The following is a 111,202-nucleotide window of genomic DNA, read 5'->3' as shown; positions in this document are numbered from 1 at the left end:
ATGAGCCGGTGCGTGCGCCGCCGCGCGGCCTGCGGGCCTATTATCGTCTTTTTGAGAGGAGACGAAAATGGACCAGTCATGCATTGATGCCTGCAACGCCTGCGCGGACGCCTGCGACTACTGCGCCGCTTCCTGCCTGCGCGAGGACGATCCCAAGATGATGGCCGACTGTATCGCCTTCGATATCGACTGCGCCCAGCTGTGCCGCGCAGCTGCGGGCTTCATGGCGCGCGGCAGCAGCCTGGCGCAAGCACTGTGCGCGGTCTGCGCGCAGGCCTGCGAACGCTGCGCCGAGGAGTGCGGCAAGCATTCGGCCCAACATTGCCAGGATTGCGCGGCGGCCTGCCGCCGCTGCGCGGAAGAGTGCCGCCGCATGGCGGCCTAAGCTAAGGCGCCACCGAGTGCGAACGCTTCATGCAGCGCAGCACGAAGGTTGAGCGGCTGTGGCGCAGGCCGGGAAGCTTGTAGAGCTTACGGCGCAGGAACTCTTCGTAGCCCGCGGTGCCGGCGACGGCAACCTTGATCAGGTAGTCGTATTCGCCGGTCAGCAGATAGGCTTCCAGCACTTCCGGCAGCTCGGCCAGCGCTTCGCCGAATTTCTCCAGCATGTCTTCGTCATGGCGTTCCAGCGTGACTTCGATGATCACGGTGTCCGGCAAACCCATTGCCTGCTGGTTGAGGAGGGCGGTATAGCCTTCGATCACGCCCTTGTCTTCCAGCGCCCGCACCCGGTTCCAGCACGGCGTGGTGGACAGGCCGACCTTTTCGGCCAGCTTGGTATTGCTCAGGCGCCCGTCGCGGCGCAGTTCCCTGAGGATGCGGCGGTCGATTTCATCGATTTGTTCCATAAATTGTGCCTTCGATAGAAGAATATTCTCCAAACTGTTTTATTCTACAGAAAACTAAGATGCCTATTCCAGCGCGCCGGGCATATAGTTTTACTCATGGAGACCTATCAGAGAACATACCGCCTGCGGGTGGAACCGGATGCCGCCACTGCCGCCCTGGAAGCCGTGCTGGCCATTGTGCGGCGCGGCGGCCTGGCGCTGCGGACCCTGCGCATGGAGCCGGGCCGGCATGGCATCGACGTGCATCTGAATGTCAGTGCGGAAGAAGACGATGCGCTGCAGCTATGCCGTATGCGCTTGTGTAATGTCATCGGCATCCTGAAGATACGCGAGACCGGCAGGACTCCGACCTGAGAACGCGGCCTGCTCCTACTTGGCTCTGCGGCAGTCGGTGCAACAATAAGGCATCGTTCGAACCATCGAGGAGCAGATCATGAAAACGATCCTGATTGCATCGCTGCTGGCCGCCAGCGCCGCAGCTTCGGCGCAGACCCAGCTCGACACGGCGCGCAACGGGCAGGTGAACACGGGGTCCAGCGTCAGCGTGATGGGTTCGCAGCCGGTGCAGCCGGTACCGCTGGGTAGCCAGCGCGTGCCGACCACCGTCATCCCTCCGGGCAGCACCACGCAGGCCACGGCCATTCCGCCGCTGAACAATGTGCCAGGTACCGTGATACCGCCCGTGCCCAACACCACCAGCGGTGCGGTCGGCACGCCCGGCGTGACTTCGCCGCTCGGCACTTCCAGCGTGTATGGCGCGGGCGCTACCAGCACCACGTCCGGCATCAACGGCACGGTTGGCGTGGGCAATAACACCGGCATCGGTTCCAGCGGCAGCATCGGCACGATGAGCGGCACCAGCAGCAGTGGCAATACCAGCAGCACCAGCACCATGTCCGACGAAGACTACAAGAAGTCGCTGAACAGGTGAGCGAGCGCTGCGAAGTACTGATCATCGGTGGCGGGCCGGGAGGACTGGCCGCCGCTGTCTACCTGCGCCGTTTCCGGCGCGATATCATCCTGGTCGACAAGGGCAACAGCCGCCTGTCGCTCATCCCCATCAGCCATAACTATCCCGGATTCCCCGGCGGCGTGCCCGGACGGGAACTGCTGGGCAATCTGCGCGCGCAGCTGGAATGCTATGGCGGCGCGGTGCGTGAAGGCGAGGTAACGGAGCTGCGCAGGGAAGGCGATATCTTCATCGCCCGCTGCGGCGATGCCGACATCCTGGCGCCCGCCGTGCTGCTTGCCAGCGGCGTGGCGGACGAAGGCTTGCCAGTCGAGGGCTGGCACGAGGCCGTGGCCAGCGGGGCGCTGCGCCTTTGTCCCGTATGCGACGGCTACGATATCAGCGGCAAGCGCGTGGCGGTGGCCTCGCAGCCGCACAACCGCACTGGCCACGCGCTTTTCATGCGCACTTTCTCACGCGACGTCACCCTGTTCGAGCGCGAGCCGGATGTGCCGCTGTCGCCGGAAGAATCCAGGAAGCTCGAGATCGCGGGCGTGTGCTATATCGCTTCGCCGCTGAAGGGCGTTACGCTGACCAATGCCATGGAGCCGGTGCTGCACACGGAGGACGGCGAAGACCACCGTTTCGACGTGTTCTATCCCATGCTGGGCGAGAATGCCCGCTCAGGGCTGGCCGCGCAGCTTGGCGCGAAGACAGGGGATTGCGAAAAGCTGGTGGTGGATGATCACCAGCGCACCAGCGTCCCCGGCCTGTATGCAGTCGGGGACGTGGTGGTGGGCCTGAACCAGATTGCCGTCGCCACCGGCCAGGCGGCCATTGCAGCGACGGCGATTCATAACGCCTTGCCCTGGCGCTTCATGCCTTAGGCGTCGGCCTTGATGGCCGGCGTGGCGCTCGCCTGCGGCAGGCGGGCCTGCACGGTTTCCGCAGCTTTCTTACCGGCCAGGAAGGCATGGTCGGAGTTGTAGTACTCCCACTCGCTGTAGCGGCCGGCCAGGATGATGTCATGCTGCAGCAGCCATGCGCGCACCGTCTCCACGTTCTTCGCCCGGTTATGGTCGTACAGCACGTAGGCATACGGCATGTCGGCCTGGTTCGCGGTCAGCACCTCGTCGTCCGGATTCATGAAGCCGACCTTGATGCAGTCCTGGATGCAGCGCGCGATCAGGTCGTCGCCATCCACGGGCAGCGGTTTCCACGGCGAGTACGAAATCTCGCAGGTGAAGCCGAAGCCGCCCGGCGGATTGCACTCCGGCGAAGCATTGCCCTGCACGAAGATGCGGTGGAAGATGCTGTCCTCCGGATAGTAGATCCAGTGTTTCTCGGTCACGTTGGTGCGCTTGATGCCGATGTTCACGTTGCGGATCGAGATGTGCGTGAGGCCGCGCGCCGCTTCCTGCACTTCCGGCGGGGCTTCCTTGCCGATGATCTTCACCAGCTCCGGCAGCGGCATGGTCGATACCAGCTGGTCGTAGCGGAAGCGGCGGCCGTCGGCCAGCGCGATCACGTGCTCGCGCGGCAGCACCTGCGCCACCGAGGCGTCCAGCTCGATCTTGCCCTTGATATGGGGCAGGAAGCCGTTCATCAGGGCCTGGAAGCCGCCGCGCAGCGGATAACCGAAGCGCGCGTTCGGGCCCATGGGCTTGGCCACCGGTTCCAGCGCGCCTTCGATGATCTGGCCCAGGTCCGGCAGCGGCACGCGGCCGCCCAGCCAGGAGGTTTCCATGTCGGTCAGCGGCACTGTCCAGATCTTCTTGTTGTAGGGGATGGCGAAGTGTTTCGCAATGCCTTTGCCCCATACCTTGTAGATGAACTCCTCGAAGTTTTTCGGCTCGCCTTTCTTCGCTACCGCGCTGGCATTGGCCGCATCCACGGTGCCGTCGGCGCAGCAGTCGTCCACCGATCCCGCTTCGCAGGTGGCTTCCTCATCGCTGCCGTAGCGCGCTTCGATGGCACCCAGCACGCACTCCTTGATCACCGCTGGCGGCAGGCCATACAGGGCACCCTGGAAGGGATAGCGCGTGTACACGTTCTTGCTATAGACCCAGGCTTCGCGCATCTGCCAGTGCTGGTTGTCGCCCAGCAGGACGTCGTACAGCTTCAGCACATACGGGTCGTTGGAGAACATGATGTGGCCCGCATAGTCGAAGGTAAAGCCCTTGTCGTCGATGGACCGGCACCAGCCGCCGACGGCGGAATTTTTCTCCAGCAGCAGCGTGTCCGCGCCGAGGTGGTAGGCGGCGGAAAGGCCTGTGGGACCGGCGCCCACGATCACGGCGCTGTATTTCTGCGCAGTCGGCAGTGCGTTCACATTCGACGGCGACTGAACGGCGGCATCTTCCGGGGTGGTGAGGCGGCTTACCTTGCGGGCAGGCGTAGTGCTTTCAATCAGGCCGCGCATGCGTTCCGCCGTCTTGTCCCAGGAGGTGCTGGCGATCACGGCGCGCATCTTGTCCGCCATTTCGGTGGTCTGCGCCGGGGTCTGTTTCAGTGCCGCCTCGCAGGCGGTGATGAATTCCTCGTCCGTGTGGCCGATGGCGACGATGCTGCCGTAAGGCTGCTCCACGTCGCGGATGGCGGTGCTGACCACCGGCTGTTCGGCCGCCATGTACTCCAGCACCTTGGTGGGGCTGATGAATCTGGTGGCTTCGTTCAGGGCGAAAGGCATCAGGCACACGTCCCAGCCGGCCAGGAACTTCGGCAGGTCCTCATAGCCGCGCTGGCCGAGGTAGTGGATATTGCTGCGCTGCGGCAGTTCGGCCGGATCGATTTTCACGACCGGGCCCACCATCACCAGCTGCCATTCCGGATGCGCATCGGCGATCTTGCCCAGCAGGCCTGTATCGAAGCGTTCATCGATCACGCCGTAGAAGCCCAGGCGCGGATGGGGAATATGTTCCTGCGCCGGATGGCTGTCGCTGCGCTGCAGTGCCTGCGCGAAGTGCTTCGCATCCACGCTGCTCGGGAAGCAGTGCGCGTTGCTGTGGCGGGTGCGCTTGGCTTCATACAGGCTCGGGCCGCCGGTGAAGACCAGGTCGGCGATGTTCAGCAGCGCGGTTTCACGCTGCAGCAGCTGGCGCGGCGGGTTCTTGAAGGCGGACAGCTCGTCCATGCAATCGTAGATCACCAGGCCGGGATGCAGCTGCGACAGCAGTGGCAGCGCCATCGGCGTGTAGAACCACACGATCGGGTCTTCCTTGTCCGTCACCAGCTTCGCCACCAGCGGCTGCAGCAGCGGAATCTGGTCGTCATGGAATCCGATCGCCTGGGAAGGCGTATGCGGCTGGCAGACCGTGACGTTGGCTGCCGGTTGCGACGTTTTCATGAAACTTTCGCCCTCGTGATGGATGGGCTCTTCCACAAAAACGATCTTGTAATTCTGTGCCAGGCGGGTCAACAGATGTTGTGGCCGTTGGAAGACGAAGTCCCAGCGCAGATGACTGAATACGATAATGGTCGACATGATTTCTCCCTTTGCCCCAATGGGTCGTTAGTTGTGGGTGATGCTCGTACGCGCCTTTGCGGGCGCTAAACTTGTTCCGGCGGATCGGGTACAACGAGTTGCACACTCCGCGTTGCAGAACTGATCTGCTCAATCGGAATCTTCGGTGAACGGTCTGCATTCAGCAGCCCATTCGCTTCCTGGTAAGTGTCGGCAAACTGCGTGTAGCAGAAGCCGCTGAACATCTGCGTGGCGTTGACTACCTCCAGCAGCTCGCGGTAGTGCTTGAAGAAGCTCTCCGCGTTGTTCGCGCGCGAGTAACCCCAGGTACGTGTCTCGGGCGCTTTGGTGTCGTAGGCGATACCGCCAAATTCGGTCAATACAATCGGCTGGCCGCGGTGCGGGAAGCCGTCCAGTGTCAGGATCCTGCCGCCGGGGCGGCGCTGGTCGAACAGCGTGCGCACCTCGTCGTTGACCTCGTAGCGCTGCTTGATGCGCTGCGGGTCGCTGTCGTAATCGTGAATGCCGAGGATGTCCGTGGCCGAGGCCTCCCAGCCGTCGTTGCCGATCACGGGCCGGGTGGAATCCATCATCCGGGTCATGTGATAGAGCGCTTCCACGGCATTGCGGTGCGCCTGCATCGACGTCAGGTTCGGCACGCCCCAGGATTCGTTGAACGGCACCCAGACGATGATGCAGGGATGGCTGTAGTCGCGGTCGATGGCTTCCTGCCATTCCTTGATCAGGCGCGTCATCGAGCGCGGGCTGAAGGCATAGGCCGAAGGCATCTCCTCCCATACCAGCAGGCCCAGTTTGTCGGCCCAGTACAGGTAGCGCGGATCCTCGATTTTCTGGTGCTTGCGCACGCCGTTGAAGCCCATGGCCTTGGCCAGTTCCACGTCGCGCTTCAGCGCGGCGTCGTTGGGCGCCGTCATCAGGCTATCCGGCCAATAGCCCTGGTCGAGCACCAGGCGCAGCGGATAAGGCCTTCCATTCAGCATGAAGCGGTCGCGGTTGATGGCAACCGAACGCAGCGCCGTGTAGGAGCGGATGGTTTCCAGCACCACGCCCTCGCAGCGCAGGGTCAGCTCGGCGTCCAGCAGGGTGGGGCGTTCGGGGCTCCACAGCAGCTCATTGCGCGAGTCGTCGATGCCGGGGTCGGTGATCGCAATCTTGCGGTTCGCCTCCTGGCCCATCAGCTTGTAGTCGTCGTCGGCCAGCAGGGTGTCGCCGTGCCACAGCTTGACTTCCACGCTCAGGCCGTCGCGCCGCTGGCCCGCGGCCTGGATCTCGCAGCCGATCTCGAAGCCGTCGAAATAAGGCGTCCATCGGATCGATTTGAGATAGGTATCCGGCACCTGTTCCACCCATACGGTCTGCCAGATGCCGGTAGTGCGCGGATACCAGATCGAATGCGGCTCCAGCTGCCAGTCCTGCTTGCCGCGCGGCTTGTTCAGGTCTGCCGGATCGTCTTCCACGCGCAGGGTGATGACCTGGCGCGCGCCTTCTCGCAGCGCATCCGTGATGTCGGCGTTGAAGGAGGTGTGGCCGCCCTCGTGCGTTGTCACCAGGCGGTCGTTGACCCACACCTTGCAGGAGTAGTCCACTGCGCCGAAGTGCAGGATGGTGCGCTTGCCGCGCTGGGCCATGTCGAATTCGAGGCGGTACCACACCACCGTGTGGAAGCCGGTATCGCCGATGCCGCTCATGGCGCATTCCGGCGCGAAGGGCACGTTGATGTCGTGCGTCCAGTCGATCGGGTCTTCCGGACGGGCGTAGCGCCGCTCGTCGTCAAACGCGAACTGCCAGCTGCCGTTCAGGCATTGCCAGTTGTCGCGGACCAGTTGCGGGCGGGGATACTCGAAGTCGCTCATTCTTTCCTCATTGTTGTGGAGCTGGTATCAGCAGGCGGGCCTGTCCCCCCGCTGCGTTGAATCGGTTCACCACCATCTCGCCGGTGCCGGCGGCGCTGCCGGCCTTGCACAGCGCTACGCAGGCGCCGCCGAAGCCGGCGCCCGTCAGGCGCGCCCCGAACACGCCGGGCTGCTTGCGCAGCACTTCGGTCAGTTCATCGAGTTCGGGAATCGATACCTGGTAGTCGTCGCGCAGGCTGGCGTGCGATTCGTTCATGAGCTCACCGAAGCGTTCCGCGCTGACCGCGCTGCCGCCGTCGGCCGCTTCCAGTACGCGCAGGTTCTCGCTCACCACGTGGCGGGCCCGCTCGCGGATCGGCGAGGGAAGCTTTTCCACGTCGGCCAGGCGCGCCACATCGCGCAGCGCCTGCACGCCCAGCATGCCGGCTGCCGCCTCGCATTCGGCGCGGCGCTCGTTGTATTTGCTGGCGGCCAGCTTGCGCGGCACGCCGGAATCGATCACGATGATTTCCGCACCGGCGGGCAGCGGCAGCAGGCGCGCGTCCAGCGTACGGGCGTCGAGGAAGAGCATGTGCTGGGTGTCGGCCAGGCTGGATGCCATCTGGTCCATGATCCCGCAGTTCACGCCCGCGTACTGGATCTCGGCCTGCTGCGCAATCTGCGCCAGCGTGACGCCGTCCAGTTCTGCTTTCAGCATGGTGCGCAGGGCGCGCAGCGTGGCCACTTCCAGCGCCGCGCTGCTGGACAGGCCGCTGCCCAGCGCCAGGTTGGAGCGCACATACATCTTCAGCGGCGGGATCTGCACGCCGCGCTGCTGCAGCAGGCGGATGCAGCCCTCCATATAGCGCGCAAAGCCTGGCGGCGCCGGCTCGTCGGCGTCGAATTCCACCGTTTCATCCAGGGTGGACGAATAGATATGGAAGCGGCCGTCGCCGCTGCGGTCCGCCATCACGTCGGTGCGCTGCGGCGTGGCGATGGGCAGCATATAGCCGTCGTTGTAGTCGGTGTGCTCGCCCAGCAGGTTGACGCGGCCCGGCGCCCAGGTATGGACTTCGGGCGCGGAGCCGAAGAAGTCGTTGGGCGATTTCATTGCTCCTCCAGCGTCACTTGCACCGCCTGCAGCTCGGCGGCTTTCTCCTCGGGCAGCACGTCCATCGCGAACATGCCTGCGCCAAGTTCGGTGCCGGCCAGGTATTTCAGGCGTTCTTTCGTGCGGTAGGGCGGATAGAACTGCGCGTGCAGCTGCGTTTCCGGATGTTCCTTGCCGTCGGTGGGCGCCTGGTACCAGGCCATCAGGTAGGGGAAGGGGCGCTGCCACAGGCCTTCGTACTTCAGCAGCACGGTCTTGAGGGCGCGCGCGAGGTCGCTGCGCTGCGCGTCGCTCAGGGCGGTAAAGCTGGGGCAGGGCGCGCTCGGCATCACCCACACTTCATAGGGGTAGCGCGCACACACCGGCACGAAGGCCACGGCATGCTCGCCCCGGTACAGCAGGCGTGCACCGCTCTCGATTTCATCGCGCACCATGTCGCACAGCATATTGCGCTGGTGCTGTTCGTAATAGGCCGCTTCCTGTGACAGCATGCGCGCCGGCACCGGCGGCACGAAGGGATAGGAGTAGATCTGGCCGTGCGGATGGTGCAGCGTGACGCCCACTTCCGCGCCACGGTTCTCGAAAGGCAGCACGTACTGGATGCCGCCGCGGCCCTGCACGCGTGCGGTGCGGTCGGCCCATACCTTCAGCAGCAGTTCGATGCGGGGCAGGTCCAGGCCCGCCAGCGATGCTTTCGGATCCTGCGTAAACACCACCACTTCGCAATGGCCTGCGGCGGCGGCTGTCGGCACATGCAGTTGCGGCGGATCGTGCGAGGCCAGCGACAGCGAAGGAAAGCGGTTGTCGAACACCGCCACTTCATAATCGCCCGGCGGCATCTCGGTGGGCGCCGCTTCATCGCGCGTGACGGCCAGCGGATTGTATTCCGGCGGCGGCAGGAAGGTGCGGTTCTGGCGGAAGGCGGCATAGGTGACCCATTCGCCGCGCAGCGGGTGCCAGCGCAGGTGCGGATTGGCGCCGAGCGGGTCGGCAAAAGGGCTGGGCGCACTCGCAATGGCCGAAATCGGATTCCGGCTGTACAGCGTGATGTTGCGGCCGTCAGGCTTGACCAGGTCGAGTGTGTGCATGATAGACATTTCATTGCGCCGGGATTGACGCGAATGGAAATCCTATCAATTAGCGCTTTGCCGGTTTTTCAATTCCGCGCTGAAAGAAACTGCTCTCTGGCTGAACAGTATGTAACTGGCGGTTTATGTTCCGGGCAAAGGGGCGCGCATGAATGGGCGCAGTGTAAACACGGTGACTTTTTGTAGGAGTGGTCCTGCAAAGGCGCGCGGCTGCTGCCGACGCCGTGTATGCCTGCCGTCCGAAGTCCTAAACGCCGATATAGACGTACTTGAATACGAACGCGGCGGCAATGATCCACACAATGGGCTTCACCATGCGCCATTGGCCGGTCAGCAGTTTGAGCGCGGCATAGGTGATGAAGCCGAAGGCAATGCCGTGCGCGATGGAATAGGTGAAGGGAATCAGCAGCGCGGTGACTGCTGCAGGGATGCTTTCCGTGGTGTCGTTCCACTCGATATCGCCCAGATCGCGCAGCATCAGGCAGGCCACAAACAGCAGGGCAGGGGCCGTGGCGTAGGCGGGCACCGCCGCGGCCAGCGGTGCGATGAAGAGGCAGGACAGGAAAAGCAGGGCCACCACCAGCGCCGTCAGGCCGGTGCGCCCGCCGGCCTGCACGCCCGCGGCGCTTTCCACATAGGCCGTGGTGCTCGAGGTGCCGAGTACCGAGCCGGCGACGATGGCGCCGCTGTCCGCCAGCAGGGCCTTGTTCAGCCTTGCCATCTTGCCGCCCGTGAGCAGGCCGGCGCGGCTGGCCACGCCCATCAGCGTGCCGGTGGCATCGAACAGTTCCACCAGGAAGAACACCAGCACCACATTCAGGATGCCCGCGCCGAGCGCGCCCGGAATGTCCAGCTGCAGGAAGGTGGGCGCGAGCGAGGGCGGCGCCGAGAACACGCCGTTGAAGCGGTTGCCGCCGAAAAAGAAGCTGAGCACCGTAATGGCGGCGATCCCGACCAGGATGGCGCCCCGTACTTTCAGGCGGTCGAGGGTGACGATCAGCAGGAAACCGGCAATGGCCATCAGCGCGGCCGGTTTGTGCAGGTCGCCGACCGTTACCATGGTGGCCGGGCTGGCCGTCACGATGCCTGCGCTCTTCAGCGCGATCAGGGCGAGGAACAGCCCCAGGCCTGCCGTGATCGCCGTGCGCAGCGAGGGCGGTATGCCGTTGACGATCATCTCGCGCAGCCCGAACACGCTCACCAGCACGAACAGGCAGCCGGAGATGAAGACCGCGCCGAGCGCCGTCTGCCAGGGCACCCCCATGCCCAGCACCACGGCATAGGCGAAGTAGGCGTTCAGCCCCATGCCGGGCGCCATGCCGATGGGGTAGTTGGCGTACAGGCCCATGATGGCGCTGCCCAATGCCGCGGCAATGCAGGTGGCCACGAATACCGCTTCCTTCGGCATGCCCGCATCGGCCAGGATGGTGGGGTTGACGAAGATGATGTAAGCCATGGTGAGGAAGGTGGTGGCGCCCGCGATCAGCTCCGTGCGCACGTCGCTGCCGCTTTCCCTGAGCCTGAACAGTTTTTCAGCGATCGTCACCCTGGCCTCCCTCCTTGTCGATGGCACAGCATACCATCAGCATTCCTCCAGCTGCCAGCGGGCGCCGGTCCATTGCAGGGTGTGGGTAGGCGACAGCGCCGCAAGGAAGCGCGGGTCATGCGAGACCACGGCCATGGCGCCGGGATAATCGGCCAGCGCCTGTTCCAGCGCCTCGGTCGAAGCCAGGTCGAGATGGTTGGTCGGCTCATCGAGCAGCAGCAGTTGCGCGGCCTGGGCACGCCACAGCGCGCAGGCCAGCGCCGCCTTCAGCCGTTCCCCGCCGCTGAGCGCTTCGGCCGGCGTCTGCACCTGGTCCGCCGTGAGGCCGAGCAGGGCGAGGCGGCTGCGCAGCACGCCCTCCGGCGAGGGGCTGTCCAGTTCCCGCAGGCGCTCCAGCACCGTGCGGCCGGGCGGCAGCAGGGCGCTCGCGTGCTGGTCCAGCCAGGCGTAAGGCAGGCCGCAGCGACAGCTGCCGGAACGCGGCGCCAGTTCCCCGGCCAGCATGCGCAGCAGCGTGGACTTGCCGCAGCCATTGGGGCCGCTGATGGCCAGCCGCACCGGGCCGGCCAGCACCAGGTCCAGCGCCGCTGCGTTCGGCGGCCACGGCGGCACGGCGGCATCCAGTTCGAACACGCGGCGGCCGGCCGGCACGGCCGTTTCCGGCATCATCAGCGCGCGCGGCTGCTCCTGCGCCACGCGGGCGGCGGCGCTGCGCACGGCGTCGCCGAGCTGCCCGCGGGCTGCCTCGCGCCGCGCAGCGTCGCGCCCGGCGAAGCCCTCGGCGCGGTTGCGCAGCATGCCGAGCGCGATCTTCGGCATATTGGCTTCCTTGCCCGCTTTGGCGCCGCGGCTGGCGCGCGCCAGTTGCGCATCGTGCTGGCGGCGCAGCTCGCGCAGGCCGGCATCACGCTCCTTGCGCGCATGTTCCAGCGCAGCCAGCGCACCGGCCTGTTCCGCATCGCGCTGCGCGCGGTACAGGCTGTAATTGCCGCCGTAGGCGTGCAGGCCTTGCGCGTCCAGCTCCACGATGCGCTCCACCTGCTCCAGCAGCGTGCGGTCGTGGCTGACGACGATGGCGGCGCCGGGCCACCGGCGCAGGTTCTCCGCCAGCCAGGTGCGCCCGCCGTCATCGAGGTGGTTGCTCGGTTCATCCAGAATCAGCATATCGGCGCCGGACAGGAAGGCGCCCGCCAGCGCAACGCGCATGCGTTCGCCGCCGCTCAGCGCCGCCGCCGGGCTGTCCGTACCGAGCGCGGGCAGTCCCGCCTCGCGCAGGGCCTGGACGAAGGCGGCGGGCAGCGCCCAGTGCCCGTCCAGCAGTTCGAGGTCGCCGTCGTCCATGGCGCCGCTCTCCACGCGCGCCAGTGCTGCGAACAGCGGGGCAAGGCCGGCGAGGGCCGCGACGGTGTCCTGCGGCCCGGGGTTGAGCTCCTGCGCTACCCGCAGCACGCTGCCCTGGCGCTGGATGGCGCCGGAAGTGGGCATGATCTCGCCGGCCAGCACCCGCGCCAGCATGCTCTTGCCCGCGCCATTGGCGCCGACAAGGCCGGTCAGGCCGTGATGGAAGGTGAAATCGAGGTCTTCGAACAGCAGCCGGCCGGATGGCAGGCGCAGCGCCGCATGGCGCAATGCAATGGAAACAGGCATAAGAACTCCCTGGCAGGCAAAGTCGGCGCAGCGGCGGAACCGTTGCGGTCATGTGCGGAAGGAAGCTCAGATGGTCATTTGGGGTGGGTGCTCCGGAAGAAGCGCACAGTGTATCGTGCTGTGCGCCAGTGTCAAGCAGCTCGGATAAAATGTCCGTAATGAAACTTCGCACCCATTACCTGCTGCTGGCCTTCTCGATCGTGACGCCGGTGGCCATTTTTTCGTCGGTGGCCTTCGACCTGCTCCTGAATGCCCAGCGCAAGGCCGCACTCAGCCGGGTGGAAGAGAGCGCGCGTTCCTCGGCGCTGGTGGTGGAGGCGGAACTCAAGCGCGCCAAATCGGTGCTGCGCGTGCTGGCGAATTCCCATGCGCTGGAGAGCGGCGACATGGAGCGCTTCTATGCGGAGGCGAAAGGCGCCAATGCGGGCGACGACGCCTGGATCATCCTGTATGACCGCAACGGCGCGCAGCGCATCAATACGCGCCTGCCTTACGGCGCCGGGACGCTGGTGCGGCCGGACGTCGACGTGCTGAAACGGGCCATTGCGGACGGCGCGGACGTGATCAGCGGCGTGAAATGGGGGCCCGCGCTCAAGAACACCCTGGTCGCGGTGGAACATCCTTTCCATCTCGGCGACGGGTCGCCGCACGTGATGTCGCAGGCGTATTCGCCCTCATACTTCGCCCGCGTGTTCGCTGACCGCGCCATTCCCGCGGACTGGCGGGTGGGCATCCTCGACCAGAACAACACCATCATCGTGCGCAGCCACGGCTCCGAGAAGTTCGTCGGGCGCCGCTCGCAGGCCGTGGTGGCGGATGCCATCAAGGCCGGCGACAGCGGCGCCTTCCGCCATACCACCGCCGACGGCATCGAGAGCTACGACTACTTTGTACGGCTGCCGGAATCGCGCTGGACCGTCATCGTCAGCGCCCCGGTGACGGAGGTCGACCAGGCCGTGTGGCGCGGCGTGTGGGTGGCGCTGGCCGGGCTGACGATCGCCATTGCGTCCGCCCTGGCACTGGCGATCAGCGCGGGACGGCGGCTGCTGCGCTTTGTCGGCCGCGCCTCGGCGGCGGCGGTGGCGCTGGGCTCGGGCAAGGCGGCCGAAGTGCAGCTGCCGGTATCGCCCATCAGCGAAATGGAAGCCCTGAACATGGCTTTGCGCGACGCGGCGCAGCGGCTGGCGGAGGAGATGCAGTCGCGCGCCGCCGCCGAACAGGAGCGCAATGAAGCCCTGCGCCTGGAAAGGACGGCGCGCGCGCATGCGGAGCAGCAGAACGCGGCGAAGGACGAATTCCTGGCCATGCTGGGCCATGAGCTGCGCAATCCCCTGAGCGCCATCGCCAGCGCGGTGGCGGTGCTGGAGCGGGGGACGCCGGAGGCGCGCGAACGGGTGCACGCGGTGCTGCAGCGCCAGACCACGCACCTGCGCCTGCTGGTGGACGACCTGCTGGAGGTAAACCGCGCCCTGATGGGCAAGCTGGCCCTGAACCGCCAGCGCATCGACCTCGCCGAAGTGGCCCGCCAGTGCGTGGAGACGCTGCAGCAGGGAGGCCGGCTGAATGGCTGCGCCATCAGCGTCCGCCTTGCGCCGGCGCCGGTGCATGCGGACCCCACCCGGCTGGCGCAGATCATCGACAATGTGCTGGATAACGCCATCAAGTACAGCCCGACGGGCGGCGATATTGAAGTGGCCGTCGGCGTGGAGGCGGGGCGCGCCGAGCTGCAGGTGCGCGACCACGGCAGCGGCATCTCTGCAGAGCTGCTGCCGCAGGTGTTCAATGTGTTCGTGCAGGGGCGGCAGAACCTGCAGCGCACCCAGGGCGGGCTGGGCATCGGCCTCACGCTGGTGCGCCGCCTGGTGGAAATGCATGAGGGGACCATCGATATCAGCAGCGCCGGGGAGGGCGAGGGCGCCACCGTGCGCATCACGCTGCCGCTTGCGGCAGGCGCGGAGGGATCCGCCGGTGCGCCGCCCGCCGCCGGCGCGGCGGATGTGCGGCCCGGTGCGCCGCGGGTGCTGCTGGTGGAAGACAATGCCGATGCGCGCGAGATGATGTGCATGCTGCTGGAACTGCACGGCTGCGAGGTGCGCCGCGCCGAAGACGGGCTGGCCGGCATCGCACTGGCGCGCAGCTGGCTGCCGCAGCTGGCCTTCATCGACATCGGGCTGCCGGGCATGGATGGCTATGAGGTGGCGCGCACGCTGCGCGCCGACCCGGCGACCCGGCAGCTGCAGCTGGTGGCCCTGACCGGCTACGGCACCGATGCCGACCGCCAGCGCGCGCTGAATGCAGGCTTCGACCGCCACATCACCAAGCCCCTGTCGCGCGAGACGCTGGAGGCGGCGCTGGCCGCCTTGCCGCGCTCCGCTCAGGCGTGAACCCGGGCCGGGCTGGATGAAGGCAGGGGCAGCGCCGCCTGGGCCGCAATGCGCTGCGCACTGGCGGGGTCCGTCTCGCGCAGGGCTTCCACCACTTCGCTGAGCGACGAGCCGCAGGCGAACACCATCACATCGCCCGGCTTGCACAGGCTCAGGCCGAAGCGGAAGGCTTCGCGGCCATTGAGCCGCGCATGGATGGCTTCACGCAAGGCGCCGCTGGCCATGGCGCCATCGAGCATCATCTGCGCCGATTCGCCGGTTGCGCGGCCCCGGTTCTGCGATTCGTAGATCACGACTTCATCGAAGCCCACGGCGCAGGTGCGGCCCACTTCGCGCATGTCCTGGTCGCGCCGGTCGCCCGGCGTGGTGATCACCCCCACGACGCGCTGGTGCGTGAGGCTCTGCGCCATTTCGGCCAGCGCGGCATAGGCGGCCGGATTATGGGCGTAGTCCACTACGACGGTGATGCCGTTCACGTCGAATACATTGCTGCGCAGCGGATTGCTGCGGCCATCCGAGACGAAGCTGGCCAGGCCGGCCGCGATGTACTCGTTGCCGAAGCCGGCCGCCATCAGCGCGGCCGCGCTGGCCAGGCCGTTGGCGATGTTGTAGCGTGCGTGGCCGCCCAGGGTGGAGGGCATGTCGCGCGCGCGCAGCAGGGCGTGGTGGCGGGTGCCGTCGGCAATCACCAGCATGCCGTCCTGCAGGTAGGCCGCGCGGCCTTCCCGGTCCAGGTGGCGCAGCAGCACGGGATTCTCCGGGTCCATCGAGAAGTACAGCACTTCCACGTCGTCCTTCAGGGTGCCCGCCATGCGCACGCAGTTCGGGTCATCGGCATTCAGCACCGCGCAGCGCGCGGCGGCGCGTGCCACCACGCCTTTCACCCTGGCCAGGTCGCGCAGGGTGTCAACGCCGTCCAGGCCGAGGTGGTCGGGTGCGATATTCAGCACCACGGCCACATCGCAGCGGTCGAAGGCCAGGCCGCGCTTCAGGATGCCGCCGCGCGCCGTTTCCAGCACGGCGAAATCGACTTCCGGCGCGGTCAGCACGGTGCGGGCCGACCAGTAGCCGCTGCAGTCGCCCTTCACAATGCGCTTGCCGTCGATGTAGATCCCTTCCGTTGTGGTGGCGCCGGTGCGGAAGCCAGCCTGGCGCACGCAATGGGCCGTCATCAGGGTGGTCGTGGTCTTGCCGTTGGTGCCCGTGATGGCGATGACGGGAATGCGGCCATTGTCGTCGCCGTACATGGCCTGCACGATGGCGTCGCCGGCATCGCGCGGCTCGCCGGCGCCGGGGTACTGGTGCATGCGGATGCCGGGCGCGGCGTTCACTTCGATGATGGCGCCTTGCTGGGCTTCCAGCGGCTGTGCGATGTCGGCGCAGACCAGGTCGATGCCGGCGACATCGAGGCCGATCTTGCGCGCGGCGCGCACGCAGATGTCGCGCGTTTCTTCCGGCAGCAGGTCCGTTACATCCTCCGCCGTGCCGCCGGTGGAGAGGTTGGCATTGCTGCGCAGCGTCACGCGCCGGCCGGCAGCCGGAATGCTGCCGGAGTCCAGGCCCTGCTTGCGCAGTTCGGCGTCGGCCTGGGCGTCGAGCACGATCTCGCTCAGGATATTGCCGTGGCCCTTGCCGCGCGCAGGGTTGCGGTTCTCGATCTCCACCAGCTCGCGCACCGTGCGCATGCCGTCGCCGGTGACGGCGGCGGGGCGGCGCAGCGCGGCCGCGGCCACGCGGTTGCCAGTCACCAGCACGCGGTAATCCTGGCCTTCGATAAAGCGCTCCACGATCACGCTGCGGCTATGCTTGCGGGCCTGCTCCCAGGCCTCCTGCACCTCTTCCGGCGTGCAGCAGCGCGTGGTGACGCCCTTGCCCTGGTTGGCATCCAGCGGCTTCACGGTAACAATGCCGCGCAGGCGGCGCGCCGCGCGCAAAGCCTCTTCGGCGCTCGTTACCACCGTGCCGCCCGGCACCGGCAGGCCTGCTTCCTTCAGCAGCTCCTTGGTGAGCTGCTTGTCGCTGGCGATGCGGCAGGCGATATTGGAGGCGTCGCCCGTCATGGTGGCCTGCAGGCGTTTCTGGCTGCTGCCCCAGCCCAGCTGGAACAGGTTGCCGGTATCGCCGAGGCGGAAGTACGGAATGCCGCGGCGCCGTGCCGCGGCCAGGATGGCGGCGGTGCTGGGGCCGATGGCGTGGCGCTCCGCCGTGCGGCGCAAGGCAGCCAGCGGCGCTTCCAGATCGAAGCCGCCGCCGTGGGCCAGCGCATCGACCAGTGCCATCGCGATGTCGAAGGCTTCGATGCCCACCGGCTCAAGGCGGTAGGCGCATACCACGCGGTAGACGCCGGGCTGGCCGCGCACGCGGCGGGTGCGGCCGAAGCCGGCCTTGCTGCCCGCCAGGCATTGCAGTTCCAGCGCCACGTGCTCCACGATATGGCCCATATAGGTGCCGTCGCGCAGGCGCTCGGCGAAACCGCCATGGTGGCCGGGCGAGCAGCGGTGCGACATCAGGCTGGGCAGCAGCGCCAGCAGGCGCTCCGCAAAGCCATCCAGCTCGCTGGAGTAGACGCCGCCCAGGTCCTGCAGGTCGATGATGGTCAGCAGGCAGGAGCGCGTTGCATACAGGTTGGGTCCGCGCAGCACGCGCTGTTCGATGATTTTCATGAAACGGGATTCCTTTTGGTGACGTTGCGCAGGAAGTCGGTCAGCGCTTCCGGGGCGTTGCGGGTCGACTGCGGCGGCAGCTGGTGCGGGTGGTTGATTTCTTCCGGCAGCGCATAGCTGCTGCCGGCAGGAAGCAGATGCAGGCGCACATCGATCAGCTCCGGCGTGGCGCCGCCCGGGATGTCGGCCACGTTCGAGATCAGGTTGCGGCCGTCCACAATGGTCACGGTGCCGCCGCCGATCACTTCGATGCCGACGCCGCGCTCCACCACCAGCGCCGTGTTTTCATCAATGCCAATGCCTTGCAGGTAGGGGTTCTGCGCCACAATGGTGAGCAGGCGGGCCAGCCGGTGGCGTTCCGAGAAGTGCTGGTCGATCACCACGCGCTGCACGAAGCCGAGGCCTGCGCCCAGGCTCACCGAGCCTTTTTCCGGCAGCAGGTCGGCCTTGCCTTCGGCCAGCATGTGGCCGCACATGGCCGAGGCGCCGGCGCTGGTGCCGCCGATGCAGGCGCCGCGGTTCTTCAGTGCGGCGTGCATGGCTTCATCCAGCAGCGTGCCGCCGATCATGGCCAGCAGCCGCTTCTGGTCGCCGCCGGTCATGAAGATGCCGTCGCATTCCCTTACCTTTGCCGCCAGTTCCGCGTCATTGGCGGTGGCGCGCTCGGGCACGTCCACACGCAGCATGCCGTCCACGCCAAGCTCGCCGAACACGGTGGAATAGCGGTGCCACATCTCGTCCGGCACGCGCGAAGCGGCCGTGATGACGGCGATGCGGCTGCCCGCGCCGCCGCACAGTTCCACGAAACGGCTCAGGATTTCCTTGCTGTTCTCGCGGTCCTCATGGCCGCCGATAATCACCAGGTGGCCGTGCTGGCTGCGGTCGATGGCCTCTTCGTTCACGCAGACACCTCCGCACGCGGCATATCCTTGTTGCTGCGCGCACCGCTTTCCTTGCGGTTGACGGCGATGATGCCGACGTCGATCTCGCGCGGGAACAGGGCGATGCCTGCCTCCAGCGCTTCTTCCATCGGCATGCCTTCGGCCAGCCACTGGTAGACCGTATGCGCCAGCAGGCGGCGCACGATATGCTCGCCGATGCCCGTCACCGCCACCGCGCCCAGCTTGCCCGCATAGAAGCCGCTGCCGATGATGGGCGTGTCGCCCACGCGGCCCAGCAGCGAGGGCGCGGAGCCGCCGGTAGAGCAGGCTGCCGCGAAGTTGCCTGCGCCGTCGCGCGCCACGGCGCCCACGGTGTCGCAGCCGTCCTCGGTTGCGAACTGCGGCGGCGCCGCGTAGTTCCAGTAATGGCTGAAGGCAGCATTGGCCACGCCGGGCAGGGCGGCCTGCGCACCGGCCAGCTTGCGCAGCAGCTCATCGTGCTTGCGCCGCGCACGCTCGCTTGCGTGGTAGTACGGCGGAATGCCCGCGATGCGCGCAAAGCGTTCCGCTCCGTCGCCCGCCAGCAGCCAGTGCGGCGTGTCCGCCACGGCCCGCGCCACCAGGACCGGATTGCGCACGCGCTGGATGCAGGCCACCGCGCCCAGTTTTCCGTTGGAATCCATCACCGCCGCGTCCATTTCGATGGTGGCGCCGTCGAGGCAGAGCACCGAGCCGCTGCCTGCGTTGTAGCGGCCGTCGTCCTCCAGCGCCACCACGGCGGCAGTGGCGGCCGCCAGCGCGCCCCTGTTCATTTCCGACATGCCGCGGCGCGCCGCGTGCACGCAGCCATCGTCGTCGGCACGGCTGCCGCCGGCGCCGCCGTGCACCACGACGACAGGCTTCAGTTCTTGCTGAGTCATGCTTCTCCCGTTACTTCAATGTTGTGGTCTTGTGGCTTTCAGCCAGACGGCGGCGATGCGGTCCGCGGCGCGGTAGGCCGGTTCTTCCAGCTCTTCGCCGAACACGTCCGGGTCGATCTCTTCATAGGTCCAGCGCAGGCCGGCGCGCTTCAGCATCTGGCCGGCGCGCTGCAGGAATGGGTCCTGGCCCCCCACGATGGCCACGCCGGTGTAGAGCAGCAGCGAACCGCCGGGCGCCAGCCGCGTTATCGATTGCTCCAGCAGCCGCAGCGAGAGCCCCGCGCCCAGTTCGCCGCCGCCGTGGCGGTAGCGGCGCTCGCCGGCGTCCAGCAGATAGGGCGGGTTCGATACCAAGAGGTCGAAATCGCCTGCCGTATCCTGCAGCAGGTCGCTGTGCCGGGTGCGGATATTGCCCAGCTGCGCCAGCGCGGCGTTCACCTCGCACAGCTGCAGGGCCTGGTCGTTGATATCCAGCGCCAGCACCTCGGCCTGCAGATAGCGCAGCGCCACTTCGACCGCGCCCGCGCCGCTGCCCGCGCCGATATCGGCCGCGCGCCGCACCTGCTGGCCGCGCACATCCATCAGGTCCAGCTCCGCGCGCAGGGCGCGCGCGAAGCGGTAGGTGTCCGGGCCGAAGAACACGGCGTCCGCATCGCTGGTGGGATAGGCCGAATGGAAATACAGCTGGCCGCCCAGCGAGGAGGCGCGCAGGGTGGCGCGCCAGCCGTCGCGGTGGGGCTGGGCGATGCCAGCTTCCATCATCAGCTTGAGCAGGCGCGGTGACAGAGCGTCGGCCTGGAACGGCCGGCTCCAGCCGAAGATGTCGCACAGGTCGCGCGCCCAGACGCGCTCGCAACGGGCCCGCACCCTGGCATGGGTGGCGGGCGTGACGGTGGTGAAGGAATAGCCGCTGTCGCGCAGGGCCCGTCCCAGTTCCAGCAGCGCGCATGCCTGCGGACTGAAACTGAACGGCGCATGCAACAGGAACTGCCGGCCGGCATTGCCGCTCAGGATGCTCATCTCTGGCTCGCTGCAAAAAAGGGTGGATCGGGTTCAGTTCACCAGGCGGCTGAAGATACGCGTCGCCATCAGGCCGGCCGAGGTATGGTGCATGGCGGGCGACATCAGGCGCAGCAGGATGGCCATCGCCTCGTCCTTGCTGGACGAAGCCGCCAGCTGCGCCTCCAGCAGCCGCAGCTCGCAGCCTATGGTTTCCCAGGCGTGTTCGTCGGCCGGGAAGCGGTAGCGGATCAGGCCCCGCGGCGCGCTGCTGCGCTGGGACGGCACGGCGTCCTGGCCCAGCGTATCGATGCTGCGCTGCAGGGCGCGGTGGGTGAGTGCGCGCGGTGCGGCGGGCGCCTCCTCGCCATCGCGCGGCGTCGCGATCCAGTCGGCCAGCAGCTGCTGTTCATAGGGACTGAACACGCCGAACATTTCGGCGCGCTCGCCCTGGATCAGCTTCCAGAAACGGCTGTTCTCAGCCGCTTCGCCGCGCCTGATCCAGCCCTGCTGTTCAAGGCGCGACAGGAACTCCGGAATCTGTGCGGGGTCGGACAGCCAGTCGTTGACGGTGCGCCCGCCCACGCGGCAGTAGTCCGAATGCATGTTCTTGCCGACCACGCTCTTCGCCGCCAGCATGGCGACGGTTTCCTTTTCCAGGTCGAAGGAGCGGATCGCCTCCACCGTGCCCATGCCCAGGTCGTTCAGGCGGAAGCCGTTGGCCACGCGGCGCAGGAAGGCGGCGTCGTCGCCCACGCGCGGCATGATCTGCAGCAGGCCTTGCAGCGCGGTCTGGGCATGGCCGGTGGCGGCATTGTCCACGGTGACGTGCAGCGTGAAGTAGTAGGGATCGATGCCCAGCTCATTCAGCTCGTAGGAGGTGATCAGCAGGTGCAGCGGCAGCTGTTCGTAGCCGAGGTTGTAGCCGATCAGCTCGGGCAGGTAGCTTTCTGCGTTCTGGGCCAGGGCAAGCTGGATGGCGCCCTGTACGAAGTGGCGCTCGCCCAGGTCCTGCCACTGGTCGCAGCCATGCACGGCCAGCAGCTTCTTGTAAATGAGGACGTGGTTCTTGTCCGGCACCCCGTTGCCCAGTTCTTCGAGGTAGATGCGGATCAGGGGCAGGAAGTCGGCGTCGTCCCAGCGTTCCAGCACGCCGTACAGCCAGGCGCCGTCCACCAGCTTGGTGGGCGCAACGCTCTTGAGGAAGTACAGGGCCTGGGATTTGCTGGCGAAGTAGCGGCGCGGCGCGCCAGCCTTGCGGTCGGCAAGGTACTCCTTGTACTGGGCGCCGACGGTATCCGTGTGGCGGGTGATCCAGTCTGCGATCTCGTTTACCGCAGACGGCAATTCGCAGGGCATGGCCTGGGCCAGCGCGAGTTGCTGGTCGAGGAAGCGGGCGGCAAGCTCGCAATTGTCAGAGTTCGACAAGGCCAGGTAGACCGGCTTGGCGCCGTCCTCCGGCATGGCGGTTTCGGACTGGGGAAGCGTGGCGTAGGCGGTGTGCATAAAGGGCTCGTTATATTGATTGACGCTAAAAGCGTTGTCATCCGTATAACGAGTATGCGAGTTCGCCTCCGGGCTGAGTAGCGGCCCGCTTCCCGTAGCCTTGTAATCCCTCTCTTACAAGAGGAAGCCCATCTTAACCGGCGGTTGCAAGCCGGGCCGCCGGACGGCGCGCGTCGAGGCTGAAGGCGCCCGCGCCGAAGGCCGCGATCTGCAGGAATCCGCCCGCGATCGAGATGTTCTTCATGAAGTGGATCATCTGGTTCTGGTCGCCCAGCGCGTTGTGGAACAGCAGTGCGGTGGCGATGCTGAAGGCTGCCATGGCCAGCGCCGTGATGCGGCTGTAGAGGCCAATGGCGATCAGCAGGCCGCCGCCCACCTCCACCGCGATGGCGCCGGCCAGCGCCACGCCCGGCAGCGGCAGGCCGATGGAAGCGATATAGCCCATGGCGGCAGCCGGGTCGGCCAGCTTGCCGAGGCCGGACATGAGGAAGATGGCAGCCAGCAGGATGCGGCCAATCAGGGGCAGGAACTTATTGGTGTTGTTCATGATGCTCTCCTATGACTAAAAGTTTCAGATATTTTGACGCGGACGGACCGCCTGGATCTGCGCTTCGCCTTTTTCCAGCGCCGCGGCGCTGGTGTGCACCGAGTAATAGCCCAATACCAGCTCGTGCGGATGCGGCACGGCGGAGCCGATGACGAAGTCCGTATCGCCCACGGCCGTGAATTCCAGCGCCTGTTCGCCCGGCTCGAAGACCGCGATTTCGTTCGCGATCTGCGTGCGGCCGGCGGCCAGCGATCCCTGCGCCACCGCGAGCCAGGCCACGGTATGCCCGGCAGGCGGCTGGTAGCGCCACTGTTCGCCGTCCTTCAGCACCACGTGCAGGTAGTTGATGGAAGCGCGGGTGCTGATGGCGCTGCGTGCGCCTTCATGGCTGCCGAGAATCACGCGCGCCGGGCCGGCCGTTTCGATGGCCGAAGGCGGCAGGTACTGGCTGTGCGTTGCGCCCAGTTCGTCCTCGGCGGGCAGTGCGATCCAGAGCTGGAAGCCGCGCGCCCGCACGCCTTTGGCGGCGCCGCCGCCGTGCCACATGCCGGCGCCGGCCTGCATCCATTCCACCCCGCCGGCGTCGAGCCGGCCTTGCGCTCCGCTGGGATCGAGATAGTCCATCGTGCCCTCGCGCAGCACAGTCACCGTGGCGATGCCTGAATGCGGATGGAGGCTGGAACGTAGTTCGCCGTTGCCGACGATATCGAAATCGTCGAGGAAGACGAAGGGCTTGATCATCTGGCCGATGTCGTTCGGGCTGGCCAGGCGCTTGATCCAGCCGCGCTGGTGGCCGGCGTGGCGGTGGATGATGCGGCGTGCGTTCATGCTGTGCTCCTTGTTGGGATCTGATGGAGCTATCGTAGTGCCTCGACATGTATCTCGGGAGCCTATATATTTCGATGGAAACCATCGAAAGGAACGATAGATGCTCGATGCCATGTCCATGGACCAGCTGCGCACCTTCATCGCGGCGGCCGAAGAAGGCAGTTTTTCCGCTGCGGGGCGCAAGCTGCGCCGCGCCCAGTCCGTGGTCAGCGCCACGCTGGCCAACCTGGAGCAGCAGGTGGGATTCCCCCTGTTCGACCGCAGCGGGCGCTACCCGCAGCTGACCGAGGCCGGCCGGGCGCTGCTGGCCAATGCGCGGCAGGCGGCCGACAGCATGGACAGCTTCAAGGCCAGGGCGCGCACCCTGGCCGAAGGCATGGAAGCCGAGCTCTCGGTGGCGGTGGACGTGATGTTCCCCATCGAACGCCTGACAGCCGCCGTGCAGGCTTTCCACCGCGAATTCCCCTCCATTCCGCTGCGCCTGTATGTGGAAGCGATGGGCGCCGTGGTGCAGCCGCTGCTGAACGGGCGCTGCAGGCTGTCGGTGATTGGCTCCTTCCCCGAAGTGCCGCCGGGCTGCAGCACCGACTACCTGCTGCACGTGCCGGCCGTCACGGTGGCCGCGCCCGGCCACCCGCTGGCGCAGCTGCCGCCGCCGGTGGCGCGCGCCGAGGCCATGCGCCATATCCAGCTGATCCTCACCGACCGTTCCAGCCTGACCCAGGGCCGCGATTTCGGCGTGCTGGCGGCCAGCGGCTGGCGCCTGGCCGACCTCGGCGCCAAGCACGCCTTCCTCAAGGCGGGCCTGGGCTGGGGCCATATGCCGCTGCATATGGTGCAGGACGACCTGGCGGCCGGCAGCCTGGTGAGCATCGAACTGGAAGCCAGTCCCAACGAGGGCGCCGCCTTTTCCATGTATGCGCTGTCGCGCAACGACGCGCCGCCGGGACCGGCCGGCCGCCGTTTCATCGCGCTGCTGAAGGAGGGCTGAACGGGGCGGGAAGCATTGCTTGGAATCGGCGGCGAGGCAGGATACACTCTTTCTCATGGCACACATTCATCTGGCGTGGGAGCTCGGCGGCGGGCTGGGACATGCAGGCAGGCTGAAGGTCCTGGCGCATGCCTTGCTGGCACGCGGCCACGAAGTCAGCATGAGCCTGCGCGACGTGGCGCATACGCACCGCGTGCTGGCCGATATGGATGTACCGAAGCTGCAGGCGCCGGTCTGGCTGCACCGCACGGCGGGCATGCCGCCCACCCAGGCCAGCCTGGCCGAGATCCTGATTCCGGCCGGCTACCTCGAAGCCCAGCCCCTGGCTGGCCAGGTGCAGGCGTGGCGCTCCGCCTTCAAGGCCCTGCGCGTGGACCTGGTGATAGGCGACTACGCGCCGACCGCCTTGCTGGCTGCGCGCAGCATGGGCCTGCCCAGTGCCAGCGTCGGCATCGGCTTTTACAGTCCGCCCGCCGGCCAGCCCCTGCCCAGCCTGCGCGAGTGGGAGCAGATTGCGCCGCAAAGGCTGGCCATGGCGGAATCGCATGTGCTGAAGACGGCCAATGCCGTGCTGGCCCGACTGTCCGCGCCGCTACTGCCGAACGCCGCCAGCCTGCTGCTGGGCGACCACGCGCTGCTGTGCACCTGGCCGGAGCTGGACCATTACGGCAGGCCGCCGCAGTCGGCCAGCTGGTTCGGCCCCAACTTCCTGGCGCAGACCGGCGTGCCGCCCGAGTGGCCGGCGGGCAGCGGCCCAAAGGTCTTCGCCTATCTCAAGCATGAGCACGAGGGCCATCCCGGCGTGCTGCAGGCGTTGGCCGACGAAGGCTGCCGCGTGGTGTGCTACCAGCCCGAGATTGCATCGGGCAAGGCGCCGCCGGTCGTGTCGCCGCTGATCCACTATTCGGCACGTCCGGTGTCGCTGGATGCGGCCATGGCCGAAGCCGACCTGTGCGTCAGCCATGGCGGCGAAGCGACGCTGGTGCAGGCGCTGCTGGCCGGCGTGCCGGTGCTGCTGATGCCCATGCAGCTGGAGCAGTTCCTGATGGCGCGCCGGGTGGAAGCCTTTGGCGCAGGCATCAATGGGGCCCGCTTCGGCGCGGCGCCCAACTGGCGTTCGCTGCTGCGCCGGCTGCTGGACGACCCTTCCTACCGCAACAGCGCGCGCGCCTTCGCCGGCCGCCATGGCGGGCAAACGCAGCAGCAGCGCACCGAGCGCATCGTGGATGAATTCGAACGGGTGCTGAAGGGCGGCCTTACTTCGGGCGCGCGGGCCTGAGGCCCGCATCCGGCTTGCTCAGGCGCCCGGCGCGCAGCTCGCGCACGGCCTGCGCCACGGCGCGGCCCACATTGCGCACCTCTTCCTGGAAAGCCGTGTCGCGGTCCAGCGTATCGTGGCTTTCGGCATAGGATTCGTAATAGCCCACATAGCGGTCCAGCGCCGACTGCATGCCCGCGCCGGTCAGTCCCATCCATTCCAGCCAGTCCGACAGGTTGCGGCGCAGGCTTTCGACGCCCGCCACATCGCCGTGCACCACCAGGCCATAGGCGCGGCCGGCCAGGTGCTTGGGATAATCCCAGCCCTTCAGCTCCAGCGCCTTGGCTTCTTCCACATTCTTGCCGTGGGTGCTGGTGGGGTCGGGGTTGCCGCCATCGGCGCATACCAGCCGGTCTATCATCAGCTTGAGCGGCGAGGGCGCCTGGTACCAGTACACGGGCGTAACGATGATGATGGCATGGGCTGATACCCACTGTTCGTAGATGCCGTTCATCCAGTCGTTGACCTGGTTCAGGCTGTGGTTGGGGTAGCAGCTGCAGGGCCAGTGACACAGCGGCATGGCGGTGGAGACGCAGCCCTTGCAGGGGTGGATATGCTGGTCGTAGCCGGAAGTGAGCTGGCTCAGGTCCAGCACATCGGGCGTCATGCCCTCCGTTTCCAGCGTGGTCTTCAGCCACTGCAGCATGCGGAAGCTCTTCGACATCTCGCCGGGACAGGTGCCGTCGTTGCGCGAGGCGCCGCACACCAGCAGCACGCGCGAAGGCGAGGCGGGATCCTTCTGGCGCCGCTCGGCCGCTTTCAGGCGCTCGCTGGCCACCTGCCATTCAACCGAGAGATCGTAGGCGGGATCGGCAAAGCCGGGACCGGCCTTGCGCGTGACGGGGGCCTTGCGGCTATCCTGGAAATTCTGCCAGGCGATGTCTTCCACCTTCGCCAGCTCGGCGCGGACCGCGTCGAAACGCGGGTCGGCGAAGTTGTGCTGGAACTTGAGGTGGAACTCGGCGCGCTCAGGCCGCGCGGGCGCCTGGCCCTTTCGTATCTGCGTCATCGCTGTCTCCCATGTCGAGAGCCAGCGTCTCATGCTGCCGCCGGGAGGTCTGTACGGTGGCGAACCCACGCCGTTTGCTGCGCGGCGCCGCCTGCACATCGCGCTCGGTCAGGGTGAACACGCCCACGGTCTCATGCAGGCGGTGCGCCTGGTCCTGCATGGTGGCCGCTGCCGCAGAGGCCTGTTCCACCAGCGCCGCATTCTGCTGGGTGGCCTCGTCCATCTGGGTGATGGCCTGGTTCACCTGTTCGATACCGCTCAGCTGTTCCTGGCTGGCGGCCGAGATATCGGCCATGATGTCGTTCACCCGCTTCACGCTGGCCACGATTTCCTCCATCGTGGCCCCGGCCTCATCGACCAGCCGCGCGCCGGCGCCCACCTTTTCCACCGAGTCGCCGATCAGGGTCTTGATCTCCTTGGCGGCGGCGGCCGAGCGCTGCGCCAGGTTGCGCACCTCGCCCGCCACCACGGCGAAGCCGCGGCCCTGTTCCCCGGCGCGCGCCGCTTCCACGGCTGCATTCAGGGCCAGGATATTGGTCTGGAAGGCGATGCCGTCGATGACCGTGATGATGTCCACGATCTTGCGCGAGGAGGCGTTAATGGAGGCCATGGTCTCCACCACCTGGGCCACTACGGCGCCGCCTTTGCCCGCCACGTCGGAGGCAGCGGTGGCCAGCTGGTTGGCCTGGCGCGCATTGTCCGCATTCTGCTTGACGGTGGAGGTGAGTTCTTCCATCGAGGAGGCGGTTTCCTCCAGCGAGCCGGCCTGCTGTTCGGTGCGTGAGGACAGGTCCAGGTTGCCCGCCGCGATCTCGCTGGAAGCGGTGGTCATGCTTTCAGTGCCGGAGCGCACTTCGCGCACGATCTTGCGCAGGCTTTCATTCATATCGTGCAGGGCTTCCGAGAGCTGGCCGATTTCGTCGGTCGAGCGCACCTCGATATGGGAATCCAGGTCGCCATTTGCCACGGTGCGCGCCACCTTGACCGCGTGCTCCACCGGGCCCACGATGCTGCGCGTGATGAAGACGGCCGTGGCGATGCTGAGCAGGCCGCCCACCACGCCCAGCACGATCATCGCCATCACGGCCTTGTCCACCGCGCCGGTGGCGCTGGCGCCTGCCTCCCGCATCAGTTTCACCTGCACCGCGATCAGGCTGTCCAGCGCTTCAAAATAGGCATTCTGAGCCGGATTCACTTCCGTGTAGATCTGGGCCGTGGCGCTATCGAAATCGTTTGCGCCCAATTGCGCCGCAAGTTCCTTGCGGGCTGCGGCATAGCGCTGGCGCGCCGCCTTCACGCCTGCCAGCAGCTTGCGCGCTTCGGCGTTGGCGATGGTCTTGTCCAGCTTCTCCAGGCCGGCATCGATGCGTTTGCTGGTTTCCTCGACCTGTGCCAGGTCGTTGCGCACCGCGGCCGGCTCGCGCATCATCAGCGCGTCCTGCAGTGCGCGGGCCTGGAGGTTCAGGGCGTCCTTCATGTGGCTGAGCACATCGATTTTCTGGTAGCGGTCATCGACGGCGAGCCGCACTTCCTGCCCCACATGGCGCAGCGCGCCGGCGCCGAGAATGACGACGGCAGCCAGCATCAGTGCGCTGAGGCTGAATGCAATAGTTAAACGGTGGCCGATCTTGATATTCGAGATATTCATTATTGGTTGTTTTGTCTATTTAATAGGTCAGGGTCTCCGCCTGCGTCGAGCAGTGTAGCAGCGGCATTCCGGCAAATCGAGCAGTTTTATTATGCGAATTGCATGGAACATACACTCAGGGCAATTTTCCTATCGACGGGCGCTTCGTTGCAGGGAGTGCGACTCTCTAGTACACTCGGACGAATATCGATGCAGCAGTGATTTAACGCGGCTATATCGCGGCTAATAAGAGATTTCACGTGCCCCTACAAACGCAAATCGATCCGGTCGTCAGTTTTATAAATACACAGGGCGAGGCCGTACGCGGCACCATCGTCAATCTCCAGCGTCAATCGCTGGTCATGGAAGTCTATAATCCCTATTCGATTGTCCAGGTCAGCGAAGTATTAAGCGAACTGACCGTACGCATCGGCACTACCAGCGTTTACATGGGCAAGGCGGTGGTCATCAGCATGGTGAACACCGGGCTGACGGCCATGGTGTCCGTCAGCCTGACCGACGAATGGCGCGAGCTGGCCGATGAGGTGCTGGCGCCGGGCGCCATCGGCGAGAAGGCGCAGGACTTCGTCAACGGCTGGAGCGAGCGTTTCCGCATCCGCCGCGACTACCAGATCGTGGTCAATGAAACCCGCGCTTTCCTGGCCGATGCCTCGCGCTGGCTGGAACAGGTGGACCTGTCGGCATCGCTGCCGCGCGAAGGCAAGCGCCTGCCGATGGAGTATTTCCAGCAGCTGGCCATGCCGCTGATGAAGAAGACCAAGGACTTTTTCGACGAGATCAACCACCAGGCGTCGCTGGTCGAGGAAGAGACGGCGGCGGCCCACCGCGCCTTCGCCCAGGCCGCGCTGCACCCCTTGATCCTGCGCGCGCCGTTCGTGTTCCGCACCTTCACCAAGCCGCTCGGCTATGCGGGCGACTACCAGATGGTGAACCAGATCCTCAGCGATCCGCGCGAAGGACCGAGCACCTATTTCCAGATCGTGAACACGGCCTTCCTGCAGACTGCCGTGGCGGCGGCGCACCGCAACCGCATCGATATCCTGGTGGACTACCTGTGCCGCCTGGCCGACCAGGCGCGCGAGGCCGGACGGCCGTTCCGCGTGCTGAACGTGGGCTGCGGCCCGGCGCAGGAGATCCAGCGCTTCCTGCAGCGCTACCCGAATCCGGAACTGCTGCAGTTCATGCTGGTGGACTTCAGCGCCGAAACGCTGGAGTGGACCCGCAATACCCTGGACGGCATCCAGCGCGCGGTGGGCAGCGCCGTGACCATCGAGTTCACCCACGATTCGGTGCACCAGCTGCTGAAGAAGCGGGTGGAAGCCAGCAGCGCGGGGCAGGGCGAGTTCGACGCCGTCTACTGCGCCGGCCTGTTCGACTACCTGTCGGACAAGGTCTGCATCAAGCTGAATAACTACTTTGCTTCGCGCAGCCGCGCGGGCGGCAGCCTGATGGTCACGAATGTCCACAGCAGCAATCCGGAGCGCTTCAGCATGGAGCACATCCTGGAGTGGTACCTGATCTACCGCGACGAGGCGCGCATGGAAGCCATCCTGCCGGAACGCCGCGGCGCGACCCACCTCTTCACCGATTCCACCGGCGTCAACGTGTTCGCCGAAACCATCGTCAATCCGCATGGAACAAATAGCCAGCCTGCCGCGCGCCAGTTATGAAGAGGAACTGAGCGGCTACCACCTGCTGTCGAGCAGGGCCTGCGCCGTCACGGTCATCGTGCTGGTGCTGCTGGGGATTGTGCTCGACTATGCGATGTATCCGCAGGAGATGATGCGTTTCGCGCTGGTGCGCGTGGGCACCAGCGTGGCCATCCTGGCTGCGCTGGCCCTGCTGTACACGCCGTTCGGCAAGCGCCATGTGGGCGCCGTGACCTTTGTCTGGCTGACCTTCCCGCAGCTGATGATCGCGTGGATGATCTGGGCCACGCAGGGCGAGAGTTCGCTGTTCTATGCCGGCATTATCCTCACCACCTATGCGGTGGGCACGCTGTTCCCGGTCGGGTACAAGTACACGCTGAGCTTCGGCCTGCTGACCATGCTGCTGTACTACCTGGCCTGCGCGCTGCGGCCGGAGGGCATCGTGGACCGCAGCCAGTTCCTGTTCCACTCCACCATCATCCTGTTCTCGGTGCTGGGCAGCACGGTCTACACCTTCTATAACGAGCGTGGACGGCGCCAGCTGTTCGCACTGAAGGACGAGCTGGCGCAGAAGAATGCGCAGCTGGAGCTGACCAACCGCAGCCTGGCCGATATCAAGGGCCAGATGCTGCAGCAGGAGAAAATGGCGGCGCTGGGCACGCTGGCCGCCGGCCTGCTGCACGAAGTGAACAATCCGGTCAACTTCTGCCTGATGGCGATCGAGCTGGCCAGCGAGGAGCCGGTGGCGAAGAGCAGTCCCACGCTGATGGAATGCCTGGCCGATGCGCGCCAGGGCATGCAGCGGGTGCAGTACATCGTGTCCGACCTGAAGACTTTCGCCTACCGCAAAAAAGGCGCGGACTACGACAATACCCAGTTCCTGTTCGAGCGCGCGCTGGACGCGGCGGTGCGCCTGGTGGGGCATGAAATCAAGGGCATCGAGGTGCGGCGCGAACTGCCGGGCGATACCCTGGTGCGCGGCGACGAAGCGGCGATTATCGGCGTGCTGATCAACCTGCTGAGCAATGCGGCGATGGCGCTGCGCCGCACCGCGGAGCGCAAGCCGCAGATCACGGTGCGGGCCGCCATCGACGGCGAGCGCCTGCGCGTGATGGTGCAGGATAACGGGCCGGGCATTGCGCCGGAAAACCTGGGCCGGGTGTTCGAACCCTTCTTCACCACGCGCGAAGTGGGACAGGGCCTGGGCCTGGGACTGAGTATCTGTTATAGCGTGGTGCAGCGCCATGGCGGCCTGCTGGCGGTGGAGAGTGTGGCGGACGAGTTCACCAGATTCAGTTTCGACCTGCCGCGCGCGGCGGGCGGGGAGCGTTGAATGGCTGAAACCGATCAGAAGAAAGTGGCGACCGTCCTGTATGTGGACGATGAGGAGATGGCCTGCAAGTATTTTGTGCGCGCCATCGAAGCCGATTACGAGGTGCTGACCGCGCCCGGCGTCAACGAGGCGCTGGAGATCCTGCGCCGCCCCGATTCCGGCATCGAGGTATTGGTGACGGACTACCGCATGCCGGGCCGCGTGGGCGGCGAGCTGCTGCGCCAGGTGGAGCAGGAATATCCGCACCTGGTGCGCATCCTCGTAACCGCCTTTGCCGACAAGGATGTGCTGCTGGAGACGGTGAACGGCGGCGATATCTTCCGCATCCTGGAAAAGCCGGTCGACGTGGAGGTGCTGCGCAGCGCCCTGCGCCTGGCCAGCGACAACGCGCGCGAGCGCGCCGCGCGCCGCCACAGCCTGCTGGCCATCGAGGAAACCGTGGCCTTCCTGGCGCATGAGCTGAATACGCCGCTGTCCACCATCGCCAATTTCGCGCGCAGCATCCAGCGCCGTGTGAACGGCCCGGAGAAGGAACATGCGCTGCCGCTGAAGGCGGAAATCGGCAACGCCGCAGCCCATATGAGCGACAATGCGCGCTACTGCCTGGCCGTGCTGTCCTCCTTCGTGGACTCGGTGAAGCGGGCCTGCGTGGTGCCGCCGGCCCAGCTGACGGGCGGCAGCGCGCAGCAGCTGATCGGCAGCATCCTGAACAGCTACCCGCTGACGCCGCAGCAGCGCGCAGGCATTGCGCTCGACGTGCGGGGCGATTTCACGGTGCGCATTTCACCCAACTGCGTGGCGCTGGTGCTGTCCTCGGTGCTCAGCAATGCGCTGCGCGCGCTGGAGGGGCACCCGCAGCCCGCGATCCGCTTTGTGGTGTCCACCGAAGGGCGGCCCCATATCGCCATCGAGGACAACGGGCCGGGCATCCCGCCCGCCATCCTCAACCGGCTGCTGCTCGACCCCGTCACCATGCATGGCCAGAACGGGGGCAGCGGCTGGGGCCTGATATTCTGTAACCGCGTGATGCAGTCCTTCGGAGGCCACCTGCGCGTACAGTCGGGCGAGGGCCAGCCAACGACCATTACTTTGAATTTCCCGGCATCAGAAAAGGAACCAGCATGACCGAAGCCAGCAGGCCAGTCCCGGCCATTCTTTATGTGGACGACGAGGCGACGGCCCTCAAGTACTTCCAGCGCGCATTGGGTTCCATGGCTCCCGTGATCACCGCCGAATCGGTGGAGGAGGGCAAACGCATCCTGGATGAGCAGTCCGATTCCATCGCCGTGCTGGTGTCCGACCAGCGCATGCCCGGCGCCTACGGCAATGAGCTCCTGTTCTATGCGTGGGACCGCTATCCGCACATCGTACGCATCCTGACCACGGCCTATTCGGAACTCGAACATACGGTGGAAGCCGTGAACCAGGGGCAGATCCACCGCTATATCCAGAAACCATGGGATATCGCGGCGCTGCGCATGGAGATCAAGCAGGCGCTGGAACTGGCGCGGCTGCGCAAGGAGCATTCGCAGCTGCTGCGCGAAAAGCTGCTGGTGCGCCAGCGCCAGACCGTGGCGCACCGCATCGGCACCGTGTACACCCTGTCGGCCAGCATCGGCGGCGAGATGCCGGTGGTGCCGGTGGAAGCCTACCTGTCCGGCGCGCTGTGCGTCGGCATGACGCCGCCGGAACCGGATTGGCTGATGATGGACCACGCTGACCTGATCAGCGCGGAGGCTTTCCGCAGCGCGGCTTTCGGCCGCGAGGTGCGCGCCCGGCTTGCGCAGCTGGAGCAGCGCCTGGACGGCGGCGAGATGGCACAGGCGCTGGCGGCGCTGGCTCCAGGCTTCGGCGACGGCGTGCAGGCGAACGGCGACGGCATCCTGTTCCCGGACGATGCGGCGCTGGCCGAATACCTGGAAACGGCGGCGCAAACGCCGGTCTCGGCGCAGCATGCGGCATGGCTGGCGGGCTTGCTGTGGCTGGGCAAACGCGGCTTCACGCTGCAGCTGGCGAAGGTGGATGGCGGCGTGCAGGCGCGCCTGGTGAAGGCGGAAGCGGCGCTGTCGCCGTCGGAGCTCGCGGGCTGGGTGGAGCAGTTCTGATAGGCGTGCGCCACGCAAGGGCTTCCTTGAGTAGCATGGGGCTTTCTTTCACAGGAGGCCATCATGCCACGAGGAGCCAGCCCGAAACGCGAACGCGAATACAAGGAAATCGAAGCGAAGTTCGAAAAGGAAGGCCGCTACAAAGGCCGTGAAGAAGAAGTCGCCGCGCGCATCGTGAACAAGCAACGCAAGGAAGCCGGTGAGACGCAGGACGCGGCGCCGGCGAAAAAAGCGGCTGCGAAGAAGCCTGCGGCAAAAAAAGCGGCCGCAAGGAAAACCGCGGCGAAAAAGCCCGCGGCGAAGAAGGCCGCAGCAAAGCCGGCCGCCAGGAAAACTGCCGCGAAGAAGTCCGCGGCGAAGAAGTCCACCGCCGCCAAATCCGCCGCGCCGTCCCGCAAGCCGGCAGCCAAAGCAGGCGAGGCCTCAGGCGCCGACACCAGCGTGCCAATCCGGAACTACGAGAAGCTCACGGTGCAGGAAGTGCGCAGCGCCGTGGCCGAGCTCACGGCGGCCCAGCGCAGCAAGGTGCGCCGCTACGAAACCTCGCACAAGAACCGCAAGGGAGTGCTGCAGGCGCTGGACCGCATGCACTGATTCAGCGCGTTGCCTGCAGCAGCCCAAGTGCTGCCGTGAGCAGCAGCAGGGCGCCCAGGATGCGCGAGGTCAGCGCTGCCGCAGCCGGATTGCGCCCGAACCAGTGCGTGGCCTGCGCCGCCGCCAGCGCCAGCGCGCCATAAACGGCGGTCTGGGTAGCCGCCGTGATGGCGCCCAGTACGCCGGACTGCAGCCATAGCGGCCCGGCCCCCGCGCGCAGGAACTGCGGAAAGATCGCCAGCATGAACACATAGGCCTTGGGATTCAGCAGGCTGGTAAGCATCGCGCGGCGGAAGATCACCTGCGGCGCCAGCACGCTGCTGCCATGCTCCGGCTGGAAAATGGCGCTGCTGCGCATCAGCGTCACCCCCATCCACGCGATATACAGCGCGCCCGCCACCAGGATCACCTTGAACAGCGCCGGCCACCATTGCAGGATGATGGCGACGCCCAGTGCGCCCATCAGCAGGTGGCAGAAGCCGCCCGCCACGATGCCCGCCACGGCCGCGAATCCCGCGCGGCGTCCGCCCAGCATGGCATTGCCCATCACGTAGGCCATGTCCAGGCCGGGCAGGGCGATGATGCCGAAAACGACGACGAAATACAGCCAGAGGTGGTCCATGCGATGCTCCTTGCGTGTTGTGTGAGCGGAGCATAAATGCAATACAGGGCATATTTCGCCCTGATTTCTGCTATCGTTGGCGCATGTACCATCCCACCACCCGCGTCCTCGCCGTGCTTGAACTGCTGCAGACCCATGGCCGCATGAGCGGCGCCGACATGGCGCGCAGGCTGGAAGTGGACCAGCGCACGCTGCGCCGCTATATCGTGACGCTGGACAGCCTGGGCATTCCGATCACGGCCGAGCGTGGCCGGCACGGCGGCTATGCGCTGATGCCGGGCTTCAAGCTGCCGCCCATGATGTTTACCGACGACGAAGCGCTGGCCCTTTCGGTCGGCCTGCTGGCGGCACGCAGCCTGGGCCTGGCGGATGCCGCGCCCGCCGTCGCGAGCGCCCAGGCCAAGCTGGAACGCATCATGCCGGACGGCCTGAAACGCCGCGTCGGCGCCATCGACGCCACGGTGAGCCTCGACCTGCAGCGCAGCGCCGCGGCGCCGGACAATGCGGCGCTGGCGGCCCTCAGCGCGGCGGCCCAGGTGCGCCAGCGCGTGCGGCTGCGCTACCGTGGCCGCAGCCCGGACGATGTCAGCGAGCGCGCCTTCGACACCTATGGCCTGGCCTGGTACCTCGGCTTCTGGTATGCGGTCGGCCACTGCCACCTGCGCAATGCCATGCGCACTTTCCGGCTGGACCGCGTGCAGCAGGTGCAGCCGCTGCTGCAGGCCTTCGAACGGCCGCAGGACTTCGATGCGCTGGCCCACCTGCGCCATACGATTGCGGCGCTGCCGCGCAAGTTCGCGGCCACCGTGCTGCTGAAAACCACGCTGGCCGAAGCGCAGGCCCAGCTGCGCGAATACATGGGGCTTTTCGAGCAGACGCCGGACGGCATCGTGCTGCATAACCAGTCGGACGAACTGGAATGGCTGGCGCGCCAGCTCGCCGGCCTGCCGTTCGGATTCGAGGTGCGGCAGCCGACGGAACTGCGGCAGGTACTGCGGCGCCATGCCGAACAGCTGTTGCAAGGACTGAAGGCCGGTTAGAATGCGGGCACTTCGTTTTTGATGCAGGAATCATGCTTCAGCAATTGATCGGCGCTGCCTTGCTGGCGGCGAGCGGCCTGGCCTTCGCCAGCTGTCCGCAGCATTATGTGGAAGGCCGCGCGCCCGAGATCCGCAACGAGCGCCTGGCGAAATCGACGCAGGAGCTGTGCTACAAGGTGTTCGGCATCATGCATTCCGGCGTCACGCGCACGCCGCTCTGGTCGGCCGAGCACCTCACCGCGCACAACCTGGCGGCCGCCAGCGGCCTGTCGCGCGAGAACAGCTTCCACCCGGAGCCGCGCCTGCCGCGCCAGCAGCGCGCCGAACTGGCCGACTATGCGCGCAGCGGTTTCGACCGCGGACATATGGCGCCGAACGGCGACATGCCGGACCGCGAGAGCCAGCAGCAAAGCTTCTCGCTGGCGAATATGGTGCCCCAGGATTCGGACAATAACCGCCACCTGTGGTCATCCATCGAGCAGGCCGTGCGCAAGATGGCGAAGAAGGAAGGCGCCCTGTATGTGCTGACCGGCCCCGCCTTCATCGGCAGCGAGCTGCAGAAAGTGGGCAATGTGCTCGTGCCCACCCACCTGTACAAGGTGGTGTACAGCCCGCGCCAGCGCGCCGGCGCCGCCTGGTTCGTGGCCAATGCAGGCGACGCGAAACCCGAAGTGCTGAGCATTGCGCAACTGGAAAGCAGGATCGGCATCAACCTGTTACCGTCCTTGCCGGCGGCGCAGAAGGAAGTCATGCTGCGCCTGCCGAAAATGAAAGCAGGCAAACGGAAAGGCTGATATGGGCAAGAACAGTTTTACCCCCTACGCCAACGAGGCCGATGTGCTCAACATCGGCTCGCTCGCCATCGAAAACCGGGTGGACCGCGTGAGCCTGCACGGCGCCGTGGATCTCACGCGCGACCAGCAGGGCCTGGCGCGCGCCCGCGCGCTGCACGAGCTGCTGGGCGCCGTGCTGGCGCAGCTGGAAAGCGAGACCCTGCCCGCAGCGCTGCCCGCGCCGAAAACAAAAAAGGTAGCCAATCCTTTCGAATGAAGGCAAACTTCGCGCATGGACGCTATCGACCTGCAAATATTAGGCATCATACAAAGCGATAACCGCCGCTCCGCCGCCGATATCGGCCAGGAGATCGGCCTGTCCGTGTCCGCCGTGAGCGACCGGGTGCGGCGCCTGAACGCTTCCGGCGTGGTGGCGGCCAACCGCGCCGTGATCGATCCGCTGCGCGTGGGGCTTGGCATATGTGCATTTATTTTTGTCGACCTGGAACCCCGCGCCGATGAAGCGGCCTTCGTGCAGCGCGTGACGGCGCTGCCGGAGGTGCAGGAGGCGCACCACATCACCGGCCCCCATAGCTGGCTGGTGAAAGTGCGGGTGCGCGACACGGCGGCGCTGCAACAGTGGATGATGGAACAACTGAAGCCGCTTCCCGGCGTGTTGCGTACCGAAACCCTGATTGCGCTGACCAGCGCAAAAGAGAGCTCCGAACTCACGATTCCCGCTGCGCCCGTGCTACCATGAGCCAAGTCATCTCGGCACCGAAGCATCATGAGTCTTAGCACCGGCATCAATTCCATCGACTCCCTGGTTTACAGCAGCTGGAATACCTCTGCGCACCAGCCCATTTCCCTGACGTTCAGCTTCCTGCAGCGCCCCGCGGGCGACTTCAGCGCGGACGACGCCAAAGGCTTCCAGCCGATGACGGCGGCGCAGCAGGAAGCAGTCCGTGCGGCGCTCGCCAGCTGGACCTCGGTCGCCAACGTCACCTTCACGGAAGTGCCGGGCGGCGGCAGGCTGCAGTTCGGGACTAACGACCAGCGTGACGACGGCAGCAGCGCCTACGCCTATCTGCCGCAGCCGGGCACGGATCATGTGTACATGTTCCTCAGCACGGCGAGCAACGCCAACTACAATTTCACGCCCGGCAGCTACGGTCCATCCGTGCTGCTGCACGAAACCGGGCACCTGCTGGGCCTCAAACATCCGGGCAACTACGATTCAACCGGGAACCCGCTGCCGGGAGCCTCGCTGCCAAAGGAGGAGGACAGCGGCGACTATACGCAGATGTCGTATACGCCGCCCGCCAGCACCGGCCGCACCGGCTATTACGGCAGCACACCGGCGCTGTACGACATCCAGGCGGTGCAGTACCTGTACGGAGCGAACCTGAATTACCGCACCGGCAACGATACCTACAGCTTCAGCAGCCAGTCCACCGTGCAATGCATCTGGGATGCGGGCGGTGTGAACACCTTCGACTTCTCGGCCTGCACCGGCGCCACGGTCATCAACCTGAATGCGGGCGCTTTCAGCGAAACCTCGAAGGCCCTGCACAATATTTCGATTGCCTACGGCGTCACCGTGCAGAACGCGATCGCGGGCAGCGGCGGGTCCACCATTTACGGCAACGGGGCCGATAACCAGATCACCGGCGGCGCCGGACGCGATACGGTGGTGTTCACCAAATCCTATGCCTCCTACGTGCTGCAGAACTCCGCCAGCGGCATCCTGGTGGTGGGCGAGGGCCGTGACCTGCTGCAGGGGATTGAAGTGCTGCAGTTTGCCGACCGCAGCATCCAGGCAAGCGAGGTGGCGGCCTTGTTGCCGACGCTGGGCGGCGCTGCCAACGACACCTTCTACGCCGCTTCGGCCAACCCCGTGATCGATGGTGGCAGCGGCCTGGATACGCTGGTGTTCACGGGCGCGCACACGGGCTACGAGATCCGGCGCGTGGACGGCGGCTATGCCATCACGAGCAATGGCGGCAGCAATGTGGTGAGCAACCTGGAGCGCCTGGTGTTCAGCGACGGCGGCGTGGCGCTCGATACCGATGGCGCGGCAGGCCAGCTTTACCGCCTGTATGAAGCCGCCTTCGTGCGCACGCCGGATGCCGGCGGCATGGGCTACTGGCTCGGCGTGCAGACGCAGGGCGCCTCGCTGCAGGCGATTACGCGCGATTTCATCCGCAGCCAGGAATTTGTCGACCGCTACGGCGCCAACCAGAGCGATGCCGACTTCGTCACCACGCTGTACCGCAACGTGCTGCACCGTACGCCCGATGAAGATGGGCTGGCATTCCATGTCGGGTCCCTGCATGCCGGGCACTCGCGGGAAGAGGTGCTGCTCACGTTCTCGGAGTCGCCGGAGAATGTGGCGCTGGTAGCACAGACCATGCCGGTGGGGCTGTTCTATACCTGATCGGTGCAATCGTCCGGAAGGCTGATGCGGTTGCGGCCCATGTGCTTGGCGCGGTAGAGCGCCGCGTCGGCCGTGGCCACCAGCTGCGCCGGCAGGCTTTCCGGCGCCGGCAGCGCGGTCGCCGCGCCGATACTCACCGTGACCACGCGCTTCCCGGTGCCGAGGTTGGGCAGCTGCAGCGCTTCCACCCGGCAGCGGATGCGTTCCGCCACAATGGCCGCGCCTTTCAGCGCCTGGTTCGGCAGCACCACCGCGAATTCCTCGCCTCCATAGCGCGCCACCAGGTCATTGGCCCGCATCTCGCTGGCCACCGCCGTGGCAATGCGCTGCAGGCAGGTGTCGCCGCCCACGTGGCCGTAGGCGTCGTTGTACTGCTTGAAGTTGTCGACATCGACCATCAGCAGCGACAGCGGCTGCTGGTGGCGCTGGGCGCGCTGCCATTCGCCGTGCAGGGTTTCATCGAAGCAGCGGCGGTTGGCGAGGCCGGTCAGTGCATCGCGCGTGGCCAGCTGTTCCAGCGCCTGGCGGGCCTGCTTTTCCTCGGTCATGTCGCGCACCGTTTCAATGGCGGCGATCATGCGGCCCTCGCTGTCCTGTACCGGGCTGGCATCCACCGCCAGGTAGCGCCGGTGTCCGGTGCGCGGCAGCAGGCACCAGTTTTCGGCGCACAGGCTCTGGCCGCGTTCCCCGCCCAGGCTCCAGCGCTCGAACAGGGCAGGCGCATCGGCGCTGCGGCCTTGCAGCAGCAGGTCGGCCGCAGTGGGGCGGGCGCGGTCGTAGAAGCAGCGCCAGTGTTCCGCCGTGCCCAGCACCTGGTAGGCCGGCACCCCCGTCAGCCGCTCGCAGGCGCGATTCCACAGGATCACCTTGCCGCGCACATCCACCACGAAGGTCGGGATCGCCAGCAACTCCAGCAGTTTGAAGGCAAAGCCGTGGTGCTCGGGAGCGGGCGTGGGCGTGGGCAGGCGCTGTCGGCTGTTCATTGTCGGGGAAGAGGCGGGATTGAGGTCTGGCCATTGTTGCTGCGCTTGAGGCGTGAAATATTGACTACGCGCAATCTTCAGGAGAAAAGGGCAATGCCGCCGGGCGCCGCGCCTTGGCATATAATAGAGGGTTGCCTCCCGGCCCAAGCAGGCCGTTTTCGGGACTCATTGTGACTTACAGCATTAAAGAAATCTTTTATACCTTGCAGGGCGAGGGCGCGCACGCCGGGCGGCCGGCCGTGTTCTGCCGCTTTGCAGGCTGCAATCTGTGGACCGGGCGCGAAAGCGACCGCGCCGGCGCCGTCTGCCAGTTCTGCGATACCGACTTCGTGGGCACCGATGGTGAGCGCGGCGGCAAGTTCGCCACGCCGGATGCGCTGGCGGACGTCATCGACGGCCTGTGGCCGGAAACGCATGCGCCCAGCAAATATGTGGTGTTCACCGGTGGTGAACCGCTGCTGCAGCTGGATGCGGCGCTGATCGATGCCATGCATGCGCGCGGTTTCACCATCGCCATCGAAACCAATGGCACGCTGCCGGTGCCGGAAGGCGTAGACTGGATCTGCGTGAGCCCGAAAATGGGGTCGAAGCTGGTGGTCGGGAAGGGCAATGAAATCAAGGTCGTGATTCCGCAGAAGGACCAGGATCTGGGCGCCTACGAGGGCCTGGACTTCGAGAATTTCTTCGTGCAGCCGATGGACGGCCCGCTGGCAGCCTTCAACACTACGCTGGCCATCGAAACCTGCAAGCGCAATCCGAAGTGGAAACTGAGCCTGCAAACCCATAAATTATTGAATATTCCCTGACATGCTGACCATTACCCGCAAGCTCGAATTCGACGCCGGCCACCGGATTCCCGACCACAAAAGCCAGTGCCGCAACCTGCATGGCCACCGCTATACGCTTGAAATCACGCTGACCGGCCAGGTCATCACGGCCGAAGGCAATTCGGACAACGGCATGATCATGGACTTTTCGGACGTGAAAGCCATCGCCAAGGAACACCTGGTGGACGTATGGGACCACGCCTTCCTCGTCTACGAAAAGGACGCGGCCGTGAAGGAGTTCCTGGCCTCGCTGCCGAACCACAAGACGGTGGTGATCGACCGCATTCCCACGGTGGAGAACCTGGCCGCGGTGGCGTGGGAAATCCTGAAGGCGGCCTTCAAGGACCGCTACGGCACCGGCCTGCACCTGCACAAGCTGGTGCTGCACGAAACCCCTAACTGCTGGGCCGAGATCACCGATGCTGCCTGACAGCGCAGACGAAGGCTTCATGCGCGAGGCCCTGGCCGAAGCGCGCAAGGCCTGGGATCTGGGTGAAGTGCCGGTGGGCGCGGTAGTGGTGAAGGATGGCGAGATCATCGCACGCGGCTACAACCAGCCGATCGGCGGGCACGACCCCACGGCGCACGCGGAAATCGTTGCGCTGCGCGCCGCGGCCCAGGTGCTGGGCAACTACCGGCTGCCGGGCTGCGAGCTGTATGTGACGCTGGAGCCCTGTGTGATGTGCTCGGGCGCCATGATGCACGCGCGGCTGGCGCGGGTGGTATATGGCGCCGCCGATCCCAAGACGGGCGCCTGCGGCTCGGTGGTCAATCTGTTCGAACAGGAGCAACTGAACCACCATACCGGAACCATGGCTGGCGTGCTGGCCGAAGATTGCGGTAATCTGCTGAAATCCTTCTTTTCCGCGCGCCGCGCCGCGCTCCGTGCCGAACGCGCCGCGCAAAACGACACCGGGACATCGACTTGAGCAAACCTGTTGGCATCGCCATCGCCGGCCCTGGCGGCTACGCCGTCCATGAAGACGCGCTGGCGCGCGGCATCGCCCGCCTGGAAGCGGCCGGACACCTGGTCCACAACTACTACGACCCCGCGCAGAAATACCAGCGCTTCGCAGGCACCGACGCCAGCCGCCTGGCCCAGCTGAACGCCGCGGCGGAAGATCCGGACGTGCAGGTGGTGATCGCACTGCGCGGCTCCTACGGCATGAGCCGCCTGCTGCCGTATATCGATTACCGCAAGATGGCCGACAGCGGCAAGCTGTTTGTGGGCTACAGCGACTTCACGGCCTTCCAGACGGCGCTGATGAGGGCCACGGGCCGCATCAGCTTCGCCGGCCCGATGATATGCGACGACTTCATCCGCGACGACCCGGTCGACTACACGCTGGCCCAGTTCTGGGACTGCCTGCGCGGGCCCGTGCACACCGTGCATGGGAGCGGCGAAAACAATCCCTCAGTGGACGTGCAGGGCAAGCTGTGGGGCGGCAACCTGGCCATGCTGGCGCACGTGGTGGGCACACCGTATTTCGCCAATTTCGACGATGGCATCCTGTTCCTGGAAGACATCGGCGAGCACCCGTACAAGGTGGAGCGCATGGTGCTGCAGCTGCTGCACGCCGGCGCGCTGGATGGCCAGCAGGCCATCGTGCTGGGCGACTTTGGCGGCTACCGCCTGTCCGACGCCGACAATGGCTACAACTTCGACGAAATGCTGGCCTTCTTGCGCCAACGTCTGCCAATGCCTATCCTGACGGGCCTCCCGTTCGGCCACATCAAGGCCCGCTGCACGCTCCCCTTCGGCGCCACCGCCCGCCTGCAATCGGCCGACGGCAGCTTTACCCTCACCCTGACCGACTACCCAACCCTTTGACAGACTGACACCCTGGGGTCAGGCACCGCCTGTCATACTGACAAAGGTGCCTGACCCCAAGGTGTCACAGGTGGTAAAATGCGCGGTTACGAAACTTCTGCATTAAGGGCTCATCAGTGTTATCTACCGCAAATATCACCATGCAGTTCGGCGCCAAGCCGCTGTTCGAAAACATCTCCGTCAAGTTCGGCGATGGCAACCGTTATGGCCTGATCGGCGCCAATGGCTGCGGTAAGTCGACCTTCATGAAAATCCTCGGCGGCGACCTGGAGCCGTCGGCAGGCAATGTGATGCTGGACGTGAATGAGCGCCTGGGCAAGCTGCGCCAGGACCAGTTCGCGTACGAGGAAATGCGCGTGCTGGACGTGGTGATGATGGGGCACACCGAGATGTGGGCCGCGATGCAGGAACGCGATGCGATCTATGCCAATCCGGAAGCCACCGACGACGATTACATGAAGGCCGCCGAGCTGGAAGGCAAAGTGGCCGAATATGACGGCTACACCGCCGAAGCGCGAGCCGGCGAGCTGCTGCTGGGCGCCGGCGTGGCGATCGACCTGCACCAGGGCCCGATGAGCGCCGTGGCGCCGGGCTGGAAGCTGCGCGTGCTGCTGGCCCAGGCCCTGTTCTCGAACCCGGACATCCTGCTGCTCGACGAACCGACCAATAACCTGGACATCAACACCATCCGCTGGCTGGAAGAAGTGCTGAACGAGCGTGATTCGACGATGATCATCATCTCCCACGACCGCCACTTCCTGAACCAGGTCTGCACCCACGTGGCCGACATGGACTACGGCACGCTGAAGATCTATCCGGGCAATTACGACGACTACATGCTGGCCTCCACCCAGGCCCGCAACCAGCAGCTGGCCAACAACGCCAAGGCGAAGGAGAAGGTCGCCGAGCTGCAGGACTTCGTGCGCCGCTTCTCGGCAAACAAATCCAAGGCGCGCCAGGCCACCAGCCGCGCCAAGATGATCGAGAAGATCAAGGTCGAGGACATCAAGCCGTCCTCGCGCGCCTATCCCTTCGTGCGTTTCGAAGGCGAGAAGAAGCTGCACCGCCTGGCCGTGGAAGTGGACAGCATCTCCAAGACCTACGACCGCACCCTGTTCAGGAACTTCAGCATCATGGTGGAAGCGGGCGAGCGCATCGCCATCATCGGCGCCAACGGCGCCGGCAAGACCACCATGCTGCGCTGCATCGGCGGCGACCTGGCCGGCCTGCAGCCGGATACCGGTTTCGTGAAGTGGGCCGAGAACGCGAACGTGGGCTATATGCCGCAGGACCCGACCGAGGAATTCGCCACCGACGCCACGCTCACCGACTGGATGGGCAAATGGACCAAGGAAGGCGACGACGACCAGGCCGTGCGCTCGATCCTGGGCCGCCTGCTGTTCGGCGGCGACGAAGTCAAGAAATCGGTGCGTGTCCTGTCAGGCGGCGAGAAAGGCCGTATGATGTACGGGAAGCTGATGCTGGGCCGCCACAACGTGCTGCTGCTGGACGAACCGACCAACCACATGGACATGGAGTCCATCGAATCGCTCAACATCGCGCTGGAGAAGTATGCCGGCACCCTGATCTTCGTTTCGCATGACCGCGAGTTCGTGTCCTCGCTGGCCAACCGCATCATCGAGATCAAGGAAAACGAAGTCGTCGACTTCCGCGGCAACTACGAAGATTATCTGAAGAGCCAGGGTATCGATTAAACATGGAAGCCGTCGCCATCCCCATCAAGACTGTCGAATACGAAAAACCGCTGCTGGACCAGAACGTACAGGGCGGCAGCTGCGTGGCCCACGCCTGGGCGCGCACGCCGGCGCCGGTGAGCGCCGCCGAGAAGATCGCGCTGAAGGAACGGATCAAGATCCTGCTGCGCGAACGCAATGCGGTGCTGGTCGCCCACTACTACGTGGACGCCGACCTGCAGGACCTGGCCGAGGAAACCGGCGGCTGCGTCTCCGATTCGCTGGAGATGGCGCGCTTCGGCCGCGACCATCCGGCCAAAACGCTGGTGGTGGCGGGCGTGAAGTTCATGGGCGAGACCTCCAAGATCCTCAGTCCCGAGAAAACCGTGCTGATGCCCGACCTCGACGCGACCTGTTCGCTCGACCTGGGCTGCCCGCCGGAGGAATTCGCCGCCTTCTGCGACCAGCATCCGGACCGCACCGTGGTGGTCTACGCCAATACCAGCGCCGCCGTAAAGGCGCGTGCGGACTGGATGGTGACGTCGTCCATCGGCCTCGATATCGTCAAGCACCTGCACGAGCAGGGCAAGAAGATCCTGTGGGCGCCGGACAAGCACCTCGGCTCCTATATCCAGAAACAGACCGGCGCGGACATGCTGCTGTGGCAGGGCTCCTGCCTGGTGCACGACGAATTCAAGGGCGTGGAACTGGACCTGCTGAAGGCCGAGTATCCGGAGGCGAAAGTGCTGGTGCACCCCGAATCGCCGGCCAATGTGGTGGCGCAGGCCGACGTGGTCGGCTCGACTTCGCAGCTGATTGCGGCCGCGGTGAGCCTGCCGGCCACGCACTTCATCGTGGCCACCGACAACGGCATCCTGCACAAGATGCGCATGGCGGCGCCGACCAAGACCTTCATTGAAGCGCCGACCGCCGGCAACAGCGCCACCTGCAAGAGCTGCGCGCATTGCCCATGGATGGCGATGAACGGCCTGCGCAACCTGGCCGACGTGCTGGAAAACATGAGCAATGAAATCCACGTCGACCCTGCCGTCGGCAAACAGGCGCAGGTATCGATCAACCGCATGCTGGACTTCGCCGCTGCAAAAAAAGCGAAGGTCGCGCCAGGCGCCGACCTGGCGAAAGAAGCGCAGCTGTTCTCTGGAATCGGCCCTGCATGAGTACCCTCGTCAACCGTTTTGCCCCCTTCGATGAGGCGCTGGTGCGCGCCTATGAACAGAACCTGCTGTCCGCGTTGCTGGAAGACGTGGGCACTGGCGACCTGACCGGCCAGCTGGTGCCGGAAGCAGGGCGCTCGGTGGCGCGCGTGATCGTGCGCGAGGAGGCCGTGCTGTGCGGCGCGCCGTGGTTCGAGGGCATCATGCATGCCGTGGACCAGGCCATCGGCATCGAATGGCATTATGCCGAAGGCGATGTGATGAAGGCGGATACGCCGGTGTGCACGCTGGTGGGGCCTTCGCGGTCCCTGCTGACGGGCGAACGCGCGGCGCTGAATTTCCTGCAGCTGCTGTCCGGCGTGGCCACCGCAACGCGGCGCTATGTGGACGCGATCGCAGGCACCACGGCCGCCATCCTCGACACGCGCAAGACGCTGCCCGGCCTGCGCCTGGCGCAGAAATACGCGGTGCGCGTGGGCGGCGGGCAGAACCAGCGCCTGGCGCTGTATGACGGCATCCTGATCAAGGAGAATCACATTGCGGCGGCGGGGGGCGTGACGGCGGCGCTGGTGGCTGCCAAGCGCGTGGGCGGCGGCGTGTCGATCCAGGTGGAAGTGGAAACGCTGGAGCAGCTGGAAGAAGCGCTGACGGCAGGCGCCACCTCCGTCCTGCTCGACAACTTCGACCTCGACAAGATGCGCGCCGCCGTGCAGCAGAACCGCGGCCGCGCCTTGCTGGAAGCCTCCGGCGGCGTCAACTTCGACACCGTGCGCGCCATCGCCGAAACCGGCGTGCACCGCATCTCGATCGGCAGCCTCACCAAAGACATCCGCGCCGTCGATTACTCCCTCCGCATCACCGGCCCCGCCTGAGCTCAAGCACTACACAGCCGAGTCCGTGTCCACTTTGGTGCCTGACCCCAAGGTGGACACGGACTCAGCAACAAAAAAAGGCCGCCCCAGTGGGCGGCCTTTGCGTTCAGCGGCGCCGGTACGCCGCCGATCAAAACGGTCAGTCTGCCGCGTAGATGTCGCGGTCCTTGGTTTCCTTGATGAACAGGCCGCCGATGACCAGGGTCAGCAGCGCAACCACGATCGGGTACCACAGGCCGTAGTAGATGTCGCCCTTGAAGGCCACCAGCGCGAATACCGTGGTCGGCAGCAGGCCGCCGAACCAGCCGTTACCGATGTGGTATGGCAGCGACATCGAGGTATAGCGGATGCGGGTCGGGAACATCTCCACCAGCATCGCGGCGATCGGGCCGTACACCATGGTCACGTACAGCACCAGGATGAACAGCAGCAGCACCATCATCGGCTTGTTGATCTGGTCCGGATCAGCCTTGGCAGGGTAGCCCGCAGCCTTGATTGCCGCGCCGGCCTCTTTCTTGAATGCGGCTTCCTTGGCCTTCGAATCGGCGTCGAAGTTCAGGTTATCCGGAGTCATTACCGCGTTGAACGAGGCGACTTCGGTATCGCCCACCTTGATTTTCGCCACGCTGCCCGGAGGCGCGTCCTGCTTCGTGTAGTTCACCGAGCTGGCCGACAGGAAGCCGGTTGCGATGTCGCAGGAGGATGGGAATTTCTTCTGACCCGTCAGGTTGAACTGGAAGTGGCAGGTCGCCGGATCAGCCACCACCACCACCGGCGAGTTTTTTAGCGCCGTTTCCAGCTGCGGATTGCCGTAGTGGGTCAGGGCCTGGAAGATCGGGAAGTAGGTCAGTGCCGCAATCAGGCAGCCGCCGAGAATGATCCATTTGCGGCCGATGCGGTCGGACAGCGCACCGAACACGATGAAGAACGGCGTAGCGAGCGCCAGTGCAATGGCGATCAGGATATTGGCGGTTGCCAGTTCGATCTTCAGGGTCTGCTGCATGAAGAACAGGGCATAGAACTGGCCCGTATACCAGACGACCGCCTGGCCCATGGTCAGGCCGATCAGCGCCAGGATAACGATCTTCAGGTTGCCCCATTTGCCGAAAGCTTCGGACAGCGGCGCCTTGGAGGTCTTGCCTTCCGCTTTCATCTTGGCGAAAGCTGGCGATTCATTCATGGACAGGCGGATCCACACCGAGATGCCCAGCAGCAGGACCGAAACCAGGAAGGGGATACGCCAGCCCCAGGCCGCGAATTCTTCTTCGCCCAGCGCCAGGCGGCAGGCCAGGATCACCAGCAGGGACATGAACAGGCCCATGGTGGCGGTGGTCTGGATCCAGGAGGTGAACAGGCCGCGCTTGCCGTGCGGCGCATGTTCGGCCACATAGGTTGCGGCGCCGCCGTACTCGCCACCCAGCGCCAGGCCCTGCAGGATGCGCAGCGAGACCAGGATGATCGGCGCGGCAATGCCGATCGAGGCATGCCCCGGCAGCAGGCCGACGATGAAGGTGGACAGACCCATGATCAGGATCGTCACCAGGAAGGTGTATTTACGGCCAATCATGTCGCCGAGGCGGCCGAACACCAGCGCGCCGAACGGGCGCACGATGAAGCCTGCCGCGAACGCGAGCAGCGCGAAAATGAAGGTGGTGGTGGGATCGCCGATAAAGAACTGCTTGGCGATGATCGACGCCAGGGCGCCGTAAAGATAGAAGTCGTACCACTCGAATACCGTACCCAGCGAAGAAGCGAAGATCACCTTCTTCTCTTCAGCGGTCATCGGCGCGCCTTTGCTTGTCCCCACACGTGAATCTGCAGTGCCAGAGCTGATTGCCATAATGTTGTCTCCATATAATTAGAATGCCACCGTGTTACTTTCTTGGCATGGTGGAGTGTGTGCGCGAATCCTTACGTCATGCTTGCTCCAAACTTACGCCGAACTTACACGAACGACCGTGCTAATTGTGCTATGCTCGCTCGACTAAACCAATGCAAGGAGACTTCTCATGACTGACGCCGTCATCGTATCGACCGCCCGCACCGGCCTCGCCAAATCCTGGAAAGGCGCGTTCAACATGACGCACGGCGCCACCATGGGCGCCCACGCGCTGCAGCATGCCGTGGAGCGCGCGGGCATCGAGCCGGGCGAGGTGGAAGATGTGCTGGTGGGCTGCGCCTTTCCAGAGGGCGCCAACGGCGGCAACCTGGCGCGCCAGGTGGTGCTGCGTGCCGGCTTCCCGATCACTACGGCGGGCATGACGATCAACCGTTTCTGTTCCTCTGGCCTGCAGACCATCGCTACCGCCGCACAGCGCATCATCGCGGGCGAGGGCGATATCTATGCGGCGGGCGGCGTGGAGTCCATTTCCTGCGTGGCGCAGGAGATGAACCTGCATATGTATCGCGAGGTATGGCTGCAGGAGCACAAGCCTGAGATCTATATGCCCATGCTGCAGACCGCCGAGAACGTGGCGAAGCGCTACAGCATCAGCAAGGAGCGCCAGGATGAATACGGCGTGCGCAGCCAGCAGCGTGCCGCCGCCGCGCAGGCCGCAGGCCTGTTCAAGGATGAAATCGTGCCGATGACCGTGACCATGGGCGTGGCCGACAAGGCCACCGGCATGCTTGGCACGCGCGAAGTAACCATCGCAGCGGACGAAGGCATCCGACCGGATACCACGCTGGAGGGCGTGTCCGGAATCCGCAGCGCAGTGCCGGGCGGCGTGATCACGGCCGGTAATGCCAGCCAGTTCTCGGATGGCGCCTCCATGGCCGTGGTGATGAATGCGAAGACCGCCGCCGCCAAAGGCCTGAAGCCGCTGGGCGTATTCCGCGGCTTTGCCGTGGCGGGCTGCGAGCCGGATGAAATGGGTATCGGTCCCGTATTCGCCGTGCCGAAGCTGCTCAGGCAGGCAGGCCTCAAAGTCGAGGATATCGGCCTGTGGGAGCTGAACGAAGCCTTTGCCGTGCAGGTGCTGTACTGCGCCGATAAACTGGGCATCCCGATGGACCGCCTGAACGTGAACGGCGGCGCCATTGCGGTGGGCCATCCTTATGGCGTATCGGGCGCGCGCCTGACCGGCCATGCCCTCATCGAAGGCAAGCGCCGTGGCGTCAAGTATGTGGTTGTCACCATGTGCATCGGCGGCGGCCAGGGCGCGGCGGGATTGTTCGAGGTGCTGTGATGATCAAGCATATCGTGATGTGGAAGCTCAAGGACCACGCCGAGGGCGCGGACCGTGCGGCCAATGCGCGCAAGATGAAAGAGCTGCTGGAAGCCTGCGCGGGCATCGTGCCGGGCATTCTCAAACTGGAAGTCGGCCTGGCGCAGCCGGGGTTGGAAGCGACTTATGACGTGGTGCTGTATTCCGAGTTCGCCAGCCGCGAGGCGTTGGACGCTTACCAGGAACATCCGCAGCACCAGGCGCTCAAGCCTTTCTTCGGCGCCGTGCGCGAAGGCCGCCAATGCATGGATTACGAAGTATGAACACCTATCAGCGTATCGTGCTCGCAGCACGTCCCAAGGGCGAAGTCCAGCCTGAAAACTTCCGCCTCGAAAGCCTGCCGCTGCCGTCCTGCGGCGAGGGCGAGGTACTGGTGCGTAACCAGTTCCTGTCGCTCGACCCGTATATGCGCGGCCGCATGAGCGATGCGAAGAGTTATGCGGCGCCGCAGCCGCTGGACGAGACCATGATCGGCGGTACCGTCGGGCAGGTGATCGAATCGCGCAACCCGCGCTTTGCGGTGGGCGACACGGTGGTGGGCATGTTCGGCTGGTCCGAAATCGGCCTGTCCGACGGCGCGCTGCTGCGCAAGGTCGATACCACGCATATTCCTGCATCGGCCTACCTGGGCGCGGTCGGCATGCCCGGCATGACGGCATGGTACGGCCTCAATCACATCATGAAGCCGAAGGCCGGCGAAACGGTGGCGGTGTCCGCCGCCAGCGGCGCGGTGGGCAGCGTGGTGGGCCAGCTGGCGAAGCTGCAGGGCTGCCGCGTGGTGGGCATCGCGGGCGGCAAGGAGAAGTGCGATTACGTGGTCAATGAGCTGGGCTTCGATGGCTGCGTGGACTATAAGGCGGGCAATCTGCGTGCGGACCTCAAGGCCGCCGCGCCGGACGGCATCGATGCCATCTTCGAGAACGTGGGCGGCGAGGTGTTCGACGCCGCGCTGGGGCGCACGAACGCCTTCGCCCGCATCGCGCTGTGCGGCATGATCGCCGGTTATAACGGCGAAGATATCCCGCTGAAGAACGCGCGCCTGCTGCTCACCAACCGCTTGCTGGTGCAGGGCTTCATCGTCACCGAGCATATGGAGCTGTGGCCGCAGGGACTGAAGGAACTGGGGCAACTGGTGGCTGCGGGCAAACTGAAGTTCCGCGAATCGGTGGCCGAAGGGCTGGCGGCAGCGCCGGATGCCTTTATCGGCCTGCTCAAGGGGCGCAATTTCGGGAAGCAGCTGGTCAGGCTGAGCTGATGTTTCTGTGAGACAATCTGTGTCTATGACAACAGAGATCCGATATGGCGACTGGGCCACCATGTCCGCCGATGCAAAACCCATCCGCCTTGAAGTCTTCGTCCAGGAGCAGAACGTTCCGCCGGAACTGGAAATGGACGACAAGGACGCCAAATGCCTGCACGCCGTCGCCTACGACGCGAGCGGCAAGCCGATTGGCACCGGCCGCCTGCTGCCCGACGGCCACATCGGCCGCATGGCGGTGCTGCGCAGCGCGCGCGGCACCGGCGTAGGCGGCGCATTGCTGAAAGGCCTGCTGGCGCAGGCCGAACAGCGCGGCCACGACGAAGTGGTGCTGAGCGCGCAGGTGCATGCCGCCGACTTCTACCTCGCCCACGGGTTCAAGTCCGAAGGCGACGTGTTCTACGAAGCCGGCATCCCGCACATCGAAATGACGTACTACTTCTGAATCAGCGCAGGCGGATCGGCTTGCGGTAAGGGGCGAACGGCGGTTTCGGGAACTGCACGCCTTCGTAGGCCTTGACGAAGCAGGCTGCCTTCGCGCCTTGCACGTCGGTGGTGGACGAAGTCACTTTGCCTTCCGCATCCAGCACGAGGATGATCACGACCGGCCATTTCGACTTGTCGTGGCAATTGCCTTTTTCATCGAGCTTGTTCGCGTTATTGAAGGCGAGCGATTCGTCCTCGTACTTGGTCGCTTTCGCATTCGGGAACTGCGCATTGAACTTCGACATCTCGCTCTGGTAAGCGGGATTGGCGGCTGGCGCCGGTTCGTTCGGATCCGGCTGGGTGCCCGTGGTCTGGCAGCCCGCGGCCAGGATCAGTGCGGCAAGGCCGCTGAGTTTCAGTAAAGTTTTGCGCATGCATTCTCCCGGCTATCAATAAGTTAATTATTTGAAACGTTGACTTATTGTACATAGCCGAGAATTTCGCGTCGCACGGCTGAGTGACACCTTGGGGTCAGGCACCATGTCACTGACAAGCGGTGCCTGACCCCATGGTGTCAGGGTTCAGCGGATTTCGTGTTCGTTCAGCTCGCCGGGGGCGTTGGCGAAGAGCTTGACGACGGTGGAGGTGCGGGTGCCGTAGTTGGGGGATTCGATGCAGACCGAGGACAGCATGCGCTCCACATCGCGCGGCACGCCGGTGTCCGGCAGGCGCTGGTCGGGGGCGCGGGCGGTGTCGGCCAGCATTTCGAAGTAGGCGTCTTCCGGTGCGCCCAGGCAGAGCAGGCTGGCGAATTCGGCTTTGGCTTTCAGCACTTTCGGCCACGGTGAATCGAGCAGCGCGTTCGAGAGGCCGTAAATGCCGGGCGCCAGCGGCTGGCCATTGCGCGGGTCGCTGTCGCCCTTGTTCGAAAACCACAGCAGTTCCTGGCCGTCACACAGCACGAGGTTGAAGCCGTTGTAGGCCGAGGCGCCGGCGCGGATCTGCTCCACGTATTCACGCGCGCTCATCGTGGCCGACAGGAAGTTCGAGACCAGCATGCCGCGCGACGGTGCCGCAGGATTGTGCTCCAGCGGGGCGCGGATGTTGGTGATGGCGGCGAAGCGCGAGGGCGTAGCGCTGCCGTCCGCAGCCGGCTTGGGCGCGCCGTTGCAGCAGGGCGCCTTCAGAGGGGTGAAATTGGCGGTGGGGGCGGCTTCCGGGCCTTCCGGCAGCGTCATGCCCATCCAGGTACCGCCGGCTTTCAGGTCGCGGCCGCCGATAATCTGCGGGTTCTCTTCCCAGGGACCGGCCGGTGCGCTGGCGCGGTCGTAGTATTCGTCGCGGTTGGCGGCGGCGATCAGCGGCACTCCGGGCACCACCTGCCAGGCAAAGACAATCAGGCACATGGTTGTACGTCCATAAATTCTTCGGTGTGGCGCGGGCCTGCAATCAGGGCCGCAATGCCGGCGTCGGCCACGGCGCTTTCCAGCGCGGCCTCGAAACCGGCCGGCGCGGCGGGATACACTTCCATCCAGGTCAGCAGGCCGTCCTTCGCTTGCGGACGCTGCTTGAGCTGGGGGGCGATGCCGTGCGCGGCAGCCAGCTCCTGCTGCATGGCGGCGACGCGCGGCAGCAGGGTTCCGGTGTCGGCTTCCCGCACCTTGTAGTAGATATAGAGGTCGGCCATTGCTAGACGTCGAGCTTGTCCAGCACGTAAGGCAGGGGCTTGAACTGCAGGACAGGGCCGGTGGCCGAGGCAAAGCGCACGTCGCCCTGTTCCAGCGCTTCCAGCTTCATTTCGACCAGCGCGTCCACACCGCCTTCGCCGTTGGCGGCCGCGTTGACGACCATGCCGCAGGGCTGGTCCGGATCATTGGGCGAGAAGACTTCGGCGCCCGGCGCCACCGTGGCGTCGGCAATGGTGGCCAGCGCCGTCCGGCGTTTGAGCTTGCCGAGGTACTGGCTGCGGGCCACGATTTCCTGGCCCGGATAACAGCCCTTCTTGAAATTCACGCCGCCCAGCAGCTCGAAATTGATCATCTGCGGCACGAACTGTTCCTGGGTGCCGGGCCCGATTTGCGGTACGCCGGCGTGGATATCGGCCAGCTGCCAGGCCTGTTCGCCCGCCACGGTCAGGCGTGCGGCCAGTTCGGCGGCAATGGTATCCGCCGTTTCCGCAGAGGCCAGCCACAGGTAGCGCGCTGAGCCGAAGGCGTCGGCAACGCGCAGCAGGGCGCCCAGCGGATGGTCGATGCGGGTATAAGGTGCGGCCGGCAGCACGTCGAACCAGGTCCGGAGCACGGCTTCGGCATCGGTGCCGCCCAGGCCGAGCGCAACCACGCCTTCGCCGGCGTCGCTGGCCTTGGTCTTCGCGCGCAGCACGAACATCTGCAGCCGCTTCTGGATAGGGGGCTGGATGGCGCGCGGCAGCTGCAGGAATACGGAATCGGCATCGCGCCACATCAGGAAGGACGCCATCAGGCGGCCCTTGGGCGAGCAATAGCCGGCCAGGCGCACTTCGCCCTGGCCCAGGTGTTCCACGTCATTGGTCAGCTGCGAATGCAGGAAGGCGGCCGATTCTTCGCCGGTGAAGGCGATCAGGCCGAGCTGCGGCAGGGCGGCGACGAAACCGGTAGCCAGTGCGGCAACCGTGTGCGGGCCCTGCGGCGTGAGAACTTGATTCCAGCTGGTCATAAAATTTTATAAATTCCCGGTTGAGGCATTATCATTACGGGCTCATTATAAAGTTCCCGCGAAAAAAGCGCCCGGCGGCGCCAAAAGCGCTGTCCACGGGGATAAAACTGGTTCAATATAGAAAGTATGGCCATCATCAGAAAAACGATTGCTTTGGGTATCCTGCTGGCTATCGCCGTGGCGGGCTATTTCTACTGGTGGTCCCAGAAGCCGATTACGCTGGACGAGCCCGCCATTCCCTTCACCATCAACAAGGGCAGCGGCGCCCATGCGGCCGGCCAGCAGATTGCCGAAGCGGGCGTGCCGCTGCAGCCGCTGATGTTCAATATGCTGGCGCGCGCCACCGGCAAGAGCAGCAAGCTGAAGGCCGGGTCCTACGAGCTGAAACCCGGCACCACGCCGCTGCGCCTGATCGACCAGCTGGTGCGCGGCGAGTTCGCGCAGGAGTCGCTGACCATTATCGAGGGCTGGACCTTCCGCCAGATGCGCCAGGCCATCGCCGCACATACCGGCCTCAAGCACGACACCGTGGGCCTGAGCGACCGCGAGCTGATGCAGCGCGTATCGCCGGAATTCTCGGAGCCGGAAGGCCTGTTCTTCCCCGATACCTACCTGTTCGCCAAGGGCAGCAGCGAACTCGACATCTACCGCAAGGCCCACTCCGCCATGCTGCAGCACCTGAAGGATGCGTGGAACGGCCGCGATCCCAAGCTGCCCTACAAGAACGCCTATGAGGCGCTGACCATGGCCTCCATCGTGGAGAAGGAAACCGGCCAGAAGTCCGAGCGCGCCATGATTGCCTCGGTCTTCGTCAACCGCCTGCGTATCGGCATGATGCTGCAGACCGACCCCACGGTGATCTACGGCATCGGCGCCAAGTTCGACGGCAATATCCGCAAGAAGGACCTGGAGACGGACACCCCGTACAATACCTACACGCGCGCCGGCCTGCCGCCGACGCCGATTTCGCTGCCCGGCCGCCAGTCGCTGGCCGCGGCGCTGGCCCCCGCCAAGTCCGACGCCCTGTACTTCGTGTCGCGCGGCAATGGCACCAGCGTGTTTTCCGCTAACCTGACCGACCATAACCGGGCGGTCAACCGGTATCAAAGACAATGACGCAACGCGGTAAATTCATCACTTTCGAAGGCATCGACGGCGCAGGCAAATCCACCCATATCCGCTATGTAGGCGAGCTGATCGCCGCGCGCGGGGTGGAACTGGTGAGCTCGCGCGAGCCGGGCGGCACGCCGCTGGGCGAAAAGCTGCGCGAGCTGTGGCTGCACGAGTCCATGCATGTGGAGACGGAAACGCTGCTGGTCTTCGCCAGCCGCCGCGAGCACATCGCCCAGGTCATCCAGCCCGCGCTGGACCGCGGCGCCTGGGTGATCTCGGACCGCTTCACGGACGCCAGCTTCGCCTACCAGGGCGGGGGCCGCGGCCTCAGCCTGGACAAGCTGGAAACCATCGCCAACTGGGTGCATCCGGAACTGGAGCCGGACCTGACCATCCTGTTCGACGTGCCGCTGGAAGTGGCGCGCGCCCGCCTGGACGCCACGCGCGAGCTGGACCGCTTCGAGCGCGAGCAGGCCGACTTCTTCCTGGCCACCCGCAATGAATACCTGAGGCGCGCCGAGCAGCACGGCCACCGCTTCCGCGTGATCGATTCCACCCGCAGCATCGACGACATCCAGCGCGAACTGGCGGACATCATCGGCGCGCTGGCATGAGCATTCTCTACCCCTGGCAGGAAGCGGCATGGCAGCAGCTGCAGACGCTGCGCCAGCGCCTGCCGCACGCCATCCTGTTCCACGGCGCCGCCGGCACCGGCAAGGCCGATTTCATCGAGCATTTCGCGCGCGCGCTGCTGTGCGAGAACGTGCAGCCGGACGGGCACGCTTGCGGCACTTGCGCTTCCTGCGGCTGGTTCGAGCAGGGCAGCCACCCCGACTACCGCCGCATCCGTCCCGAAGCGCTGGAAGACGAGGTGGAAGGCGAGGAAGGCGAGGACAAGAAGGCCGGCAAGGCCAAGGCTCCGTCCAAAGAGATCAAGATCGAGCAGATCCGCAACCTGTCCGACTTCATGAATATCTCCACCCACCGCGCCGGGCTGCGCGTGGTGGTGCTGTACCCGGCGGAGGCGCTGAACATGCCGGCCTCGAACGCGCTGCTGAAAACGCTGGAAGAACCGCCGCCCGGCACCGTGTTCCTGCTGTCCTCGAACAGCCTGGACCGGCTGCTGCCGACCATCTTGTCGCGCTGCCGCAAGTTCGCGCTGCCGATGCCGGACCATGCGCAGGCGCTGGCCTGGCTGCAGGCCCAGGGCGTGAACGACGCCGACAGCTGGCTGCGCGAGCAGGGCGGGGCGCCGCTGGCCGCGATGGCGCAGGCCGAAACCGGCAGCCGCGAAGAAATGGACATGCTGCTGCAATACCTGGCCCATCCGGGCGTGGAAGCGGCGCTGAAAACGGCGGACAAGATGCAGAAGGTGCCGCTGTCCGCGCTGGTGTCCTGGCAACAAAGGTGGCTGTACGACCTGTTTTCCTGCAAGCTTACGGGGCAGATCCGTTATTATCCCCGTTACCAGCGCGAGCTGAAGGCATTGGCGGACAAGGTCCACGTCAGCCGCCTGATGGCAGCGATCAAGGGAGCGAACGAGCGGCGCGCCACGTCGGACCATCCGCTGTCGCCCAAGCTGTTCATCGAAGACATGCTGCTGGACTACACTGCCTGCTGTGGCTGAAAGGAAGGTGAATGAGCGCTAGCCCGAACGACCCGAATACCGTGCCGCTGAACCGGCCGACGGTGCTGTCGCTGGCGATCAAGGAAAAGGCTGCGCTGTATGCAGCCTATATGCCCTTCCTCAAGAACGGCGGCATCTTCGTGCCGACCCAGAAGCCGTACAAGATCGGCGACGAGATCTACCTGATCCTCACGCTGATGGATGACCCCAACAAGTATCCGATTGCCGGCAAGGTAGTCTGGATCACGCCGCCGAGCGCCCACAACAACAAGGCGCAAGGCGTCGGCCTGCATTTCCCGGATGACGAGACCGGACAGCGCACACGTTTGCGCATCGAAGAAATCCTTGGCGCGGCCTTACGCTCGTCGCGCGCCACCCACACGCTCTGAATTCCGCTCTTTACACATGCACTACCGCCACCGCATTGCCACCCTCGAAGACCTGCCCACCGTCGTCGCCATCTACAACAGCACCATCGCCTCGCGGGAAGTGACCGCCGATACCGAGCCGGTCACGGTCGAATCGCGCCTCAGCTGGTTCCACGAACACCAGCCGGAACGCCGGCCACTGTGGATCATCGAACGCGCGGACGATACGTCGGAGCAGCCGGAAATCCTGGGCTGGATCTCGTACTCCAACTTCTACGGCCGCCCGGCCTACAGCGGCACGGCCGAAGTCTCAATCTACATTGCCGAGGCCTGGCGCGGCAAGGGCATCGGCCGCTATGCGCTGACGGAGGCGATTGCCTTTGCGCCGCAGATCAAGGTGCACACGCTGCTCGGCTTCATCTTCGGCCACAACAAGCCCAGCCTGGCGCTGTTCCAGCGTTTCGGCTTCGACACCTGGGCCAACTTCCCCCGCGTCGCCAACCTCGACGGCATCGAGCGCGACCTCATCATCCTCGGAAAACGTGTTGCCTGAAAATTGGGGTCTGACCCCGATTAAGCAATTCTGTAAAATGGCGGGATGTTTATCGATTCCCATTGCCATATAGATTTTCCCGAGCTGGCCGCTCGTATGCCGGAGCTGCTGGCGAAGATGGAGGAGAACAAGGTCAGCCACGCGCTGTGCGTCTCCGTGGACTTGCCGGACTTCCCCCGCGTGCTCGCGCTGGCCGAGCAGTATCCCCATATCTTCGCCTCGGTCGGCGTGCATCCGGATTATGAGGACACGCCCGAACCTTCCGTGGACCAGCTCGTCGAGCTGTCGAACCATCCCAAAATCGTCGCCATCGGCGAAACCGGCCTCGACTACTATCGCCTGACCGGCGACCTCGAGTGGCAGCGCGAACGTTTCAGAACTCACATTAAAGCTTCAAGAATCACGCGTAAGCCATTGATTATTCACACAAGATCGGCCAGCGAAGACACGCTGCGCCTGATGCGTGAAGAGGGCGCGGGCACGAACGATGGCGGCGTGGCCGGCGTCATGCATTGCTTCACGGAATCGTTGGAAGTGGCGCGCGCATCGATGGAGATGGGTTTCTATATCTCCTTCTCCGGCATCGTCACCTTCAAAAGCGCGAAGGAGCTGCAGGCCGTGGCGCTGGAGGTGCCGCTGGAGCGCATGCTGATCGAGACCGACTCGCCTTACCTGGCGCCCGTACCCTACCGCGGCAAGATGAATGAGCCCGGCTACGTGGCGCATGTGGCCGAGTTCATCGCCAAGCTGAAAGGCGTTCCGGTGGAGCAAGTCGCCAAACAGACCACCGAAAATTTCTTCAATCTTTTCAAGCCGTTGGCTCATTAATCTAAGATGATTTCGAGGTTATTGCTGCTGTTTCTGCTGTTGGCCCCATTCGCGGCGGCCGCGCCTGCCGAGGAAGAGGCAGCCATCCGCCAGACTGCATTGAATTACGTCGAGGGCTGGTATGCAGGCGACGCCGCCCGCGTGGCCGCCGCACTGCATCCCAAACTGGCCAAGCGCTCCGTATGGACCAGGGATGGCCAGAGCACGCTGGTGGAATTGAGCGCCCAGTCGCTGGTCGATGCCACGGCCAAGGGCGGCGGCAGCAAAACCCCGAAAGAGCTGCAGCAGAAAGATGTGGCGCTGCTGGATGTGTTCGGCAACGCCGCCAGCGTCCGCGTCACCATGCGCGGCTGGGTGGAATACCTGCACATGGCAAAAATGGACGGCCGCTGGGTCATCGTCAACATGGTGCTGGAGCCGAAACCGAAATGACGACGCGGCGCACCGTGCTGGCGATCTTCGCGCTGGCGGCAGCCATGCCGCTGCATGCCCAGCCAACGCGGCAGGAGGACGAAGTCAGCTTCTTCCGGGCAGCCCAGATCAACGATGCCGCCCGCATCAAGCCTATCCTGGCGCGCGGCCTCGACCCCAATGTGCGCGAACCGGAGCGTGGCGAAACCGGCCTTATCGTGGCCCTGCGCTATGATGCGATGAACGTCGTGAAGCTGCTCCTCGCCCAGCCCGGCATCCAGCTGGAGGCAACGGCGAGCAACGGCAATACCGCGCTGATGATGGCGGCCTTCAAGCAGAACCGGGAGGCCGTGCAGCTGCTCATCAGCAAGGGGGCGATCGTGAACCGTCCAGGCTGGACCGCGCTGCATTACGCGGCGGCTGCCGGGGACGTGGAGGGCATCAGGCTCCTGCTGGAGCACCACGCCTATATCGATGCCGAATCGCCCAGCGGCATGACGCCGCTGATGATGGCGGCGCGGGAAGGCCATGAAGATGCCGTGAAGCTGCTGCTGGAAGAGGGCGCCGATGCCATGCTGAAGGACGGCGGCTTCAAGGCCGATGCCGCGGAGTTTGCCGAGCGCGCCCAGAAGCCGTGGATCGCCAAAACAATCCGGGCCCATCTCGCTGCGAAGGCCCATCGCCCGAACTGAGCTGTTTTTACCGCTGATCTCGGCTCATCGCCGCCCCCTGTTGGTCCTGATAATTGCTTTGTCACCACTGCGCATGATAAAGGAACAACAATGTTGAATGAACGCGAAATCGAGAGCTGCTACCTGGGGCAGTTTATCCCGGTCCACTACCATCACAATATGCTGATGGACAACAACCGCATGCACAGCTTCAAGGCGGCTATCGACTACGCCGTGAAGCCGGGCATGAAGGTGCTGGAACTGGGCGGCGGCACCGGCGTGCTGTCGTGGTTTGCCTCGGCCAAGGCCTCTCAGGTGTATTGCGTTGAGTTCAATCCGGACATGGTGAAGGAAGCGCGCAAATTCCTGGCCATGAATCCGGGCGGCGAGAAGGTGGAGGTGATCCATGCCGATGCCTTCGAATACCTGCCGCCGGAGCCGGTGGACGTGGTGATCTGCGAAATGATCCACGTTGCCATGCTGCGCGAGAAGCAGGTGGAGGTCATCGAGGCCTTCAAGCGCCGCTATGTGCAAAAATTCGGCCCCAAACTGCCGGTATTCATCCCCGAAGCCGTGCTGATGGCGGCCCAGCCCCTGCAGCAGGAATACGATTTCGAGGGCTTCTACGCGCCTATCGTGCAGTTCCAGGAGACCGGCGTGGTCCATTCCGGCACCCGCGAGCTGGCCCAGCCCGCCGTCTACAGCCTGATCGATTTTGCCCAGCCGAACGAGCTGAGCTATGCGTGGGAAGGCAAATTCCTCATCGAACGCGACGGCACGCTGAGCGCCATGCGCTTCGTCACGAAGAACATCCTGGCCGTGGTGCAGGAACGCAATACCACCATCGACTGGCTGAACCACTATATGGCGCTGCCGCTGGCCAAGCCCGTGCAGGTGCGCCAGGGCGACGTGCTGCAGGTGAGTTTCGCCTACCGCGCGGGCGGTTCCATTCCTTCGCTGGAGGCGTCCATCAAGGCGGAAGTGGTGTTCGAAGCCGCACAACAGGCCGTGCCGGCCTTCGTCTGAGCCCGTTTATTCCCGGTTTTCGTCCATTGGTCGCGGCATTCTGCAGTTGGTCGCAGCGTGATTGAGGGGGCGGGGTGGTGCCGCTAAAGTGGCTGCATCGACAACGTTAGCTGAAACCGGGGGATTGCCATGCTGAGCTTTGTTCTGTGGTTGGTGCTGCTGTTCCTGTGCTGGCCGCTCGCCTTGCTGGCGCTGGTGCTGTATCCCCTGGTGTGGCTGGTCCTGCTGCCGTTCCGCCTGATCGGCATCGGTGTCGATTTCGTGTTTGAAACACTGCGCGCCATCGTGCTGCTGCCGGCGCGCGTGCTGCGCGGCCTTTAAAAGTCGATCAGGAAGCCTGCCCCCAGCGACATCTGGGAGTAGTTGTAGTCGATCAGGCTCTGGCCGTAACCCGAGAAGAACTGGGTGTAGCCCTTCAGGTTGTCCCGCAGTGGGAAGGCCCAGCCCAGCTGTACGGCGCCATGCTTCTTGCCGAAGTTGCGGCGCGCCAGCATCGAGTATTCGTGGCCGTCGCTGCGGTAGCTCAGTTTCAGGTCCCCATTCCCCATGAAGTCCGTGATATCGATGTTGTCGTTATCGGATTTCGCATTGTCCAGCCGTTTCCACACGCGGGCTGCGATGGCCAGCTTGCCGTATTCGGCGCCCACTTCCGCATACAGCCGGTTCCAGCTGCGCGACAGCGTCGAGGTCTGGCCATTGGACTGGTGCACGCCGCCGAAAGTCAGGTAGCGCAGGTTCAGGCCGCCGATGTTCTTGCCGATCGGCGCGGTGGCCATCACCTCCGGCTGGTAGTTGGTTTCGCGGAAGGGGCTGGAAGCGCTGCGGTTATAGGCCTGCCAGAAGCTTTGCTGGGTGTAGCCGAACCACAGGTCGAAGGGGGTCTGGCCTATGCCTTCCAGCATTTTCATCTTGAAGCTGAGCTGGTAGCTCAGCTCCACGTGCTTGGACTTGATGCCGGCCGGCGTGAAGTCCTCGAAGGGCGTGTCGTTCGTGCTGTTGCTGTAGTTCACCAGCAGCAGGTAGTTGTCGCGATGCGGACGGAAGTTGAATACACCGCGCTTGCTGGCCGCGTCCAGTTCCCACAAGGGAATCATGCGCGACACTTCGGGTTCCGCCGCCGCTGGGGCCTTGCTGCCGTCGGTCTGCACCAGGCCGCCGACCGGGCCGCCGGGGAAGGCGCCGGAGTGGGTATCGCGCCCCTTGTCGGCGCCCGGAACGCCGGCCGCGGCCGCCGCGGCCATATCGGGATCGGTCGGCTGCGGACGGTTCGCCAGCGCGTCATAGCAGCCCAGGCGGGCCGTGGGGTCGCCCAGCAGGGCGCAGCGTTCGAGTCGCTGCTCCAGCTCGGCCGGAGGCGTGCTTTGGGCGAAGGCGGCGGGGGACAGGATCAGGGCACAGAGCAGGGGAGTGGGTTTCATCTGGAATCTTGGTAAAACGGCATGGCCTGCGAGTATAGTTGATTGGGCGCACTCCGGGTCGCACGTTCTATACTGGCGCTCATGACTGTTTTCCGACTTCTGGTCCTGCTGTTGGCGTGGTGCGGCCTGGCCCATGCCGAACCGGCGGGCATTACCCTCAGTCTGGCCGATGACAATGCCCTGACCGTGCAATACCGGTTCCCGGCCGGCGCCAGCACCTTGCGCTTTGCCATGCAGGATGCCCAGGCCTGGGAGCTGGTGCGCAAGCCGCACTGGCGCGTGCTGGAGGATTGCGCTGTGCTGGAGCCGCAAGGGCTGCGCCGCCGTTCGCTGCAGGGCTGCGAGGTGGCCACGGTACGCGTGGAGCCCGGCCTGTTGCGGCTGGACCGCCGCTTCGAGCCTGCGCAGTCCCTTGGTGACGGCGCGCTGGCGCTGCATACCCGGTATTACGCCGTGCAAGGTGAAGATCCGGCCGCGCGCTGGATCGTTCGTGCGCCGGCCGGTGGTACTGCGTTCTGGCTCGGCCAGGAGCGGCCCGGCGGCGGCGAAGCGCTGGTGCCCGCCCCGGCCAGCGGCTTGCAGGCACAGATCGACGACACGACCGTGGTGCTGTCGCGCCGCCCCTTTGAGCAATGGCATGGCCTACGCGCCCTCGTGGCGGACCTGCCGGAGGCGCAGCGCAGGGAAATCCGCGCGGCAGCCGAAGCCCTCCTGGCCGAATACCGCCACAGCTTTGGCGCGCTGGCTTTCGAACCCTTGCTGCTGGCAGCTGGCCGCTCCCGCGCAGGCGCGCCTTTCGCGGCGGCGCTACTGGATCCCCGCCTGCGCGGGGATGACGCGGCAGTGGGTATCCTTCCCCGGGGCGATGTGCAGGACGGCACCGTGCGCATGACGCTGGAGTACAGCGGCAAGATGGGCGACCGCGGCCGGGGTGCGCTGCGCGTGTTCCTGGCGCATGAGCTGTTCCACCTCTGGCATGGCCGCCGCTTCCACGCCGCGGGCGAGGCATGGCTGGGCGAGGGCAATGCGGACTGGATCGCGCTGAATACCCTCCACCGCATGGGCTGGATGAATGACTCGGTCTATGTCCTGCTGCTCGAACAGGCGTTCAACGAGTGCGCGGCGGGTATTGGCCCCCAGCCCTGGCGCAGCGCGCCGCAGCGCCAGGCGGGCACCTTGCCTTACCGCTGCGGCCTGGCCTTCCAGGCCATGGCCTTTGAGGCGGCACGCCGCGAAGGCAACAGCACCGCGCCGCTGGACCAGTGGCGCGCCATCCTGTCCGGCGCCGGGGCGGTGGACGAAGCCGCTTTCTTCAGCTGGTATGGACGCGCGGATTTTGGCGGCGCCCGGCTCGACGCGCTGCGTGCGCTGCTGGCAGGCGATGCCCCTTTCGCACCCGGACTGCCGGCGGCGATGCGGGCGGCGGGCGTGTCCTTCGACCTCGCGCCGAGCCTGTCGTGGATGCCGCCCGCGTGCGGCAGCAAAGCCGCCGCAATTCAGGTAAATTGCGTGGATGCGCCGAGCGTGCCGGGCGGCTATATCCATCTTGGCGTCATAGGATCTGCCAAAAGTAGGGTTGAAATCCGGCAATAGCTCCCAAACTTCGCATTCTTAATCAACAGGAGATTGTGATGAGCCGTAAGACCCCCATCGAGCGATACCGCAATATCGGCATCAGTGCGCACATTGATGCCGGGAAGACGACCACGACCGAGCGCATCCTGTTCTATACCGGTGTGAACCACAAGATCGGCGAAGTGCACAATGGCGCCGCAACGATGGACTGGATGGAGCAGGAGCAGGAACGCGGCATCACGATCACCTCCGCAGCCACCACGGCCTTCTGGAAAGGCATGGCGGGCAATTTCGCCGAGCACCGCATCAACATCATCGATACCCCCGGCCACGTGGACTTCACCATCGAGGTGGAGCGCTCCATGCGCGTGCTGGACGGCGCGGTGATGGTGTATGACTCGGTGGGCGGCGTGCAGCCGCAGTCCGAGACCGTCTGGCGCCAGGCCAACAAGTACAAGGTGCCGCGCATTGCCTTCATCAACAAGATGGACCGCGTGGGCGCGGACTTCTTCCGCGTGCAGCAGCAGATCAAGGACCGCCTGAAAGGCGTGGCCGTGCCGATCCAGATCCCGCTGGGCGCGGAAGAACACTTCGAAGGCGTGATCGACCTCGTGAAGATGCGCGCCATCCGCTGGGACGATGCGAGCCAGGGCGTGAAGTTTAGCTATGAGGATATTCCGGCCGACCTGAAGGAACTGGCGCAGAAGTGGCACGACCATATGATCGAAGCCGCAGCCGAAGCCACGCCTGAACTGACGGAGCGCTACCTGAACGGCGAAACGCTGGGCGAAGACGAGATCAAGGCGGCCCTGCGCGCGCGCACCATCCGCAACGAGATCGTGCCCATGCTGGCGGGCAGCGCCTTCAAGAACAAGGGCGTGCAGGCCATGCTGGATGCGGTCATCGAGTACCTGCCGTCGCCGGTGGATGTGCCGGCGATTGCTGGCCACGATGAAGACGACAACGAGATCGAACGCCATCCGACCGACAGCGATCCATTCTCGGCGCTCGCCTTCAAGATCATGACCGACCCCTTCGTGGGACAGCTGGCCTTCTTCCGCGTGTATTCCGGCGTGGTGAATTCGGGCGACACCGTCTACAACCCTGTGAAGGGCCAGAAGGAGCGCCTGGGCCGCATCCTGCAGATGCATGCCAATGAACGCAAGGAGATCAAGGAAGTGTTCGCGGGCGACATTGCCGCGGCGGTGGGCCTGAAGGCTGTCACCACGGGCGACACGCTGAGCTCTCCCGACCATGTGATCGTGCTGGAGAAGATGATCTTCCCCGAGCCCGTGATTTCGCAGGCGGTGGAGCCGAAGACCAAGGCCGACCAGGAGAAAATGGGCGTTGCCCTGAACCGCCTGGCGCAGGAGGATCCGTCCTTCCGCGTGCATACGGACGAGGAATCGGGCCAGACCATCATGTCCGGCATGGGCGAGCTGCACCTGGAAATCCTGGTGGACCGCATGAAGCGCGAGTTCGGCGTGGAGGCGACCGTCGGCAAGCCGCAGGTGGCTTACCGCGAAACCATCAAGAAGATGGTGGACGACGTCGAGGGCAAGTTCGTCAAGCAGTCGGGCGGCAAGGGCCAGTACGGCCACGTGGTGCTGAAGCTGGAGCCAATGGAGCCGGGCAAGGGCTACGAGTTCGTGGACGCCATCAAGGGCGGCGTGGTGCCGCGCGAGTTCATCCCTGCGGTGGACAAGGGCATCCAGGAGACTTTGCGCGCCGGCGTGCTGGCGGGGTATCCGGTGGTGGACGTGCGCGCCACGCTCACCTTCGGTTCCTACCACGACGTGGACTCGAACGAGAATGCTTTCCGCATGGCGGCCTCCATGGCCTTCAAGGATGGCATGCGCAAGGCGAGCCCGGAGCTGCTGGAGCCGATGATGCAGGTGGAGGTGGAAACGCCTGAGGAATTCACCGGCAACGTGATGGGCGACCTGTCGACCCGGCGGGGCATGGTGCAGGGCATGGACGAGATTCCGGGCGGCGGCGGCAAGCTGGTGAAGGCGCTGGTGCCGCTGGCCGAGATGTTCGGCTACTCCACGACCCTGCGTTCGCTGACACAGGGCCGGGCCACCTACACCATGGAGTTCAAGCACTATGCGGGCGTGCCGAAGCACATCCTCGACCAGATTTCGACCGCACGGTCGAAATCGTAATAGCGCTTAGCGGCGCAGCAGCGCCGCGAAATCTTCGGCGGGGACAGGGCGGCTGTAAAGGTAGCCCTGTCCCTGTTCGCAGCGCAGCAGCCGCAGCAGCTTCGCTTCCTCTTCCGTTTCGATCCCTTCCGCCACCACCTTCAGGTCCAGGTTGTGCGCCAGCGACACGATGGTGCTGACCAGGCCCATATAGCCCGCATCGTGCGTCATCTTCATCACGAAGGAGCGGTCCACCTTCAGCACATCCACCGGCAGCGTGACGAGATAGGCCAGCGAGGAATAGCCGGTGCCGAAATCGTCGATCGCGATCGGCACTTCCAGGTTGCGCACGCGGGTCAGGATATCGACCACGCGCGCATGGTCCGACACCAGCGCGCTTTCCGTGATCTCGATGGACAGCGGCTGCATATGCGCCTCGGCGATATTGAGCGAGGTTTCGATATCGTGGAACAGCGAATCGCAGCGGAACTGCGCCGGCGCCACGTTGACCGCGATCTGCGGCGGCATCAGGCCATCGTCATACCACTGGCGCCAGTCCTCCATGGCGCGCTGCATCACCTGCCGCCCGACCTCGATCACCAGGCCGGTGCGTTCCAGCACGGGCACGAATTCGACCGGCGGCACCAGGCCGCGCGTGGGATGGCGCCAGCGCACCAGCGCTTCCGCACCCGCCAGCCGGCCAGTTTTGAGGTCGATCTTCGGCTGGTAGAAATTGACGAATTCCTTGCGGTCCACGGCTTCGCGCAGCTCGGCTTCAAGGCTGATCAGGCGCGCCAGCGCATGGTCGGAGTCACGGTCGTAGACGCCGATGCGTTCATCCATATTGCGCGCCCCGGCCAATGCGTCCCAGGCCTTCACCAGCAGTTCGTCGGCCGTGGTGCCGTCTTCCGGCAGCGACGCCACGCCCACATTGATGGTGCACCAGATCTTCTGCTGCTCGATCTGGTAGGAGCCCTGCAGCAGCGGCACCAGCGTGTCGCGGATATAGTCCAGCGGCGCGCGCGCCTCGTCCGCCGGGTAGAACAGCGCGAAGCGGCCCACGCCCACATGCGACAGCACCATGCGCTCGGCCACTTCGCCGCGCAGGCGCTGGGCAAATTCGCGCATCAGGCCGATGGCGGCCGAATTGCCGTAGGCCGAACTGAGTTCGTCGAAGCGGTTGATATTGATGAGCAGCACCGAACCCCTGGCGTTGGCCGCGGCCAGCGCAGCAATCTCCTCGTCGAATTGCAGGCGGCTCGGCAGGCCGGACAGCGCATTGGTGCGCGCCAGGCGGTGCAGCTCCTTGGCGTTGATCAGGCGTTCCAGTCCGAAGCTCAGCTCATTTCCAAGCTCTCCGGCGCGCTCGCGCCAGAAGCTGTCGAAGAAGTCCTGGCGCCGCGAGTAGAAGGAAATCACGCCCCAGCATTTGCCGTTCGCCATCAGCGGAATCGCCATGCAGGAGGCGATCTTGCGGCGCTGGCAGCCGGTATTCAGGTCGTTCGAGAACTGCATGGTCCCGGTGGACACGGCGGCGCCGGCCAGTTCCGGCACGAACCAGTCGGCCACCGCGCTGCCGTCAGGCGTGCCGCTGTCGCTGTCGCGCCATTCGTGTTCGGCGCCTTCGCGGGTAGCCGAAGTGAACAGCTTCAGGCCGCCCGTGGCGCTGTCGGCGCGCGAGATGTCCACGATCTCAATGCCCGGCTGGTGAGCGGCGGCGCGGCAGGTATCGAGGCACAGCGCTTCCAGCGTCTTGGCGCGCGAAATGATGGCCGAGAGCTTGGACAGCAGCACATAGAAATTATCGTGCCGGATCAGGGCGCGCTCTTTCTCCACCTCGGTGGTCATGTCGATGGCCGAGCCGCCGAGGAAGGGTTCGCCGTCCACATCGATCGGGAATTTATGCACCAGCCAGTGGCGCCGGCCGTCGTGCGAAGTCTCCATGGTCTTGATGACTTCACCGTTTTCCAGCACGGCTCGGTCCTGCTCCTCCAGGCTCTGGCGCACGTCTTCCGGCCAGAAGTGGCTGTCGTCCTTGCCCACGATATTGTGGATGCCGAAGAAGCCCAGCAGGGCGGCATTGCCCATCACATAGCTGCCGCTGCGGTCCTTGATCCACAGAGGGGAGGGGGAGTGCTCGGCGAAGCCGGACAGGAAGCCTTCGGCGCGCGCCAGGTTGCGGCGCAGCGCATGCTGGCTGCGCGCCAGCGAGGCCACGTCGCACAGGGCGCGGCGCTTGCCCTCGTCCAGGGTGGACGGGGCGAGCGCCAGCAGGCGCTTGTCGTCGAGCAGCGCTTCCGGCGTGACTTCGCAGCCGCAAAGATGGCTGGCAAGGCGCAGCAGCTCTTCCGGCACCTCGTCAGTAACGGGATCCTGGGCAGCGATATGCTGCTGTTCTTCAGTAGCGATGTGGTTCATGTGCTCATCGTCGCATGGCAGGGGGTATTGCGCCATGCCACCTTAGTATGACGCCGCTCAGAACAGCTTGAATTTCAGCTGCACCGAGAATGCGCCATGCAGGCGCTCCTTATAGGTAGGTACGATAGCAAAGTTCACGCCTACACGTTCGTACTCCAGCGTCACGACAGGAATCGCGGCCAGGAACCAGCCGCCGTCGCGCATCTTGGGGTACCCGTTGAAGCCGCCGACCACGGCGCCCAGGCGCAGCGGGCCCCACGCGATCGGCTGGTAGTACACGCCCGCGTAGTTGGACATTTCGCGGTCGCTGTTGTGGAAACGGCCTGCCGTGACCGAGGCCACCGTGGAGAAACGGTACTCGACGCCCAGGCCGGGATTCGTGTCGTCGAAGCCCTTGTCGCGCTGGAAGTGGTAGGAGTAGAAGCCCGGATTGATCCAGAGTGCGCTGTCCGGCTTGTTTTCGATCATGGTGAAGGCGTCATCCGCCTGGGCGAGGCCGCTCATTGCCGCGAGCACGATGCCCGCAATTGGTGCAATAACTTTCATCCGGACTTCCTGTGAGTGATGAGAATGGCAATTATAGCTGGCCTTGCTTCTCAATCCGCTTGGAAATATTGGAGGAATACAGACCGCAATCCGCTCCAGGCGCTCACGGGCGCCAAGCTTCAGTGCGCGCGCAGGAAGTTCAGGAAGTCCGGGTTGGCGTTGATGTGTTCCAGCATCGCGAACACTGCTTCGTGGCCTTTCTCGCTATTGGTGAGATACACCGCGCCGCTGCGGGTGCTGCGGTCAATGAAGGCCAGGGTCCACAGGCCTGGATCGCGGCCCGTGTGCATCAGGATGGTGGCGCCCGGGAAGTTGAATACTTCCCAGCCCAGTCCGAAGCCGATGGTCTGCGGGCAGGCCGCCTCCAGCTTGCCCTTGCATATCTCCGCCTTGCGGTCGGTCTGGATGGCGCTGCGCTGGGCGGCGATCTGTGGCGTCAGGCCTTTGTCATTGATCACGTCGAGCATGAAGCGCGCGTAGTCGGCGGCCGTGGTGTAGACCAGGTCGGCCGCATTGGCCTTGCCCGCCAGCGTGGGTTCGAGCTCCTTGCCTGCCGCATCGTGCGGCTTCGCGATACGCGGCAGCAGCTCCGCGGGTTCGATGTAGCGGGTATTCGCCATGCCGGCCGGCGCGAACACCAGCTGCTGGCCGAGCTTGTCAAGCGTAGCGCCGGCCTTGCGCTCGGCGAAATTGGCCACATACTGCATGCCTTCGCCCGAATAGCCGTACTGCGCGCCGGGCGCTCCAAGCGTGAACTTCAGGCCGGCCTTGCCGCGCCAGTTGGGGAAGCCGGTGCGGTGCGACAGCGCGATGCGGGGCGTCAGCAGCTTGTGGCGTTCGTCGTTGGCCAAGTCGGGATCGACCCAGGCGGTATACATCGGTTCATCGAGATCCAGCTTGCCCTCGGAGGCGAGGCGCAGCACGACTTCGGCCGAAATGGGCTTGGTCAGCGATGCGATGTTGTACTGCGTTTCGTTCGTCGCGGGCACGCCGGCCGACTGTTCGCCCCATGTGCGCACGGTGGTGATCTTGCCGTTCTCGATAAGGGCGATCGAAACGCTGGGAATGCCCGACTTCTTCATCTGCGCCGGAACGTCGGCGTCAAGGCGCGACAGGTCGGCGGCGTGGGCGGTCAGGGTGGCGGCCAGCAGGCCTGCGGCGAAAAAGATGCGCATGGATTCCTCGTCGTGGTTTGGGACATGCGCATGCTAAGCAGGCAGGCGCCGTCCCTCAAGCGCGGCACGACGAGTGGTCGAAATCGGGGGCTGAACTGCGCCTGGACAGGGTCAGGCACGCGGGCGCTGGCGGTGGAACACCAGCGGGCTGTAAGCCACGGCCGATGGCGGCGGCGAGTTCAGGATATTGGTTTTCATCGCGCCCACCACATGCATTTCGCAGGGCTTGCAGTCGAAGCGCAGGGTGTAGCGTTCGTCGCCGCTTACCAGCGTCATCGGCTCCGCGCGCACCTGGCCCTGTACGCCTTGCACGCCCTTGGCCTGTTTCGGGCACAGGTTGAAGGAGAAGCGCAGGCAGTGCTTGGTGATCATCAGCGACACTTCGCCCGGCTCTTCATGCGACTCGTAGGCCGCATCGATCAGGCCCACGCCGTGCTTGTGGTAGAAGGCGCGCGCCTTCTCGTTGTAGACGTTGGCGAGGTAGCTGAGCTGGGTTTCAGGATATTGCGCGGGCGGTTCTTCCGGCGCCTTGCGTTCCGGGCGTTCCCAGGCCGCGAGACGGGCTGCCTCGTGGGCGGCGATGGCGTCGCGGCGCAGGCCGTTGATGGCTGCCGAAGGCACGAACCATGGACGCGGCAGGGCCAGTTCCACTTCCTTCGCTTCGAACATGGTGCTGCCCAGCTTTCCCACGCTGGTGCGCAGCGAGGCCTCGGCCTGCGCCGCCTGCTGCGCAGGCTGGAAGGGAATCGCGGCGTCGGTCACGCTGACGATGCCGTCTTCGTCGGTGATGGTGAGGCGCAGGCCATCGGCATGCTCGGACAGTTTCAGGAAGGCAGCGACCTTGCGCTCTGAAGACTTCTTATGCAGCGCCGCTTCCCACTGGTGGTCGCCGTTGCGGTTGATGACGGTGCCGGTTTTCAGGCCGGGCAGGGCGCTCAGCGGCTCGTTCGGGAACACGCGCCAGCGCTGGCCTTCCGCTTCCTCGCCAAGCTTGGTGACGGTGTTGACCTTGATGCCGACCGTTTCGCGCTTGTGCATGTAGTTCAGGCCATCGCCGTTCGCCATCGGCGCGTTGGTCACGAGGTCGAGGTGGTCGCCGCCGATGCGGACCACGGTGCCGAGTTCCACGCCTACGTATTTCGGCGTGTCGAAGGCGCCGATGTCGGCCTGGCGGCCCTGGGCGAAGTAATCGGTGTGGCCGCGGTGGAAGTTCTTGTCCACGTCCGGCGTGAACATCAGCTCCGTACGGCCGCTGGAGGCGCGCTGCAGTTCGGGGCGGCGTTCCAGCACTTCGTCGATCAGCTTGCGGTAGTGGCCCGTGATGTTCTTCACATAGCCCATGTCCTTGTAGCGGCCTTCGATCTTGAAGGAGCGGATGCCCGCGTCGATCAGCGCTTCCAGGTTGCGGCTCTGGTCATTGTCCTTCATCGACAGCAGGTGCTTTTCATAGGCGACCACGCGGCCCTGGCTGTCGGACAGCGTGTAGGGCAGGCGGCAGGCCTGGGAGCAGTCGCCGCGGTTGGCGCTGCGGCCGGTATCGGCATGCGAGATATAGCACTGGCCGGAGAAGGCCACGCACAGCGCGCCATGCACGAAGTATTCGAGCGGCGTATCGACTTCGGCGCGGATCTTGCGGATCTGTTCCACCGTGAGTTCGCGCGCCAGCACCAGCTGGGAGAAGCCCACCTTGCCAAGGAAGGCCGCTTTTTCCACGGTGCGGATGTCGCACTGCGTGCTGGCGTGCAGCTGGATCGGCGGCAGATCCATTTCGAGCAGGCCCATGTCCTGGATGATCAGTGCATCCACGCCCGCTTCGTACAGCTGCCAGATCTGCTTGCGCGCCAGCTCCAGTTCCGAATCGTGCATGATGGTGTTCATGGTCACGAAGATGCGGGAACGGTAGCGGTGCGCGAACTCCACCAGGGCGGCAATGTCTTCCAGCGGATTGCTGGCGTTATGGCGTGCGCCGAATGCCGGGCCGCCGATATACACCGCGTCCGCCCCATGCAGGATGGCTTCACGGCCGATCTCGGCGGTTTTGGCTGGCGAAAGCAGTTCAATCTGGTGGTCAAGCAGGGACATGGCGAAGGCTCGTCGGGCAGGGAAGGCGGAAATTATAGCGCGAACCGCGCCCGCAATCTAATATGGCGCCTGCTTATTCTGAAAGGAAAGACCATGCAATACCGGCACTACAAGGGCGGCATCTATGAACATGTCTGCGAAGCCACGCTGGAATCGGACCTCAGCAAGATGATCGTCTATCGCGCCGCCGACGGCAGCATCTGGTGCCGCCCGCGCGAAGTGTTCTTCGAGATGATCGAGGTGGACGGCAAGACCATGCAGCGCTTCACCCCGATTTAATGCAACTATATGGTTGCATTTCTGCCGCATTGATGCATAATCGGCACATCCAACCTTGAGGAGTGTGTGATGGCATCCGATACCGACCGCATCGAACGCAGTGTATTCATCAAGGCCCCACGCGAGCGCGTGTGGCGGGCGCTGGCCAATGCCGAGGAATTCGGCAACTGGTTCGGCGTGAACCTGAAAGGCCAGGCTTTCGTTGCGGGCCGACCTGTCGAGGGCCACATCACGCATCCCGGCTATGAACACATCATGTTCAAGGCCCTGGTGGACCGTGTGCAGCCGCAGGAGCAGCTGGTGTTCCACTGGCATCCCTATGCAATCGACCCGGCAACCGACTATTCCCAGGAGGAGCACACCACCGTGGTGTTCACCCTGAGCGATGCGCCGGGCGGCACCCGGCTGATCGTGGTGGAATCGGGCTTCGACAAGGTGCCTGCGCACCGCCGCGAGGAAGCATTCCGCATGAACAGCGGCGGCTGGGATGCGCAGATGGAGAACATCGTTGAGCACATCGGCGCTCAGCCATAAGCTCAGCGCGTCGGCCGCCATTTTCGCGGCGCTGGGCGATCCCACGCGGCTGCAGCTGGTCGCCCTGCTGTGCGCGGGCGGCGCCTTCTCCATCGCCCAGCTCACCGCCGGCACGGAGATCAGCCGCCAGGGCGTGACCAAGCACCTGCAGGTGCTGGCCGCCGCCGGCGTGGTGCGCGATGTGCGGCAGGGGCGCGAGCGCCTGTGGCAGCTGGAGCCGGCGCAGATCGACGAGGCGCGCCGCGCGCTCGACCTTATCGGCCGGCAATGGGAAGCGGCGCTGGGTCGCCTGAAAACCTTCGTGGAAGAGAACCCCTGAAAATATTTTGATTTTCCTGTCGATTTCCGGATTTGCCGTTCGTCGTGGCTATGTAGTGACCGACAAATTCCAGAAACGGAGAATCAAATGAGCCGCAAAATCTTCATCAACCTGCCCGTAGCCGATCTCAAAGCCTCAATGGCCTTTTATACGGCAATCGGGTTCACCAACAATCCCCATTTCACCGACGAGACGGCGGCCTGCATGGTGCTGAGCGATTCCATCCACGTGATGCTGCTCACGCACGACAAATGGCGCAGTTTCACCACCCGCCCGATTCCGCCGGCAACGTCCAGCGAGGTATTGCTCTGCCTGTCCTGCGAAAGCCGCGGCGAGGTGGACGAGCTGACCCGCATCGCGGGAGAGCAGGGCGGCCAGGCCGACATCAACCCGGTGCTGGACCTGGGCTTCATGTACGGCCGCAGCTTGACGGACCTCGACGGCCACGTCTGGGAAACCATATGGATGGACCCGGCCGCTATCCCGCATCCAGACTGAGACGCACGGCCGCGCCCAGCGCGCGCACCGCTTTCGTGATCTGGTCCACATCCGCGCTGCCGAAGCCGATGCACAGCCCCGGCACCCGGTTGGCGCCGATACTGAACACCGACAGCGGCAGCGCGCCCGGCAGGTGCTGGCGCGCGCAGGCGGCCACCGTGCTTTCCAGCGCCGGGTCCAGGATCAGGGTGCTCAGGTGCAGGCCGGCATTGCCGGGCTGCACCCGCATCCAGCCGGCCCAGTGCTGCTGTGCGGCCTGCTCGAAGGCGCGCCTTCGCTGGGCATAAACGGGGCGCATGCGGCGGATATGCCGCGCCAGGTGGCCGCCGGTGATGAATTCCGCCAGCGTGGCCTGCGGCACCACATCCGCATTGGTGCCTGCGACGCGCTTGATATCGACCAGCGCATCCCTTGCCCAGCGCGGCGCCACCACGAAGCCCTTGCGGATGGCCGGGAACAGGCTTTTCGAGAAGGTGCCGACGTAGAACACGCGGTCTTCGCGGTCCAGGGTCTGCAGCGCGTCAGGCGGATGCTGGCCGTACAGGAACTCGCCGTCGTAGTCGTCTTCGATGACGACGGCGTCCAGGCTGCGGGCGCGCGCCAGCAGGGCGGCGCGGCGTGCAGGCGGCATCACCGCGCCGGTGGGCGACTGGTGCGAGGGCGTCACGCAGATGATGCTGACGCCATCGGGCACCAGGTCGGCCCGCAAGCCTTCGCCATCCACGGCCACCGGCACCAGGATGGCGCCTGCGGCCCTGAAGGCGGCATGCAGCGGCGGGTAGCCGGGATCTTCCACCGCCACCTGTGTGAGGCCGGGCGTAACGAGCAGGCGGGCCAGCATGTCGAAGCCTTCCTGCGCGCCGGAGGTGATGAAAAGGTCTTCCGGCCCGCAGGCGACGGCGCGCACCGCCGCCACATGGCCTGCAATGGCTTCGCGCAGCGCGGGGAGACCCTGCGCCATGCCGTAGTGGAAGGGCTGCTGGGCTGCCGCACGCAGCGCCCGCATATTGAGGCGGCGCCAGATCTCGTGCTCGAAGAAGGCGTGTTCGGGCACGCCGGTGCGGAAGGAGCGCACGGCGAGCGGCGGATCGCATGTGAGGCGCTGCGAGGGCTGGCGCCATGCTGCGGCGATGCGCTGGTCGTCGGCACGGGCAGGACCGCCGGCCGGCGCAGCGGTGGGGGTATCGGCCGCGCCCGGGGTGCAGACGGTAAGCCGGGCGCCGGGACGGCTGCGGGCAAAGCCTGCAGCCACCAGCTGGTCGTAGGCGGCAACGACGGTGTTGCGGCCGATCTGCAGCTGGCTGGCCAGCTGGCGCGAGGAAGGCAGCGCATAGCCTGCGGGCAGGCGGCCTTCGATGATGGCGGTGCGCAGCTGGCGGTGCAGGGTCCTGGTCAGGCCGCCGTCGCGCGCTGCATCCTGAAGTATCCCGAAGGGCAAAACTGGTTCCATAAGTTTTCCCGGAACTGAGCCTTTGATGGAGCCGGATTCTCTCATAAGATCGAAGCCATGGACACCTATATCTGCGATACCTGCGGCACTCAATTTGCTCCCGGACACGTGCCACCGGAAGCCTGCCCCATCTGCCTCGACGAGCGGCAATATGTGGGCTGGGAAGGGCAAACCTGGACCACGCACGAGGCGCTGGGCGCGCGCCATGCGCTGCGCATCGGCGAGGATGCGGGCCTGCTTGCGATCGACATGAACGGCAGTTTCGCCATTCCCCAACGCATGCTGCTGTTGCCGACGGCATCGGGCAATGTGCTGTGGGAATGCGTGAGCCTCGTGACGCCGGAAGCGGTGGCGCGGCTGCGCGAAGCGGGCGGCGTGGACCGCATCGTGATCTCCCATCCCCATTTCTATTCTTCGATGGTGCGCTGGAGCGAGGCGCTGGGCGGGGTTCCCATCCTGCTGAATGCGGCGGACAAGGCCTGGGTGGTGCATCCCTCGCCGCTGATCGAGTTCTGGGAAGGCGACTTCCATGCGCTTGGCGGCGATGTGACGCTGGTGCGCACCGGCGGCCATTTCCCCGGCAGCACGGTGCTGCACTGGGACCGCGGAGCAGGACAGGGAGCGCTGTTCGTTGGCGATTCGCCGCAGGTGGCGACAGACCGCCGCCATGTGGGCTTCCTGTACAGCTACCCGAACTTCATGCCGATGCCGGTGGCCGATGTGCGGGCGATGCAGCAGCGCCTGGCTTCCCTGCAGTTCGAGGACGTGTACGGCTACAGCTGGGGGCGCAACATCGTCGGCGGCGGCCGTGCCGCGGTGGACGCTTCCTTCCAGCGTTACTTCAAAGCCATGGTTCAGTGAAGATTAAGAAAACGGAAAGGGCAGCGTGCTAGCATCCGCAGGACTTTATCCAGCAAAGGAGCTTTCATGGACTGCCCAGTCTGCAAAAACGTTAGCCTGGTGATGAGCGAGCGCCAGGGTATCGAAATCGATTACTGCCCGAACTGCCGCGGCGTATGGCTGGACCGCGGCGAACTCGACAAGATCATCGACCGTTCGCTTGGCGCCGCGCCCCCCTCGGCACCGATGCCGCCGCCCCAGCAACATCAAGCGCATCGCGCCCCCGATCCGCGCTATGCCGACCCGCGCTACCCGCAACACGGCGGCCATGGCCACCCGCACTACAAGAAAAAGCGCGAGGGCTTCCTCAGCGACCTGTTCGACTTCGACTGAGCTTATTTCGGCGGGAACACCGCCACCAGTTCCACTTCCAGCACCAGGGCCGGCGTGAACAGGCGCGGCACCTGCAGCCAGGTGGCGGCAGGGTAGGCGCTGGTGTACATGGCCTTGCGGAGCTCGTGATGCTTGATGAAGGCATCCAGGTCGGTTGCGTATACATTCTCCTTGACCACGTCCGCAAAGCTCAGCCCGTGCGCGGCCAGGGTCTTCTTCAGGTCGCCGTATACCTTGGCGATTGCCGCCGGCATATCGCCCGACGCCGCCGTGCCCGAGATATACAGGGTGTCGCCGACCCGGACGGCCTGGCAATAGCCCATCCTGTTCTCGAAGGCCGGATCCATATTGAAGCATTTCCTGTCCTGCGCGCTCGCGCCCAGCGGCAGGGCCAGCAGCAGCGCAGCCATCAACAGCTTCTTCATCAGTACTCCTCCATGTTGGGACGACCGGCCGATGGTATCGATACGGCGCCGGCAAGACTAGTACCAGCTCCTGAATATTTCTGGAACCAGCGCTTGACGATCAATAACCGTTTGGTTATAGTTTAATCCATAACTCACTGGCTATGGATTGACATGCACAATTCCCCCGATGCACTGTTCCGCGCGCTGGCCGACCCCACGCGGCGGGCCCTGTTCGAAAAGCTTTGTGCCGGCGGCGAGCAGACCGTTGGCGGCCTGACGGCACAGGGGCAGGTCTCGCAGCCGGCCGTTTCCAAGCATCTCGCCGTACTCAAGCAGGCCGGACTCGTGCAGGACCGGCATGAAGGACGGCAAACCCATTACAGCGCCCAGCTCAAGGCGCTGTCGCCCTTGCTCGACTGGACCAACCAGATGACCCGCTTCTGGGAAAGCCGGTTCGACGATCTTGAAGACCTGTTGAAAAGGATGGACCAATGAACGACACCGCAACCGCGCTCCGTACCGTTGTTGTTGAACGGGAGTTCCCCTATCCCCCGGAAAAGCTCTGGCGCGCGCTGACCCAGCCGCACCTGATCGAAGCCTGGCTGATGAAGAACGATTTCGTGCCCCAGCCGGGCCATCATTTCAACTTCACGGCGGAGTGGGGCGCAGTCAACTGCGAGGTGAGGGAAGTGGAGCCGCAGCGTACCCTGTCCTACACCTGGTCCGCCCACGGCCTGGAAAGCGTGGTGACTTGGACGCTGGAAGCTACTGGCAAGGGCACCCACCTGCGCATGGAACAGGCGGGCTTCCGTCCGGACCAGGAACAGGCCTACCAGGGCGCCAAATTCGGCTGGCAGCGCTTCTTCAACTCGCTGGAAGAGCTGGCGGCGAAGGAGTTCGCATGATGCGGGCGCTGCTACGCTGGCTGCACCTGCTGCTGGCGATTCCGATTATCGGATACGTGTATAGTCCCTTCGAGGTCCTGCCCAGCTACGCAGGGCCGACGCGCTACGTCTTCATGCCCGCCATAGTGCTGGCGGGCCTGTGGATGTGGAAGGGACATCTTGTCCGCCGCCTCTTCACAAGGAGCAATCCATGACTGAAGCTTCGGTTCAGATTGACGAGAAAATCGCAAAGCTGGGCGACTGGCGCGGCGCCACGCTGAGCCGTGTGCGCGCGCTGATCCATGAAGCGGTGCCGGAAGTGGTCGAGGAGGTGAAGTGGATGGGCACGCCCGTGTTCTCGCACAAGGGCATTATCTGCACCGGCGAAACCTACAAGTCGCACGTGAAGCTCACCTTCCTCAAAGGCGCCTCGGTGAGCGACCCGGCCGGGCTGTTCAATTCCAGCCTGGACGGCAATGCGCGGCGCGCGATCGACATCCGCGAAGGCGAGGAGCTCGATGCCAAGGCGTTCAAGGAGCTGATCCGCGCTGCAGCAGCCCTGAATTCGGCGCCTAAAAAGCGGGCGAAAGCCCCGGCCTGAATGCTCAGCCGCCCGCGCGGCGGGTATCGATGGCGACCCAGTTGGTCTCCCAGGCCTGGCCGCCATCGATGGAATAGGCCTGTTCGAACCGCCATTGCGTGCTCGATACAGGAATGACCAGGAAGCGGACGCGCACCTTGCGGCCGTCCACCATGTCGTCGCCGAAGAAGGTTCCCACGCCGTCTTTGAAGGCGCCGCGCATCGGTTCCGTCATGCGGCCGTTGGCCAGATTGGCAAAGTTCAGCGTCCATTCGCCGCTGGCCGGCTCGTAGAGGCGCAGCGATACGCCGGTGATGCGGCCGGCGGGGCCGCGCACATCCAGCTCCACCAGGTTGGCGCGCTTGTCCATTACCGGTTTCACCACCGAGGTGCCGGTGTAGGCGATCCAGTCGGTTTTGCCGCTGAGCGGTTCGCGCAGGCGCATCAGCTGGGTGTCCCAGCTGCCGATTTCCCAGTCGAAGTCGCGCTGGCCATCGGCGGCGGCCGCCGGGCCCAGGGCATATAGCAGGAAGATCGCAGGCAGTAGAGTTTTCATGAAAAGCACTCTATTCATCTGCGAGCCGCACGGCTAGGGCCAGCGGCGGGGATTTGCTGGGACTACGCGATGTCGCCGAGGTAGCGGATAATAGCGGCTACGCCGCATTTGCGCATCATTTGGAATCCCCATGGAAATTAAAGTCAACTTCCTCGATAAGCTTCGTCTTGAAGCCAAGTTCGATGATTTCACCGTCATCGCCGACCAGCCGATCCGCTACAAGGGCGATGGCTCGGCGCCAGGCCCCTTCGATTACTTCCTCGCCTCATCGGCCCTGTGTGCGGCTTACTTCGTGAAGTTGTACTGCAATACCCGCGATATCCCGACCGAACATATCCGCCTGTCGCAGAACAATATCGTCGATCCTGAAAACCGCTACCAGCAGATCTTCAAGATCCAGGTTGAGCTGCCGCCGGATATCTCCGAGAAGGACCGGCAGGGCATCCTGCGCTCCATCGACCGCTGCACGGTGAAGAAGGTGGTGCAGGCCGGCCCGGAGTTTGTGATTGAGGAAGTCGAGAACCTGGATGCGGATGCGCAGGCGCTGCTGACCATGAATCCGGCCGGGGAAGGGCGCACCTACATTCCGGGCAAGGATCTGCCGCTGGAACAAACCATCGCCAACATGACGCAGGTGCTGGCGGATATCGGCATCAAGATCGAAATCGCCTCGTGGCGCAATATCGTGCCCAATGTGTGGTCGCTGCACATCCGCGATGCGCATTCGCCGATGTGCTTCACCAACGGCAAAGGCTCGACCAAGGAAAGCGCGCTGGCCTCCGCGCTGGGCGAATACATCGAGCGCGTCAGCAATAACCATTTCTACGCCGGCGCGTTCTGGGGCGAAGACCTGGCCAATGCGGAGTTCGTGCATTATCCTGAAGAGCGCTGGTTCAAGCCCGGCCCCGATGATGCGCTGCCCGCAGAGATCCTGGACGAGTATTGCCTCGAAATTTACGACGCGGACGGCGAACTGCGTGGTTCGCACCTGTACGACACCAACTCCGGCAACGTGGAACGCGGCATCTGCTCGCTGCCCTATGTGCGGCAGTCGGACGGCGAAGTGGTGTATTTCCCATCCAACCTGGTCGAAAACCTCTTCGTCAGCAACGGCATGAGCGCCGGGAATACGCTGGCCGAGGCGCAGGTGCAATGCCTGTCTGAGATTTTCGAGAGGGCGGTCAAACGCGAGATCCTGGAAGGGGAGATCGCATTGCCCGATGTGCCGGACGAAGTGCTGGCGAAATACCCCGGCATCGTGGCCGGCATCCGCGGCCTGGAAGAACAGGGTTTCCCGGTGCTGGTGAAAGATGCCTCGCTCGGCGGCCAGTATCCGGTGATGTGCGTGACCCTGATGAATCCGCGCACCGGCGGCGTGTTCGCGTCCTTCGGCGCGCACCCGAGCCTGCAGGTGGCACTGGAGCGCAGCCTCACTGAACTGCTGCAGGGCCGCAGCTTCGAAGGCCTGAACGACCTGCCTCAGCCTACCTTCGAGAGCAACGCCGTGACCGAGCCCTATAACTTTGTCGAACACTTCATCGACTCCAGCGGCATCGTGTCGTGGCGCTTCTTCAGCGCCAAATCGGATTACGACTTCGTGGAATGGGATTTCTCCGGCCAGGGCGAGAACTCGAATGCCGAAGAAGCTGCCACTTTGTTCGGCATCCTCGAAGACATGGGCAAGGAAACCTATATGGCCGTGTATGAGCACCTGGGCGCCACCGCATGCCGGATCCTGGTGCCGGGCTATTCGGAAATCTATCCCGTGGAGGATCTCATCTGGGACAACACCAACAAGGCGCTGCTGTTCCGTTCCGATATCCTGAACCTGCACCGGCTGGATGACGCCAGCCTGGAAGCGCTGCTGGATCGCCTGGAAAACAATGAGCTGGACGAATACGGCGACATCGCGACCCTGATCGGCATCGAGTTCGACGAGAACACCGAATGGGGCCAGCTGACCGTGCTGGAACTGCGGCTGCTGATTAATCTCGCGCTGAAGCAATTTGGGGAAGCGCAGGAGCTGGCCGGCGCCTTCCTGCAGTACAACGACAACACGGTCGAACGCAGGCTGTTCTACCAGGCGCTGAATGCAGTGCTGGAAGTGCACCTGGACGAGGAAATGGAGCTGGACGACTACGTGGTGAACTTCCGCCGCATGTTCGGCGACGTCCGCATGGACGCCGCGCTCGGCGCGATCGACGGCAGCGTACGTTTCTTCGGCCTGACGCCGGCCAGCATGCAGCTGGAAGGGCTGGAACGCCACGAGCGCCTGATCGACAGCTACCGCAAACTGCACGCGGCACGCGCGAAGTTCGCGGCAGCGGTTCGCTAAGGGATCAGGCTTCCGGCGCTGTCCAGACCAGGTTCCACAGGTGGCCGTCGATATCCTCGAAGCCCTGGTCGTACATAAAGCCGTGGTCTTCGGGGGGATGCGGTATCCGGGCGCCGGCTGCGGCGGCTTTGGCGATCAGGCTGTCGAGTTCTTCGCGGGTATCGCAATTCAGGCAAATGACGAGTTCATTGGCCTCCCTGGCGTTCGCGAGCGGCTTGTCGATCAGCGACTTGAAGAAGGGTTCAGTCGTCAGCATGGCCTGGATGGTACCGTCGACGATGTTCATGAACGCCGCGTTCTCGCTGCTGAACCGGGCATTGAAAGTGAAGCCGATAGCGGAAAAGAAGGCCTTGGACTTTGCCAGATCCTTCACGGGCAGGTTGAGGATGATCTGATTCTTCATAGAGTGTCCTTTGTTGATGTGTGTTGAGGCGACCGGTGCATCAAGCATACGACGGGCGGCGTGACACAAAATCGACACAGCGCGCTTACGTAATTGTGCCCCGTCATTGATTGATCGTCATAGAGCGAAAAACACTATCTTCCGGCAGAAAAAGTGAGTCTTTTCGTAAGAAACTCATTACCTAAAGACTCATCCGAAACGTAGTTTTTATCTAATTTGTCCTCCAACACTCTAGCCGAATGACACCTACCTAAACGCTCATGCGAGGTGTTTTTACTGTCAAAAATGCATGCCCGAGTTCGAGGTCCCGTCCAACCAAAATGTGGTTTGCAGCGCTCTGGAATGAAGGCCCTTCAGAGCGTTTTCAATCGCTAACGATTCTTCATCACGTTGTGAAAATTGAGGTTTGGATGAAAATAGGACATTACCTTCGGAGTCAGGCCCTCGACCTGCGCAAGAGCCGATCTCCGAAAGGGTGTTGGGGGACCCATCTCGAGCGAGGCAGTGTCGCGTTCTCTCCGCGAACTTTTATATCCACTTATTTTTTGTTTTATAAGTTCAGCATCGGACTTCTGCTAGTGTGCGCAAAAGATCGGCCGCTCCAAGCTCGACCAGGGCGAGTCACAGCATCAAGTTGTCTCGGTCATCTCATCGTCGGCAAAAACCATATTTTCACGGGCGAGGTCGGCTGCTCTGAGCGCCTGGTCATAGACGGCAATTTGCTCCTTCACGGTAAGGATGCCGAAGGCATGCTTGATGGCTCGCCCGACGCCCGTATGCAGGTCTAGAACGTCGAATCCGTCCCGAAAAACGATCTGGCAGGTGGGAGGGCGCCGAGGTGAAAACCAGCCGCTGCCCGGCGACGACCATTGTTCGGAGAGCTGAAGCTTGATCAGCCGCTGTTGTTCGAACGTGTGACGTGATGGACGGTATAAGTAGAGCCCTATCTGCTTCAGTGGAATATTGAAGGCGCGAGCGGCGACGTGCTCATACATCTGTAGCAGCATAGTTCGATAGGAGAGAAGGGATGGGGTGTTGGGGAGTTCATGAATCATTATGGCGAGCTGGGGGTGCTCGCTCGCCTGCGCTGTCAGCACGGTGCTGGCAAAAAAGACCTTATAGATGCTCCCCAGCTGCGTGCCATAGTACAGCGGCTGAAATCCTTGCTTCAGGAAGCGCTGGTCCTCTGCCATAGTGAGTTCTGCTTGCTCGTAAGGGCGCCACTGGCCGTCAACGTCCAGCACCTCCAATTCATCTATCGGCAAATACTGTTCGCTCCACTCTTGCGCCTCGCTTCGTTCGTCAACACGCCAGAAGAGAAATGCGCTCCCTTCCAGCGCATCGTCAACATCCTTTCTGAAGTGGGCAAGAAATGCGCAGTCCGCACGCACTCGCTGCACGACGATTGCTTGCGTGTTCGTTGAGATCGGCAGGTGCCGGCGCAGTGCTTCTTCGTCTTGCCAAAAGCTGATGCGGAAAATTCCCTGGCCTTCACGAAGCTCCTTCTCGGCTTCTATAAGAGGCCGGTGTGGGAAGCCCTGTCTATTCTTCATGCTCCAGTAGTGGGCGCGCAGTCCCCCGCCTTCGAGCTCACGGTGCGTTTCCAACGGATCGTAACGGTATAGATACATGTAGGTCCAAGATGGTGGTGTTAGGACGGCCCGCGGATCACCAGTAGGTACGGCCGCGTGTGCCGGGCAGCTGTCGCTAGCATTCCTATGATTGCACCATAGAAATATTTTGGCAATCGCTACGCATGAGGGCACAAGGAGCACACCATCCGAACCACATCGCCGCTGGCTTGAGTGTCGACGGTGATTGTCAGCCGTCTCTGTTTTGGAAGCCGACGCCGGTCAGAGGGACGCCATCGTCACAAAGGAGCGGAAGTCAAAACAGTCGTCGAACCGCAGCCCATGCCGCATGCTCACACTCGTCAGCTCCTGAGCGTTAGGCATTCCAGCGTCCAACGCCCGGGAGACGAGGATCCGTCGGACGCTTGGAGGACTGATGCGTCCAAGCTTGGGTAGGCCTGCGCGGGTGAAAGCGCGGAATACTGGCCCACATTCGATGCTTGAAGACTTTAACCAGGTGCCTAACGCTGCAATTGGATTGAGCGGTTGGAACATGTCTTCGTATATCACGCTGTGTGCGCCGTCGGGTAGGAAGTCTTGAACGCCTGGTGGAATCGAAACAATTAGCCCATTCTTTTGCCAGATAAGGTGGGACGTGTCGAGGGAGACTAAGGCACTTGAGCCCAAGGCACCGCAAAAACCCAGTTGCACCAATGCGCTGTCACGTAGCGCCATCAAGGATGGTTCACGGGCCAGGTGCCGGACCAGTTCGATAAGACGATCTATGTGCAGGGTCTTAGCCCGCGCTTTGAGCACCGGGCGTGATTGTACTAGTTGGGCGAAGGCGTCTCGGACGGCTATCGACTTGACCGGATTAGGAAAATTTTGCTCTACATGCCAACGGGAGAGTGCCGCCAGGCGCATGGCCAATGTGGCCCTGCTGGCTTTAGGCGCATGCGCTTCAAGGTACTTCAAGATCGCGGCCTCGCTGGCAGGCAGAAGGCCTCCCCAGTCAATGAAATGCCATACAGCTCTACGGTATAAGCGTTTAGTGGTCGGGGCAAGTTTGGATTGAAGGCTTCCGATATGAATAAGCGCCGCCACCACAGGGTCGCTTCTGCCCCCACCACGCAACGAATCTGGAACGCCGAACATCTCTTCAAAATCCGGATCGACACGATGCGCCATGATGGACCTCCGCTCCTGCCTAATGCGTAGATGATGACCTGCTGATCGCGCGCTAGAAAAAAGTCGCATTTTCCGCGTCGTGAACTACATTGTATGGATGCCGGGCAGGCATGGGTAGAGTTGCGCTTAAAGCGTTAGACCCAGATTAGATAAGGAAGTACCAGTATGCACTAGCACAGAAGAGAGAGGGGAGGGAGGCGTTACGCCAATAACGCATCCCTTTGAAAATTTGACGCCGTGTGAATTGATTATGCTCGCATCAACGGGTGTGGTCAAGTATCAGTGCGTCCCAAAATCCTCGCATCAAGGAAAAAAGTTGGAGGCGTACATGAAAGTACACACGCTGCGAACTCCATCCCCGGAGTTGGTGAGCCGGTCGATACAGGTCAATGCGGCGTTGAAGGCGCGCAGGACCCCGCAATCGAATGTATGGTTCTTCGACTCGCCGAAAAATAACACGCGGCTATCGATCGAAACCGACCTCGCGTTCATGCATCTCGTTCTCCTGGAAGGTGATCCATCAGTAGTCCGCTACTGGCCTGTCCAGCGTGGCGAATATAATCTTCCGGCCGCTGCTGGAACGTCAACGCGTATCGATCGCCGTGATGGCTCCCAAGAGTGGTGGCACTTCAAGCGTGTAACAAGAACTGAACGGCGGGCCGCGACAGCGAAAGCGAGCGAGCGCAACGAAGTGCGCGATGCTGCGCAGTCTGCTGGTGCCGTCTATCTCATCAAAACTGACACCGATTTGCGCGACGAGGTGTTCAGGTTCGATAACTGGCTGACGCTTTGCGCGGCCATGACGCGATGCCGCGGGCATTTTCTCGGCCACGAGATGGATCGGATAGCGCAACGGCTCGACCTGCAGGACGCCGTCACACTCAAGGCGCTGCTCACCTTGGAGGATGCCGATCCCGCGTTAATGCTGGCAGCCGTCGCACGCGCGTTACAGGCCGGCGCGATCGCCACCGAACTCAAATTGCGGCGCATCTCGTACGACTCGTTGATTATGAGGCAGGTATCATGAGATCCGGTTCACGACGCAGCTTAATCCCGTTGCCCTACCGGGATACAACAGCGTGGCCGAGGCCGGACATGAACGTACTGCCACGCGAAGCTCAAAATGCGTACAAGGCCAGGTGCGATGCGATCGATATGTATAACGCAGGTGCCTGTTGGGACGATATTATTGCGGCAACCGGCAAAGACCGCTCTGAGGTTCGGCGACTAATCCTACGCTGCCTCATACTCTCGGACGACGGCTCAATCTGGGGCTATCGCGCTCTCATAAAAGGCGTTCGCATCAAGCCATACACACGGGTTCAGGCAGTAAATCACAGCCCTGGTAGCGGCTCAGGGGGCTGTGCAGGCGCGCTATCGCAGTTGCTCGCACGATTTCCTGACCTGGTAGAAATGCTCTGTAATCTGTACTTCAAGGAGAAGACGCGCGGGCAGATGCCCGAAGCGCGTGAATCCTATACTTCGATCCATGACAAGTTCCTGACCGCCTTGCGCAAACTTGGATTGACAGATTCGGACTGGCCTTTCAATACCGCAGACCGCGGCTACAAAACGATATACCTTTATTTGCGCGATCTCGAAACAGAGCAATCCCAACGCGCGGTGTCTGCCCGACATGGTCTGAATGCAGCGCGGCGCGGCAAGGTTGGCACCGGCTACGAGCGACTGTTTCCGGCCCTGCGACCGTATGGCGCGGTCCAACTCGATTATCACAAAATTGATGCGGCCTCGGTGCTGTTGGTGGAAAACGATCACGGTGAACAATTCGAAGTCCCTCTGTCAAGATGGCATTTCGGACTGATGGTTGAGGAGTTCAGTTCAGGAGTAATCGGTTATTGTGTCGAACTGGAACTAACACCAAGCAGTGACGGCGCCCTGGAAGCGGTGTCCAGCGCGATTGTCGGGATACCCGCTTGGCAGCTCGCCGGTGCGGGAGAGGGGCAGGCGAACCAGATACTGATCGGCCAACTGCTGCCTGAATTGGCGGGACAATGCTTTAGTGTGCTGAAGGTCGATAATGGATGGGCGAACGCTGCCCATGAAGTGGTCAATAATATTATCGGTACAGTCGGCAGCGCCGTCAATTTTGGACCACCCTATGTCTGGGCGCGGCGCGACCTAGTCGAGCGCCTTATCGGTGAGTTTACTAGGCGAGGTTTGCAGCGCCTACCTTCAACATACGGTGCGGGGCCTCAGGACACTCGCGTTAAAGAACCGGCGGCGCAGGCAGCTAAGTTTCGCATCAAACTCAAAAGCCTGATCGGCATCTTTGAACGCTGCATCAGTGAACACAATCAGGCGTCCTCAGAAGGTATGCAATGGAGTTCGCCTGTGCGCGTCCTCAGAGGAGCGTTGGACAACTCTTCTAGTGGACTGTTTTCTCAACCGCTTCCCGAGGCGGTTAAGGCCTATCCCGCACTGATGATGCATGTCGAGGAAGTCGTCGTTAAAGGGAGCCTCGAAAAAAATATACGCCCCTACTTCAATCTGGACCGGCATAAGCATACAAATCATGATCTGAGCAAAGCGTTTTGGCTGATCGGTAAAACGCTGGTCGTCTCGGTCGACAGGCGCCTGGCACGCCTGGTCTATGCAACTGTCAAGGAAACGGGGCAAGCACTCGGTCAAATGTATCCGAGCGGCCCTTGGGCCGATAGCGACTGTTCCTGGCGGGACCGCAAGCTTCTTATGCGTTCGGGAAAAGCCAAGCGAATGGCCTCGTACGGCGAAGATCCTCTGGAGATGGCGCGACAGGAAGGTTTAGCCGAGCTCAAGGCACTCGGGAAAGCCGGCAGGCGCCGCACATCCCGCGTCGCGCTCAACGTGGCCAAGATTGAGCGTCAGCAGGCCAAGGCGAGAGCGATCGTCAAGGAACCTGATATGACGTCCGCTCCCGTCCAGCCGACTCCCCCGCGCAACCCGGGGGAGGATGACGACCCCAGTGGCCTTTACGACATTCCCAGTATCGACTAGGAGGCAACGATGGGTGCATCAAGACTTGATACGACAACGGCACATGACTTGGCTGAACTGGTGCTAAACCATCCGCTGTATGCCCACACCGTGCTGCTCCAGACACCTCCCATTGACGAGATCTTCAAACTCGTGAAACTAGCGATCTTGCTGCGCGATTCAGGCTGGGTATTCACTGGAGAGAGCGGTATCGGCAAGACGGACGCGCTCGACCGGGTGAAAATGCTGATTCGGCATCAATTCCCACGCATCTGTATGTTCACCCATGATGCACATAATCAGCAGATCGCTTCGATCCGTGCGTTCTTCAAACACTTTCTAACGACAATCGGCCACAGCGAGCTAAAAGGCGAAACGCCCGACCTGCGCCATAGGGTGGTTCGGATGCTAGTTGATGATGCACGGGTGTCCGGGATCAACCTCATCGTAATGTTTATCGATGAAGCGAGCGCCTTAGGCTTGCAAGACTTCCTTTTCCTGAAGGACATATACAACGATTTGGGGCGCAGCGACATCCAGTTCGTGACGATCCTGATGGGGCAATCGCCAGATATCGAGCACGTGATAGAGATGCTTCGTACAAACAACCGCCATGATTTGGTGGGGCGTTTTGCCAGCAAGGTCTACGCGGTGCGGGCCTATGACAGCGTAAAGGACCTGCAAGTGATCTTTAAGGCGATAGATGATCGGCAGTTCCCTGAGGGATCAGGCCACCATTGGACGCAGCTAATGGTACCAAACGCATGGGATGCGGGATTTCGGCTGGAGCACGAAGCAACTCGGGCATTCGATGCCATCGTGAACGGCACGGGCAAATCGCGCAAGATCGCGTTTCCCGCAAGGCAGACTTTCCTGGCCATACGCTACTACCTCCTGGATGCCGCGGAAAGGGACTGGCGCGGGAAGACGCAACCCGATTCGGCTTGGAGCAAAGCGATAGCGTACGCAAAGCTGCAGGATTCGCTCTTTGAACAGGCAAGAGCGCGCAAACGCAGCGCGGCAGCTAAAGAGAGCACCAATGACTCAGGGAGCACCGATGAATGAGCGTAAGCATGTCTGGTCGGGGAGCGACTTGAGCCCATTGGTTTACGAGTCACTGGTCAGCAGCGTGATGCGACTTGCATGGCGCAATGCGCTGTGCCGGGCCCAGCTCTGCGCAGGACTTAGCAAGTATAAGGTCGCCTTTACGGTCGATACCGACCTGCTCCGTGAGAAGACCGGATGGTCGTTCAAGCCGAGCGAACTTGATTTGTTCGAGGTCGCCCAAAAACTTGAGGAAGCCAGGTGGCGCGAATCCTCATTCAGGTACTGCCCAATCTGCCTGGAAGCTTGTTACCACAGCGATTTGTATCAATGCCGCGCGCTCACAGCATGCCCGCTGCACCACGTACCCCTGTCAATTACGTGCTACAGCTGTGGTGCGCCCACTGCCAAGTACGGCTGGTCGAGGGAAATGATTAACCGCCCATACGAATGTTCTCGTTGCGCGCAAAGTGTCGCCGGCGCACAACCGAGCCTGGAAGGGCACCTTGACTTGCGCAAAGATGAGGACCTGTTACGGCGTGCGCTGGAGCCATATATTCGCTGGTGGGTTGAGGGAAAGCGAAGCCGGGGGAGGGTACACCAGTTGCGTGCTGAACACTGCGAGGGACTGCAGCGGCAATGGTGTGAGATCGACGATTTTCTGCGGGCCGTTGCGAGCGTGGGGAGAAGCGAGCCTTACTATATACGATCTTCAAATTACGACCCAACGAGCATCACGGTGCTGCGCTGGAAATGCCGGATTACTGACCTGCGCGCGGCCAGGCGTGATGTGGGGCGACGCAGCTGGACGGAGCGTACACGCGTACCCACTTCGGTCTATCGCTGCACGCTCAGGATGCTCGCGCGCTGGGTCGCCACACGCATGGGTTGGGGCTGCATCAGCAGGTTTGACGATTTGTTTATTAGTGCCGGCCGGGATGTCTCTTCCTATCCGCCCGAGCTCGTAGCATTGCTGGGGATGCGCTGGCAGCTCGAGCAGCGTTGTTCGCGCTATAGCTTGGCGAAGCAGTGGCCGCTGCGCACCGCCGAGCTCGCTGATGAGCCGTCGGTCGACATGGCGCTATTTCATCACCGAACACCCCGAGTGGGTTGGCGCGCAATTTTCCTTGCAATTTACGCGGCTTGGTATTGGCGATTGCGATCAGGTGTGAGCAGCATCGGTGACGCCATGCACTTCGCGATCGATGCGCAAGCTGATCGAGCCTATATTTTTTGTCGCAATGCTGTATTCACCCAAACGAGGGGCCAATGGGTGACCTTCGTCGCGCCTTACGCCGATGATGGATGGTTCGTGGGCGAGGTTGCCTTCCTGGGAATTGATGGGCTTCCGCTCAACGGCGCCGATGTCATCACCTACCGGCGTGTGGCACCAAGCACCACCAGCGGACAACAAGATTTTTGACAGCGTGTCATTAGCGTAGTTATTTTTGAACGAAAAAGCCATCACCAAATAAGGCGACCGCATAAGTTGACGTGCGGGTCCGTGACGTACGCTCCACGGCGCGACGCTGCGGCTTCCTGTGCTCTATTGTGGCCCAATTATGGGAGGCTCGTTCAATGGGCTCTCCAGCAGTTTTGCGGCGCGCGAGTTACTCAGTTGACCTTGCCTGAAGTAGCCCAGCACCGCTGACGTGCTGGCGTGGCCAGTCATGGCCATGGTATCGGCCAGCGATATGTCATGCCGGCCCGCCTCGGTGACAAAGCCGCTGCGGATCGAATGTGCCGAGAAGCTGCTATCGAGGCCTGCCTCGGCGCACCGTACCTTGATGATGTCACGCACTGCAGCCGGTGACAGTGCCTCGCCGACCAGGCCGCCACGACGCACTCGGCGGAATACGGCGCCGTCCTTGATATTGCTGGCGGCCAGCCAAGCATCTAACGCGCGCGCGGCGCGGCCGATCACAGGCTTAACGTTGGTCGTGTGATCTGCGCCGTCCTGGTTTGTTTTGGAGTGTCCCATAGTGTAGGAATAATCGCCGTTGGGCTGGCGCACCAGGTTCATGACGGTCGCGGCGGTCACTTCCGAGCGTCGCCGGCCACCACTCGTCCACGCAAACAGTAGCAGCGCTCGATCGCGCAGGCCGCGTAACGAGTCATCGCAGGTTGCCAGAAGTGCTTCCAGCGGCTCCCTGGTCAATGCCGGTTTCTTGTGCACGATCGTGCCGCGCTTGGCATAGGCCCGGCGCGTCTTGGCCAGGAGCTCACGCACGGGAGGTTCTTGCGTGGGGTTAGGCGCGTTCTGCAGCTGATGAACTTTCGATAGTACGCTGATCCGATGCAGCAAAGTGCTGAGTGCAGGAGCGCCTGTCCGTCCCTTGAAGCCGCGATTGACCAGCGCTTGGTCGACCAGATGAGGCAGATCCGTTATCAGGCCCTCGGGTGTTGAGCGCTCAGCGTGATCGACAACGAACTGCAGGACGACCGGTACCGGGACCGGTAACGTGAGTGCTGCGTGATAGCGCAGTGCGTACCATGCGCCCCAGTAGCGCATCGCGCTGCGATAGCTGCGCAGGGTGTTTTCGGCATCCCCTTCATGGAGCAACTGGCGCACTGCGATTTCGGTAAATCGGCTCACGATGGCTGGATCGAGCGGTGTCACACCGATTGGCGCCAACAGCTCGGGGCGGATGTGCACCGTGGCAGGCGGGCTAGCAATATGCTTTTTCATTACATATTCTGTATGATGTATAACAGGTATGAAAAAATACTCTCGATAAGATTTCATTATCGAGGGTAATTATCGGACATCGCCCAGAAATAGCAAGGGGAGGACTTATGCCACGCGGCATCACAGAAACCGACGTCTGGCACGCTGCCGACGCCTTATTGTTGGCAGGCGACCGCCCGACCATCGAGCGCGTGCGCCAGCAGCTCGGGCGCGGTTCTCCCAACACCGTCAGCCCCCACCTCGACACCTGGTTCCGCGGTCTAGGGGCGCGGATCAAAGATCCCCAGGCGTTCGCGGCACCGGCGGCCGTACCGGACCCTATCGCGCAGGCGGCAGCTCACTTCTGGCAGGTGGCGCTTGCCGATGCGCGGAGACAACTCGAAACAGAGGTGGCGAGGGAGCACCATGAACTGGCCGCGGCGAAGCTGCAACTGGACGACGCGCGCCTCGCTTTGGCTCAGCAAGAAAATGTTCAAATGGCGCGCCAGGAGGGAATCGCGGCGGCCATGCGTGCCATGGAGTCACAATTACACGCTTCCAACGAGCGAGTGGCGTCCCTCGAACAGCAATTGGCGGACGCAACGCGCGAGGGCCAGGCATTGGAGGCGCAGTGCCTGGCGCATGAGAACGATAAAGAGGCATTGCGCGCGCAGCTGCAAGATGAACGCACGCGCCAAGAGGCCGCGCGAATAAAACTCGAGGAACGGGCCGCAGCCAATGAGCAGCGCTGGAGCCTCGAAGTGGATCGGGCCAGAGAGAGCGCAAAACAAGCGCAAGCGCAGCTTTCCAGGAGCGAGACGCTGCGAGCCGAGCAGCTCTCTGGGTGGAACACGGAGCGCGATCGTCTCGAAGCAGGCTTAGCCACGATGACTGAGCGGTTAACACGGCAACAGAGTGAGGTGGATCAGGCAAAAGCAATGTTGGCTATTGCTGAGAACAGCCTCCTCGCCGCAACGACGTCCGCGGCGCAGCGCGAGATAACACTGTTATCTCAGATCGAGCGGCTACAAAACCAGCTCAGTGCGGCGTTGGACCAATTAAAGGTGAAAGACGATGAACAAAGCGCACTGTTACGTTCATTCATGCAAAGCATGGTAGGCAATACTAAGCGGTCTGGGCGCCGAGGCAGCAATGCAGCTTCCGAGGGGTAACAAACTTTTGGGGATAAGGCTTCGCTGCAGCTTTACAAACCAAAGCTGCAAAGGTTAGTAACGGCAACCTTAAGGCACAACGCGATGGTGAGCCGCTGTCGTTCGTGATAGTGTTATTTCTTTCTTGCATCAGGGTGCACCTGATGTATATCTGCGAGTAGACGTTTGCAAGGGCCCCAGCATCCAATCGCCCATTCATTGTCATCTCGAACAAGGTCGGACTGAGATGGAAAGCGAGAACAACCAAATGCGCAGCGCCTGGCGCAACTTCGTGATGAAACCATGAGCGAGCACCTCCTCTATAACGACCAGCCCATTGAAAGACCGGACGACGATCGGTTCGGTGTCGATCCCTTTGCGCGCGCGCTAGCGGCGAGCATTCTCAAGATGCAATCCCCTCAAGGGTCGGTGATCGGCCTCAACGGCCCATGGGGCTCTGGCAAGAGCAGTGCAGTCAACCTCTGCAAATATCACTTGGCTGATGCGGTTAGGTCAGACAAGCTGGTCGTCATCGATTTTGCTTGTTGGTGGTTCAGAGGCGAGGACGCGCTCGCTCTTGCCTTTTTCCGCGAGCTATATGCTGGCTTAGGCCCCAGCCTCGGCGATAAGGTCAAGAAAAAGTTACCGAAGCTTGGGGCGCGCCTGCTCCGCGCCGGCGCGCTGGTTGGGAAGGTAGCGGAGGCCGCTGGTGCGGTCATCGCTGGTGGCATCGCGGAGAAGGGCATGGAATGGCTGGCGGGCCTCATCGAACAAGATGAAAGTGTCGAGACGCTTCATGCCGATCTGGCGAAGGCATTGCGGGAACAGGATAAGCGCTTTCTCATCGTCATCGACGACATCGATCGCCTCGCGCCTGACGAGGCCTTGTTAATCTTCCGGTTGGTCAAGTCGGTCGGTCATTTGCCAAATGTCATGTACCTGCTGGTCTATGATCGCCCGCTTGCCGAGAAGATCGTCAGCGAACGCTTCCCTTCGGAAGGTCCGCACTATCTGGAAAAAATCGTGCAGGCAGCTTTCGAGCTGCCTGACCCATCTGCGCTAGATGTTCAGCAGCATCTGCTGTCGATGATCGGATCGATCTGCGGTTCGCCAGCAGAAGAGGACCTCGTCCGCTTCATGAACATTTTCTACGAAGGTATTTCGCCGGCGATGCGTACGCCGCGGGATGTCACGCGCTTCGTCAATTCGTTGAGCGTGTCCTGGCCAGCCGTTGCTGGAGAAGTGGATCGCGCCGATTTTCTGGCGCTGGAGATGCTCAGGATGTTGCATCCGACCGTCTATCGAGCTATTCGTCAGAACAAGGAGGAACTGGTCGGCGGCAGGAGCAGAGAGGAGCGTGATCGCGAAGCAACAGCAAAACGGATCGATGGCGTGTTCTTTGGCGCTGAGCCCCCGCAAAGACAAGACAGGGTGCGTCGGCTGCTAATGCGGCTGTTTCCTGTTCTGGAGTCCGTTTGGGCCAATATGCACTACGGAGACGGGTTCGCACGCCAATGGGCGTTGGAACGTCGGGTTTGTTCAGCCAACTACTTTGATTCCTACTTCCGGTTTGCAATCGGCGACGAGGTACTCACAAGCACCGAATTGGACGCATTTCTCGCTCGGGCTGATGACGTCGAGTACGTGAAATCCACGCTGCACCAGTCCGTGACGGCGATTAGGCGCTCAGGCGGCACGAAAGCCGCTGTATGGCTCAATGAGCTGCATACGCACGCAGAGCGGGTTGATCGAAACAAAGTCGAACCGCTTCTGACCGCACTATTTGAAATTGCCGATGAGATCAATGTTGAGGCCGATAAAGCAAAGGCCTTTAGCATGGGTAGCAATGAACTTCGTCTGCATTGGCTATTGCGAGCGTTGACCATGGAACGCATGACTCTGGATGAGCGCTCAGCCCTTTTCGTAAAAGCTTGCAGAACAGCCTCCCTCGGCTGGCTTGCCGACTTCACCCGATCAGCGTGGACCCACTATCACCCAAGGGAAGGCAAAGAACGCGAGCCGCCAGAGAAGTGTCTGACCACCGAGGCAGATGCGGAAACACTCCGTGGTCTCCTTCGGTCGAGAATCGAGGCCGCTGCTGCGGACGGCACGTTGCTTGCACACCGGGATTTGGCGTTTCTACTGCATTGGTGGATGGACCTGACGAGTGACGATGGTGCTTCTGTTCGTGCATGGACTTCCGCGGCCTTCGCCACCGACGATGGTGTTCTTCAGCTCGCCAAGGCATTCACGTCATACGGTTGGACTCAGGGAATGAGCTTCGTGGGCTTGGGCGATGCGGTGGCGAAGCGTGTGGCCCACGTCAGCCCCCAGAGTATTGCTCGTCTGATGGATTTGGAAGCATTTAGGGCACGCGTCGACGCCGTAGCGGCCGTTGGCGACAGCGTAGAAGTGCAAGAGTTTCTGGAGGCTTGGCAGCGTGCCGACCGAGGGGACATTGACTGAGGATAGGACCGACATGCCGACTAAGCGCCCCCACGCCGCAGCGAAGTTTCATCACGCATATATGTCGGCCCTACGAAGTCAAACTGAACCGGCGCACGTTCTGGCCAATATTCTGGTCCAGAAGCTCCGCGAGCAGGGGATCGATGGCTCAAAGCACTTCGATATAATTGAACGCGCCGCGGGGCGGGTGTTGGCCGCACCATCGGTCGCTGAGCAGTCGAGCTTTGACCTGGACCTTGATGACGAAGTCACAGGTGGCCGTGACGTCAATATTCATCTGGATAGCACGGACCTTGAGCGGGCGATTGAAGGAATCACCACTGCCATTGAAGCAGCATCCCGCGATATCTACGACTCGTTTAGCACGACTGCATTGCAGAATGTCTTGAAGAATCCTGCGGAGCGCCTTCTACACCTAAAAAATGAGCGTGATGCTTTCATGCGGCGGCTCGAATTGACTTGGGCTGGACCTTTCAAGTTGCTCGACATCCACGTGGCTCTTTGCCAAGAAATCGGCGAAGCACGGAATGAATGGCTCAGAAAGCGACGACGCAGAGCTAAGGACATCGCGGTAGTGGATGTCGTTACGCGCCTGCACGGTCGGACCGTACAAGTTGCCGGTGAAGTGCAGGCTCTGTTGCGTAATGGTTTTGCTGACGGCGCGATGTCGCGCTGGCGAACGATGCACGAATTGACGGTTACCGCAATGCTGATCGCCGAGCGCGGTCCGGACGTCGCGGAGCGTTACATCGCCCATGTTAGTGCGGACTCAATCAAAGCCGCCCGTCAGTATCAGCGGTACGCCTCCGTCCTGCAGCATCGCCCAATCTCTGCGCGCGAACAGAAGCGTCTGGATGCTCTGGCAGTCGATCTCGAGCGCAACTACGGCAAGCCATTCCTAAATGACTACGGCTGGGCCGCTGACACGCTAGGTAATCCAAACCCGACTTTTTTCAGCATTGAGGCCGCCGTAGACCTCGACCACTTGCGGCCATATTTCAAACTGGCGAGCAACACAGTACACGCGGGCGCAAAAGGCACATTCTTTCGTCTGGGCATTCTCGGCGACGGAGACGGCATTCTGGCGGGCGCCAGCAACGTGGGCTTGCAAGAAGCGGGGCGGTTAGCTGCTCTTTCGCTTGCGCAAATCACGACAGTTCTGCTTTTGATTCATCCGAACACTGACAGCATCATCTGGTCCCGTGTACTCAGCAGCCTTTCATCCAAAATTGAAAAGCAATTCGTCAGGGTGCAGCGACGCATTGAACGGGAAGAGCGCCAGCGTCGAAAGGGGGAAACGTGAGTGCCTAGGGAATGTCTTCATTTGACAGTCGTTCAGATCGCGGTCGTGAGTGGTGGGCAACGATCCTGGTGCCGCCTGCGCACTACTTCTGGATCTCCGCTTCGACGAGGCAGATCAGTTCAGAAGGCGACATCTTCAGCGCCTTGGCTAAACGGAAAATGATCTTCAATGCGGGCTGGTTTATGCCGCGTTCAATCAAACTGACATAGTTTCGTTCCACTCCTGCCTCAAACCCCAGTTGTTCCTGCGATAGCCCGGCTTCTTTCCGAACACGACGCAGGACTGTTCCAAATGCGACAGTCGGATCCAATCTTTTCTCCCAATATATTGGGAGAAATATCAATCCTGGGCTAGTATTAGGTCTTCACAATATATTGGGAATTTTTGATGACTGGCCGCGATTTCTATGCTTTTTTCTCCAAGCTTCTCCCGCTGTCGATCCTGGCTGCTACCACAATCATCCTTAGTGGATGCGCCAGCTCGGCCACCAAAGCTTCGGTGCAAATTGTGGGCAAGTCCGACAATATCTACGCGCGGGTAACAAGTGTGGGGAAGCTAGACCCCGATGACATCGCCAAGGCGTGCGAGAAGGAGTCAGCAAGTAGCGACCGAGCTGCGAAAATCTGCGCTAACAGGTCTGATTACGAACTAGCGCGAGTGGTCTACTTCATTGTCGACAACCGACTCATCTATGGCGCCGCGGCCGTCCCCAAAGCTGACCAGATCAAACCGAAGTACATCATCCAAATGGAGCCGAAAATGGGGCTCGCCCGATATCGGCAGCTCGTGGCGACCAGCGATACTGATACTTGTAAATGGATTGGGCCAACGCCAGAATTCATCAACGGCAGCGGAGGCATTGTCACCGGCTTTTTAGCGGGCATGCTCATCGTACCCGGCGTGGTGATGCTGGCTAGCGACGCGATGAGTGCAGGAGTTGAATGCAACGGCTACAGCTACAAAAGCATCGTTGCCGAAGCCAACAGAAAGTGATGGCCGAGTCGTACCGAATAGTTGGTGATAAGACTTTGGAACTGCGACAGCTGGAATCGGTTGCCAAGGGAGCACCCAATGCTCAGGACCTACGATGCGCATGAGACGAAAATGTTCTTCGCCGCCGGAGAGGGAGTCCGGACATGGCGAGCTGTGTATCTTGAACTGCGTATTCCCCATTTCCTGGTCTGTTATACGACGCCGGAAGGTCGGGATCAATACACGGATACATGTCTACTCACTGATCAGACTGACGTCCTAAACTTCTGCTTAGCTGCGCGTCCGGAACAACATAGGAAGGTGGCTCAAATTCTGGCCCTTCTCCCGACCGGTGGGGCAGGGTGGAGAGCGGACGAAGTGACGCAGGTGTGGGGGGCTGGCGATGAACACAGCATTGTCGGCCCTGTCTTATTCGTTACGCGCGGGGGACTAAGGTTCGGCATGCATTCTGCTCGTCAAAAGCCACCACATCTCGTCTGGACGTCCAATTAGGGCGGGACTGCAGGGGTGCCATTGGGTCCGCTTCGCCGTTGAGCAGGAAGTCGCTTCAGCTTACGACACATATGCAGCTCGAAGGCATCGACTTCCGACGTGCCAAGTACGCTTATCGCGCTGGACGAGAGAAATCCGGTGTGGTTGGGGGCTATGCATGACGATGCACTCGACGACGGCAGCGATTCGATCTCGTGCAAAACGTGGCAGCCCCTGATCGCACGGAAGCGCCGCACTCGGCACTGCCCCGAAATGAAAACGACCGCAAATGCGGCCGTTAATTGGCGCGATGACTTAGGAGACCACGCGCTGCGCGCGGACAATCACCGCTGCCCCGGGCAGAGTACGGAAGGTACCTTTTGCGAGCGCATCAGCAAACTTAGCTGCGACATTCTCAAAGCTCTTGCTCTTAAGCTCAGCAATTTCAGAGTTCAGTTCGCGCTTTTGCTTTTTATCGGTCGCCATGGAAATCTCCGAATTTAGTATTTGGGGCTGCCGGCCACTTTCTTGCGAGAAGTCCAGTCATCGCGCACTTCAGCAGACATCAGCTTCTTCTCACCATCTGAAACAGGCCCAGCCGCTGCTTGCTGCTGAGCTTGGTCGGGGTATTTGCGCTTTAGTTTCTCAACGGCCAAGTCAAATTGCCGCACCAGTTCCGCCGGGTAATGTCTACCGATACTTTCGCGGTAGCGCTTCTTAGCGGCCTCAACCGCCTGAGCCTCCTCCGCGGTCAAATTCCTGCTACCTGAATCACCAATTTTTACTTGGAAGGCCATCGCTTGGTATATCCAATACCCACACGCAATGAAAAATGGTTGCAGTGGACGCAGCTTGATCGCCCGTCGAACTTCCTTATCGACGCGGCTGTCGAAAGGCCCATGACGCTTTCTTCATCTCTAACGTCAATCATACACCATGCCCCAAGGAGGCAAGCCCAATAACATTTCCAACCACTGCAATCCATTTGCACCTTTCAAGGATTAGTACGCCTGTCGCGTTTGGCTGCTCGTAATGTCTGGCTTGCGGGTCAGTGGAAATCCCGGCTGCGGGTATCAAGTGCGCCTAATAGATGGGACAGGTCAACTAGGCGCTTGGCCACAAGGTGACGTACATTATTCTGGCTTTGCCAGATTCCATAGACGCCCAGTAGCTGGGCGCCCATGACTTCCCTTCTTTGCGTGTCCACCAGGCCGGGCCAGACAATGACGTTGACGTTGCCGGTTTCGTCTTCCAGGGTGATGAAGACAGTGCCCTTGGCCGTTTCCGGGCGCTGACGGACCGTGACCAGGCCACAGCCGCGCGCCAGTTGCCCGTCGCTGTAGCGGTTCAGCACCTCGGCGGCCATGAAGCGCTTGTCATGCAGCTGGCGGCGCAGGTAGGTGAGGGGATGGCGGCCCAGGGTCAGGCCCAGGTGGCGGTAGTCCGCCAGGGTGTTTTCCGCGGCGGTGGGCGGCGCCAGTTCCGGTGCTTCGTCGGTGATGGCGGCATCCTTCAGCAGCCCCATCCCCGGCGCGCTGCCGGCTGCCAGCCATAGCGCCGCGCTACGGTGGCCTGCCAAGGCGTGCAGCGCGTTGGCGTTGGCCAGCAGAGTCAAATCCTGCTGCGTCAGGTCGGCGCGCCGCGCCAGGTCGGTGGCGTCGGTAAAGGGCGCCACGCGCTGCGCTTCCTCGATGCGCAGCGCCGCTTCGTGCACGATGCCCCGCACCTGGTTCAGTCCCAGGCGCACGGCGGGCTTGTCGCCATCGGGCGGTTCCAGCGCGGCTTCCCAGCCGCTCACCGTGACGTCGACCGGCAGCACCTGGACGCCATGGCGCACGGCATCCTGCACCAGCTGTGACGGCGTATAGAAGCCCATTGGATAGCTGTTCAGCAGGGCGGCCAGGAAGGCTTCGGGCTCATGGCATTTGAGCCAGCTGGAGGCATAGGCCAGCAGGGCGAAGCTGGCCGCATGCGATTCCGGGAAGCCGTATTCGGCGAAGCCGCGGATTTGGCCGACAATGCCTTTTGCGAACTCCTCGCTGTAGCCGCGTTCGGCCATGCCTGCCATCAACTGGTCCTCGAACTGTTCCAAGCCGCCTTTGCGCTTCCATGCCGCCATGGCACGGCGGAGGCGATCCGCTTCACCGGCGGTGAAGCCGGCCGCCACCATGGCAATCTGCATCACCTGTTCCTGGAAGATCGGGATGCCGAGGGTACGTGACAGGACGGCTTCCATCTCCTTGCTCGGGTAGGTGACCGCTTCCTTGCCTTCGCGCCGGCGCAGGTAGGGGTGGATCATGCCGCCCTGGATCGGGCCGGGACGGATGATCGCCACTTCGATCACCAGGTCATAGAAGGTGCGCGGTTTCAGGCGCGGCAGCATCGACATCTGGGCCCGGCTCTCGATCTGGAACACGCCGACCGTATCGGCCTGGCTGATCATGGTGTAGGTGGCAGGGTCTTCGGCCGGCACGTCGGCCAGCTCGAAGGGCTGGCCGCGCCGGGTGGCGACATAGCCCAGCGCGCGCCGGATCGCGCTCAGCATGCCCAGGGCCAGGATGTCGATCTTCAGGAGGCCGACGGCGTCCAGGTCGTCCTTGTCCCACTGGACGATGGTGCGCTCGGCCATCGCGGCGTTCTCGATCGGCACCAGGCGCGACAGCTTGCTATGCGAGATGACGAAGCCGCCCGGGTGCTGGCTCATGTGCCGCGGGAAGCGCATCATCTGTTCCGCCAGCCAGGCCCATTTGATGGCGACCGGCGCATCCGGATCGAAACCGCAGCTGGCCATGCGCTGGCGCAGCTCGGTGGTACCGCCGTAGCTGTGGCCGGCTTTGGCGACCTTGTCGACGACCGAGAGGTCGACGCCCAGCGCGGTGCCGACGTCGCGCAGCACGCTCTTGGGACGGTAGCTGATGACGACCGCCGTCAGGGCGGCGCGCGTGCGGCCATACTTGCGGTAGATGTACTGGATCACTTCCTCGCGGCGCTGGTGCTCGAAGTCGATGTCGATGTCGGGCGGCTCGTTACGCTCCTTCGAAATGAAGCGCTCGAAAAGCAGCGTGCCGCGAGCGGGATCGACTTCGGTGACGCCCAGGCAATAACACACGGCGCTGTTGGCGGCCGAACCGCGGCCCTGGCACAGGATCTTGTTGGTGCGGGCGAAGCGCACGATGTCGTAGACAGTGAGGAAGTAGCTTTCGTACTGCAGCTCGGCGATCAGGGCCAGCTCGCGCTCCAGCAGGTCCTGCACGGTAGCCGGCAGGCCTTGCGGGTAGCGCCACCAGGCGCCCTGGTAGGCCTGCTGGCGCAGGTAGCTGGTGGGGGTTTCTCCTTCCGGCACCAGTTCGGTCGGGTAGTCGTAGCGCAGTTCGTCCAGCGAAAAATGGCACTGGCCGGCAAGGGCCACGGTTTCGTCCAGCGTGGCGCGCGGGTAGAGGTTGGCCAGGCGCAGGCGGGAGCGCAGGTGCTGCTCGGCGTTCGAGGGCAGCTTGTAGCCGCATTGGGCGACGGGGATGCCGTGCCGGATCGCGCTCATTGTGTCCTGCAGCGGTTTGCATGAGCGCACATGCATGCAAACGTCGCCGGTGGCTACCACGGGCAGGCCGCACTGCGCTGACACCGCGGCCACGGCGGCGCGCTGCCGCTCATCTTTCGAGCGGTGATGCAGCGTGAGGGCGATGCGTACCCGGCCGGGCGCCAGCGCCTGCAGCCAGACGGCGGGACCGGTCAGTTCCTCCGCGCTGGCGCCATAGCGCGGCAGCAGCACCAGCTGGCAGCCGGGCAGGCCGCGCAGTGCCTGCAGGTCGGGCGGCGGCGCGCCGAGGTCGCGCGGGTGCAGCCGGTATTCGCCCTTGTCCGAGCGGGTGCGGGCCACGGTGATCAGCTCGCTGAGGTTGCCGTAGCCGTTGCGGTCCATGGCCAGCACCAGTAGGCCGAAAGGCGGGCTGCCGTCTTCCGGCGTCACCGTCATCTGGCTGCCGACCAATAGCTTCAGTTTGACTTCTTTCGCCGCCAGATGCGCCTTCACGACGCCGGCCAGTGTGCACTCGTCGGTGATCGCGATGGCGGCGTAGCCGAGCGCTGCGGCGCGCGCCACCAGGTCCTCGGGCGCGGAGGCGCCGCGCAGGAAGCTGTAGTGCGAGAGGCACTGCAGTTCCGCATAGTCGGGTAGCTGGGGCGCTGGTGGAGGCATATTGGGGAGCGAAATACTGTATAAACATACAGTATCCAATTCGTGCGCAGTCGTCAATCCTTCAAGCGAAGCACGACACGATTGTGGGTTGAAATGGCTCCTGGATAGAGCAGACCCGCGTCAGCGCAGTGCAGGTTATGGCGTAAGAGCGCGGTGGCTCAGCACCATTGGAATAGAGCGCAACTTCGCGGGTCGCTCCATGACTCTGGACAAACGCTGCAACCGTAGGGTCTGCGGGGCAGGCGACGAATCAGCCCTCACTGCTTGCTTATGTGACAAAGCGTTAGTTTTTCGCCAAGGCAAGGTGCTATGCTGCTGCTTAGACGGGAAGGACCAAGAGTAGCGAAATTTGAACCAACTCCCTTATCTCTTACCTAATTACCAAGAGGCCGTGAATGAGAGCTAAGCCTGAGTCACCATATATTGCTAGCCCAAATAGGCTTGCCGACGTTATCGCTGCCATCCAAGCAATGGCTGTCTATGATTTTCATATGCAGTCTTTCGAAAAATGGGCGGTGAGAATTACTGGAGATGATTCCAAGTCTGAGTACTGGAAAAAAGTATTTGTGGAACATCCCGAGTTCTTCCGTCTGGATACCACAAGGAAGCTTGCTTCGCTTGTTTGGCGGCGGCAGTACCCTAAGCGCTACCATGTCGACCGCCAGGAAATGCTAACAGAGCAGGAATATAAGTTATTGGACGAGGACGAAACAACGCGTCTCTCCCGACCTCCACTTGGTCCGGGAGACATCAAAACTTTGATTGACGCGGCCACAAACCTCCACACTCGGGCTGTCGAACTGCGACGAGAATCCAGGTGGTGGGTGCCGTTGGCCGGTGCGTTAGGTGCGTTGGCGGGCGCTATCATTGGTAGTGTTTTAAAGGGATAGGCCGACCGACTCGCGGCAGTCCGGTAAACGTCTGAGACATTGTTAATCACGAAGCCTTCGAATCCACTCATGATTTTGCCTAAATTACACATAGACACTGACGGAAATCTCAGTCCCGGAACCCATGAAATCACAGAAGAACAATTTCTTGAGACGTTTTGTTCCCTTCGCGAAAACGAAAATATTTTTTCAGCTATACGTCCTAGATTTCGCCAAGCGTTTACCGATATATGTAATTGGGCCAATCGAAATGACGCAACCTCGATTGTAATTGGTGGCTCGTTTGTCACGGGTACTCAATACCCAAACGATATAGATGTAATCGTATTTTTTAAACAGGCAAAGGATATTCCGCGTAATGTCGAATTATTAGAGTATGATGGCGTCCGATGCGACATTCAGATCCTTTCAGAAGATCAGCCCGAAATTTGTGAAGCGTTCATAAAGGTTCTTGCTACCTCGCGTCGCGAGACCCCTCGAGGCATCGTCCAGATCAAGTTCGACAGTCAAGTCAAAACCCATCACACTCCATATCGTAAGAACGAGCTTTTTGATATTGCCTTAGCCAGTTATCAGGGGCGCAAAATTACGTCTTTACAGCAACTCAAAGGGGTCGTTATCCCAATCCATGGCATTCTTAGTGACGCGGAATGGGTACCCCACGTGTCATTGGTTCTGAGTACCTCTGGCTGGGCTGTTGCTCCATACGTTTATGGCAACAGAATGCCAACGTTATTGACTAATAACGGCGATAGAGCGCGTGTTGTTGAGGGGTTTCGGGATTGGTTGATCACTGTTCGATCCAATTTCGCGGGGCCGATTTCAATACTGGCTCATTCATTTGGCACATATGTTATCGCAAGATATCTGTCCGACGCTGGGAATCTCGTTACCAAATTTGATTCAATTATCTTATGCGGATCAATACTTTCTAAGGAGTTTGACTGGTCTTTGCACTTAGGGAAAAGTGTTAACCGCGTGCTTAATACCATTTCAGAAGAGGACCAATGGGTAAAACATATGCCAGAAGGGGGGCGTCTTTTGTTCAGCGACCCGCTGTACGGTGATGCGGGACGGGAGGGATTTACTTCTAGTCATCCCGATTTATCGCAGGTGCGAAGTAAGTTACTCCAGCATGGTAATATTTTTAAGGATGATGTAATACGTAGTTTATGGTTGCCGTACCTGAACTTGAGCCATGGATCACGACCAAAGTATGAGACGACGAATGTTAGTGAAATTTAGAAGCTCAGATGCCGCCAGAGATACATAGTCTCTGAATGTGCCCCTTGGCGTCAGTGAGTCGGTGATGCCGTTCCACGGTGATAGATATGGCAGACCAACGAGGCCTCATCCGTAAAGGCCGTGCAGATACCAATGCATGTCGCCGCCTCGTTCCCGGTAGATCCAGTAGCAAGCCGCGTCGGCGCCCTGTGCCACATAATAGTCACGGGCCGCAGTCTGGTTGTTCCACCAGCCAGCTTCGATGCGTTCGGGACCCCGGATCAGGGCCAACGGGCTGCCGTAATAGGGGCGCTCGTCGCGTAAGAGTAGTTTGACCGGTTTTTCCAGCAGCCAGAACGGGCGGTCCAGCTCTTCAGCGTCTATCGTGGATCGCCGCGGCTTAACCGCCGCCGGGCCCCAGGTATTGCACACTTCCGGACGGTGGTCAGGCGTCAGTTGCGGCATCAGCACATTGTCGGCGCCGAGGCGCGCGCTCAGCAGCTCGAGCAGGCGCAGTAGGTCGGCCGGCGAGCCGCCCGGCTGCGGGAACAACTCGCCGCTCGGCGGCGCCTGCGCTTCCAGGCGCACCGCGTCCAGCTGCAGGCCGATCACCGGCGCCGGCAACTCGATGCGCGCCAGGCGCTCCTTGAGCAGGCGCAGCAGGTGGGCGTCCTGCCATGCCGGCTCGGCCAGCACCATCTCGAGCGCCGTCGGCGCTATCGCGGCCCGGCCCCGTTCATGCAGCAGCAGCAGGGTGAAAGCGGCGGCGGCCAGCTGGCGCACCGTCAGCCAGCCCGTCATCTGCAGCAGCAGGCGGGACGCTCCTTCCAGCAGGTCATCGGCTCGCTCGATGCGTTCCAGCGTGTCGAGCCGGGCTGTAAAGGTGGCCGGGATGCTGATCCAGCGGAACAGTTCGATCGACTCGCCATAGGCGCCCGCCAGCGCGTCGGCCAGCTGCACGCTGGTTCGGCGCAGCAGTCCGCTTTTCGGCAGGCGGCGCAGCGCGGCCAGGTCGCGTGCGCCGATGCCGGTCAGCAGTGGCAGGAAAGGCTGCGCTTCGGGGAGGATGCTGCAGGGCAGGGAATCCAGCAGCGTGGCCAGGGTTGCCAGGCGCAGGCAGCGCCGCCGCAGCGGACGTTGGCGCTGGCGGGGGCGGCGGGCCAGCAGCCAGGCGCCGGCGGCCGTGGGCGCCGCGCCCAGGGTGGCGCTCAGGCCCTGCTGGCTCAGGCAGTGCAGCACCTTGTCGGCCAGCGCGCGCGGACCGTGGAACAGGCGCAGGCTGGGTCCCACATCCAGCAGCAGGCCGAAGTCCGGCGCGTGCGCGATGTCGGGCGTGAACTGGAACAGCGCGAGGATGGCGGCCTGCAACGCATCGGCTTCCTTCTGCAGGTCGCGCTCCAACAGCACTGCCTGGGGCGCGATGGCCTGGGCGCCGCCGGCACGCAGGCCGGGCCGCACGCCGAGCGCGGCCGCCTCAGCCGACACGGCGAGCACCCGGCCGCCGTCGATCACCGCAAAGGGCCCCGGCTCAGACCAGCAGGGGCGCAGGGCTTGCAGCGGCAGCAGGGGTAGGTGCAGGCTGAACAGCAGTTGCATGGTCGCTCTCGGTGATCGGGCGCCGCGCCGGCATGTGCGGCAGCTGGATAAACAGGTGGCCGTCTGCAGCCGGGCCGCGCCGTTTCAGGACCTCGACCACCATGCCGCCATGCGCCGGGCGCAAGCCGAGCCGCAGTGGCGCCGGCGACGGCTCGAGCGCAGCCGCCATCGGACGCAGCAGCCAGAACCACGTTTCGCTGCCTTGGGCCGCCAAGTGCAGGCGGCGCAGCGATTCGGTGCGGATATTGCTTTGCCAGAGTAGAAGAGCGCCACAGCTACCGTTCTTGAGAATCTGTTCAGCCGACCACAGCGCGTCGGCGCTGGACTTCGGACGCAGCCACAGCAGCTGCAGCGGATCGAGGTCCCAGTGCCGCGCTGCCATTGCCTGCGGGATGCAGGGCGGCTGCACCAGCGCAATGCGCTGGCTACGCGCCAGCCGAGCCAGCATCGGCTGCAGCAACTGCAGTTCGCCGATGCCGTGCTGCTGAAGCAGTAGTTCAGTCAAACTCGATTGCGGCCAGCCACCGTTTGGCAGCTCCCGGTCCAGCACCGCGTACCCGCAGCTGGCAGCGGGTACGCGCGACCGGGCCAGTTCGCTCGCCCGCCACACATCGGGCAGCGTGCCTGGATCCATACCGGATGGTGCTAACGCAAGGGCTGGAACAGAGACGACAAGCATATTAGTGATTGAATACTGTATGAATATACAGTATATTGGATGCCGTGGTGATTTGCAGTTTTTTTTAATTCCGCGTGGCATCGATTGTCGCAGAGCGATCCATGAAAGCCGGCTTACAATTGAACGCGTGAGCAACGAACAGATAGGGGAGAGCAGATGGACTCAGTAAAGCACGGGCGAGATGATGAGCAATGTAAAAATTGCATCTTCTGCGGTGTGGCAGAAAAGCAGTTGTTGGCGCCGTGCGTTCCCGATGCTCTGATCAAGCTGTCGGCGTGGCCCGCGCGCTATGTTTTCCCCTCATGCGAACCGTGTCAGGATGCGGCGCTGGACGCTGGTCAGATCTTGGCCTCGACAGCGCCCGTCCATACCGTATCGACCGAACCAGTCGATACAAGGCTGCAGGACGCGATGAGTTTGCTTGCCAGCCGCCTGGCGAAGGCTATGTTCTACGAGGAGCACGGACGCATCTTCCCTGACTTTGGCGCCATCTACTTCTATTGGGCCGCCGCAAGTGCGCCGCCAATTCCTGGTTTCTCCGTGGAAGAACAGCTGGACCGATGGGGCAAGCGTGATACCGTCCAGAGCGGAATCTCCGAACTTGACCGTGAGTTTTCATTGGAGGTCGCCCCCAGCACCTGCGCTGTGGCGCTGAACGCGCGCATCACCAATGCCTTTAGTTTGTTAGTCTTTGCCGACACATCGCCCGATAGGATGGCGGCAGATACGCACGAGCTCTATGACGTGCTTCCGGGCGGTCTACACCAAGCGCAGGCAGGGTTGTACGAGTAAATTACTCAGCCGTACCGTCCGCTCAGCTATAAGCTGAGGACGCACAACAGGATCGCCAGGTTCCGCGATCCTTTGAAACGTTGCGTTCATAGTGCGGAATTGCGCCGCGCTTTGGTACTATGCAGCTTTCCAAACCGCTTAATGCAATGTGCGTTAACTACACCACCGTGAAACGACATGGGCTCGAGCGGTTCAATGTCGAACCGCCGCAGAAAGACTGGGTCGAAGAGATTTTCCAAGACTATGTCGCGCCGATCGTTGTGCTGGGCGAAGATATCCAACGTAAAGCCTTGCTCGCTAGCTTCGGCATGAAGCCGAAGCGTAAATATCTACAAGGCGAGTTCAAGAAGACGACGATGAATACACGCGCCGAGCGGGTCGGCGTAGCCGCTGAATACAAGGGCGCATGGCGCGAAGGGAGACGTTGCCTTGTGCCCATGGTGCGATATTTCGAACCGAGTCACGAATCGGGCGCAGCAGTTCGCTGGCAGATCGCCTTCCAGGGGGAGCCAGAATTTGCTGCAGCCGGCATCTGGCGTAGTTGGGAAGAGGCAGACGGTACGCTGACCCACAGCTTTGCCATGTTCACCGTAAATGCCGATGCCCATCCTTTGTTGAACCGGTTTCATCGGCCGGGCGAGGAAAAGCGTGGTCTCGTCATCCTGCGCCCCGATGATTACGACGACTGGCTGAGAGTTGCAGATCCGGAGCAGGCCCGCTTCTGGCTCGCTTTAAGGCCTGCGGACGAGATGACTACTGCGCCGGCCCCGATGCCACCACGTGTGCCGAAGAAAGTCCCACCTGCGGCCTTGCCGCAGCAGGAGTCGCTGTTCTGATTTACCGGAAAATATGTGGCTAGCGACGCCGAGCTAGCCAGCGCTCCCCACTCAGATGTGTATCGTCGCCTACCAGTAGGCGCACTTCGGCGTTTTCACCCATTCCGTAATTTTCATTGCGTGTTGAAAATCCAACATTCAGTGAAAACCACGCATCTTTCTCGTTTGGCTTCACTCATGCCGGCTCATGAAACAGCTCGATAAGGCAGTTTATAAGAACTTATTTTTGGTTTTATAAGTTCCCTGGGGAAAGATTTTCACATCACCAGGTTGTTCCTCCGCGCCCGACTTGAGGTGCCGGTGTGAGCCCGAGCCTATTGGCTTTTCTGAGGAGAATATCCCCCGTCGTTGTCGCCGGCGTAGGCGCCAGTCACTTCGTCGTGCGCGCACAGCGCCGAGTCGGGCAGGCCTGCGAGGAAGCCATAAAAGGCCTCTAAGTCTTGCACTGTCCTCGGCGGCCTCCCAGTCGTCGGCCATCGGACCCAGCCAATGCCCCACCGTCGTCATCATCGGGGAGGGCAACGTGTTTGCAGCATCAATCGGCTGATTCAACGCGGGTCTTCCCTGCTCAGTTGGTCCGGGATCTCAGCACTTTTTTGATAGGCGAGCTGGCAGAACGAATCCATCAACCGCCCGTAGGCCTGGTGCTGCGCCTCTAGGGCTGCAAAGCGCTCTTTCCACGCCCGGCCCTCAACGCGGGCGTCGTCGATCGACATCAGGGCGAATTTGCGCATTTCCGCCACCTCGGACTTAAGTGCAGCCCACACTGTCGGCCTGGCGGGCGAGGGCGGCGTTGGCCCGGACTGCCTCCTCGGCGTACTGCCGGCTGCAGTGCTTGGCCACTTATAGCTCGCTCGCCAGGGAGGCCGCAGTGGCGCCTTAGGTTGGCCAGCTGTTGTTCCGCCTACTGCAGGCGATTGAGCGGCAATCGCGATTCCGCGCGTTCCCTCAAAATTTGCGCCATTTTTTCGGCTAAATGCCTGGCCAGAAAATATTGTCGAGAAAGTCCTTGTATATCCATACAGTGCCATCTATAGTGTTTTTATTGATGAGTTAATACCATAGGTAGTGTTTTGCTCGCTATCCCTTTGCAGAGGGAGCTGAACCCAACCCTGAGCGCGGAATGGGATCGGTTGCGAGTCACATATGTCATACCGTGAACGTGCTCGCAGCGGGTTGGCGGATGTCGGTCAACATAGCGTTGAAAAATGAGCATTGATCCTTATCTGATGGAAAACATTACTCAGGGAATAGAAGAACAATGAACCAAGACGCGCTGCTCAGGCTGATCGCCGAGACCGGTTATAACGTCGGCTACGCTGCCAAAAAGCACCTCGCAACCTTTGACATGGTGGAAAAACTTCCCGGGTGGACCGGCCTCATTTCGCTGGTGGTCGGCATCTACGCGTTGTTTGTGCCGGCGTTCGAGGAAAAGCAGGTCGCGGCGGCCTTTATCGCTATCGGCGTCGCGTCGATCTACCTGAATTTTTACGCGGCGGACAAGGACAAGTATCATCAGGCCGGGTCGGCCTTGACGGGCAAGTTGCATGAACTGCGTGAGCTGTATCAGAAAGTGAAGTCGGCGTCGGCGGGCGCCAATCTGGATGCATTTTTGGCCGACCACCGGAGGATCCAGGAAGAAGCGCTGCGGCTGGGCATCCCGAAGCAGCTGTTTCTGAGCGACTGGTATGCCCACTATAAGTTCTTCTGGCAAGCGCAAACCGGCTGGATGGACGAGCAGCTGAAATTCAGGCTGCTCCGCGACAAACTGCCTCTGGGCTTTACCGTACTTTCGATCAGTGGCAGCCTTGCCGCGCTCGTCTGGCTGGTGAGCCACTTTAACGCCGTTCTTCGCATATTTAGCTGCCAGCCATGACCACCGCACAACTATTCCAGGAATTCCGCAACAACCTGACCGTCAAGAATGCCGACGCGATCTCGACCGCCTACGCGAACATCACGATGCGTCTGAACAAGGACTTTCGGGACCTGGAGTCAGACGTCCTTTACCGCCGCCAGATCGGTTCGTACGGCCGACACACCGCAATCCATGGCATCAGCGACCTGGATATGGCCATCGAACTGCCATGGCCGCTCTATGAAAAATACAAGGCCTACCAGAATAACGGCCCCTCCCAGCTACTCCAAGCGGTGCGTGAATCCCTGAAAAAGCGGTACCCGAAGACTGAAATCAAGGGCGACGGGCAGGTTGTGGTCATCAGATTCAGCGGCTTCGTCGTCGAGGTCCTGCCGGCGTTTGTCGACAAGGACGCCGACGGCTACCGCTTTCCGGACGCGAACAACGGCGGCTCGTGGCGGGTGTGCAAGCCGATCCAAGAAATGGATGCGGTCGACAAGCGAAATGGCGAAACGAACAGGAACTATAAGCACGTATGCAAGATGGTGCGCGCCTGGAAGAACAACCATGGCGTTAGCATGAGCGGTATGCTGATCGACACGCTCGTCTATAACTTCTTCGGGCAACACAAGGAGTTCCACAACGCCACGTACTCGTCTTACGACAAACTGATGGCGACGATCTTCGCCTATCTCGGTGGTCTGGACCATCAGGATTATTGGGCGGCGCCGGGCAGTGGCCAGCGGGTGCACTCGAAAGGGAAGTTTCAGACCAAGGCGAAAAAAGCCGCGACCAAGTGTCAGGAGGCTGTGGACGAAGCATCCCTAACCAAAAAGTCTAAGCTCTGGCGCGAGGTGTTCGGCCGGTCGTTTCCTCTGCACCAGGTGCAGCTGGAGAAGGCCATGGCGTCGGATTCCATTCACAGCGAGCGCGCTCCTGGGGAGCAGTTTATCGAAGAGCTGTTCCCGGTGGATGTTTCATATGACCTCTCCATTGATTGCGACGTCAAAACGGTCGGCCTGCTCAAGCGCATACTTGCTGGTGCGCAGATCATTGCGCACGGCCGCGACCTGCATTTCCATATCGAGTCGTGCGATGTGCCCAAACCATATGAACTGATGTGGAAGGTGCGCAATGTCGGTCCCGAGGCTGAAAGGCGGAAAATGCAGCGGGGCAAGATCGTCTCCGACCGCGGCGGCCATTCGCTGGTGGAGTCGACGTCCTTCGGCGGTGACCATTACGTCGAAGCATACATTATTAAGGATGGCGTCTGCGTGGCTAGGGACATCATCGACGTGCCCATCAAGATGTAGGACGCTACCGTCAGACCGATGCCGAACATTGCGCTTGGATTCGGTTTTGGCCGCCTGACTTAGGCACGAATGAATGTAGGACGGGATAACCCTGCATTATCCCGCCCGAGAAAGTGCGTACGTGCCTAGAAGTGCCAAATATGGCCACACCAAGGCGAACAAAGTAACTCGCCAGTGCCGGTTGCCAGGTCATCTGGAAGCGTTTCGTTGCTGCAGTAGGTCGCGAAAGGCACTCCGTTACGTCAGCCTTGGGTTGCATATTCAATTGCCAAGCCACGCGTTACTGCGTCCAGGCCACCCTTCGTTAGCAGAGCAAGACCAGCAGGAATGTCTGTCAATGCCTGGCGGACCAACGTAGTGGTGATCTGTACAATATGCCCACTTTTTTGCTTGAGCATTTCTGCAATGGCGAGCTGAGTCACGTGGAAGAACCCATGATGTTCGTTTTGTAAATCGTCGTGAGATCGTCAACCGTGTATTCGGTGAACGGCTTGCCGATGAAGAGGCCGGCGTTATTAATTAAGGTGTCGACGCGTCCGAAACGACTTACTGCGGTTTCGACTAGTTGCCGCGCAAGGTCGCGGCTAGCGTCCATCAGCGGTCGTGATGGACGCGTTTGGGACGCAATCGAAGCAAATGAAGTGAAACCCGTAAAACGCTCTGGCCCTCGATAGCGAGTTCGATGCAGAGGTAGTTCGACCTCAGCATAAGAAAATCTGAAGCCAGTTCCTCCCCGCCATCAAGACAGTTCAGGTATAAATGGAAAAATTGCCATTGGTCCCTTGAAACTTTCAGAACACAATATATAGTGTATTTAGC

107 protein-coding genes and 1 pseudogene are annotated in these 111,202 nt (G+C 63.0%); 65 read left to right on the top strand and 43 right to left on the bottom strand.

Features of this window, described 5'->3' with window-relative positions; genetic code table 11:
* Positions 1-67: 67 nt before the first annotated feature.
* Entirely contained in the window at positions 68-385 is a 318-nt protein-coding gene (locus ACJRPG_RS09555) for a four-helix bundle copper-binding protein (protein WP_407999830.1), read from the top strand.
* 1 nt (position 386) lies between these two features.
* Here the strand turns inward: ACJRPG_RS09555 and ACJRPG_RS09550 are convergent, their stop codons facing one another.
* The gene (locus ACJRPG_RS09550) at positions 387-848 is read right to left on the bottom strand and encodes an Lrp/AsnC family transcriptional regulator (protein ID WP_407999829.1); all 462 of its coding nucleotides are present in this window, start codon (positions 846-848) and stop codon (positions 387-389) included.
* A 96-nt stretch (positions 849-944) separates the two neighbouring features.
* On the opposite strand from ACJRPG_RS09550, the gene ACJRPG_RS09545 reads away from it, so the two are divergent.
* The 3 genes from ACJRPG_RS09545 to ACJRPG_RS09535 all read left to right on the top strand — a co-directional run bounded on the left by ACJRPG_RS09545 (position 945) and on the right by ACJRPG_RS09535 (position 2,684).
* Positions 945-1,202 (top strand): hypothetical protein, encoded by a 258-nt coding sequence (locus ACJRPG_RS09545; RefSeq protein WP_407999828.1) that lies wholly within the window; start codon positions 945-947, stop codon positions 1,200-1,202.
* A 79-nt stretch (positions 1,203-1,281) separates the two neighbouring features.
* Positions 1,282-1,779 (top strand): hypothetical protein, encoded by a 498-nt coding sequence (locus ACJRPG_RS09540; RefSeq protein ID WP_407999827.1) that lies wholly within the window; start codon positions 1,282-1,284, stop codon positions 1,777-1,779.
* Entirely contained in the window at positions 1,776-2,684 is a 909-nt protein-coding gene (locus ACJRPG_RS09535; protein WP_407999826.1) for an NAD(P)/FAD-dependent oxidoreductase, read from the top strand. The genes ACJRPG_RS09540 and ACJRPG_RS09535 overlap by 4 nt, the downstream gene beginning before the upstream one ends.
* Here ACJRPG_RS09535 and ACJRPG_RS09530 read toward each other — a convergent pair.
* The 6 genes from ACJRPG_RS09530 to ACJRPG_RS09505 form a co-directional block, all read right to left on the bottom strand.
* The gene (locus ACJRPG_RS09530; protein ID WP_407999825.1) at positions 2,681-5,143 is read right to left on the bottom strand and encodes an FAD-dependent oxidoreductase; all 2,463 of its coding nucleotides are present in this window, start codon (positions 5,141-5,143) and stop codon (positions 2,681-2,683) included. The two genes, ACJRPG_RS09535 and ACJRPG_RS09530, sit on opposite strands and share 4 nt — an antisense overlap.
* 203 nt (positions 5,144-5,346) lie before the next feature.
* A complete protein-coding gene (locus ACJRPG_RS09525) occupies positions 5,347-7,134 on the bottom strand; it encodes a glycoside hydrolase family 2 protein (RefSeq protein WP_407999824.1) in 1,788 nt (595 codons plus the stop codon).
* A gap of 7 nt (positions 7,135-7,141) precedes the next feature.
* The gene (galK, locus tag ACJRPG_RS09520; RefSeq protein ID WP_407999823.1) at positions 7,142-8,224 is read right to left on the bottom strand and encodes a galactokinase; all 1,083 of its coding nucleotides are present in this window, start codon (positions 8,222-8,224) and stop codon (positions 7,142-7,144) included.
* On the bottom strand, positions 8,221-9,312 hold the full coding sequence (galT, locus tag ACJRPG_RS09515) for a galactose-1-phosphate uridylyltransferase (protein ID WP_407999822.1): 1,092 nt from the start codon (positions 9,310-9,312) through the stop codon (positions 8,221-8,223). The genes galK and galT overlap by 4 nt, the downstream gene beginning before the upstream one ends.
* Before the next feature lie 247 nt (positions 9,313-9,559).
* Positions 9,560-10,852 carry an NCS2 family permease gene (locus tag ACJRPG_RS09510; protein ID WP_407999996.1) on the bottom strand — a complete coding sequence of 431 codons (1,293 nt, stop codon included), beginning with the start codon at positions 10,850-10,852 and terminating at the stop codon, positions 9,560-9,562.
* A gap of 42 nt (positions 10,853-10,894) precedes the next feature.
* A complete protein-coding gene (locus ACJRPG_RS09505) occupies positions 10,895-12,505 on the bottom strand; it encodes an ABC-F family ATP-binding cassette domain-containing protein (RefSeq protein WP_407999821.1) in 1,611 nt (536 codons plus the stop codon).
* 158 nt (positions 12,506-12,663) lie between these two features.
* Between ACJRPG_RS09505 and ACJRPG_RS09500 the strand changes: the two genes are divergently transcribed.
* Positions 12,664-14,889: a hybrid sensor histidine kinase/response regulator gene (locus ACJRPG_RS09500; protein WP_407999820.1), complete on the top strand. Its 2,226-nt coding sequence runs from the start codon at positions 12,664-12,666 to the stop codon at positions 14,887-14,889.
* Here the strand turns inward: ACJRPG_RS09500 and cphA are convergent.
* The 7 genes from cphA to ACJRPG_RS09465 all read right to left on the bottom strand — a co-directional run bounded on the left by cphA (position 14,880) and on the right by ACJRPG_RS09465 (position 23,233).
* Positions 14,880-17,552: a cyanophycin synthetase gene (gene cphA, locus ACJRPG_RS09495; protein ID WP_407999819.1), complete on the bottom strand. Its 2,673-nt coding sequence runs from the start codon at positions 17,550-17,552 to the stop codon at positions 14,880-14,882. The two genes, ACJRPG_RS09500 and cphA, sit on opposite strands and share 10 nt — an antisense overlap.
* Entirely contained in the window at positions 17,549-18,454 is a 906-nt protein-coding gene (locus ACJRPG_RS09490) for a cyanophycinase (RefSeq protein WP_407999818.1), read from the bottom strand. The genes cphA and ACJRPG_RS09490 overlap by 4 nt, the downstream gene beginning before the upstream one ends.
* The gene (locus ACJRPG_RS09485) at positions 18,451-19,353 is read right to left on the bottom strand and encodes an isoaspartyl peptidase/L-asparaginase (protein WP_407999817.1); all 903 of its coding nucleotides are present in this window, start codon (positions 19,351-19,353) and stop codon (positions 18,451-18,453) included. Before ACJRPG_RS09485 ends, ACJRPG_RS09490 begins: the two co-directional genes overlap by 4 nt.
* Before the next feature lie 15 nt (positions 19,354-19,368).
* A complete protein-coding gene (locus ACJRPG_RS09480; protein ID WP_407999816.1) occupies positions 19,369-20,373 on the bottom strand; it encodes a methyltransferase in 1,005 nt (334 codons plus the stop codon).
* Positions 20,374-20,406: 33 nt separating this feature from the next.
* A complete protein-coding gene (locus ACJRPG_RS09475) occupies positions 20,407-21,858 on the bottom strand; it encodes an iron-containing redox enzyme family protein (protein ID WP_407999815.1) in 1,452 nt (483 codons plus the stop codon).
* A gap of 133 nt (positions 21,859-21,991) precedes the next feature.
* Complete coding sequence (locus tag ACJRPG_RS09470) at positions 21,992-22,405, bottom strand: DoxX family protein (RefSeq protein ID WP_407999814.1); 414 nt, start codon at positions 22,403-22,405, stop codon at positions 21,992-21,994.
* A 24-nt stretch (positions 22,406-22,429) separates the two neighbouring features.
* Entirely contained in the window at positions 22,430-23,233 is an 804-nt protein-coding gene (locus tag ACJRPG_RS09465) for a pirin family protein (protein ID WP_407999813.1), read from the bottom strand.
* 100 nt (positions 23,234-23,333) lie between these two features.
* On the opposite strand from ACJRPG_RS09465, the gene ACJRPG_RS09460 reads away from it, so the two are divergent.
* Entirely contained in the window at positions 23,334-24,224 is an 891-nt protein-coding gene (locus ACJRPG_RS09460) for a LysR family transcriptional regulator (protein ID WP_407999812.1), read from the top strand.
* 55 nt (positions 24,225-24,279) lie between these two features.
* Positions 24,280-25,503, top strand: a complete 1,224-nt coding sequence (locus tag ACJRPG_RS09455; RefSeq protein ID WP_407999811.1) for a glycosyltransferase — start codon at positions 24,280-24,282, stop codon at positions 25,501-25,503.
* On the opposite strand, the gene ACJRPG_RS09450 is transcribed toward ACJRPG_RS09455, so the two are convergent.
* Positions 25,481-26,551 (bottom strand): flavodoxin family protein, encoded by a 1,071-nt coding sequence (locus ACJRPG_RS09450; RefSeq protein WP_407999810.1) that lies wholly within the window; start codon positions 26,549-26,551, stop codon positions 25,481-25,483. The two genes, ACJRPG_RS09455 and ACJRPG_RS09450, sit on opposite strands and share 23 nt — an antisense overlap.
* Positions 26,511-28,199, bottom strand: a complete 1,689-nt coding sequence (locus ACJRPG_RS09445; RefSeq protein WP_407999809.1) for a methyl-accepting chemotaxis protein — start codon at positions 28,197-28,199, stop codon at positions 26,511-26,513. Before ACJRPG_RS09445 ends, ACJRPG_RS09450 begins: the two co-directional genes overlap by 41 nt.
* 239 nt (positions 28,200-28,438) lie before the next feature.
* On the opposite strand from ACJRPG_RS09445, the gene ACJRPG_RS09440 reads away from it, so the two are divergent.
* From ACJRPG_RS09440 to ACJRPG_RS09420, 5 genes are all read left to right on the top strand, one after another.
* Positions 28,439-29,869: a class I SAM-dependent methyltransferase gene (locus ACJRPG_RS09440; protein ID WP_407999808.1), complete on the top strand. Its 1,431-nt coding sequence runs from the start codon at positions 28,439-28,441 to the stop codon at positions 29,867-29,869.
* Positions 29,832-31,181: a sensor histidine kinase gene (locus ACJRPG_RS09435; protein WP_407999807.1), complete on the top strand. Its 1,350-nt coding sequence runs from the start codon at positions 29,832-29,834 to the stop codon at positions 31,179-31,181. Before ACJRPG_RS09440 ends, ACJRPG_RS09435 begins: the two co-directional genes overlap by 38 nt.
* On the top strand, positions 31,182-32,306 hold the full coding sequence (locus ACJRPG_RS09430) for a hybrid sensor histidine kinase/response regulator (RefSeq protein WP_407999806.1): 1,125 nt from the start codon (positions 31,182-31,184) through the stop codon (positions 32,304-32,306).
* The gene (locus ACJRPG_RS09425) at positions 32,303-33,286 is read left to right on the top strand and encodes a response regulator (RefSeq protein WP_407999805.1); all 984 of its coding nucleotides are present in this window, start codon (positions 32,303-32,305) and stop codon (positions 33,284-33,286) included. The genes ACJRPG_RS09430 and ACJRPG_RS09425 overlap by 4 nt, the downstream gene beginning before the upstream one ends.
* Before the next feature lie 63 nt (positions 33,287-33,349).
* The gene (locus tag ACJRPG_RS09420) at positions 33,350-33,880 is read left to right on the top strand and encodes a hypothetical protein (protein ID WP_407999804.1); all 531 of its coding nucleotides are present in this window, start codon (positions 33,350-33,352) and stop codon (positions 33,878-33,880) included.
* Position 33,881: 1 nt separating this feature from the next.
* Here ACJRPG_RS09420 and ACJRPG_RS09415 read toward each other — a convergent pair whose 3' ends face one another.
* Positions 33,882-34,502 carry a LysE family translocator gene (locus tag ACJRPG_RS09415; RefSeq protein WP_407999803.1) on the bottom strand — a complete coding sequence of 207 codons (621 nt, stop codon included), beginning with the start codon at positions 34,500-34,502 and terminating at the stop codon, positions 33,882-33,884.
* Positions 34,503-34,585: 83 nt separating this feature from the next.
* Between ACJRPG_RS09415 and ACJRPG_RS09410 the strand changes: the two genes are divergently transcribed.
* The 5 genes from ACJRPG_RS09410 to ACJRPG_RS09390 are packed head-to-tail and all read left to right on the top strand — an operon-like array spanning position 34,586 to position 38,752.
* The gene (locus ACJRPG_RS09410) at positions 34,586-35,542 is read left to right on the top strand and encodes a helix-turn-helix transcriptional regulator (RefSeq protein WP_407999802.1); all 957 of its coding nucleotides are present in this window, start codon (positions 34,586-34,588) and stop codon (positions 35,540-35,542) included.
* A 32-nt stretch (positions 35,543-35,574) separates the two neighbouring features.
* Positions 35,575-36,336, top strand: coding sequence for a DNA/RNA non-specific endonuclease (locus ACJRPG_RS09405; protein WP_407999801.1), 762 nt, complete (start codon positions 35,575-35,577; stop codon positions 36,334-36,336).
* Position 36,337: 1 nt separating this feature from the next.
* Positions 36,338-36,592, top strand: coding sequence for a hypothetical protein (locus ACJRPG_RS09400; protein ID WP_407999800.1), 255 nt, complete (start codon positions 36,338-36,340; stop codon positions 36,590-36,592).
* A gap of 15 nt (positions 36,593-36,607) precedes the next feature.
* A complete protein-coding gene (locus ACJRPG_RS09395; RefSeq protein ID WP_407999799.1) occupies positions 36,608-37,075 on the top strand; it encodes an Lrp/AsnC family transcriptional regulator in 468 nt (155 codons plus the stop codon).
* Between the two features lie 27 nt (positions 37,076-37,102).
* Positions 37,103-38,752: a DUF4214 domain-containing protein gene (locus ACJRPG_RS09390; RefSeq protein ID WP_407999798.1), complete on the top strand. Its 1,650-nt coding sequence runs from the start codon at positions 37,103-37,105 to the stop codon at positions 38,750-38,752.
* Here the strand turns inward: ACJRPG_RS09390 and ACJRPG_RS09385 are convergent.
* A complete protein-coding gene (locus ACJRPG_RS09385) occupies positions 38,743-39,735 on the bottom strand; it encodes a sensor domain-containing diguanylate cyclase (RefSeq protein ID WP_407999797.1) in 993 nt (330 codons plus the stop codon). The genes ACJRPG_RS09390 and ACJRPG_RS09385 overlap by 10 nt on opposite strands.
* A gap of 170 nt (positions 39,736-39,905) precedes the next feature.
* On the opposite strand from ACJRPG_RS09385, the gene queE reads away from it, so the two are divergent.
* The 7 genes from queE to nadC all read left to right on the top strand — a co-directional run bounded on the left by queE (position 39,906) and on the right by nadC (position 46,134).
* Positions 39,906-40,541 (top strand): 7-carboxy-7-deazaguanine synthase, encoded by a 636-nt coding sequence (gene queE, locus ACJRPG_RS09380; protein ID WP_407999796.1) that lies wholly within the window; start codon positions 39,906-39,908, stop codon positions 40,539-40,541.
* Between the two features lies 1 nt (position 40,542).
* The gene (gene queD / locus ACJRPG_RS09375) at positions 40,543-40,992 is read left to right on the top strand and encodes a 6-carboxytetrahydropterin synthase QueD (protein ID WP_407999795.1); all 450 of its coding nucleotides are present in this window, start codon (positions 40,543-40,545) and stop codon (positions 40,990-40,992) included.
* Positions 40,982-41,491 carry a tRNA adenosine(34) deaminase TadA gene (gene tadA, locus ACJRPG_RS09370; RefSeq protein ID WP_407999794.1) on the top strand — a complete coding sequence of 170 codons (510 nt, stop codon included), beginning with the start codon at positions 40,982-40,984 and terminating at the stop codon, positions 41,489-41,491. Before queD ends, tadA begins: the two co-directional genes overlap by 11 nt.
* On the top strand, positions 41,482-42,393 hold the full coding sequence (ldcA, locus tag ACJRPG_RS09365; RefSeq protein WP_407999995.1) for a muramoyltetrapeptide carboxypeptidase: 912 nt from the start codon (positions 41,482-41,484) through the stop codon (positions 42,391-42,393). Before tadA ends, ldcA begins: the two co-directional genes overlap by 10 nt.
* A 116-nt stretch (positions 42,394-42,509) precedes the next feature.
* The gene (locus ACJRPG_RS09360; protein ID WP_407999793.1) at positions 42,510-44,108 is read left to right on the top strand and encodes an ABC-F family ATPase; all 1,599 of its coding nucleotides are present in this window, start codon (positions 42,510-42,512) and stop codon (positions 44,106-44,108) included.
* A gap of 2 nt (positions 44,109-44,110) precedes the next feature.
* Positions 44,111-45,265, top strand: coding sequence for a quinolinate synthase NadA (gene nadA, locus ACJRPG_RS09355; RefSeq protein ID WP_407999792.1), 1,155 nt, complete (start codon positions 44,111-44,113; stop codon positions 45,263-45,265).
* Positions 45,262-46,134 (top strand): carboxylating nicotinate-nucleotide diphosphorylase, encoded by an 873-nt coding sequence (nadC, locus tag ACJRPG_RS09350; RefSeq protein WP_407999791.1) that lies wholly within the window; start codon positions 45,262-45,264, stop codon positions 46,132-46,134. Before nadA ends, nadC begins: the two co-directional genes overlap by 4 nt.
* 139 nt (positions 46,135-46,273) lie before the next feature.
* Here nadC and ACJRPG_RS09345 read toward each other — a convergent pair whose 3' ends face one another.
* The gene (locus ACJRPG_RS09345) at positions 46,274-47,974 is read right to left on the bottom strand and encodes an MFS transporter (RefSeq protein WP_407999790.1); all 1,701 of its coding nucleotides are present in this window, start codon (positions 47,972-47,974) and stop codon (positions 46,274-46,276) included.
* A gap of 169 nt (positions 47,975-48,143) precedes the next feature.
* On the opposite strand from ACJRPG_RS09345, the gene ACJRPG_RS09340 reads away from it, so the two are divergent.
* From ACJRPG_RS09340 to ACJRPG_RS09325, 4 genes are read left to right on the top strand one after another with little or no spacing between them, the layout of a single operon-like run.
* Positions 48,144-49,322 (top strand): acetyl-CoA C-acyltransferase, encoded by a 1,179-nt coding sequence (locus ACJRPG_RS09340; protein ID WP_407999789.1) that lies wholly within the window; start codon positions 48,144-48,146, stop codon positions 49,320-49,322.
* Positions 49,322-49,624, top strand: a complete 303-nt coding sequence (locus ACJRPG_RS09335) for a Dabb family protein (RefSeq protein WP_407999788.1) — start codon at positions 49,322-49,324, stop codon at positions 49,622-49,624. The genes ACJRPG_RS09340 and ACJRPG_RS09335 overlap by 1 nt, the downstream gene beginning before the upstream one ends.
* Positions 49,621-50,616, top strand: a complete 996-nt coding sequence (locus tag ACJRPG_RS09330) for an NADP-dependent oxidoreductase (RefSeq protein ID WP_407999787.1) — start codon at positions 49,621-49,623, stop codon at positions 50,614-50,616. Before ACJRPG_RS09335 ends, ACJRPG_RS09330 begins: the two co-directional genes overlap by 4 nt.
* Before the next feature lie 25 nt (positions 50,617-50,641).
* On the top strand, positions 50,642-51,064 hold the full coding sequence (locus ACJRPG_RS09325) for a GNAT family N-acetyltransferase (protein ID WP_407999786.1): 423 nt from the start codon (positions 50,642-50,644) through the stop codon (positions 51,062-51,064).
* A gap of 1 nt (position 51,065) precedes the next feature.
* Here the strand turns inward: ACJRPG_RS09325 and ACJRPG_RS09320 are convergent, their stop codons facing one another.
* From ACJRPG_RS09320 to ygfZ, 4 genes are all read right to left on the bottom strand, one after another.
* Entirely contained in the window at positions 51,066-51,479 is a 414-nt protein-coding gene (locus ACJRPG_RS09320; protein ID WP_407999785.1) for a hypothetical protein, read from the bottom strand.
* Positions 51,480-51,626: 147 nt separating this feature from the next.
* The gene (locus ACJRPG_RS09315; protein ID WP_407999784.1) at positions 51,627-52,451 is read right to left on the bottom strand and encodes an NRDE family protein; all 825 of its coding nucleotides are present in this window, start codon (positions 52,449-52,451) and stop codon (positions 51,627-51,629) included.
* Positions 52,442-52,732, bottom strand: a complete 291-nt coding sequence (locus ACJRPG_RS09310) for a DUF4936 family protein (protein WP_407999783.1) — start codon at positions 52,730-52,732, stop codon at positions 52,442-52,444. Before ACJRPG_RS09310 ends, ACJRPG_RS09315 begins: the two co-directional genes overlap by 10 nt.
* 2 nt (positions 52,733-52,734) lie before the next feature.
* The gene (gene ygfZ / locus ACJRPG_RS09305) at positions 52,735-53,739 is read right to left on the bottom strand and encodes a CAF17-like 4Fe-4S cluster assembly/insertion protein YgfZ (protein ID WP_407999782.1); all 1,005 of its coding nucleotides are present in this window, start codon (positions 53,737-53,739) and stop codon (positions 52,735-52,737) included.
* Between the two features lie 126 nt (positions 53,740-53,865).
* Here ygfZ and mltG point away from each other — a divergent pair, with 126 nt between their 5' ends.
* The 10 genes from mltG (at position 53,866) to ACJRPG_RS09255 (ending at position 60,657) form a co-directional block, all read left to right on the top strand.
* On the top strand, positions 53,866-54,855 hold the full coding sequence (mltG, locus tag ACJRPG_RS09300; protein WP_407999781.1) for an endolytic transglycosylase MltG: 990 nt from the start codon (positions 53,866-53,868) through the stop codon (positions 54,853-54,855).
* A complete protein-coding gene (tmk, locus tag ACJRPG_RS09295) occupies positions 54,852-55,466 on the top strand; it encodes a dTMP kinase (protein ID WP_407999780.1) in 615 nt (204 codons plus the stop codon). The genes mltG and tmk overlap by 4 nt, the downstream gene beginning before the upstream one ends.
* Positions 55,463-56,479 (top strand): DNA polymerase III subunit delta', encoded by a 1,017-nt coding sequence (locus ACJRPG_RS09290; RefSeq protein ID WP_407999779.1) that lies wholly within the window; start codon positions 55,463-55,465, stop codon positions 56,477-56,479. Before tmk ends, ACJRPG_RS09290 begins: the two co-directional genes overlap by 4 nt.
* Before the next feature lie 11 nt (positions 56,480-56,490).
* On the top strand, positions 56,491-56,868 hold the full coding sequence (locus ACJRPG_RS09285) for a PilZ domain-containing protein (protein WP_407999778.1): 378 nt from the start codon (positions 56,491-56,493) through the stop codon (positions 56,866-56,868).
* A 16-nt stretch (positions 56,869-56,884) separates the two neighbouring features.
* Complete coding sequence (locus ACJRPG_RS09280; protein WP_407999777.1) at positions 56,885-57,400, top strand: GNAT family N-acetyltransferase; 516 nt, start codon at positions 56,885-56,887, stop codon at positions 57,398-57,400.
* Positions 57,401-57,445: 45 nt separating this feature from the next.
* Positions 57,446-58,228 (top strand): TatD family hydrolase, encoded by a 783-nt coding sequence (locus ACJRPG_RS09275; protein ID WP_407999776.1) that lies wholly within the window; start codon positions 57,446-57,448, stop codon positions 58,226-58,228.
* A 6-nt stretch (positions 58,229-58,234) separates the two neighbouring features.
* The gene (locus ACJRPG_RS09270; protein WP_407999775.1) at positions 58,235-58,660 is read left to right on the top strand and encodes a nuclear transport factor 2 family protein; all 426 of its coding nucleotides are present in this window, start codon (positions 58,235-58,237) and stop codon (positions 58,658-58,660) included.
* The gene (locus ACJRPG_RS09265) at positions 58,657-59,331 is read left to right on the top strand and encodes an ankyrin repeat domain-containing protein (RefSeq protein ID WP_407999774.1); all 675 of its coding nucleotides are present in this window, start codon (positions 58,657-58,659) and stop codon (positions 59,329-59,331) included. Before ACJRPG_RS09270 ends, ACJRPG_RS09265 begins: the two co-directional genes overlap by 4 nt.
* 90 nt (positions 59,332-59,421) lie before the next feature.
* Positions 59,422-60,336, top strand: coding sequence for a class I SAM-dependent methyltransferase (locus ACJRPG_RS09260; protein ID WP_407999773.1), 915 nt, complete (start codon positions 59,422-59,424; stop codon positions 60,334-60,336).
* Positions 60,337-60,465: 129 nt separating this feature from the next.
* Entirely contained in the window at positions 60,466-60,657 is a 192-nt protein-coding gene (locus tag ACJRPG_RS09255) for a hypothetical protein (protein ID WP_231769470.1), read from the top strand.
* Here ACJRPG_RS09255 and ACJRPG_RS09250 read toward each other — a convergent pair.
* On the bottom strand, positions 60,654-61,754 hold the full coding sequence (locus tag ACJRPG_RS09250) for a phospholipase A (protein WP_407999772.1): 1,101 nt from the start codon (positions 61,752-61,754) through the stop codon (positions 60,654-60,656). The genes ACJRPG_RS09255 and ACJRPG_RS09250 overlap by 4 nt on opposite strands.
* Positions 61,755-61,835: 81 nt before the next feature.
* On the opposite strand from ACJRPG_RS09250, the gene ACJRPG_RS09245 reads away from it, so the two are divergent.
* Entirely contained in the window at positions 61,836-63,347 is a 1,512-nt protein-coding gene (locus ACJRPG_RS09245; protein WP_407999771.1) for a hypothetical protein, read from the top strand.
* A 38-nt stretch (positions 63,348-63,385) separates the two neighbouring features.
* Positions 63,386-65,494 carry an elongation factor G gene (gene fusA / locus ACJRPG_RS09240; RefSeq protein WP_407999770.1) on the top strand — a complete coding sequence of 703 codons (2,109 nt, stop codon included), beginning with the start codon at positions 63,386-63,388 and terminating at the stop codon, positions 65,492-65,494.
* A 6-nt stretch (positions 65,495-65,500) separates the two neighbouring features.
* Here fusA and ACJRPG_RS09235 read toward each other — a convergent pair whose 3' ends face one another.
* The 4 genes from ACJRPG_RS09235 to ACJRPG_RS09220 form a co-directional block, all read right to left on the bottom strand.
* Positions 65,501-67,927 carry a bifunctional diguanylate cyclase/phosphodiesterase gene (locus ACJRPG_RS09235; RefSeq protein ID WP_407999769.1) on the bottom strand — a complete coding sequence of 809 codons (2,427 nt, stop codon included), beginning with the start codon at positions 67,925-67,927 and terminating at the stop codon, positions 65,501-65,503.
* A gap of 21 nt (positions 67,928-67,948) precedes the next feature.
* Positions 67,949-68,437, bottom strand: coding sequence for a hypothetical protein (locus ACJRPG_RS09230; protein ID WP_407999768.1), 489 nt, complete (start codon positions 68,435-68,437; stop codon positions 67,949-67,951).
* A gap of 119 nt (positions 68,438-68,556) precedes the next feature.
* Positions 68,557-69,612: a serine hydrolase domain-containing protein gene (locus ACJRPG_RS09225; protein WP_407999767.1), complete on the bottom strand. Its 1,056-nt coding sequence runs from the start codon at positions 69,610-69,612 to the stop codon at positions 68,557-68,559.
* A 111-nt stretch (positions 69,613-69,723) separates the two neighbouring features.
* Positions 69,724-71,694: a peptidase U32 family protein gene (locus ACJRPG_RS09220; protein WP_407999766.1), complete on the bottom strand. Its 1,971-nt coding sequence runs from the start codon at positions 71,692-71,694 to the stop codon at positions 69,724-69,726.
* Positions 71,695-71,787: 93 nt separating this feature from the next.
* On the opposite strand from ACJRPG_RS09220, the gene ACJRPG_RS09215 reads away from it, so the two are divergent.
* The 4 genes from ACJRPG_RS09215 (at position 71,788) to ACJRPG_RS09200 (ending at position 73,324) form a co-directional block, all read left to right on the top strand.
* Positions 71,788-71,973, top strand: a complete 186-nt coding sequence (locus ACJRPG_RS09215; RefSeq protein WP_407999765.1) for a DUF1653 domain-containing protein — start codon at positions 71,788-71,790, stop codon at positions 71,971-71,973.
* 69 nt (positions 71,974-72,042) lie between these two features.
* A complete protein-coding gene (locus ACJRPG_RS09210; protein WP_407999764.1) occupies positions 72,043-72,507 on the top strand; it encodes an SRPBCC family protein in 465 nt (154 codons plus the stop codon).
* Complete coding sequence (locus ACJRPG_RS09205) at positions 72,482-72,826, top strand: ArsR/SmtB family transcription factor (RefSeq protein WP_407999763.1); 345 nt, start codon at positions 72,482-72,484, stop codon at positions 72,824-72,826. Before ACJRPG_RS09210 ends, ACJRPG_RS09205 begins: the two co-directional genes overlap by 26 nt.
* 87 nt (positions 72,827-72,913) lie before the next feature.
* Positions 72,914-73,324 (top strand): VOC family protein, encoded by a 411-nt coding sequence (locus tag ACJRPG_RS09200; protein WP_407999762.1) that lies wholly within the window; start codon positions 72,914-72,916, stop codon positions 73,322-73,324.
* On the opposite strand, the gene pdxR is transcribed toward ACJRPG_RS09200, so the two are convergent.
* On the bottom strand, positions 73,305-74,774 hold the full coding sequence (gene pdxR / locus ACJRPG_RS09195; RefSeq protein ID WP_407999761.1) for a MocR-like pyridoxine biosynthesis transcription factor PdxR: 1,470 nt from the start codon (positions 74,772-74,774) through the stop codon (positions 73,305-73,307). The two genes, ACJRPG_RS09200 and pdxR, sit on opposite strands and share 20 nt — an antisense overlap.
* A gap of 57 nt (positions 74,775-74,831) precedes the next feature.
* Here pdxR and ACJRPG_RS09190 point away from each other — a divergent pair, with 57 nt between their 5' ends.
* A complete protein-coding gene (locus tag ACJRPG_RS09190) occupies positions 74,832-75,635 on the top strand; it encodes an MBL fold metallo-hydrolase (RefSeq protein WP_407999760.1) in 804 nt (267 codons plus the stop codon).
* Positions 75,636-75,701: 66 nt separating this feature from the next.
* Entirely contained in the window at positions 75,702-76,007 is a 306-nt protein-coding gene (locus tag ACJRPG_RS09185; RefSeq protein WP_407999759.1) for a TFIIB-type zinc ribbon-containing protein, read from the top strand.
* Between the two features lie 2 nt (positions 76,008-76,009).
* Here the strand turns inward: ACJRPG_RS09185 and ACJRPG_RS09180 are convergent, their stop codons facing one another.
* Positions 76,010-76,432, bottom strand: a complete 423-nt coding sequence (locus tag ACJRPG_RS09180; protein ID WP_407999758.1) for a RidA family protein — start codon at positions 76,430-76,432, stop codon at positions 76,010-76,012.
* Between the two features lie 153 nt (positions 76,433-76,585).
* On the opposite strand from ACJRPG_RS09180, the gene ACJRPG_RS09175 reads away from it, so the two are divergent.
* The 4 genes from ACJRPG_RS09175 to ACJRPG_RS09160 are packed head-to-tail and all read left to right on the top strand — an operon-like array spanning position 76,586 to position 77,899.
* The gene (locus ACJRPG_RS09175; RefSeq protein ID WP_407999757.1) at positions 76,586-76,909 is read left to right on the top strand and encodes an ArsR/SmtB family transcription factor; all 324 of its coding nucleotides are present in this window, start codon (positions 76,586-76,588) and stop codon (positions 76,907-76,909) included.
* Positions 76,906-77,319: an SRPBCC family protein gene (locus ACJRPG_RS09170; protein WP_407999756.1), complete on the top strand. Its 414-nt coding sequence runs from the start codon at positions 76,906-76,908 to the stop codon at positions 77,317-77,319. Before ACJRPG_RS09175 ends, ACJRPG_RS09170 begins: the two co-directional genes overlap by 4 nt.
* Entirely contained in the window at positions 77,316-77,513 is a 198-nt protein-coding gene (locus ACJRPG_RS09165) for a hypothetical protein (RefSeq protein ID WP_407999755.1), read from the top strand. Before ACJRPG_RS09170 ends, ACJRPG_RS09165 begins: the two co-directional genes overlap by 4 nt.
* The gene (locus ACJRPG_RS09160) at positions 77,510-77,899 is read left to right on the top strand and encodes a DUF1801 domain-containing protein (protein WP_407999754.1); all 390 of its coding nucleotides are present in this window, start codon (positions 77,510-77,512) and stop codon (positions 77,897-77,899) included. The genes ACJRPG_RS09165 and ACJRPG_RS09160 overlap by 4 nt, the downstream gene beginning before the upstream one ends.
* A gap of 4 nt (positions 77,900-77,903) precedes the next feature.
* Here the strand turns inward: ACJRPG_RS09160 and ACJRPG_RS09155 are convergent, their stop codons facing one another.
* A complete protein-coding gene (locus ACJRPG_RS09155) occupies positions 77,904-78,434 on the bottom strand; it encodes a hypothetical protein (protein ID WP_407999753.1) in 531 nt (176 codons plus the stop codon).
* A gap of 130 nt (positions 78,435-78,564) precedes the next feature.
* Between ACJRPG_RS09155 and ACJRPG_RS09150 the strand changes: the two genes are divergently transcribed.
* Entirely contained in the window at positions 78,565-80,769 is a 2,205-nt protein-coding gene (locus ACJRPG_RS09150; protein WP_407999752.1) for an OsmC domain/YcaO domain-containing protein, read from the top strand.
* 4 nt (positions 80,770-80,773) lie between these two features.
* Here ACJRPG_RS09150 and ACJRPG_RS09145 read toward each other — a convergent pair whose 3' ends face one another.
* From ACJRPG_RS09145 to ACJRPG_RS09135, 3 genes are all read right to left on the bottom strand, one after another.
* On the bottom strand, positions 80,774-81,172 hold the full coding sequence (locus ACJRPG_RS09145; RefSeq protein WP_407999751.1) for a VOC family protein: 399 nt from the start codon (positions 81,170-81,172) through the stop codon (positions 80,774-80,776).
* A gap of 629 nt (positions 81,173-81,801) precedes the next feature.
* Positions 81,802-82,725, bottom strand: a complete 924-nt coding sequence (locus ACJRPG_RS09140) for a hypothetical protein (RefSeq protein ID WP_407999750.1) — start codon at positions 82,723-82,725, stop codon at positions 81,802-81,804.
* Positions 82,726-83,025: 300 nt separating this feature from the next.
* Positions 83,026-83,931 (bottom strand): site-specific integrase, encoded by a 906-nt coding sequence (locus tag ACJRPG_RS09135; protein ID WP_407999749.1) that lies wholly within the window; start codon positions 83,929-83,931, stop codon positions 83,026-83,028.
* A 328-nt stretch (positions 83,932-84,259) separates the two neighbouring features.
* Here ACJRPG_RS09135 and ACJRPG_RS09130 point away from each other — a divergent pair, with 328 nt between their 5' ends.
* From ACJRPG_RS09130 to ACJRPG_RS09115, 4 genes are all read left to right on the top strand, one after another.
* A complete protein-coding gene (locus ACJRPG_RS09130; RefSeq protein WP_407999748.1) occupies positions 84,260-84,958 on the top strand; it encodes a hypothetical protein in 699 nt (232 codons plus the stop codon).
* A 68-nt stretch (positions 84,959-85,026) separates the two neighbouring features.
* Positions 85,027-86,925 (top strand): hypothetical protein, encoded by a 1,899-nt coding sequence (locus tag ACJRPG_RS09125; protein WP_407999747.1) that lies wholly within the window; start codon positions 85,027-85,029, stop codon positions 86,923-86,925.
* 9 nt (positions 86,926-86,934) lie between these two features.
* A complete protein-coding gene (locus ACJRPG_RS09120; RefSeq protein WP_407999746.1) occupies positions 86,935-87,969 on the top strand; it encodes an AAA family ATPase in 1,035 nt (344 codons plus the stop codon).
* A complete protein-coding gene (locus ACJRPG_RS09115; RefSeq protein ID WP_407999745.1) occupies positions 87,962-89,371 on the top strand; it encodes a hypothetical protein in 1,410 nt (469 codons plus the stop codon). The genes ACJRPG_RS09120 and ACJRPG_RS09115 overlap by 8 nt, the downstream gene beginning before the upstream one ends.
* Before the next feature lie 123 nt (positions 89,372-89,494).
* On the opposite strand, the gene ACJRPG_RS09110 is transcribed toward ACJRPG_RS09115, so the two are convergent.
* Positions 89,495-90,637 (bottom strand): tyrosine-type recombinase/integrase, encoded by a 1,143-nt coding sequence (locus ACJRPG_RS09110; RefSeq protein ID WP_407999744.1) that lies wholly within the window; start codon positions 90,635-90,637, stop codon positions 89,495-89,497.
* A gap of 107 nt (positions 90,638-90,744) precedes the next feature.
* On the opposite strand from ACJRPG_RS09110, the gene ACJRPG_RS09105 reads away from it, so the two are divergent.
* The 3 genes from ACJRPG_RS09105 to ACJRPG_RS09095 all read left to right on the top strand — a co-directional run bounded on the left by ACJRPG_RS09105 (position 90,745) and on the right by ACJRPG_RS09095 (position 95,536).
* Positions 90,745-91,788 carry a DNA-binding protein gene (locus ACJRPG_RS09105; protein ID WP_407999743.1) on the top strand — a complete coding sequence of 348 codons (1,044 nt, stop codon included), beginning with the start codon at positions 90,745-90,747 and terminating at the stop codon, positions 91,786-91,788.
* A 282-nt stretch (positions 91,789-92,070) separates the two neighbouring features.
* Complete coding sequence (locus ACJRPG_RS09100; RefSeq protein ID WP_407999742.1) at positions 92,071-94,233, top strand: KAP family P-loop NTPase fold protein; 2,163 nt, start codon at positions 92,071-92,073, stop codon at positions 94,231-94,233.
* Positions 94,234-94,246: 13 nt separating this feature from the next.
* Complete coding sequence (locus ACJRPG_RS09095; RefSeq protein WP_407999741.1) at positions 94,247-95,536, top strand: DUF5677 domain-containing protein; 1,290 nt, start codon at positions 94,247-94,249, stop codon at positions 95,534-95,536.
* Positions 95,537-95,618: 82 nt separating this feature from the next.
* On the opposite strand, the gene ACJRPG_RS09090 is transcribed toward ACJRPG_RS09095, so the two are convergent.
* Positions 95,619-95,846 (bottom strand): helix-turn-helix domain-containing protein, encoded by a 228-nt coding sequence (locus ACJRPG_RS09090; protein ID WP_407999740.1) that lies wholly within the window; start codon positions 95,844-95,846, stop codon positions 95,619-95,621.
* A 77-nt stretch (positions 95,847-95,923) separates the two neighbouring features.
* Between ACJRPG_RS09090 and ACJRPG_RS09085 the strand changes: the two genes are divergently transcribed.
* On the top strand, positions 95,924-96,529 hold the full coding sequence (locus ACJRPG_RS09085) for a hypothetical protein (RefSeq protein WP_407999739.1): 606 nt from the start codon (positions 95,924-95,926) through the stop codon (positions 96,527-96,529).
* A 786-nt stretch (positions 96,530-97,315) separates the two neighbouring features.
* On the opposite strand, the gene ACJRPG_RS09080 is transcribed toward ACJRPG_RS09085, so the two are convergent.
* From ACJRPG_RS09080 to ACJRPG_RS09070, 3 genes are all read right to left on the bottom strand, one after another.
* Positions 97,316-97,486: a hypothetical protein gene (locus ACJRPG_RS09080; protein WP_407999738.1), complete on the bottom strand. Its 171-nt coding sequence runs from the start codon at positions 97,484-97,486 to the stop codon at positions 97,316-97,318.
* A 14-nt stretch (positions 97,487-97,500) separates the two neighbouring features.
* Positions 97,501-97,797: a hypothetical protein gene (locus ACJRPG_RS09075; protein ID WP_407999737.1), complete on the bottom strand. Its 297-nt coding sequence runs from the start codon at positions 97,795-97,797 to the stop codon at positions 97,501-97,503.
* Positions 97,798-98,048: 251 nt separating this feature from the next.
* Positions 98,049-101,195 (bottom strand): error-prone DNA polymerase, encoded by a 3,147-nt coding sequence (locus ACJRPG_RS09070; RefSeq protein ID WP_407999736.1) that lies wholly within the window; start codon positions 101,193-101,195, stop codon positions 98,049-98,051.
* Positions 101,196-101,590: 395 nt separating this feature from the next.
* Between ACJRPG_RS09070 and ACJRPG_RS09065 the strand changes: the two genes are divergently transcribed.
* A complete protein-coding gene (locus ACJRPG_RS09065; RefSeq protein WP_407999735.1) occupies positions 101,591-102,085 on the top strand; it encodes a hypothetical protein in 495 nt (164 codons plus the stop codon).
* 69 nt (positions 102,086-102,154) lie between these two features.
* Positions 102,155-103,330 carry a DUF6932 family protein gene (locus tag ACJRPG_RS09060; RefSeq protein ID WP_407999734.1) on the top strand — a complete coding sequence of 392 codons (1,176 nt, stop codon included), beginning with the start codon at positions 102,155-102,157 and terminating at the stop codon, positions 103,328-103,330.
* A gap of 105 nt (positions 103,331-103,435) precedes the next feature.
* Here the strand turns inward: ACJRPG_RS09060 and ACJRPG_RS09055 are convergent, their stop codons facing one another.
* Entirely contained in the window at positions 103,436-104,905 is a 1,470-nt protein-coding gene (locus ACJRPG_RS09055) for a Y-family DNA polymerase (RefSeq protein ID WP_407999733.1), read from the bottom strand.
* Complete coding sequence (gene imuA, locus ACJRPG_RS09050; RefSeq protein ID WP_407999732.1) at positions 104,838-105,539, bottom strand: translesion DNA synthesis-associated protein ImuA; 702 nt, start codon at positions 105,537-105,539, stop codon at positions 104,838-104,840. Before imuA ends, ACJRPG_RS09055 begins: the two co-directional genes overlap by 68 nt.
* A 201-nt stretch (positions 105,540-105,740) precedes the next feature.
* Here imuA and ACJRPG_RS09045 point away from each other — a divergent pair, with 201 nt between their 5' ends.
* Both ACJRPG_RS09045 and ACJRPG_RS09040 read left to right on the top strand, forming a co-directional pair.
* Entirely contained in the window at positions 105,741-106,376 is a 636-nt protein-coding gene (locus ACJRPG_RS09045) for a hypothetical protein (RefSeq protein WP_407999731.1), read from the top strand.
* 119 nt (positions 106,377-106,495) lie between these two features.
* The gene (locus ACJRPG_RS09040) at positions 106,496-107,212 is read left to right on the top strand and encodes an SOS response-associated peptidase family protein (RefSeq protein ID WP_407999730.1); all 717 of its coding nucleotides are present in this window, start codon (positions 106,496-106,498) and stop codon (positions 107,210-107,212) included.
* A 548-nt stretch (positions 107,213-107,760) separates the two neighbouring features.
* Here ACJRPG_RS09040 and ACJRPG_RS09035 read toward each other — a convergent pair.
* Entirely contained in the window at positions 107,761-107,946 is a 186-nt protein-coding gene (locus ACJRPG_RS09035; RefSeq protein ID WP_407999729.1) for a hypothetical protein, read from the bottom strand.
* A 527-nt stretch (positions 107,947-108,473) separates the two neighbouring features.
* Between ACJRPG_RS09035 and ACJRPG_RS09030 the strand changes: the two genes are divergently transcribed.
* On the top strand, positions 108,474-109,088 hold the full coding sequence (locus tag ACJRPG_RS09030; protein WP_407999728.1) for an SLATT domain-containing protein: 615 nt from the start codon (positions 108,474-108,476) through the stop codon (positions 109,086-109,088).
* A complete protein-coding gene (locus tag ACJRPG_RS09025; RefSeq protein WP_407999727.1) occupies positions 109,085-110,383 on the top strand; it encodes an SMODS domain-containing nucleotidyltransferase in 1,299 nt (432 codons plus the stop codon). The genes ACJRPG_RS09030 and ACJRPG_RS09025 overlap by 4 nt, the downstream gene beginning before the upstream one ends.
* A gap of 245 nt (positions 110,384-110,628) precedes the next feature.
* Here the strand turns inward: ACJRPG_RS09025 and ACJRPG_RS09020 are convergent.
* Positions 110,629-110,960: pseudogene (locus ACJRPG_RS09020) on the bottom strand (SDR family NAD(P)-dependent oxidoreductase); the annotation flags it as partial.
* Positions 110,961-111,202: the final 242 nt, after the last annotated feature.

The organism is Pseudoduganella rhizocola (genome assembly GCF_045984285.3).
In the GTDB taxonomy this organism is placed as follows: domain Bacteria; phylum Pseudomonadota; class Gammaproteobacteria; order Burkholderiales; family Burkholderiaceae_D; genus Rugamonas.
Note: the sequence above shows the minus strand (reverse complement) of the source record. Positions and strands in the feature narration are given on the sequence as shown.

Bases quoted from the DNA above. Each gene is read 5' to 3' on its own strand.
- ACJRPG_RS09040 (WP_407999730.1), top strand. From the start codon at position 106,496: ATGCAGCTTTCCAAACCGCTTAATGCAATGTGCGTTAACTACACCACC.
- ACJRPG_RS09245 (WP_407999771.1), top strand. From the start codon at position 61,836: ATGACTGTTTTCCGACTTCTGGTCCTGCTGTTGGCGTGGTGCGGCCTG.
- ACJRPG_RS09310 (WP_407999783.1), bottom strand. From the start codon at position 52,732: ATGGCCGACCTCTATATCTACTACAAGGTGCGGGAAGCCGACACCGGA.
- ACJRPG_RS09185 (WP_407999759.1), top strand. From the start codon at position 75,702: ATGGACTGCCCAGTCTGCAAAAACGTTAGCCTGGTGATGAGCGAGCGC.
- ACJRPG_RS09190 (WP_407999760.1), top strand. From the start codon at position 74,832: ATGGACACCTATATCTGCGATACCTGCGGCACTCAATTTGCTCCCGGA.
- cphA (WP_407999819.1), bottom strand. From the start codon at position 17,552: ATGAAAATCATCGAACAGCGCGTGCTGCGCGGACCCAACCTGTATGCA.
- ACJRPG_RS09390 (WP_407999798.1), top strand. From the start codon at position 37,103: ATGAGTCTTAGCACCGGCATCAATTCCATCGACTCCCTGGTTTACAGC.
- ACJRPG_RS09255 (WP_231769470.1), top strand. From the start codon at position 60,466: ATGCTGAGCTTTGTTCTGTGGTTGGTGCTGCTGTTCCTGTGCTGGCCG.
- ACJRPG_RS09125 (WP_407999747.1), top strand. From the start codon at position 85,027: ATGAACGTACTGCCACGCGAAGCTCAAAATGCGTACAAGGCCAGGTGC.
- ACJRPG_RS09455 (WP_407999811.1), top strand. From the start codon at position 24,280: ATGGCACACATTCATCTGGCGTGGGAGCTCGGCGGCGGGCTGGGACAT.
- ACJRPG_RS09230 (WP_407999768.1), bottom strand. From the start codon at position 68,437: ATGAAAGTTATTGCACCAATTGCGGGCATCGTGCTCGCGGCAATGAGC.
- ACJRPG_RS09435 (WP_407999807.1), top strand. From the start codon at position 29,832: ATGGAACAAATAGCCAGCCTGCCGCGCGCCAGTTATGAAGAGGAACTG.
- ACJRPG_RS09115 (WP_407999745.1), top strand. From the start codon at position 87,962: ATGAATGAGCGTAAGCATGTCTGGTCGGGGAGCGACTTGAGCCCATTG.
- ACJRPG_RS09070 (WP_407999736.1), bottom strand. From the start codon at position 101,195: ATGCCTCCACCAGCGCCCCAGCTACCCGACTATGCGGAACTGCAGTGC.
- ACJRPG_RS09460 (WP_407999812.1), top strand. From the start codon at position 23,334: ATGCTCGATGCCATGTCCATGGACCAGCTGCGCACCTTCATCGCGGCG.
- ACJRPG_RS09170 (WP_407999756.1), top strand. From the start codon at position 76,906: ATGAACGACACCGCAACCGCGCTCCGTACCGTTGTTGTTGAACGGGAG.
- tmk (WP_407999780.1), top strand. From the start codon at position 54,852: ATGACGCAACGCGGTAAATTCATCACTTTCGAAGGCATCGACGGCGCA.
- ACJRPG_RS09430 (WP_407999806.1), top strand. From the start codon at position 31,182: ATGGCTGAAACCGATCAGAAGAAAGTGGCGACCGTCCTGTATGTGGAC.
- ACJRPG_RS09030 (WP_407999728.1), top strand. From the start codon at position 108,474: ATGAACCAAGACGCGCTGCTCAGGCTGATCGCCGAGACCGGTTATAAC.
- ACJRPG_RS09470 (WP_407999814.1), bottom strand. From the start codon at position 22,405: ATGAACAACACCAATAAGTTCCTGCCCCTGATTGGCCGCATCCTGCTG.
- ACJRPG_RS09395 (WP_407999799.1), top strand. From the start codon at position 36,608: ATGGACGCTATCGACCTGCAAATATTAGGCATCATACAAAGCGATAAC.
- ACJRPG_RS09530 (WP_407999825.1), bottom strand. From the start codon at position 5,143: ATGAAAACGTCGCAACCGGCAGCCAACGTCACGGTCTGCCAGCCGCAT.
- ACJRPG_RS09130 (WP_407999748.1), top strand. From the start codon at position 84,260: ATGAAAGTACACACGCTGCGAACTCCATCCCCGGAGTTGGTGAGCCGG.
- ACJRPG_RS09145 (WP_407999751.1), bottom strand. From the start codon at position 81,172: ATGAAGAATCAGATCATCCTCAACCTGCCCGTGAAGGATCTGGCAAAG.
- ACJRPG_RS09025 (WP_407999727.1), top strand. From the start codon at position 109,085: ATGACCACCGCACAACTATTCCAGGAATTCCGCAACAACCTGACCGTC.
- nadA (WP_407999792.1), top strand. From the start codon at position 44,111: ATGGAAGCCGTCGCCATCCCCATCAAGACTGTCGAATACGAAAAACCG.
- imuA (WP_407999732.1), bottom strand. From the start codon at position 105,539: ATGGATCCAGGCACGCTGCCCGATGTGTGGCGGGCGAGCGAACTGGCC.
- ACJRPG_RS09500 (WP_407999820.1), top strand. From the start codon at position 12,664: ATGAAACTTCGCACCCATTACCTGCTGCTGGCCTTCTCGATCGTGACG.
- ACJRPG_RS09075 (WP_407999737.1), bottom strand. From the start codon at position 97,797: ATGGCCTTCCAAGTAAAAATTGGTGATTCAGGTAGCAGGAATTTGACC.
- ACJRPG_RS09250 (WP_407999772.1), bottom strand. From the start codon at position 61,754: ATGAAACCCACTCCCCTGCTCTGTGCCCTGATCCTGTCCCCCGCCGCC.
- ACJRPG_RS09485 (WP_407999817.1), bottom strand. From the start codon at position 19,353: ATGACTCAGCAAGAACTGAAGCCTGTCGTCGTGGTGCACGGCGGCGCC.
- tadA (WP_407999794.1), top strand. From the start codon at position 40,982: ATGCTGCCTGACAGCGCAGACGAAGGCTTCATGCGCGAGGCCCTGGCC.
- ACJRPG_RS09210 (WP_407999764.1), top strand. From the start codon at position 72,043: ATGGCATCCGATACCGACCGCATCGAACGCAGTGTATTCATCAAGGCC.
- ACJRPG_RS09315 (WP_407999784.1), bottom strand. From the start codon at position 52,451: ATGTGCCTGATTGTCTTTGCCTGGCAGGTGGTGCCCGGAGTGCCGCTG.
- ACJRPG_RS09085 (WP_407999739.1), top strand. From the start codon at position 95,924: ATGACTGGCCGCGATTTCTATGCTTTTTTCTCCAAGCTTCTCCCGCTG.
- ACJRPG_RS09415 (WP_407999803.1), bottom strand. From the start codon at position 34,502: ATGGACCACCTCTGGCTGTATTTCGTCGTCGTTTTCGGCATCATCGCC.
- ACJRPG_RS09335 (WP_407999788.1), top strand. From the start codon at position 49,322: ATGATCAAGCATATCGTGATGTGGAAGCTCAAGGACCACGCCGAGGGC.
- ACJRPG_RS09550 (WP_407999829.1), bottom strand. From the start codon at position 848: ATGGAACAAATCGATGAAATCGACCGCCGCATCCTCAGGGAACTGCGC.
- ACJRPG_RS09290 (WP_407999779.1), top strand. From the start codon at position 55,463: ATGAGCATTCTCTACCCCTGGCAGGAAGCGGCATGGCAGCAGCTGCAG.
- ACJRPG_RS09035 (WP_407999729.1), bottom strand. From the start codon at position 107,946: ATGCGCAAATTCGCCCTGATGTCGATCGACGACGCCCGCGTTGAGGGC.
- ACJRPG_RS09285 (WP_407999778.1), top strand. From the start codon at position 56,491: ATGAGCGCTAGCCCGAACGACCCGAATACCGTGCCGCTGAACCGGCCG.
- ACJRPG_RS09445 (WP_407999809.1), bottom strand. From the start codon at position 28,199: ATGAATATCTCGAATATCAAGATCGGCCACCGTTTAACTATTGCATTC.
- nadC (WP_407999791.1), top strand. From the start codon at position 45,262: ATGAGTACCCTCGTCAACCGTTTTGCCCCCTTCGATGAGGCGCTGGTG.
- ACJRPG_RS09260 (WP_407999773.1), top strand. From the start codon at position 59,422: ATGTTGAATGAACGCGAAATCGAGAGCTGCTACCTGGGGCAGTTTATC.
- ACJRPG_RS09330 (WP_407999787.1), top strand. From the start codon at position 49,621: ATGAACACCTATCAGCGTATCGTGCTCGCAGCACGTCCCAAGGGCGAA.
- ACJRPG_RS09340 (WP_407999789.1), top strand. From the start codon at position 48,144: ATGACTGACGCCGTCATCGTATCGACCGCCCGCACCGGCCTCGCCAAA.
- ygfZ (WP_407999782.1), bottom strand. From the start codon at position 53,739: ATGACCAGCTGGAATCAAGTTCTCACGCCGCAGGGCCCGCACACGGTT.
- ACJRPG_RS09220 (WP_407999766.1), bottom strand. From the start codon at position 71,694: ATGTCCCTGCTTGACCACCAGATTGAACTGCTTTCGCCAGCCAAAACC.
- ACJRPG_RS09055 (WP_407999733.1), bottom strand. From the start codon at position 104,905: ATGCAACTGCTGTTCAGCCTGCACCTACCCCTGCTGCCGCTGCAAGCC.
- ACJRPG_RS09140 (WP_407999750.1), bottom strand. From the start codon at position 82,725: ATGAAGAATAGACAGGGCTTCCCACACCGGCCTCTTATAGAAGCCGAG.
- ACJRPG_RS09280 (WP_407999777.1), top strand. From the start codon at position 56,885: ATGCACTACCGCCACCGCATTGCCACCCTCGAAGACCTGCCCACCGTC.
- ACJRPG_RS09385 (WP_407999797.1), bottom strand. From the start codon at position 39,735: ATGAACAGCCGACAGCGCCTGCCCACGCCCACGCCCGCTCCCGAGCAC.
- ACJRPG_RS09110 (WP_407999744.1), bottom strand. From the start codon at position 90,637: ATGAAAAAGCATATTGCTAGCCCGCCTGCCACGGTGCACATCCGCCCC.
- ACJRPG_RS09345 (WP_407999790.1), bottom strand. From the start codon at position 47,974: ATGGCAATCAGCTCTGGCACTGCAGATTCACGTGTGGGGACAAGCAAA.
- ACJRPG_RS09325 (WP_407999786.1), top strand. From the start codon at position 50,642: ATGACAACAGAGATCCGATATGGCGACTGGGCCACCATGTCCGCCGAT.
- ACJRPG_RS09275 (WP_407999776.1), top strand. From the start codon at position 57,446: ATGTTTATCGATTCCCATTGCCATATAGATTTTCCCGAGCTGGCCGCT.
- ACJRPG_RS09555 (WP_407999830.1), top strand. From the start codon at position 68: ATGGACCAGTCATGCATTGATGCCTGCAACGCCTGCGCGGACGCCTGC.
- galK (WP_407999823.1), bottom strand. From the start codon at position 8,224: ATGAAATCGCCCAACGACTTCTTCGGCTCCGCGCCCGAAGTCCATACC.
- ACJRPG_RS09425 (WP_407999805.1), top strand. From the start codon at position 32,303: ATGACCGAAGCCAGCAGGCCAGTCCCGGCCATTCTTTATGTGGACGAC.
- ACJRPG_RS09180 (WP_407999758.1), bottom strand. From the start codon at position 76,432: ATGAAGAAGCTGTTGATGGCTGCGCTGCTGCTGGCCCTGCCGCTGGGC.
- ACJRPG_RS09225 (WP_407999767.1), bottom strand. From the start codon at position 69,612: ATGCGCATCTTTTTCGCCGCAGGCCTGCTGGCCGCCACCCTGACCGCC.
- ACJRPG_RS09155 (WP_407999753.1), bottom strand. From the start codon at position 78,434: ATGAAAACTCTACTGCCTGCGATCTTCCTGCTATATGCCCTGGGCCCG.
- ACJRPG_RS09120 (WP_407999746.1), top strand. From the start codon at position 86,935: ATGGGTGCATCAAGACTTGATACGACAACGGCACATGACTTGGCTGAA.
- ACJRPG_RS09400 (WP_407999800.1), top strand. From the start codon at position 36,338: ATGGGCAAGAACAGTTTTACCCCCTACGCCAACGAGGCCGATGTGCTC.
- ACJRPG_RS09105 (WP_407999743.1), top strand. From the start codon at position 90,745: ATGCCACGCGGCATCACAGAAACCGACGTCTGGCACGCTGCCGACGCC.
- ACJRPG_RS09465 (WP_407999813.1), bottom strand. From the start codon at position 23,233: ATGAACGCACGCCGCATCATCCACCGCCACGCCGGCCACCAGCGCGGC.
- ACJRPG_RS09320 (WP_407999785.1), bottom strand. From the start codon at position 51,479: ATGCGCAAAACTTTACTGAAACTCAGCGGCCTTGCCGCACTGATCCTG.
- ACJRPG_RS09150 (WP_407999752.1), top strand. From the start codon at position 78,565: ATGGAAATTAAAGTCAACTTCCTCGATAAGCTTCGTCTTGAAGCCAAG.
- ACJRPG_RS09235 (WP_407999769.1), bottom strand. From the start codon at position 67,927: ATGGCGCAATACCCCCTGCCATGCGACGATGAGCACATGAACCACATC.
- ACJRPG_RS09065 (WP_407999735.1), top strand. From the start codon at position 101,591: ATGAGAGCTAAGCCTGAGTCACCATATATTGCTAGCCCAAATAGGCTT.
- ACJRPG_RS09175 (WP_407999757.1), top strand. From the start codon at position 76,586: ATGCACAATTCCCCCGATGCACTGTTCCGCGCGCTGGCCGACCCCACG.
- fusA (WP_407999770.1), top strand. From the start codon at position 63,386: ATGAGCCGTAAGACCCCCATCGAGCGATACCGCAATATCGGCATCAGT.
- ACJRPG_RS09095 (WP_407999741.1), top strand. From the start codon at position 94,247: ATGCCGACTAAGCGCCCCCACGCCGCAGCGAAGTTTCATCACGCATAT.
- ACJRPG_RS09200 (WP_407999762.1), top strand. From the start codon at position 72,914: ATGAGCCGCAAAATCTTCATCAACCTGCCCGTAGCCGATCTCAAAGCC.
- ACJRPG_RS09100 (WP_407999742.1), top strand. From the start codon at position 92,071: ATGAGCGAGCACCTCCTCTATAACGACCAGCCCATTGAAAGACCGGAC.
- ACJRPG_RS09060 (WP_407999734.1), top strand. From the start codon at position 102,155: ATGATTTTGCCTAAATTACACATAGACACTGACGGAAATCTCAGTCCC.
- mltG (WP_407999781.1), top strand. From the start codon at position 53,866: ATGGCCATCATCAGAAAAACGATTGCTTTGGGTATCCTGCTGGCTATC.
- ACJRPG_RS09160 (WP_407999754.1), top strand. From the start codon at position 77,510: ATGACTGAAGCTTCGGTTCAGATTGACGAGAAAATCGCAAAGCTGGGC.
- ACJRPG_RS09540 (WP_407999827.1), top strand. From the start codon at position 1,282: ATGAAAACGATCCTGATTGCATCGCTGCTGGCCGCCAGCGCCGCAGCT.
- ACJRPG_RS09405 (WP_407999801.1), top strand. From the start codon at position 35,575: ATGCTTCAGCAATTGATCGGCGCTGCCTTGCTGGCGGCGAGCGGCCTG.
- ACJRPG_RS09165 (WP_407999755.1), top strand. From the start codon at position 77,316: ATGATGCGGGCGCTGCTACGCTGGCTGCACCTGCTGCTGGCGATTCCG.
- galT (WP_407999822.1), bottom strand. From the start codon at position 9,312: ATGCACACACTCGACCTGGTCAAGCCTGACGGCCGCAACATCACGCTG.
- ACJRPG_RS09450 (WP_407999810.1), bottom strand. From the start codon at position 26,551: ATGACGCAGATACGAAAGGGCCAGGCGCCCGCGCGGCCTGAGCGCGCC.
- ACJRPG_RS09270 (WP_407999775.1), top strand. From the start codon at position 58,235: ATGATTTCGAGGTTATTGCTGCTGTTTCTGCTGTTGGCCCCATTCGCG.
- ACJRPG_RS09480 (WP_407999816.1), bottom strand. From the start codon at position 20,373: ATGAGCATCCTGAGCGGCAATGCCGGCCGGCAGTTCCTGTTGCATGCG.
- ACJRPG_RS09135 (WP_407999749.1), bottom strand. From the start codon at position 83,931: ATGGCGCATCGTGTCGATCCGGATTTTGAAGAGATGTTCGGCGTTCCA.
- ACJRPG_RS09265 (WP_407999774.1), top strand. From the start codon at position 58,657: ATGACGACGCGGCGCACCGTGCTGGCGATCTTCGCGCTGGCGGCAGCC.
- ACJRPG_RS09080 (WP_407999738.1), bottom strand. From the start codon at position 97,486: ATGGCGACCGATAAAAAGCAAAAGCGCGAACTGAACTCTGAAATTGCT.
- ACJRPG_RS09410 (WP_407999802.1), top strand. From the start codon at position 34,586: ATGTACCATCCCACCACCCGCGTCCTCGCCGTGCTTGAACTGCTGCAG.
- queD (WP_407999795.1), top strand. From the start codon at position 40,543: ATGCTGACCATTACCCGCAAGCTCGAATTCGACGCCGGCCACCGGATT.
- ACJRPG_RS09505 (WP_407999821.1), bottom strand. From the start codon at position 12,505: ATGCCTGTTTCCATTGCATTGCGCCATGCGGCGCTGCGCCTGCCATCC.
- ACJRPG_RS09545 (WP_407999828.1), top strand. From the start codon at position 945: ATGGAGACCTATCAGAGAACATACCGCCTGCGGGTGGAACCGGATGCC.
- ACJRPG_RS09045 (WP_407999731.1), top strand. From the start codon at position 105,741: ATGGACTCAGTAAAGCACGGGCGAGATGATGAGCAATGTAAAAATTGC.
- ACJRPG_RS09215 (WP_407999765.1), top strand. From the start codon at position 71,788: ATGCAATACCGGCACTACAAGGGCGGCATCTATGAACATGTCTGCGAA.
- ACJRPG_RS09420 (WP_407999804.1), top strand. From the start codon at position 33,350: ATGCCACGAGGAGCCAGCCCGAAACGCGAACGCGAATACAAGGAAATC.
- pdxR (WP_407999761.1), bottom strand. From the start codon at position 74,774: ATGGAACCAGTTTTGCCCTTCGGGATACTTCAGGATGCAGCGCGCGAC.
- ACJRPG_RS09525 (WP_407999824.1), bottom strand. From the start codon at position 7,134: ATGAGCGACTTCGAGTATCCCCGCCCGCAACTGGTCCGCGACAACTGG.
- ACJRPG_RS09475 (WP_407999815.1), bottom strand. From the start codon at position 21,858: ATGCACACCGCCTACGCCACGCTTCCCCAGTCCGAAACCGCCATGCCG.